Source organism: Bacillus sp. HMSC036E02, assembly GCF_001836235.1.
GTDB classification, from domain to species: Bacteria; Bacillota; Bacilli; order Bacillales; family Bacillaceae_G; genus Bacillus_A; species Bacillus_A cereus.
Genome location: NZ_KV827816.1, coordinates 163,913 through 257,595 on the forward strand (window position 1 = coordinate 163,913; position 93,683 = coordinate 257,595).

Consider the following 93,683-nt stretch of genomic DNA (forward strand, 5'->3'; position numbering starts at 1 on the left):
CATTCATATTATGTGTTTGCTTCCAATAATCATGGAATAATTGAATGGCCATCGAGCTAGCTACATCACCAGCTCGATGACCTCCCATTCCATCTGCTACTACCGCTAATACATTTCCATCTAAATTGTGAAAAACTCCTGCACTATCTTCATTATGTTGACGAACTTTTCCTTTATCCGATAGAAATACGGCTTTCATCTCGTCACCTCGTCTCTTCTTTGCGCTCCTTCGCACGCAACTGACCGCAGGCTGCATCAATATCATGACCTTGTTCACGGCGAATCGTTACATTCACTCCACGATCTTTTAACGTTTTCTCGAACAAGAAAATTTGTTCACGTGGCGTACGTACATAATCACGTTCAGGTACGTAGTTTACCGGAATCAAGTTCACATGACATTTTACACCTTTTAAGAGCGCAGCAAGCTCTTCAGCATGCTCTACTTGGTCATTTTCTCCTCCAAATAATCCATATTCAAAAGTAATACGACGCCCTGTTCTATTTACATAGTATTTAATAGCTTCCATTAAATCTGGTAATTTATAAGCACGGTTAATCGGCATTAATTTTGAACGTAATTCTGAGTTTGGAGCATGCAATGAAATCGCAAAATTAATTTGTAGATCTTCTTCAGCAAACTTATAAATTTTCGGGATAATTCCACTCGTCGAAACAGTCATATGTCTCGCACCAATATGAAGTCCTTTTTCATGGTTAATGATGCGTAAGAATCCCATTAAATTATCATAGTTATCAAATGGTTCTCCAATCCCCATAACAACAAGAGAACTTACACGTTCTTCTGTTTCATCAAGCGCGCGCTGAACTTCTACTACTTGCGCTACGATTTCTCCAGCTTCTAGGTTTCGCTTTAATCCACCAAGTGTCGAAGCACAGAACGTACACCCAATACGACAACCAACTTGCGTTGTTACACAAATGGAATTTCCATATTCGTGTCGCATTAATACCGTTTCAATAGAATATCCGTCATATAATTGGAATAAGAATTTAATTGTTCCATCCGAAGACGTTTGTTTTACTAACGTGTTTAAAGTAGTAATATCAAAGGAATTCGACAATTTATCACGCAATCCTTTAGAAAGGTTTGACATATCCTCATAATTTTTTACACGTTTTTTATATAACCAATCAAAAATTTGTCCAGCACGGAACTTCGGTTCTCCTTGTTCCTTTAACCAATCTTGCATTTCATGAAGTTGTAAAGAGTAAATTGATGGTTTCTTCGTTTCTACATTTTTCTTTTGTTTTCTTACAGTCGTTTCCATGATGCTACACCTTCTTCCTTAAACAAGCAATATAAAAGCCATCCGTCGCAAAATAATGCGGTAAAATTTGTACTTGACCTTCATCAATATACGGAGTTAATTTTTCTGGCATACGCTCTTTAAGCGTAGTATCCCATTCAAATTCAGGATGTTCTTGTAAAAATTTCTCTATTACTTGTTCATTTTCTATTTTCTCAATTGTGCACGTACTATAAACAAGACGACCGCCTTGTTTTAATAATGGTGCTATTTTTTCTAGTATTGCAATTTGAATCGTCGATAATCTTTCACTATCGCCTTTATCTTTTCCTAACTTAATATCAGGTTTACGTCTAATTACACCAAATCCAGAACACGGCGCATCTACCAATATTTTATCAAACGTTTCATTTGCAAAGTGTTCTTGCACTTTTCTAGCATCTAGCGCTTTAGTTTCGACATTTTCTAGACCAAGTCGCTCTGCTTGCTGTTTAATTAAACGTACTTTGTGTGCATGTAAATCAAGGGACATGACCTTACCAGTTCCCTTTAATCGTTCCGCGATATGCGTTGTTTTTCCGCCTGGAGCAGCACAACTATCAAGAACTGCATCCCCCGTATTCGGTTCTAAAGCGCGTGCTACAAGCATAGAACTTTCATCTTGAATAGAAAGAAATCCTTTTTTAAACGCTTCTGTATGCGCTACATTTCCTCTTTCAATCTGAATTGCATCATCTGATAAGTCACCACGTTTTGCTTCTATACCTTCACTTGCCAACAACTCAATCGCTTCTTCTACCGTTACCTTATCAACATTCACACGCGCTGTTGGTACAGGGGGTAACATGTTTACTTCGCACATTTTTTCTGCAGTTTCTAAACCGTATTCTGAAGTCCACTCTTGGACAAGCCAAACTGGATGACTTGTTGTAATTGCAAGACGTTCTACTGGATCCTTGATTTCATCTACAGAAGGTACACCTTCTCTCTGAATCGAACGTAATACACCGTTCACCATACCAGCAATTCCTTTATGCCCGCGACGCTTTGCAATCTCAACCGCTTCATGAATAGCCGCTCTTTCTGGCACTCGGTCTAAATAAATCATTTGATATAAAGATAAGCGAAGCAATACTCTTACCCACGCCTCAACCTTCTTTTTTAGAAAAGGCTGTAAATAATAATCTAATGTGTCACGACGTTGAATCGTTCCATATACAATTTCAGTTAATAAACCAATATCTTTTCTATCAATTGCACTTTTTTCAATTAGATTATTTAAAAGTAAGTTGCTATATGCACCACTTTTTTCCACTTGAATTAAACCATCAAGAGCTAATTCACGAACATTTTGTCTCATGCATTTTCTCCTAACTTCGTTCCAATTTCAGGTTTTGTTCCACGTAAAAATTGTGAACAACTCATACGCTTTTTACCAGAAGGTTGCAATTCAGTAATTTTAACACCTGTTTCATTACTCGTTGCTACAACAAAACCATCTTCTTCGATTGCAACAATCGTACCTGCTTCAGCCGGTTCAGTTACAGGCACTTTTTCTCCCCACCATACTTTAACAACTTGTCCTGCTAAAGTTGTATAAGCAACTGGCCATGGATTCAATCCGCGAATGTGATTGTATACTTCTTCACCTGTTTTTGTCCAATCAATTTTCTCTTGCTCACGTTTTATATTGTACGCAAACGTTACTTCTTCTTCGTTTTGTTTAATCGGTTCTAACTTACCTTGGATTAATAAAGGTACTGTTTTAGATAGAAGGTGTGCTCCTGCTTCACTTAATTTATCAAATAATGAGCCTGTCGTTTCACGCTCTTCAATTTCAACTTCCACTTGCGTTAAGATATCACCAGCATCCAATTTTTCTACCATATACATAATTGTAATACCTGTTTTTTCTTTACCTTCCATAATTGCATAATGAATTGGTGCACCACCACGAAGTTCAGGAAGTAAAGAAGCGTGAACATTAATACATCCATACTTCGGTGCTTCTAAAATTTCATTTGGTACAATCTGCCCAAATGCAGCTGTTACAATTAAATCTGGCTCTAATGCCAATACTTTTTCATATTCATCTTTTTCACGAATTTTTAACGGCTGTAACACAGGGATACCATGTTTTTCCGCTTCAACTTTAACAGGTGTAGGTGTTAATACTTTTTTTCTACCTACTGGACGATCAGGTTGCGTCACAACACCTACTACCTCATAGCCATCTTCAATAAGACGACGAAGCACCGGCACTGAAAAGTCCGGTGTTCCCATAAACACTACTTTTATCATTTAAAAACCGCTCCTTTTAACACCTATTCTAGTTCGTTTTCTTCATAATATCTTTTCACTTTCGATGTAAATAAAACACCGTGTAAATGATCGATTTCATGTTGAATTGCACGCGCTAAAAATCCTTCCGCTTCTAATAAGAATACTTTCCCACGGCGATTTTGCGCTCTTACTTTAATATAATCGGCACGTTCTACTTCACCATAAAGTCCCGGGAAGCTTAAACAGCCTTCGGGACCTACTTGTTCACCACGTTTTTCTAATATTGATGGATTGATTAACTCGATTTTCCCAGTATCATCATCGACATCAACAACCGCTACTTGCAAGCTTACACCTACTTGAGGCGCAGCTAAACCGACTCCGTCCGCAATTAACATTGTTTCATGCATATCTTTCAACAATTTCACTAACTTTTTATCAAAGTTAATTACTCTTTCGCATGGTGTTTCTAACACTTCATTTGGATGCTTTATTATTTCTAAAACTGCCATATTTCCCTCCGCTACATTAACATTGTTGGATTAAAATCAATTGAGATTTGTAGCTCTTTTTGCATTTCTGCTTGATAATGTTCATTTACCATTTTGAGCACGTTCTTTAAGTTTGGTTCCCGTTTGTATTTTATCATGCATTGATAACGATATCTATCTTTTATCCTTGGAATCGCTGAAGCAACTGGTCCTAGCACCATTGTTTGCTGTGAGCAATGCGTTCGTAAATATGAGGCAATTTTTTCCGTCACTTGTACCGCTTTTAATAATTCAGGATGAGATACAGTTACGAGTACAACATAGTAATATGGGGGATATTGTCTTGTTCGTCTCATTTGCATTTCTTGGTCAAAAAACACATCATATTGTTGGTTCTTCGCTAACTCTATACTGTAATGTTCTGGCGTATACGTTTGAATCACAACTTCCCCTGGCAATTCATGTCTACCCGCTCGTCCACTTACTTGCGTCAATAGCTGATATGTCTTTTCACTCGCCCGAAAATCAGGTAAGTGAAGCATCGTATCTGCAGTTAACACCCCAACGAGCGTTACTTTCGGAAAATCTAATCCTTTAGCAATCATTTGTGTTCCGAGTAATATATCTGCTTTTTCTTCCCCGAACGCCTTTAATAATTTTTCATGCATTCCTTTTCGACTTGTCGTATCTACATCCATTCGAATGACTCGTGCCTCTGGAAATAGTTTTATAATTTCTTCTTCTACCTTTTGTGTACCTGTACCAAAGAAACGAATGTATGTACTTTGACAAGCTGGACACTCAGTTGGCATATTCTCTTCGTAACTACAATAATGACATTTTAAACGATGATTCATTTTATGATATGTCAATGAAATATCACAATGCGGACATTGAACAACATACCCACAATCACGGCACATAACAAATGTAGAATGACCTCTTCTATTTAAAAAGAGTACCATTTGTTCTTTCTTTTCTAATCGATCTGCTATTTTTTCATGCAGCGCCTTAGAAAACATTGATCGATTCCCGTCACGAAGTTCTTCTCGCATGTCAACAAGCTCTACCGTTGGTAAAGCTTGTTCATTCATACGTTTTTCCATTGTTAATAGTTCATAAACACCTTTTTTCGCCCTTGCAAACGATTCAAGTGTTGGTGTCGCACTACCAAGAACGATAGGACATTTATGATATTGTCCTCTCCAGACAGCTACATCTCTTGCATGATACCTCGGATTATCTTCTTGTTTGTAACTTGATTCATGCTCTTCATCAATAATAATAATCCCTAAATTCTCAAAAGGCGCAAAAACAGCTGAACGCGCACCAACTACAACTTTCACTTCTTTTCTTAAAATCTTACGCCACTCGTCATACTTTTCTCCAACAGACAACGCACTATGAAGAACTGCAACTTGTGAGCCAAACCTACCTTTAAAACGATCCACCATTTGGGGCGTTAGTGCAATTTCAGGAACAAGAACGATAGCTTCTTTTCCTTTCTTGAGCACTGCTGCTATAGATTGTAAATATACTTCTGTCTTTCCACTTCCTGTAACACCATATAGTAAAAATGGATTATAAGTTTCATTTGTAATTGATGATAAAATCGGTGTAATAACTTGTTTTTGTTCCTCCGTAAGCGGAAATGGTTTTGTTTGTTCAAAATCATCATCGTCATACGGATTTCGGTATACTTCCACATACTTTTCTGAAATGAATCCCTTTTTAACAAGTGCTTTTATTGGAGCATCTGTTATTTGTAACTCTTCTGTAATTACTTTCAACGGTGCACTTTTATAATTTTCCACAAAATAATAAAGTACATCTTGTTGTTTTTTACTTTTCAGTTCAAATGCCGCTAATTCCAATTTATCTTCTGGCAACTCCGGCTGAACCACTCTTTGCTTCTTCTTTTGTACTTTATCTTTCACTTGATAAACGACTTCAACCGTACCATTTTTAATTTCTTGTTGAATAGTTCGGTATAAATGTGGCTGTTGCTCGATTACTTCAAAATCAATTGCTTCTTTATCCTGAAATAAATATAGTATTTCAGGTGCTATTTCTTCCTGTTTACAAAGTTGTAGACGTTTTTTATACGTTGCTTTTATCGCAGTTGGAAGCATCACTTGAAAAGCTGAAATCATGTAGCATAACGTTTCACTTGTAAGCCAATATCCAAGCTTTAATAATTCATCATTTAAAACCGGTGTTACATCTAATATTTCATGGATTGTCTTTAACTTCTTACTTTCTACATCCACCGAATCTTTAATCCCAATAATAAAACCTTGCAATTTTCTTGGGCCAAACGGAACTACTACACGCATTCCTGTCTGTACAATATCTTCCCATTTTTTAGGGATAATGTAATCAAATGGTCGATCTGTCTGACGGGCAGGTACATCAACAATTACACTTGCAAATTTCATAAACGATCATCTTCTAACATCATTTCAATTTGCTTCAATATTTCACGAGCTACCTCTTTTTTCATTAAAATTGGCAACTCAATAACTTTTCCATCTTTTCTATACATTGTTACAATATTCGTATCCGTGCCAAATCCAGCTCCTTGCGCTTTTACATCATTCGCGACAATCATATCTGCATTTTTCTCACGTAGTTTTTTCGTTGCATATTCCTCTACATTTGTCGTTTCAGCAGCAAAACCGATAAGTAACTGTTTATCCTTTTTCTGACCTAACGTTTTTAAAATATCCACCGTTCTTTCAAGTTCAATGACAGCATCACCATTTTGCTTTTTCATTTTATTCTCATGAACATATTTCGGACGATAATCTGCAACTGCTGCTGTTTTAATGACAACGTCTACGTTTTGATAATGTTGAAGAACCACTTCTAACATATCTTGTGCAGATTCCACTTGCACTGTCGTTACATGTAACGGTGGATTTAATGCTGTCGGTCCTGAAACGAGTATAACATCAGCGCCTAAATTCGCTGCCACTTCCGCAATCGCATACCCCATTTTTCCAGAAGAAAAATTTGTCATAAAACGAACTGGATCAACCTTTTCACGTGTTGGGCCAGCAGTTATTAATATTCTTTTTCCCTGCAATGGTTTGTGTTCTGAGAAAGCTTCCTCTAACCGTGCAATAATTGCTTCAGGTTCTTCTAGTCGTCCCTTCGCTACATATCCACATGCTAAAAAGCCTTCCCCAGGCTCAATAAATGTATATCCTAGCGTTTTCAATGTCATCATATTTTTTTGAACTATTTTATTTTCATACATATGCACATTCATAGCAGGCGCAATCCATACCGGAGCTGTAGTAGCTAACAAAGTAGTTGTAATCATATCATCTGCAATACCACCAGCTAACTTTCCAATACAATTGGCAGTAGCAGGTGCGACAAGTACAACATCCGCCCAATCTGCTAAATCAATATGAGCAATAACAGCTGAGTCTTTCTCATCAAATGTATCCGTATATACATCATGGCGAGAAAGCGCTTGGAATGTAAGAGGCGTAACAAACTTCATTGCCGACTCACTCATCATTACTTTTACAATCGCGCCAGATTGTGTCAATTTACTCGTTAACGCAGCTGCTTTAAAAACCGCAATGCCTCCTGTTACACATAGAAGTATCTTTTTCCCTTTTAGCATATGACTCGTCCTCTTTCTTTTTCAAACTTATAATACTGAAATAGAATTCTCAGCTCGTCAGTACCAATATTTCATTCCTTTCGTAAAAAAATAACAACCTACTTGTAAATAGGTTGTTACCGTTACATAGAAAATTATAAAGTCTATGTTTTATTTTGTCGAAGGCAAAGGCTTATTCAGCTACTTTATCTTCACTTGGTACGTAGCTTAATGCTTCTGCATCGATTTCTTCTAATGCTTTACCTACACATTTATGAGAAACAGGTTTTTCTACAACACAGTTATTAGCAAGTTGCATTTCACGCGCGCGTTTTGCAGCTACTGTTACTAATGTGTACTTAGAATCGATTTTTTGTAGTAATGAGTCAATTGATGGATTTAACATAATTATAGACCCTCCGTCATTTCTTTATAATATTTTGCTACCCTTTCGCGGCGGCAATGTTCGCCAACCACAATTGCTTTAATTCTATCACAAGCTAATTCAACTTGATCGTTTTCTACTACATAGTCGTAAGCGTCCATCATCTCGATTTCTTCTTTCGCTACAGTTAAACGATTTTCAATAACATCTTCAGTCTCTGTACCACGTCCGACAATACGGCTTTTTAGTTCAGATAAACTTGGAGGTGCTAAGAAAATAAATACACCTTCTGGGAAAGCTTTCTTAACTTGAATTGCTCCTTGCACTTCAATTTCTAAGAATACATCTTTTCCTTCTTGTAATGTTTTTTCAACATAGTCAATCGGTGTTCCGTAATAATTACCTACGAACTCAGCCCACTCAAGTAATTTTTCATTACGAATCATTTCCTCGAATTCTTCTCTTTCTTTAAAGAAATAATCCACACCATCTACTTCACCTTCACGCGGCTTACGTGTCGTTACTGAAATAGAGTACTGAAAACGTGTATCCTCATGGCTAAACAGCTCTTTACGAACCGTCCCTTTTCCAACCCCAGAAGGCCCTGAAAGAACGATGAGCAATCCTCTTCTACTTCTCATAAATATGTAAAACCTACCCTTCCTCACTTAAATCTTCTTTATTATTCAAACGATGTGCAATCGTCTCTGGTTGAATTGGACTTAATACAACATGCCCATCATCCATAACAATAACCGCCCTTGTTTTTCTCCCATACGTAGCATCAAGCAAAGCATTATGTTCGCGTGCTTCCTGTACTGTTCGTTTAATAGGAGCTGACTCCGGACTTACAATAGCAATAATTCGATGAGCAGATACAATATTTCCGTATCCAATATTTAAAAACCGCATGGCCATAGTTTGCGCCTCCTAGTAAGTCTATCCGATTTCTCCACCACGTATAACTTTATATATTTTTTGAAAGCTACTCAATATTTTGTACTTGTTCACGAATTTTTTCAAGGTTATTTTTCATTTCTACAACATATTTTGAAATTGTTAAGTCATTTGCCTTAGAACCAATCGTATTAATTTCTCTATGCATCTCTTGCACGATGAAATCCATTTTCCTTCCAACAGGCTCTTCAATCTGCAATGTTTCACGAAATTGCTCTAAATGACTTTGCAAACGAACTAACTCTTCATGAATATCACAACGCTCTGCAAAGATTGCGACTTCTGTTAGCAATCTTTGTTCATCTAGATCTTGATTATGTAATTCTTTTAAGCGATTTTCTAATCGTTCACGATATTTTTGTGTAACAATTGGTGCATGTGGAATAATTGCATTTACACAATTGCTAATCTCTTGTAAACGATACGCTATATCTTTATGTAATCGTTCTCCTTCGCCATCTCTCATCGTTTTCAACATATGAGCAGCTTGACGAACAGCCTCATATAAACTGTTCTCAAAATGTTCATTTACATTTTCTATTTCTTCAATTGCTGTTACTTCTGGCATTGCCATTAATTGCTGAAGTGTAATAGAATCTTGTAATTGAAATTTCCCTTTTATATCTTCCATCATCGATTGGTACTGCTCAAGAAGTGACCAATTCACACTTAATTTTCTTTCAACAAGTCCTTCACCCGCTATACTAATAGACACTTCAATGCGTCCACGTCGAACTTGCTGTGCAATTATTTTACGAATTTTGTCCTCAAATACCATCATTTGCTTAGGAAGTCGAATACTCATCTCTAAAAAACGGTGGTTCACCGATTTCATTTCTACTGTAATTTGAAAAGTATCACTTTCTACTTTCGATCTTCCAAACCCTGTCATACTAGAAATCATTTTTATCACATCCAAGCCATAAAATAACTCAATGAAAAAGGTAATAGAGACAAGGCTCTACTACCTTCTGTAAATTATATCACATTTTCATAACATTGACTATTTCAAGTTTAATCCCTTCTTATATAATATCGGCTTTTTCTTCTTAGTCTTTTTCCCTGTTAATAAAGAACCTACTAGTAAGAAAGTCGGAATTGATGATAAACCTCCAATTAATAACCAATCTCTTGCTTGTATCGGCATTGTGCTAAAGATTGGTTGTAACGGTGGATAATATATAACCACTAGCATGAGTAGTAACGAAATAATAACCGCCCCTACTAAATACACGTTCCCAAATGGATTACGGTGAAAGACAGAATGCTCACTACGACAATCAAATACATGAATAAGCTGAGCAAGTACCAACGTCGCGAACGCTACAGTTTGTGCATATTTCAGTTCATTTGGATGTTGGTTATACGCAATAATAAACGCCACTAACGTCACTGCTCCAATTAAAAACCCTCGACTTATTATTTTCCACGCAAGCCCTCTAGCGAATACCCCTTCTTTCGGGTGACGCGGTGTTCTCTTCATCACATCTCCTTCAGCCTTATCCAAACCTAATGCCATCGCTGGTAAACCATCAGTAACTAAGTTCACCCATAAAATTTGAATAGGAACCATCGGCAGTGGTAATGCAAGTAACATCGCAAATAACATAACTAAAATTTCTCCAACATTTGACGCCAATAAGTAGCGAATGAACTTACGTATGTTCTCATATATATTTCTTCCTTCTTTAATTGCTGATTTAATTGTAGCAAAATTATCGTCTAGTAAAACAAGTGAAGAGGCTTCTTTCGCAACATCTGTCCCTGTAATTCCCATCGCTATCCCAATATCCGCTGTTTTTATCGCTGGAGCATCGTTCACTCCATCACCTGTCATCGCTACTATATGTCCTTGATTTTGCAGTGCCTTAACAATTTTCAATTTATGCTCAGGTGATACACGAGCGAATACATACGTATCTTCTACAACATTTTCTAATTCCTCCACATCCATATTCGCGAGTTCTACTCCTTCAACAACGCGTCCATCTGGTGGTAAAACTCCTAATTGTTCAGCAATCGCCATTGCTGTCACTTTATGATCACCTGTAATCATTACTGTTCGAATACCAGCTTCTTTACACTCTTTTACCGCCTGCGCCACTTCTGGCCTTGGCGGATCAATCATACCTTGTATTCCAACCAACATAAAATCTTTTTCAACGTCTCTTTCATGTTCAATAGAATCCGTGACTTTTAAAGGTTTAAACGCAACTGCAATTGTTCGAAGCGCTTGACTACCTAAGCTATGAATAGCCGCCTGTACTTCTTTTCTATATAGCTCACTTAACGGCTGCTGCTTATCCCCCCATAAGATTGTTTGACTCAGTTGCAAAAGAACATCCGGTGCTCCTTTCGTAACAATAAACTTTTTCCCCTCTCGATCTCGTACAATAACACTCATCATTTTTCGAGTTGAATCAAAGGGGAATTCACGAATAATTTCAAATTTCCCTTTTAATGCCTCACGTGTTATCCCAGCTTTCATTGCTGCAGCTACAAGCGCTCCCTCTGTCGGATCTCCATCTAATACGTACGCCTTTTTCTTTTGAATAATATTTGCATTGTTACATAGTGAACCAAATGTAAGTAGCTGATAAAGTGATTTTGTCTTAGCTGGATTCACTTCTTTTTCACCTTTCATAAAAGAGCCATTAGGTTCATATCCTTGCCCTGTCACTTTCCACAATTCTCCGCCTGACCACATATGTGTTACCATCATTTTGTTTTGCGTCATTGTTCCCGTTTTATCAGAGCATATAACAGAAGCGCAGCCTAACGTTTCTACGGCCGGTAACTTCCTTACAATTGCTCTCTTTTTTATCATACGCTGTACACCAAGTGATAAAGCTACTGTAACAATTGCTGGCAATCCTTCTGGAATAGCCGCAACAGCTAGCGATACGCCAGCTAAAAACATATGATATACTTCATTCCCTTGATACACACCAGCCAATACAACGAGCGCTGTCAAAATAAGAGCTACAATAATTAATATTTTTCCGAGCTGTTCTAACCTTCTTTGCAGTGGCGTTTCCATTTGCTCTGCATTTTGCAACATATTTGCAATTTGCCCCATCGCTGTATTCATACCAGTTGCTACAACGACTCCTGTACCAGATCCTCGCGTAATCATTGTCCCCATAAAAGCCATATTTTTTTGATCCCCAATTGCAACATCTTGCCCTTGCAATGCTTCTACCTTCTTTTGTACAGGTACGGACTCCCCTGTCAAAGCAGACTCTTCAATATATAAACTTGATGCCTCAACAAGACGCACATCAGCCCCAATACGATCACCACTGGAAAACTTAATAATATCACCTAAAACAAGTGCTTTAGATGGTGCTTTTACCCACTTTCCATTCCGCATTACAGTAACTTGCGGAGCGGCTAGTTCCTTTAAAGCTTCCAATGATTTTTCAGCTTTTCTTTCTTGAAAAAAGCCGAGAATACCATTGATAATAACAATGGCAACAATAGCAATAGAATCAATGTATTCACCTAAAAACGCAGAAACAATTGTTGCTCCAAACAAAACGAGTACCATAAAATCTTTAAACTGTGCTAAAAATACCATTAGTGCAGAAGGCCTTTTTGCTTCTTCTAATTCATTAGTACCAAATTTCTTTACTCGCCCTTCTGCTTCTTTCTCTGTAAGTCCAACCTTTACATTCGTATTCGTTCTTTCTTCCACTTCATGTGCTCGCATTCCATACCAGTTCATCCTGCTATCGACCTCCTGATTCCAGACATACTCTATTGAAAGCTTATTCAGCCTCGTCCAAAAAAATGCTATAATTAACATTTAGTTAGAAAGGAGTGTTCATTTATGGCATTCGATGGATTATTTACAAGAGCGATTACACATGAAATTGAAAATTCTCTTTACACAGGAAGAATTTCCAAAATATATCAACCTTCAAAATACGAGATTTTATTACATATTCGAGCGAATGGAAAGAACCAAAAACTAATTCTTTCATCTCATCCTACATATGCGCGTATGCACTTAACGAATCAAAACTACGATTCGCCAGCAATACCGCCGATGTTCTGTATGCTTCTTCGCAAACATTTAGAAGGTGGATTTATTGAAAAAATTGAACAAATCGACTTAGAACGCATTATTCAAATTACTGTTCGCAGTCGTAATGAAATCGGAGACGAATCATTAAAAACATTAGTAATTGAAATAATGGGACGACATAGTAACATTATCTTATTAGATACGAAAACAAACGTGATTTTAGATAGCTTAAAACACGTTTCATTAGCCGTAAACCGTCACCGAACTGTATATGCTGGTGCTGAGTACGTCGCGCCACCAGCCCAACATAAAATCAATCCTCTGCAAATTGAAACCGCAGATGATTTTATTAGACCGCTAGACTTTCTATCTGGAAATATGGATAAACAACTCGTCGGTGCTTTCATGGGAATATCCCCATTATTTGCAAAAGAAATAGTAAAGAAAGCCGGTATGGTAAACGAGAAAGCATTATCAGAAGCATTTTTCTCTATACAAACACCATTACTATCTCATGCATATACACCTACAATGATTACTGCAAATGGAAAAGAATTCTTTTATCTTTTCCCTCTTACACACTTGCAAGGAGAAGAAAAAACATTCTCATCAGTAAGCGAATTGTTAGATCGTTTCTTCTTTGGCAAAGCAGAACGTGATCGTGTAAAACAACAAGCTCATGATTTAGAACGCTTTATGCAAAACGAAAAAAATAAAAACGAGAAAAAACTCATTAAACTCCAAAAAACACTGCAAGATGCTGGAAAAGCAGATAAATATCAACTATTTGGAGAGCTACTTACAGCCAATATGTACGCTTTAAAAAAGGGCGATAAAGATATTGAGGTCGTTAATTATTACGATGAGAATGGTGGAACTGTAAAAATTACATTAGATCCTTTAAAAACACCATCTGAAAATGCACAACGCTATTTCCAAAAGTATCAAAAAGCAAAAAATTCAGTTGTTGTTGTAGAAGAACAAATCGAAAAAACAAATGAAGAAATTCTTTATTTTGATAGCTTACTTCAACAAATGGAAGCTGCTTCTTCAAAAGATATTGAAGAAATTCGTGAGGAATTAGCTGAAGAAGGTTATGTGCGCAATCGTAAAACGAAAAACGCAAAGAAAAAGCCTACTAAACCAGTATTAGATAAATATGTAGCAAGTGATGGCACAGAGATTTTCGTTGGTAAAAACAATAAACAAAATGATTATTTAACAACGAAGTTTGCCCGCCGTGATGAAATTTGGTTACATACGAAAGACATACCTGGCTCTCACGTTGTCATTCGTTCTTTAGAACCTGCTGAAGAAACTTTACTAGAAGCTGCCAAAATTGCTGCCTATTACAGTAAAGCGAAAGAGTCTAGCTCTGTACCTGTTGATTTCACCAAAATACGCCATGTCAAAAAACCGAGTGGTGCAAAACTTGGTTTTGTTACGTACGACAATCAGCAAACCGTATATGTAACACCAGATGCTGATATTGTAATGAAATTAAAAGCGTAAATAAAAAATGCGTTGCTTGTATGCAGCGCATTTTTTATATGTTTTCAATTTCGTTGCTATATCCATTCAATATTGTCAAAAAAATTGACAGTATCATTTCACATTTGTATAAATTTTTTTACAGCATGTAAATAAAGTACAAGTGTAACTCCAATCATTATTTTTCCCCATCCCCCTGCTATTCATTGCAGCAATCTAGATTTTATGAACAAACCGCCTCCCACAAATTACGGGCTATTTTTTTATCTCCCCTAAAATATATGTTGTCCCTACTATCCTTTCTTCAAATATACATTTTGGCACGCTATTTGCTTTATTCAATACTGTGAATAGGAGGCATTAACATGACTTTAAAAATTAATAAAATCCAAAATCAATTACAAAACTATGAAATTGACGGGTTACTTATTACCAAAAAAGAAAACCGCCAATATGCAACAGGCTTTACAGGTAGTGCTGGCGTCGTCTTAATCTCTGCCGATCAAGCTGTTTTTATCACTGATTTCCGCTATGTAGATCAAGCGAAATCACAAATAAAAGATGCTGAAATTATTATGCATAAAGGAAATTTAGAAAAAGAAATTGCACATCAAGTATCGAAATTAAACATTCAAAAACTTGGAATTGAAGAAAACAACATGACATTGCAACAATATAAAAACTTGCAAAAATACGTACAGGCGGAAATGATTCAAGTGTGCGAAATTATCGAAAATATTCGTATCATTAAAGACACGCCTGAAATAGAAACAATGAAAATTGCAGCTAATATCGCGGATGAAGCATTTCACCACATTCTTACGTTTCTAAAACCAGGAATAAGTGAAAATGCTGTACGAGATGAATTAGAATTTTTCATGCGAAAAAAAGGGGCTACATCTTCTTCATTCCAAATCATTGTAGCCTCAGGCGTTCGTTCTTCACTTCCCCATGGAGTTGCATCAAATAAAATAATCGAACGAGGGGATATCGTTACATTAGACTTCGGTGCACTTTACGACGGATATTGTTCCGATATAACACGTACTGTAGCAATAGGGGAACCATCGGAAGAATTCAAAAAAATATACAATGTTGTACGAGAAGCGTTAAAACGTGGGACTGAAGCGATTAAGCCTGGAGAAACTGCGAAAAGTATCGATGATATAACGAGGGATTACATTACAGAACATGGATACGGTCAATACTTTGGCCACTCTACTGGGCACGGTCTTGGGTTAGAAATACATGAACCTCTTCGCTTATCTCAAGAAAGTACGGCTACTTTAGAAGAAGGTATGGTTGTTACAGTTGAACCTGGTATTTACATTCCGAACTGGGGCGGTTGTAGAATTGAAGATGATATCGTCATTACAAAAGATGGATATGAAGTTATTACAAAATCAAATCGAGAACTAATTGTTATTCCTTGTTGAAATCACGACCTTTTTTAAAGGAGTTTTTCGTTGCACATAGAATTCTTTCTCTGGAGTCATCGTTTAAGAGGGGGAATTTAAATTGAATTTTGTAATTGATAAGATAGATGGGTTACAGCCTGAATTTTCAAATCTTGTTTCCATGATGAATTACGCTCGCTATACAACAATGCAAGGGGTGGAAGGTTTAACAATTGAGGAACTTGATTATTTATATGATAAGGACACAAATTCAATTGGCATGTTATTGTACCATATGGCCGCTATTGAATTTTACTACCAGATTCATACTTTTGAAGACCGTGAACCAACGGAGGCTGAATTAGAACGCTGGTTACCTGGCATTGAATTAGGCGATCTTGGACGTGAGAAAATAAAAGGAAACGCTATAGAATTTTACATAAATACATTACAAGAAGTACGTTCCAAAACAATCGAGACTTTTCAATCGTTACCTGATGAATGGTTATTTAAAACGACAGACTTTTGGTATGACAAACCAGCAAATAACTATTTTAAGTGGTTTCACGTTTTTGAAGATGAAATCAATCATCGTGGACAAATTCGTTTAATTAAAAAGATGCAAAAAGCTCATGCAGTAAAATAAGAAAGTGCCACCATATAAGGTGGCACTTTCTTTTATTCATTTTTTAGGATTAACTGTATTGTAACATCCATTTATCGTTCTCACCATTACAGTACATGAAATTTTTTTCTTTTTCCTATACTCACATACTTTCATTGCTTTCATACAATAAACTACACGAATGCCTAAAGGATGTGAATGTTATGGGAGTTGAATTAACGCTATTACACGCTCTCTACATTATTTGTTTACTCACTATTATTACCTTTTTTATTCTCCGAAAAGATACGACTATCATTTGTATTGTTTTTATCTTTTTATTAGCATTAACTGCAACAAGTTCTATCCCTCTTGCCATTAGCGGAATTTTTCAAAGTTTCATTTACGCCATTACTGAGCTATTACCAACTATATTAATCATCTCCATTATCGTATCAATGAGCAATTTACTCGTTCATACTGGCATAAATGATACGATGATTTCACCATTTACAAAAATGATTCGTACACCTACACTCGCCTACTGGATTATCGGCCTTTTAATGATGACCATTTCTTTCTTCTTTTGGCCTTCTCCAGCTGTCGCCTTAATGGGAGCTATTTTATTACCGGTTGCTGTACGTGTCGGCCTTCCTCCAATTGGGGTTGCAATTGCTATGAACTTATTTGGACACGGCATCGCCTTATCTGGAGACTTCGTTATTCAAGGTGCACCGAAATTAACTGCAGACGCGGCTGGTCTCCCTGTTTCCAGCGTCGTATCTGCAAGTGTTCCACTCGTTATCGTTATGGGCATTGTGACAACTTCTGTCGCTTTTTTCTTCTTACGAAAAGAGTTTCATACAGGCTTATCTATACAAGAAGCTATTCCATCAACTGAGTTTTCTAAAACGCTCACTTCATTATCTCCTCGCATAAAAAAATGGCTCGCTATTTGTATCCCTATCATATATATCATTGATATCCTTTGCATGATTCAATTTAAATTACAAGGAAGCGACGCAACTGCACTTATCGGCGGAACGACTGTTATTATGATTATCATCATTTCTCTCATCGCCTACAAAAGAAATGGACTGAATAAAACGACCGATTATTTTATAGAAGGGCTCCAATTTGGCTTTAAAATTTTCGGACCAGTTATTCCTATCGCTGCACTCTTTTATTTAGGAGATAGTGGATTTGTAAAAATTATCGGGGACTATTTACCGAAAGGTTCACACGGAATCATTAACGACTTAGGCATCGCTTTATCTCAAACTGTTCCTTTAAATCAATATGTATCGGCAGGGACATTAACCATCGTTGGTGTCATTACCGGCTTAGATGGATCAGGTTTTTCAGGTATATCACTTGCTGGTTCCATTGCCAATCTTTTTGGAACAGCACTTGGCCATGGAACAGCTACATTAACAGCACTCGGGCAAATTGCAGCTATATGGACCGGGGGCGGGACGTTAATTCCTTGGGCACTTATTCCTGCTGCTGCGATTTGTAAAGTCGATCCATTTGAACTTGCACGCCGAAACTTTTTACCGGTTGTTATCGGTTTAATTGTCACCACGATCGTTGCGATGTTTACCCTATAACGTAAGCAAGTGTTCTCTTGCTTACGTTTTTTGCTTGTAAAATTCATCATGAATTATCAGTTTTCAAGAGGGATTCGTTATTACTTAGCGAAATTATATTAGGAGAGTAATTATTTCAAAACGTTTACGAGAAACAGATTACTGCAATTAGAAAAGGGGACATACCTATGAATGAATTGATTTTCGTCTTATTAATTTGTCCATTACTTATCTTTATCGTTTCTGTTATTGGAACGCGCAAGACGAAAACGTATTACGTAATGCCGATTGTAACGTTTGCTAGTTTTTTAATAATAGGTGTTATGGCCTTTACTCCAAAATTTTTCTTTTGGGTTGGCATGTACAGCATCTTCTCATTTATTGTTTCTTATATGACTTTATTGTTTGTAAGAGGATATGAGCTTGCAGAAAGCGCTAAGTAGTTAAGGAGATTGTAATATGATTTTCTTTGATATTGATGGAACTTTACTTGATTATGAGGCTGCAGAAAGAAATGGTATTATAGATTTTTTTCAAATATATAATACTATTTTTTCAGGCAATGAATTAGAAGCAACGAAAGTCTGGCATGAATTATCAGAAGAATATTTCAACAAATTTTTGTCCAAAGAATTATCTTTTCAGGAACAACAAAGGATGCGAATGTATCATTTATTTAAAGCATATGGAGTAAACTTATCCCCCGAGGAATCTCAGCATAAATTCAATCAATATATAGAACTATATAAGAACAACTGGACCGCATTTGAAGATGTAAACTATACATTACAGACCTTGCAGGAAAAAGGGTACTCATTAGGTATCATTAGTAATGGTGAATATGAGCAACAAGTCGAAAAGTTAACTACTCTAAACATTCTACAATATTTCAAATATATATTTACTTCTAGTGAACTTGGGATATCGAAACCAGATCCTGAAATTTTTCACAGAAGTGTATTACAATCGAATCTTGAAATGAAAGATTGCTATTATATTGGCGATCGATTAGAGACTGATGCGATTAGTAGTACAGCAGCTGGGATGCAAGGGATATGGTTGAATCGGGATAACTCACAACTCAAGTACGATATTCCTACTATCTGTTCGTTACATGAAATTATAACAATGATATAAAAAAACGACCGCGTTCCCCCGCGGTCGTCTTTTTTCGTGTTACGCTGTGATCCAAGCTTCGTTAGCTGGATTTTTACGCCACTCTTGTAATTTCTTCGTTTCAGCTTGTCCAATCATACCTTTTTCTGCTGCAACTTCAGTTAATGCACTGTAATCACTTAAAGAATATGATGCTACGTTAGCTGCTTCTAGTTTTTCTTTTCCTGCTTCAAGCTCGTATGTGAAGATTGATACGATTCCTAATACTTCACAGCCAGCTTCGCGAAGTGCTTCTACACATGTAATTGCACTACCGCCAGTTGAAATTAGGTCCTCTACTACTACTACCTTTTGACCTTTTTCAGCTTTTCCTTCGATTTGGTTCCCTTTACCGTGACCTTTTGCTTTACTACGTACGTAGCACATTGGTAAATCCATACGATCGCTTACCCATGCAGCGTGCGCAATACCAGCAGTTGCTGTTCCTGCAATAACTTCTACAGTTGGGAAGTGCTCTTTAATTAACTCTTCTAATCCAGCTGCAATCGCTTGACGTACTTTTGGATAAGATAAAGTTAAACGGTTATCACAATAAATTGGTGATTTCATACCTGAAGACCATGTAAATGGATCATTCGGTTGTAAAAATACTGCTCCAATTTCTAATAAATGCGATGCGATTTCTTTTTTCATACTGTTACACCTTCCCACTGTTGTTTTACTGTTTTATACGCTTCAAGCGGATTTTCTGCTTTTGTAATACTACGTCCAACTACGATGTAGCTTGAGCCAAGTTCCCTCGCACGTTTCGGTGTTGCTACGCGCACCTGGTCATTTACATCATCGCTTGTAAGACGAATCCCCGGTGTTACTGTTACAAATTCATTTCCGCATACTTCACGTAATTTCGGAACTTCAAGTGTTGAACAAACAACGCCATCAAGTCCACTTTCCTTTGTTAGTTTTGCATAATGAGCAACCGCTTCTTCTAACGTTTTCTCAATGCCGATCTCTTTTTTCATCATAGCTTCCGAAGTGCTTGTTAGTTGTGTAACTGCAATACAAATCGGTCTCTCTTTTCCTTCTTGCTTACCTTCCTCTAATCCCTCAATCGCAGCTTTCATCATACTGCTTCCCCCAGCAGCATGAACATTTACCATATCAACATCTAGACTAGCTAGGCTACGCATAGCGCTTTTTACTGTATTCGGAATATCATGAAGTTTTAAATCTAGAAAAATCTTATGTCCTTTTTCTTTTAAGTACGTAATAATCGCAGGGCCTTCTTTGTAAAATAACTCCATACCAACTTTGACAAATAACTCTTCCCCTTCAAAGTGGCGCAAGAATTGTTCTACATCTTGTTTCCCTGGAAAATCTAATGCAACGATTAACGACTGTGACATGTTTGCTTCCAGCTCCTTCCTTGACATTCCGAAATGTGATCAAATCCTAATTCATCTAATAGTGCTGGTAACTCTTCAATAATTGTCGGACATACGAACGGATCGATAAAGTTCGCTGTACCTACTGCAACTGCGCTTGCGCCAGCATAGAAGAATTCAATTACATCTTCTGCTGTTTCAATACCACCCATTCCGATAATTGGAATGTTAACCGCTTGGCTTACTTCATGTACCATACGAATCGCTACTGGCTTAATCGCAGGACCTGATAATCCGCCTGTACGGTTTGCTAAAATTGGTTTAGCTGTTTTTAAATCTAGACGCATACCAAGCAATGTATTAATCATCGTTAAACCGTCTGCACCTGCATTTTCAATCGCTTTTGCAATTTCCACAATGTTTGCCACGTTCGGTGACAACTTCACGTATACAGGTACTTCAGAAACCTCTTTTACTCGCTTCGTTAAATCAGCAGCAATTTCAGGATTTGTACCAAAGGCGATACCACCTGTTTTTACGTTCGGACAAGAAATATTTAATTCTAGTGCATGGACATTAGGCGCTTTAGAAATTTCTTTTGCAACCGCTACGTAATCCTCAGCTTGTGAGCCTGCAACGTTCGCAATGATTGGAAGATCAAATTGGTCTAACCATGGTAATTCAGAATTCATTACTTTTTCTAACCCTGGGTTTTGAAGTCCGATTGCATTTAACATACCGCCCGGTGTTTCAGCAACACGAGGCGTCGGATTTCCATAACGTGGTTGTTCTGTCGTCGCTTTAATCATGATTGATCCTAGTACACTTAAATCGTAAAACTGTGCATATTCACGACCAAATCCAAAGCATCCAGATGCCGGTATAATTGGATTTTTTAATGATAATCCCGGTAATTCAACTTGCAATCTGTTCATAGTACAACCTCCCCGATTGGAAATACTGGTCCGTCGCTACACACCTTCTTGTAAGAATGTCCACTTGGATCTTCTTGTAAGTGGCATACACATGCGAAACAAGCTCCAATACCACAGCCCATACGTTCTTCTAAAGAAATATAAGCTTTTTTCTCTTTGTAACGTCCTTCTAATGCACGAAGCATCGCTAGCGGACCACATGAATAAAGAATATCAAAGTCAATTCCGTAATTATCAATTACATCTGTGACAAATCCTTTTGTGCCGTGTGTACCGTCTACTGTCGCAACGTACGTATCACCAAGTTCTGCAAATTTCTCTTCATAGAAAACGACATCTTTCGTTTGAAAACCTAAGATGTGGATTACACGTACACCTTTTGCAACGAGGCGCTGTGATAATTCATAAAGTGGTGGTACACCAATTCCCCCGCCCACTAGTAAAGCTGTTTGACCAGCTTCTGCTTCTTCTACAGGAAAACCGTGTCCTAGTGGTCCTAGTACGTCTACCAATTCACCTTGTTTTCTAGTTGCTAATGTTTTTGTCCCTTGTCCTTCTGCACGGTATAGCATTGTAAATTCGTTCTTCTCTTGATCTACATTACAAATACTAATCGGGCGGCGCAGAAGGGGCGCAATGCCCTCCGCTACCTTAATGTGTACAAACTGCCCTGGTTCGTTCATTTGCTGTACTAACGTTCCTTGAAGCACTAATTCGTAAATGTTTTTTGCGATTTCTTTTTGATTAACGACGATCATATTTTGCTTTTGCATCATGCATGTACCACCTCGTGACGCTTTGTTTGCGTAATTTCTTTCATTGAATGAGCTGAGAATGTCATAGATTCTAATACTCGTAAGATTGCTCTCGTTGTATCAAGTGATGTTAAGCAAGCTACACCATTTTCTACTGATTCACGGCGAATGCGGAAACCATCACGCGCTGGTTGTTTACCTTTTGTTAGCGTATTGATTACAAACTGTGCTTTTCCTTGACGGATAATATCTAGTAAGTTGTAGTCTTCAGAATCAATTTTGTTTACAACTTGTACTGGGATATTTTGCTCTGCTAACGATTGTGCTGTCCCAGCTGTTGCTAATAAGTTATAACCGATTTCGTGGAAACGTTTTGCAATTTCCATTGCCTCTTCTTTATCTTTATCCGCTACAGTAATGATTACTGATCCGTGCGTTGGGATGTTAATTCCAGAAGCAACTAATCCTTTGTATAATGCTTTTTCAAGCGTTAAGTCTTTACCCATTACTTCCCCTGTTGATTTCATTTCAGGTCCTAATGTTGTATCAACTGAGCGTAGTTTCGCGAATGAGAATACCGGAGCTTTTACATATACTTCTTTTTCTTCTGGGTGATACCCAGTTCCGTATCCTTGCGCTACTAGATCTTGCCCTAAAATAACTTTCGTTGCAACGTTCGCCATTGGTACACCTGTAATTTTACTTAAGAACGGTACTGTACGGCTCGCACGTGGGTTTACTTCGATTACATACACTTGATCTTCGAATACTACAAACTGGATATTTAGTAATCCAACAATGTTTAATCCTTTTCCAAGTGCAATTGTATGTTCAATAATTTGTTCTTTTAATTTGTCAGATAAGCTTTGTGGTGGATATACTCCAATTGAGTCACCAGAGTGAACTCCAGCACGTTCAATATGTTCCATAATACCTGGAATGAATACATTCTCACCGTCTGAAATTGCATCTACTTCAATTTCTTTACCAACCATGTAACGGTCGATTAATACTGGGTGATCAGCGTGAACTTTAACTGCATTTTTCATGTAGTGCAACAGTTCTTCTTGACGATATACGATTTCCATCGCGCGTCCACCTAGTACGTAAGATGGTCTTACTAATACTGGGTAACCAATTTTGTCCGCGATTGCTACTGCTTGCTCTACAGTCGTTGCTGTTTTACCAACTGGTTGTGGGATACCAAGCTGTGTTAGCGCTGCTTCAAACTTATCACGATCTTCTGCACGGTCTAAATCTTCAAGTGATGTTCCTAAAATTTTCACACCGTGAGCCTCTAATTTAGCAGCTAAGTTAATTGCCGTTTGTCCACCGAACTGAACGATAACACCTTCTGGTTTTTCTAAATCGATAATGTGCATTACATCTTCAATCGTTAATGGTTCAAAGTATAATTTGTCAGAAATACTGAAGTCTGTTGAAACTGTTTCTGGGTTGTTATTAACAATGATTGCCTCATATCCAGCTTCTTTGATTGCCCATACTGAGTGAACTGTTGCATAGTCAAACTCAACACCTTGACCGATACGGATCGGACCAGACCCTAGAACTACTACACTCTTACGATCTGTTCTAACCGATTCATTCTCGTCACCATATGTGCTGTAGTAGTATGGTGTTGCAGATTCAAATTCTGCCGCACACGTATCTACCATTTTATAAACCGGAGTTATATTGCTTTCTTTACGCATATCGTAAATTTCACGCTCTGTTTTGTTCCAAGCATTAGCGATGTAATGGTCACTGAATCCCATTTCTTTCGCAGTTTGTAGTACTTCCATATTTCCTACATTCACTTTTACTTCGCGTTCCATGTTTACGATGTTTTCAACTTTTTGTAAGAAGAAGAAGTCCATTTCACACCATTCATTGATTTCTTCTTTCGTTACACCTTGGCGAATTGCTTCTGCTACAATAAACAGTCGTTCATCATCCGCTTTAATGATACGTTTTTTCATTGTTTCTTTATCAAGTTCTTTTAAGTGGTCTAATTCTAGGTGATAAATACCAAGCTCTAAAGAACGAACCGCTTTTAATAATGATTCTTCTAAGTTACGTCCGATTGACATAACTTCACCAGTTGCTTTCATTTGCGTTCCAAGCGTTCTGTTTGCTGATTCAAACTTATCAAATGGCCAGCGTGGAATTTTTGAAACAACATAGTCTAATGCTGGTTCGAAACAAGCGTATGTTTTTTGTGTTACTGGGTTTACGATTTCATCTAATGTTAAACCGACTGCAATTTTTGCCGCTAGCTTCGCAATTGGATATCCAGTTGCTTTAGATGCTAGTGCAGATGAACGACTTACACGTGGGTTTACTTCGATTACATAGTATTGGAAGCTATATGGATCAAGTGCAAGCTGAACGTTACATCCACCTTCAATTCCTAATGCACGAATAATTCGTAATGAAGTGTTACGTAACATTTGGTATTCACGGTCACTTAATGTTTGGCTTGGTGCTACAACGATAGAATCACCTGTGTGAACTCCAACTGGATCGATATTTTCCATGTTACATACTACAATCGCGTTATCATTTGAATCACGCATTACTTCATATTCAATTTCCTTACAACCAGCAATACTTTTCTCTAATAAACATTGTGTTACCGGACTATGTTTTAATCCACCTGATACGATTTCAATTAGTTCTTCTTCATTACTACAGATTCCGCCACCTGTTCCACCCATTGTAAATGCAGGGCGAACAATAACTGGATATCCAATTTCTTTTACAAATTCATGTGCTTCTTCTAGCGTATGAATAATTGTACTAGATGGAATTGGTTCATTTAATTCCTGCATTAATGAACGGAATAAATCACGATCTTCTGCTTGCTCAATTGCTGATAATTTTGTTCCTAAAATTTCAACTCCGCACTCTTCAAGTATGCCTGATTTCGCAAGTTCAACAGCCATGTTTAAACCTGTTTGACCACCTAATGTTGGTAAGATTGCATCTGGACGTTCTTTACGAATAATACGGCTTACGAATTCTAGTGTTAATGGTTCGATATATACTTTATCTGCTGTTGCAGTATCTGTCATAATTGTTGCTGGGTTAGAGTTAACAAGGATTACTTTGTAACCTTCTTCTCTAAGAGATTGACAAGCTTGTGTACCAGAGTAGTCAAACTCTGCTGCTTGCCCAATTACAATTGGTCCTGATCCGATTACTAAAATTGTGTTAATGTCTAGGCGTTTTGGCATAACTCTTCCCCTTCTTTCTTGAAGTTTTCAATCATTGCTAAGAAATCTTCGAATAAATCGTTTGCATCTTCTGGTCCTGCTGAAGCTTCTGGATGATATTGTACTGTAAATGCTGGGAACTTCGTATGACGAAGACCTTCTACTGTTCCATCATTTAAAGCGACATGTGTAATTTCAAGTTCTGTATTTTTAACTGACTCTTCTTCTACTGCGTAACCATGGTTTTGAGATGTAATTGCTACTTTTCCAGTTGCAAGATGTTTTACTGGATGGTTTAAACCACGGTGACCGAATTTCAATTTACTTGTATTCGCACCAGATGCTAGCGCGAACAATTGATGTCCTAGGCAAATTCCGAATAAAGGAACTTTACCGATAATGTCTTTTAACATTTCAATTGCTTCTGGTACATCTTTTGGATCCCCAGGTCCGTTACTTAACATAATTCCATCTGGGCTAAGGCGTAAAATTTCTTCTGCTGTTGTGTTGTAAGGAACTACAATTACATCACAGTCACGCTTATTTAATTCTCGTAAAATACCATGTTTCATACCGAAGTCTACTAGTACAACTCGGTGACCACGACCTGGGCTTGGGTATGGATCTTTCGTTGATACGCGTTTTACATGATCTGTAAATACTGTCGCTTTTAATTGACTTACAATGTACTCTACATCTGCATCCATATTACAAAGGCGTCCGCGTAATGTACCGTATTGACGAATTTTTCTCGTTAATTTTCTCGTATCAATCCCTGCTAATCCTGGGATATTTCTTTCTTTCAAGTAATCATTTAACGAAATTTCATTACGGAAGTTTGATGGATGATCACAAATTTCGTTTACGATTAAACCATTTACAGATGGGTGAATGGATTCAAAATCGTCACGGTTAATGCCGTAGTTTCCGATTAATGGGTACGTGAATGTTACGATTTGACCGCAATATGATGGATCAGATAATGTTTCTTGATATCCAGTCATTCCTGTTGTAAATACAACCTCACCTGACTTTTCGATTTCGCCTCCGAAACCTGTTCCAATTAATACTGTTCCATCTTCTAAGATAAGTTGTCTTTTCATACTAATGCACTCTCCTTTTGCCATGCGATCTTACCACCAACGATTGTCATTACCGGCCATCCTTGGCATTTCCAACCTGCGAATGGTGTATTTTTTCCTTTTGATAAGAATGTTGTTGGGTCAATCTCTTCTTCTTGTTCTAAATCAATGATTGTAATATCAGCTGCTCTACCTTCTTTTAGGCGACCTGCTTCTAAGCCGAATGTATCAGCTGGCTTTTCTGTTAAGAATTGAATTAACTGTTCTAGCGTAATAACTCCCTTTTTCACAAGGTTTGTGTATAGAAGCGGGAATGCTGTTTCAAAACCAGTAATTCCAAACGGTGCTCTTTCAATTCCTTGTGCTTTCTCTTCCGCTGTATGCGGTGCATGGTCAGTTGCAATCATATCGATCGTTCCATCTAATAAACCTTCAATTAATGCTGCATGGTCTTCTTTTCCACGAAGCGGTGGGTTCATTTTAAAGTTAGGATCAGCTGATGGGATATCATCTTCACATAACACTAGGTGATGCGGTGTTACTTCTGCTGTTACTTTAATTCCAGCGCGTTTCGCATCACGGATTACACGTACAGAACCTTTCGTACTTACATGACATACGTGATAGTGGCAATCTGCTGCTTCAGCAAGCAGTATATCCCTTGCAATATGTACAGATTCACATACTGATGGGATACCGTTTAATCCGTGTTTCTCAGAAAACTTCCCTTCATGTACACAACCTTTATTAATAAGCGTATTCTCTTCACAGTGCGCAACTACTGCCATATCTAATTTTGCTGCACGTTTCATAGCCGCTAACATCATGCTCGCATCTTGTACGCCTACGCCGTCATCTGTGAAAGCAAATGCTCCAAGTTCTTTTAATGTTTCGAAATCTGTCATTTCAGAACCAGCTTGACGTACTGTAATTGCTCCGTATGGTAGTACGTTAACATGAGCTTTTTCTTCAATACGTTTTTGCAAGTCTTCCATATGTTCTCTGCAATCTGGTACCGGACGTGTATTTGGCATTGCGCAAATTGTAGTGAATCCACCTTTTGCCGCTGCTAGTGTACCTGTTTCAATTGTTTCTTTATGTTCACCACCTGGTTCACGAAGATGTACGTGTACATCTACTAATCCAGGTGCGATTAACTTTCCGTTCACATCGATTACTTCAGCATTATCTGCCGTAATATTTTCTGCTACCTTAGCGATTTTACCGTCTTGTACGAGAAGATCCGTTGCTACGATTTTTCCTTCTTCATTCATATAACGACCATTTTTAAACAAATAATTCATGTTTCATTCCTCCTAATACATTTGGTAAGGCGCGTTTTAGTACAGCCATTCTTACGTAAACTCCATTTTCCATTTGTTTAAATATGCGTGAACGCTCACACTCAACAAGTTCACTTGCAATTTCAACATCACGGTTTACAGGAGCTGGATGCATAATAATGCTTCCTTCTTTCATACGCTTTTCTCTTTCTACTGTTAATCCGTGTTTCTCATGATATTCTTTCATAATGTCTGTTTCATAATGATCATGACGCTCATGTTGTACACGGAGTAACATCATTACATCAACTTCTGGAACAAGTTCATCTAATGGTTTGTATGTTCCAAATGTGTTGTCTTCATCTTTCCACTCTTCTGGACTTGCAAAGTAAATTGTTGCACCAAGCTTCGTTAATGCTTCTGCATTAGAACGTGCTACTCGGCTATGACGAACATCTCCTACTATTGCAATCTTCAAACCTTCAAATCTTCCAAACTCTTGTTTAATTGTAAGAAGGTCCAGTAGGCACTGCGTTGGGTGGTTTCCGCATCCATCTCCAGCGTTTAAGATTGGAATATTCACCTGATCTTTTAGTTCATCGAAGTAGCGATCTTGCTCGTGGCGGATGACCACTGCTTTTGTTCCGATTGATTCTAGTGTTCTTATCGTATCGTATAAAGTTTCTCCTTTTTGTACGCTAGATGCATCAGCTGAAAAGTTTAAAACATCAAGTCCTAATCTCTTCTCAGCAACTTCAAAGCTAAATCTCGTTCTCGTACTATTCTCAAAGAACAAGTTCGCAACAAAAGTTTGCTCTGTCGTTTTGCTCTCTTTTCCATTCGCAAAATCTTCTGCATCTTTTAGGATTTCTGAAATTTCTACTTCCGATAATTCACTCATCGTTAACAAATGGCTCATCGTCATCCCTCATCTTTCTGATTTTTATGTTACCACTTTTGAATTTTTATAACAACCTTTGCATAAAAATACCCTAGTCATGTGAGACTAGGGTGCAAGAAAGAAGCCACCCTTTCCGGTCTCACAGGACTGAATTAAAAGGTTATTATTATGAAGCAATCTGCTTAGATTGTTTTATTTGTTTCGTTTCCGGTAGTAGTAGATTTAACAGTACACCTACAATTGCTGCTAGTGCCATTCCTTCTACTTGGAATGATTCTCCTACGTGAAGTACCGCTCCACCAATACCGATTACTAATATTACTGATGCAATCATTAAGTTTCGTTTGTCACTTAAATCTGTTTTATCATCTACCATCATGCGTAATCCGCTTGATGCGATTACACCGAATAGTAAGATTGATACACCACCCATAACTGGTGTTGGGATCGAATGAATCAGTGCAGAAATCTTACCGATAAACCCGAACATGATTGCGAATACTGCTGAACCGATGAATAAGTATACACTGTATGCTCTCGTAATTGCTAGCACACCGATGTTTTCACCATACGTTGTATTCGGTGGCCCACCGATTAGTGACGCAATTAATGTTGCTACTCCGTCACCGAAGATTGAACGGTGTAAACCTGGTTTTTCAATTAAATCTCTTTTAATAACATTTCCAAGAACAATTTGATGTCCGATATGTTCTGATATTGTTACTAGTGCAACTGGTACCATCAAGAGTACAATCTTCCATGAAAACTCTGGTGTATATGTTACAAATGGTACTGTGAAATCTGGTACAACAAACCATTTTGCCTCAGCTACCGGCTTTAAGTCTACTAGCCCTTGGAAGTAAGCGAAGATATATCCGCCGATAATGCCAAGTAACACTGGTATTATACTGAAAAATCCTCTTCCAAATATCGAGCATATAATTGTAATTGCTAATGTTACTAACGCTACTGAAAAGTGTGTAAAGCTATATTTGCCATCCGCACCGTTCATCGCCATGTTAACTGCTGTATGTGCTAAAGCTAGACCGATTACCATTACTACTGGACCAACTACGATTGGTGGTAGTAATTTCATAATCCACTCTGATCCTGATTTCTTAATTCCGAGTGAGATTAAGATGTACACAAGTCCTGCTAGCAAACCACCAAGCATTGCTGCTCCCGGTCCACCTGCCGTTTTCGCTGTTATAATCGGTGCGATAAAGGCGAATGATGATCCTAGATAGGCAGGTACTTGACCTTTCGTTATAAGAAGGAACGCTAACGTTCCTAATCCACTTGATATTAATGCTACTGATGGATTCAATCCTGTTAAAAACGGAACAAGCACTGTTGATCCAAACATCGCGAACAAATGTTGTATACTTAAAAATAACCATTTTCCCGGTTTCGGTACTTCATTAACGTCTAACACTGGCTTTTGTTCCATTGTTACATCCTCCTTCAGTTTAAATCTTTGCAATAAAAAAACTCTTTGTGCCTGTGCACAAAGAGTCCTACACTTTCGTATGCCAAATTTGACATATGAAAGCCAAGACCCTTTGGCAGCCTCACAGGACTACATTTAAAAGGGCTTTACTTATCGTATATGCTTACTCGATCTTGTTGATCTGTCTCTTGCAAATCAACTTCGATACGCTCTTCACTTGATGTTGGAATGTTCTTCCCTACATAATCAGCGCGAATTGGTAATTCGCGATGACCTCTATCAACAAGAACCGCCAATTGGATTTGAGATGGTCTACCTAAATCCATAAGAGCATCCATTGCTGCTCGAACTGTTCTTCCTGTATATAATACGTCATCCACAAGGATAACTTTCTTCTTCGTAATATCTACAGGGATATCAGAACCTTTTACAAGTGGTTCTTTATCTTTCGATTGTAGTGTTAAATCATCACGATATAACGTAATGTCTAACTCTCCAACTTCCATTTCTTTTCCTTCAATTTGACCAATTCGTTCTGCCAAACGTTGTGCAATAAAAATTCCACGAGTTTTAATTCCGACAAGAACACAATTATCGACACCTTTATTTCGTTCCACGATTTCATGACTAATTCGTGTTAAAGCGCGGCGAATCATTTGGTCATCTAAAACGACAGCTTTCTCTTGCATGCTCTACACCTCCAAGCTTTTTTCTTGCGTGAGAGTAATGGTATAAAAAAAGTCCTCTCAGCGTGTGCGAGAGGACTTTTGAAAAAAGGGTACAACATACCCTAAGTATTTCAAACCGTTACCTTCTCAACCTCACGGGGCTGTGTTAAAGGATCATTATTTAACTGTTGTCAGTATCTCAGTTTTCTTATGATTTGTCAATACTATTTTCGTAAAATATTTAATACGTCTTCAAACACTTCTGGAATCGGTGCCTCAAACTGAATATATTCACCAGTACGAGGATGATCAAAGCCTAAAATACCCGCATGAAGTGCTTGTCCATTCATATCTAACGTTTTCTTCGGACCATACTTCGGATCTCCTGCAAGTGGATAGCCAATATATTTCATATGAACACGAATTTGGTGCGTACGTCCCGTTTCTAAGCGACATTCTACAAGCGTAAAGTCTTTAAAGCGTTCTAACACTTGGAAGTGCGTAACAGCGTTCTTACCATTTTCATCAACTGTCATACTTTGACGTTCTTTCTTATCACGAGCAATCGGAGCATCAATCGTTCCCTTATCATGCGGAATCACACCGTGTACAATCGCTTTGTAACGTCTCGTTACTGTTTTTGCTACAAGCTGATTTACAAGCGATTCATGTGCCATATCATTTTTAGCAACCATTAATAGTCCAGATGTATCTTTATCAATACGATGCACGATACCTGGACGCATTACACCGTTAATGCCTGATAAGTCTGTACAATGGTGCATAAGGCCGTTTACAAGTGTACCACTTGTATGCCCTGGTGCTGGATGTACAACCATACCACGTGGCTTATTTACAACAAGCACATCTGCATCTTCATAATAAATTTCTAAATTTAAATCCTCTGGTTGAATATCTAACTCTTCTGGTTCAGGAATTGTTACTGTAATTTCATCTTCTTCTTTTACTTTATAATTCCCTTTTACCGCTTTTCCGTTTACTGTCACAACGTCATCTTTAATCCATTGCTGCACTTGCGTACGTGACCATTCATTATTTATCCCTGCAACGAATTTATCAATTCGCTCGTTTTTTTGCTCTGCTGCAACTGTTACTTGTACTACTTCACTCATTCAATTACTCCTTCGCTTTCTTGCCTTCTAATAATGTTTGAATAATAATTAATACAACACCAATACATAATGCTGAATCAGCTATATTGAATACTGGATAGTTGTACGAGAAAATATACACGTGAATGAAATCCACTACTTCTTGTCTAAATACACGATCAATAAAGTTACCAATTGCCCCGCCCAAAATTAGGCTTAACGAAATACCTAGAAGCTTGTCTGTTTTCGCATACTTTTTCATATAAAATACAATAAACACTACAAAAACAACTGTAATAATGTAGAAGAACCACATTTTATTTTCTAAAATACCCCAAGCAGCGCCTCTATTTCGATGTGATGTTATGTATAATACATTGTCGATAATCGGAATACTCGTACCCAATTCCATGTTCTTTACAATTAACCACTTCGATATTTGATCGATAGCAATGACGAATAACGCTATTACATAATATATCATTTTCATTTCCCCCACAAAGACAGTGTACCTCAAAATTTTAGCATAGCTGCTACCTTTTCACAATGAACCTTTATAGAAGAATAAAATAAATTAAAAAAAGGTAATATAATATCGTTGTGCGTATTCATACATTTACCTTTTCATAAAAGAATTCATGAATCGTACGGGCAGTCGGCATTGTCTTCATTTGCTTTGTCGAAATTAATCTCCCTGTCTCTTCACAAATACCATACATGTCTATTTCCATTTTAAATAATGCGCGTTCTACATCCTTTAAATCCTCTTTTATATCATGTAATAGCAATTTTTTCTTTATCTCTTCCTTAATTTCATATCCAAGCTCTTGGCTGAACTCGACATCATATTTGTGCATTACTTCTTTAGCTAGTCTCTCTTGCAACTCTTTTCTCATCAATTGCAATTCTTCTTTTATTTCCATGTAAATTTCATTCACGTGTACATTCCTCCTAGCTGTAATGTACAGTTAGTGTGTCCGAAATTTATTTGCTTACCTCACACACATTTTTCCTTCACAGGAAAGAGTCTGAAAGTGATTTTGATATGCCATCAACAAAAAAACTGACTGCATCAATAGCAGTCAGCTTTTTTTATTATTTTACATAGTTTTCTTTAACAACTGTTGCACAACGCTCACATAATGTTTCATGTTCAGCATCTTTACCAATTGTTTCTGAAACTACCCAACAACGTTCACATGTTTCACCAGTTGCTTGAGCAACAACAACCGCTGTATGTTCATACTTCGGTGCATCTGCTGGCGCTTCATCCATCATACCACCAAGTTTATACTCAGAAACGATGAATAATTGCTTTAAGTCTTCGCTAATAGACTCTAACATAGCTTTCATTTCTGCAGTTGGATATAGCGTAATGCTTGCATTTAATGACTTACCAATTACTTTTTCATTACGAGCTACTTCTAGTGCTTTTAACACGTCATCACGTAATGTCATAAATGCATCCCATTTTGTTTTTAACGCTTCCGCGTCATCTAATTGTACAGCTTCTGGCATATCAGTTAATTGTACACTTTCTTCTGTTACGCCTGGAATGTATGGCCATACTTCATCAGCTGTATGCGGTAAGATTGGTGTTACAAGTTTCGTTAACGCAACAAGAACATCATATAATACAGTTTGAATCGCACGACGATCTTCGTGGTTTGCACCTTCAATATATAAAATGTCTTTTGCAAAGTCTAAATAGAATGAACTTAAATCAATTGTACAGAAGTTATGAATTGCATGATACACAGCAGCGAAGTCGTATGTCTCATATGCTTCTTTAACTTTTGTAATTAAGTCATTTAATTTCACTAACATGTAACGATCTACTTCACGAAGTTCAGCTACAGCTACTGCATTTTCACTTGGCTTAAAGTCGTCTAAGTTTCCTAATAAGAAACGGAATGTGTTACGGATTTTACGATACACTTCTGCTACTTGTTTTAAAATATCATCTGAAATACGTACGTCAGATTGATAGTCAACAGAAGATACCCATAAGCGTAAAATGTCTCCGCCTAATTGATCCATAATTTTCTTCGGTACGACAATGTTTCCAATCGACTTACTCATCTTACGTCCTTCACCATCTAGTACGAAACCGTGACTTAGTACGCCTTTATATGGAGCTTTACCTGTTACAGCAACTGCTGTTGATAATGAAGAGTTAAACCAACCACGATACTGGTCAGATCCTTCTAAATATAAATCAGCTGGACGCTGTAAATCTTCGCGCTCTTCTAATACCGCTTGGTGAGAAGAACCTGAATCGAACCATACATCCATGATGTCTGTTTCTTTACGGAATTCGCCATTTGGGCTACCTGGATGTGTAAATCCTTCTGGTAATAGATCTTTCGCTTCACGCTCGAACCATACGTTAGAACCGTGTTCACGGAATAAATCTGCTACATGGTTAATTGTTTCATCCGTAATAATTGGATCACCATTCTCAGCATAGAATACCGGAATTGGCACACCCCATGCACGCTGACGAGAAATACACCAGTCACCACGGTCACGAACCATATTATGAAGACGAGTTTCTCCCCATGCTGGTACCCATTTTGTTTCTGCTACAGCTTCTATTAATTCTTTACGGAATGCTTCAATAGATGCAAACCACTGTGCTGTCGCACGGAAAATAATTGGTTTTTTCGTTCTCCAATCATGTGGGTATGAATGTGTAATGAATGTTAGTTTCAGTAACGCGCCTACTTCTTCTAATTTTTCTGTAATTGGTTTATTAGCTTTATCATAGAATAAGCCTTCAAATCCAGGTGCCTCATTTGTTAATACACCTTTATCATCGACTGGGCAAAGTACTTCTAATCCATACTTTTTACCAACAACGAAGTCATCTTCCCCGTGTCCTGGTGCTGTATGAACACAACCTGTACCTGCATCTGTTGTTACGTGGTCTCCTAGCATAACTAATGAATCACGATCGTAGAATGGATGTTTTGCAACTGTGTACTCAAGTTCGCTACCTTTTACTGTTTTCACAACTTCAGCATTTTCCCACTCTAACGTTTTTGCAACTGTCTCAAACAGCTCAGAAGCAATGATATATTTCTCATCGTTTACTTTTACAATGCTATATTCAAGCTCTGGGTGAACAGAAATACCTAAGTTTGCAGGTAATGTCCAAGGTGTCGTTGTCCAAATGATGTACTTTTCATCACCTTCTAATACGTTCTTTCCATCTTTTACAGGGAATGCTACGTAAATAGATGCTGATTTTTTATCTTGATATTCAATTTCAGCTTCCGCTAAAGCAGATTCACTCGTTGGAGACCAGTAAACTGGTTTTTGACCTTTATAGATATAACCTTTTTTCGCCATGTCACCAAACACTTTAATTTGTTGTGCTTCATAAGCTGGCTCTAAAGTAATATATGGATTATCCCAATCTGCACGTACACCTAGACGCTTAAATTGTTCACGTTGACGTTCTACTTGTTCATATGCATACTCTGCACATAACTTACGGAACTCAGCAACTGTCATTTCTTTACGTTTTACACCTTTATTTGTTAAAGCTTGTTCAATTGGTAAACCGTGCGTATCCCATCCTGGAACATATGGCGCACTAAAACCAGTCATTGATTTATAACGAACAATAAAGTCTTTTAATACTTTATTTAATGCATGTCCCATATGAATGTCACCATTCGCATATGGAGGTCCATCATGCAATACAAATAAAGGACGTCCTTTTGTATGTTCTTGTACTTTTTCGTAAATATTCATTTCAGCCCATTTTTCTTGCATTGCAGGCTCACGTTTTGGTAAATTCCCACGCATTGGGAACTCTGTTTTTGGCATCAGTAATGTATTTTTGTACTCCATGCTCAATTCCTCCTTACATGTATAAAAGAAACACTTAAAAAACGGAATAAAAAAGAGACCTTCTCATCCCAAAAAGGGACGAGAAAGTCTCCCGCGGTACCACCCTAGTAGATCATATACATATGTATAGAATCCTCTTTATATTCTTAACGCGAATACACGCCTACGCTTACTCTATTTGTTCAGCGCGGAACTCCAGGGTGATATTCCCACTATCTCCTTATCCTGAGCTTACACCATCCTCAGTTCGCTATATAAGGTTTGAAAAGGTACTTATCCCTATCTTCGTTTTTCTTAATAAATATGTTGTTTAAAATTATATGTAATAATGAGAAAAACGTCAAGCTTACACTGTTTCTTCTTTTTTCAACAGTTCATCTACTTCGTCTTCTAATTCAATTAGTTTATCCCAATCATCGTTGTTTAACATCTCAAGCTGTGTTTCTAATAACATACGGAAACGAGTTCGGAATACTTTCGCTTGTTTCTTTAGCTCTTCAATATCAAAAGCAACTTTTCTTGATTTTACTAATGCTTCGTTAATAATACGATCAGCATTCTTTTCAGCTTCACGCACAATTAATTTCGCTTCTTTTTGCGCATTACGTTTTACTTCTTCCGCTGCTTCTTGTGCAACAACGATAGATTTGTTTAACGTATCTTCAATATTAGAGAAATGATCTAACTTCCCTTCTAACTGCGCAACTTTTTCTTCTAAAGCTTTTTTCTCACGAATGACCAATTCATAATCTTTGATAATTTGATCAAGAAACTCATTTACTTGATCTTCATCATAGCCACGGAATCCGCGACCAAATTCTTTGTTATGAATATCTAATGGTGTTAACGGCACAACGCCACCTCCAAGTAGTTATCTAAATTTCCTCTTTCAATTATATCTTTTCTTCGACAAAATAGGAGGATTTCCTTCTAAAAAACCAATCATTTTAGTATACCATACAAAATTCTCCATTTGTCGCGTTTTGTTCTACCTTCTACAGAAAATAATTTACTTCGGCCATATCCTCTAACAGAAAAAACATCTCCTGGATAACATTCATAAGAAGTTTGCTCCACTGTTTTCCAATTGACTTTTACTAAACCATTTTTTATGAAAGGTTGTACTTTCTGTCTAGATAAATGTAACATTTCAGCTAACATAACATCTAAACGAAGTGAAGAAACCGTTCCAGATTTCTCTCCCCACGTTTCATGTATCTGTAGAATTTGTTCTCCTTGCACTGACGCTAAAGAGACTTTTACTTTCCCTATTGATTGTAAGTTCATCTCAATATACGATACAATTTCTTTCGCAACTACAATTTGGGCACGATTTTCTTGCAGCAAAATATCACCACATTTTTCTCTTGTTAAACCAAGAGACATAAATGTACCTAATATTTGCCTATGTTCTAGCGTATAAAACTTGGAAGGATAGTCAATTTCTAATACTTCTACTTGAAATTCTTCTTCATTTAATTCTAGATAGTCTGGATAAATAAGTGCTCTTTTACGCTCTGCATTAGGCGTTGCACCACCAAATTGCACAGCAACATCACCTTGTCCTATTACCATAGAAACAATTTGTTGTTGCCTAGGATCGAGAAAATCCGTTAACTTCACTTGATGGTACTCCGCCGCTCGCTTCCACTCTAGCACTTTATCCACAAAGACCTCCTCATCAGGCCTAAAATGTTCGTAGATGCTCATGTATTTACCTTCTTACTATAAGAAATAGCTTAATAAACTGAACAAACCAGTTTTAGCAAGTTTCAACGCAAAGATCGCAACGATTGGAGAAATATCAATCATTCCAAGCGGCGGAATAAAGCGGCGGAATGGTTCTAAATACGGTTCACAAATACGTGCCAGGAACTCTCCAAAAGATGATTCCTTTGCACCAGGAAACCATGATAGGAGAATGTAAATAATAAGTGCCCACGAGTAAATCTCGATAGCATAACTTAACACTATAAAAACTGTTGTCATGGCGTATTACCACCTCTTTATATTTGTTTCTTCTTCTTCACCGAATAACTCTGAAATCGCACCAACAATATCTACATTTTCAGGTGTACACATAAATGTTTTCGGCCCTATTTTTTGAATATCCCCGCCTATAGCGTATACAGTACCACTTAAAAAGTCAACGATACGTACCGCTTGATCAGTAGACATTCTCTGCAAATTAATTACAACAGCTCGTCTACCTTTTAAGTGGTCCGCAATCCCTTGTGCTTCCGAATATGTGCGTGGTTCTAATAAAACAACTTTTGAAGATTGTTTTGCTGTTTCAATACTCACAACGTTTTGCTTCGGTTGCGCTTTCGGAAACGTAACGTCTTGTTGTTCTGGTGGATCTTGCTGCTTTTTCATGTCTGTTTGCTCCTTTTCATAACCATATTGAGCTGCTTCTTTTTCTTCCGGTGTATCAAAAAAGAAGTATTTTACTTTTGACCAACTCATAATAAGATTCTCCTTCCTTTTACGCTTTTCCTACTAAAATCGTTCCCAAACGAATATATGTAGCCCCTTCTTCAATTGCAATCTTGTAATCGTTGGACATTCCCATTGATAATTCTTTACATGGCGCATGTAATAACTCTAGCTCCTGCACCTCTGTTTGCAGCATACGTAATTCCTTAAAACAGCGTCTGATTTCTTCCTCTTCTTCTGTAAATGGAGCCATCGTCATTAGTCCAACCACTTCAATTTTATCGAATTCTTGCAAACTTTGAATAAAAGAAACAACCTCTTCTATTGCCAATCCTTGCTTCGATTCTTCAGATGAGGTTTTCACTTGAATAAAGCATTTCACTTTCTTATCAGCACGTTTCTGAATTTCTTTCGCCAGTGAAAGACGATCTAACGAATGTAAATAATCAATTTCATTAATGATTTCTTTTACTTTTCTCGTTTGTAATGAGCCAATAAAGTGCCAATTAACTTTTGAACCGAAATGCTCGTATTTCTGTAAGAAACCTTCATTTCTATTTTCACCTAAATCGATAACTCCAGCTTCAATTACTTCGTTTGTTTTTTCAATCCCTACAGTTTTTGTAACTGCAACAAGTTTAATATCTTGCAACGAACGTCCAGCTCGAGCGCAAGATTCTTTAATAGCTTCGTTTACAATTACTAAATTTTCTTGTACTGTCACTTGCTTTCTTCCTCCTTAAAACCTATGAAACTCAACATTCTTCCTGTCTTACCTTGATCACGACGATGAGAGAAAAATAGTTGCTCTTCACAGCTTGTACAAAGAGATGACATTACAATATGCTCTTCTTTTATGCCTGCTTGTACACATAATATACGATTAATTTCTTTTAAATTAATTGCGTACTGCCCGTCAGAAATTTTTTGATGAGGAACAGCACCGCTAACTACTTCCTGTGCTGCTGTTAATACACGATCATCCACAACATAACAACAAGATCCGATCGACGGCCCAATTGCAACATGAATTTCATCACTTGAAATACCTTCTGCATTCCACTTTTGAATCATTTCCTTTGCAATCTCTTGTACAGTGCCTTTCCATCCAGCATGCGCAAGTCCTATCATACCATGTGATGGTGCATAAAAATAGAGCGGAACACAATCCGCGTAACAAGACGTTAACAGAACATCTTCATTACTCGTATAAATGCCATCTGTTTTTGAAATGCCGTCCTCATATGAATAGACACCACTTCCCTTTTCCTGTTGCCCTACTTTTTCAACATGATGAGCATGAACTTGTTCAGAGCAAATCCAATTTTCTAATGGTTTTTGTAACTTATTTGCTAAAATGCGTCTGTTTTCATGAACGTTCTCCACGATATCATTCACATGTAATCCTAAATTCATCGCATGAAAGGAGCCCGTACTTATCCCACCATCTTTTGTCGTAAATCCAGCAGTAATGTTTCCAAGTTCTTTCCACGCTTGTAAATACAGTATACCGTCCACATATTTAAATGGTTCTCTCATAATAAAGCGGCTCCTTTTAATTAAAATAACAGAAAAAAGCATGGTACTTCCTGTCTATTTTACCATACTTTTATTTTTTCATAATCCTAACAGAAAAAAAAGAGGAATTTGTAATATTCTTTATGAAATTGTCGGTGTTTGTATTGATTCTGTTACAGAATTAACAGGATTTACTCTTACAAGTATGACATCTTCCCCAATTTTCACAATTTCCTTCCAAGGAATTACAATCTCAACATCTTTTCCAAAAATACCTAGCATACGTGTCTGTTTGGAAATAATAACAGAACAAATTTTCCCTGTGTTCATATCAATTTCAATATCTCCAATATTCCCAATCCTTTTTCCATCTGAAATATTTATAACATCCTTCATCTGTAACTCTGAAATTCGTATCACCATTTTCATCCTCTCCCTTATATGACAAATTGGAAACTGTTTCTCATATTTACAGGAAGCCACCTATACGAAATTATATGAACACTAATCCCCTACTATGAGCACAAACCATATTACATATAAAAAGGTCTCACCATAATTGGTGAGACCTTATCCTTGAATCGTTTTATTCATTTGTTTAATGGCTGACTTCTCTAAACGTGATACTTGCGCTTGGGAAATCCCAATTTCTTCTGCAACTTCCATCTGTGTCTTTCCTTGGAAGAAACGTTTTCTAATAATCATTTTCTCTCTATCATTTAAACGCTTCATTCCTTCTTTCAATGCTAATTCTTCAACCCACTGCTCGTCCTTTTGTTTTTCATCACTTAACTGATCCATAACAAAGATAGGATCTCCCCCATCATTATAAATCGGTTCAAATAATGAAACTGGATCTTGAATTGCATCTAAAGCAAATACTATCTCTTCATGAGTTACTTCTAGCACTTTTGCAATATCCATTGCTGTTGGTTCTTTTGAATTTTCTGCAATCAACTTTTCTCTTACTTGCAAAGCTTTATACGCAATATCTCGCAATGAGCGCGATACGCGAATCGGATTATTATCACGCAAATATCTGCGTATTTCCCCAATAATCATCGGCACAGCATACGTTGAAAATTTTACATTTTGGCCTAAATCAAAATTATCAATTGATTTCATAAGTCCGATGCAACCAACTTGAAATAAATCGTCAACATATTCTCCTCTGTTATTAAATCTTTGGATGACGCTCAGTACAAGACGTAAGTTTCCATTCACTAATTTTTCTCTTGCGCTTATCTCTCCACTTTGCATTTCACGAAATAATTTACGCATCTCTTCATTTTTTAATACTGGAAGTTTAGCTGTATCAACACCGCAAATTTCTACTTTGTTTCTCGTCAAAGTGTTCCCTCCTATCGGGAGTTGCTGTACAGTGTAAAGTATTTCCTTTGAAGGGGATTTTATGCATGTGGTTTTTTCACGATTTGTTATTTAAATTATCTTTCCTAATACAACTAAATAGAATAAGACCAGCCTACATAACGGCTGGTCTTATTCTTTACACCATTTTATTAAATTCTTTTCGTAATCTTTTTATAATTCTTTTTTCTAAACGCGAAATGTATGACTGTGAAATCCCAAGCATATCAGCCACATCTTTTTGCGTCTTTTCCTCTCCTCCAGCAAGCCCAAACCGAAGTTCCATAATTTGTTTTTCACGATCATTTAATTGGTGTAATGCTTTCATTAAAAGGTGACGATCTACAGTAGCTTCTAAATCTTTTGTAATAATATCATCATCTGTACCTAACACGTCAGACAATAACAGTTCATTCCCATCCCAATCAATGTTTAGTGGTTCATCAAAAGAAACTTCCGAACGATTTTTGTTATTTCGACGTAAATGCATTAAAATTTCATTTTCTATACAACGCGATGCATATGTTGCTAATTTTATTTTCTTTTCTGGATTAAATGTATTTACCGCTTTAATAAGGCCGATTGTTCCTATACTAATCAAATCTTCAATATTTATCCCTGTATTTTCAAACTTTCTTGCTATATATACAACGAGCCTTAAGTTACGTTCAATAAGTAATGACCTTGCTGCCTGATCTCCTTTTGGCAATTTATTCAAAAGAATTTCCTCTTCTTCTTTTGTTAACGGTGGTGGCAACGCTTCACTTCCACCAATATAATAAATTTCATCGGTCTTAATTCCTAATTTCAGCAATACTTTATACCAAAGGTATACTAAATAAAATTTTAATTTCATCATATTATCCCGCCTCTCATTATTAAGCGATTACCATTTTTTGTGAAATCAACATTTTTGGATGCACAATACATTGATACTCCCCATTAGTAGAAAGCTGTTGTGTATTTAATCCAATTAATACTTTGTTTACAACAATAGAACTACCTTCATGGTCAACTTGCACACTATCAGGCTTAATTGCCCACAAAAATTGACTCTCTACTCCTACTGCACGGAAAGGAATTAAGCGTAATTTTGTCGCCCAACCAGAATCATTTTCTGGTATTTGAGGAATTTCTGTTTTGGAATAAATTTGTTCTGTTAACCAAGATGGTAAGCAATGTTCTAATGATGAAACATGCATAATCATAACGGGTGTTTTTGTTAATGGGTCATAAAGTTGGTTCCCACTGTCAATAAGACCTGCCAGTTCTAGTTCTTCTTCTGCTAATTGAATTTTTACTTTCACAATTTGATCATAGTGTATTTTCGTGACCTCTACGCTTTCAATACGCTTTTTAGAAAAATAATAAATTACTGGAAAACCAAAAATAACAAATAACCAACTAATTGGATCACCGTAAGAAATTGACTGAGATTGAACCAATCCATTTACCATTTCATTCGTTTGCAAAAAGAAATGAGTTCCAATTAATCCTCCGCCAACCATAAAGGTTACAAAGTAAAAAGTAAAAACAGTTTGTGCATAATTTCTAAATGTTGTAAACCCAAATGCTGTATACACAATAAGTAACGAGTACAGTAGTTTCATAATTGGATGTGTCATCATAGAAGCAAAAGGAGTAAAGGCAAAAATAACAATAGTTGAACCTATAAATGCCCCTAACACAAGCCTCCATTTTTTGATTTTCTTTTTTAACACGGTAGCTGTTAATAAAAGCAAAAGAAAATCAATGCAGGCGTTTAACAACCAAACAACGTCGGCGTAAACAACCAAACAATTCACCTCTTTTTTCAAGTTGAGACTAGTATAATGCATATCCAATAGGAAAGTGTGTCAATTTGCGGAGGTGTTTTTTTGTTATTTTGTGATTTCTAGACATAATCTGTCGGTAAAAAATAAAAGTACAAATTCATAGAATGATATACTCTTATTTTCACCAACAAAATATACCAAATAAAAAAAAGACCTGCTTAGCAGGTCTTTTCCATTTAAAAAACAAAAAAGGAGCATGAAAGCTCCTTTTTTTATCGTCTACGACGGTTACGTAAAAATGCTGGAATATCGATATCATCTGAATCTGAATGACGCTCATGTACAACTGGCTCTTCACGCTTCATTTCACGTTTTACTTCACGTTGTTTTGAAGGTTGAGCTACTGGTTGTTGCTGTTGTTGCGTGTGGTTCGCATTCGGACGAATAATTGGTTTTGGTGGTTGAGTTGCAATGCTATCATCAAAACCAGTTGCAATTACAGTTACAACGATATCATCTTTTAATCCTTCGTTAATAACAGAACCGAAGATCATATTTACTTCTGGATCTGAAGCTGAAGCTACGATATCTGCCGCTTCTTGTACTTCATATAAGCTTAAGTTAGCGCCACCCGTAATGTTCATGATAACACCTTGAGCTCCATCAATAGATGTTTCTAGTAATGGACTAGAAATCGCTTTTTTCGCAGCTTCTGCAGCACGATTTTCCCCGTTACCAGAACCAATACCCATTAAAGCAGAACCTCTATTAGACATAATTGTCTTTACGTCTGCAAAGTCTAAGTTAATTAAACCTGGCGTTGCAATTAAATCCGAAATACCTTGAACACCTTGACGTAATACGTTATCAGCTTCACGGAATGCTTCTAACATTGGCGTATTTTTATCAACAATCTCTAATAAGCGATCGTTTGGAATTACAATAAGAGTATCTACATTTTCTTTAAATGCTGCAATACCAGATGCTGCTTGCGTCGCACGCTTACGTCCTTCAAAAGTAAATGGACGTGTTACAACACCAACTGTTAAAGCACCTAATTCTTTTGCAACTTGAGCAACAACTGGAGCTGCACCAGTTCCAGTTCCACCGCCCATACCGGCAGTTACGAAGACCATATCCGCACCACGAAGTGCTTCTTGGATCTGTTCTTTACTTTCTTCTGCAGCTTTTTTCCCTACTTCAGGGTTTGCGCCTGCACCAAGTCCACGCGTTAATTTTCCACCAATTTGCATTTTTGTTTCAGCTTTTGATAGATTTAATGCTTGTGCATCAGTGTTCACAGCGATAAAGTCTACACCTTGTACACCGTGTTCAATCATACGGTTTACAGCATTGTTTCCGCCACCGCCGACACCGATAACTTTTATATTCGCTAATTGATCTTGAGTAGTATCAAACTCTAACATGTCGAAATCCCCCTAGAACCTCATTTTTCGTGTCCAATTTTAATCCCATAAATAACGGAATACACGTTTTACTTTTGACATCATGCGGTCATCATTTTGATTATTATTGTTTTGATTACGAGTTTTTTGTTTCGCGGGTTGCTGTTGTACCGGCGTTGGTGCTGGTGCTGGTACTGGTTCAAAATGCTCTTGCTTTTCCTGCACATTTTTCCCACGTAATTTAGCTTTTTGATAAGAATGTTTAATTAATCCAACTCCACTTGTATATTGAGGCTCACGCACACCAATATAATCAGGAGTTGCTACACGAACATTTTCATGTAAAATATCATATGCAAGATCAAGAACACCTGGCATAGAAGCAATTCCGCCAGTTAGTACATAACCAGAAGCCACTTGCTTTACTCCTAACTTACGCACTTCATCTTGAACAAACATTAAAATTTCCTCTACACGAGCCTCTATTATATCCGATAATTCCAACTGAGAATATTGTTCTGTTTGATCACTTCCCATAATAGGAACCGTAAACATCTCTTCTTCAGATGCTGTATCATAAAAAGCATGTCCATATTTCAACTTAATTTGATCTGCATTTTCTGTTGAAGTTTTCAACCCAATCGCAATATCTTTCGTTATATGGTCTCCACCTAATGGTAATACGCTCGTCGCTTGTAACTCTCCATCTTTAAAAATAGATAAAGTTGTAGATCCTCCCCCCATATCAACAAGGGCTACTCCTCTATTTTTTTCATCTGAAGATATAGCAACTGTTGCAGCCGCTAAAGGTTGAAGACAAATATCAACAATTTCAAGACCTGCTTTTTCTACACAACGAAGTAGGTTATGTAGTAAAGTTCTCGAGCCTGTAATAAGTGTACCTTCCATTTCTAATCTTACACCGATCATCCCGCGTGGATCGTTAATCTCGTCAAGACCGTCTACGATGAACTGTCGAGGTACCACATCAATAAACTCACGTTCTGGAGCAATTGACACAACTTGTGCTGCATCTAGAACGCGTAAGACATCTTCATTCCCGATTTCACGATCTTCATTTGAAACAGCGACTACTCCGTGACAAGGAAGTAGCTGTACCTGGTTTGCATTGACACCTACTACAACTTGCTCAATGTGGATTCCCACCATGCGCTCAGCTTGTTCAATTGCTTTTTTAATTGATCGAACAGTCTCGTCTATATCAACTATCGATCCCTTCTTTAAACCATTTGATTTTACATTTCCAACACCAATAATGTTTAAGCTGTCATTAACCATTTCACCAATGATGACTTTAACATTGGATGTACCGATGTCAAGACTAACATATATTTCATTGCTGTTCATTCTTTGGCACCTCCTTCTTTATTTATACCATACAACTCAATATATGGAACAACAATCGCAACTTTACTATTTATAAGAAAAATATTCAACGTCTTTATACGTTTCCCTTTTTTAACCCTATATTTTTCTTATTTTTATTTAGCATTCAATTAAGAATATCGCAGTAAACTATGAATAACTGCTTATCTTGAAATAATTCTATTTCGAGTGTAAAGTTTACCGCCAAGTATAAGTCTACACTAAGATGTACTCATAGAAAAGTGAAACTTGTACCAATACTAGTATGAATCTAAGAATTTTTACATATTTTTCATCAAATGAACCATTCTTCTAAATTCGTATACATATAATAGAACATTCGTTTCGTTTTTTCTGCTATAAGCAACGAAAACTACCATTCTATTCTTTTTTTTCTTCCGCACCTAATTCTTTCGTATATGCACCTACTTCTAAGTCAATTAATACCTTCTTACCTGGCTCAATTGTTTTTAAAATAAGTGGATAGGCTTCCATACGTTTTGCGAAATTTTGAATCGTAGTGCTCACTTCATAACCTTCATTCATATATAAAGTAAGATGATCTTCATTCGCATTCGTTGGTGAATAGCGAATCTCCGAAATAGATTTTAAAATAGCTGGTGTTAATTTTTCTAGTTCAGCGATTAACTCCTTCATTTTCTCTTCTTTAAAAGGTTCAAAAATCGGTGCTGCAACAGGAAGTTTTCCATTAGGTAGTACATCAAGCGTTTTTCCATTTTCTAATAACGGTTGTAATTTTCCCTCTTTATTTATATAACCAATCGTTAAATATTCTTCGATATGAATATCAATCTTGTTTGGAAAACGTTTTTTTACATTTACTGCTTTAATTTCTTTTCGCTTCGTTAAGTTTTCTTCAGCTTTATGTGCTGTCACTCGGAAATAACTTGTATCATATGTCACGCCTGAATCCTTCATTACTTGCTCATCCGTCATATAGTGATTTCCAAACACACTAATCTTTTTTATATTACTAAGCGGAGACCGAAAATAAATTAAAAAGAGCACTAATAAAAATAAAATTGATATGTATAAAATCAATCGATGATTAACATTTTTTTTGTTTTTTTTCTTTTGATTTTTCAATTTTGGTACACGATCTTGTAGTTTAATCACTTTACTATTATTCATGTACGATCCCCCTATGTAACATAAAGAACGGCATGTTCCTCATGCCGTTCTTATCTTCTTATTATAACATAAATGATAATGAGCGGAACGAATAACCGTTATCTTCCAATGATTTCTACTTCTGTGTGCATATCTACATCAAATTTATCCTTAATTGTATGTTTTATTAATTCAATTAAAGACAATACATCTTGCGCTGAAGCTCCCCCGGTATTAACAATAAAATTGCCATGCATTTCAGAAATTTGAGCTCCACCAATCCTATAACCACGAAGCCCTGCTTTTTCTACTAAATCTCCTGCAAAATGTGGGATTGGATTCCGAAATACACTTCCTGCACACGGGTGATTCCATGGTTGCGTTTCACGGCGGTAATCTTTATTATTTTGCATACTACGTACAATTTCTTCACGTTTTCCCGCCTGTAATTGAAACACCGCCTCTAAAACAATACCAGGACGTTTCGTTTGCAATACAGATGCCCGATAAGAAAACTCCAGTTCTTTATTCGTTAACCAGTCAATTGTACCGTCTTCAAACAGAATGAGAGCCTTCGATAATACACTCGATATATCCGATTTATGTGCACCTGCATTCATGTATACTGCACCACCGACACTTCCTGGAATACCGCTCGCAAACTCCAATCCAGCTAACCCTTGACGACTAAGTAAAGTTGACAATTTAATAAGAGGATATCCACTACCAACTCTTACCTTATGTTTTTCGACCTCTAAGTGATCTAATCCTTCTCCTAAACGAATAACAACACCTTCTATGCCTTGATCAGATACAAGAAGGTTTGAACCGCGACCAATTACAGTCCACTTCGTTTTGTATTGCTTTACTAACTGTAATGTTTTTTCAATACCGGCTACATGCTTTGGCACAATTAAAATATCCGCTGGTCCACCTATTTTCATAGTTGTATAACGTGCTAACGGCTCGTTAACTAAAACACGACCAACGTCTGCTTCTATAAGCTCATTTACTAATTGTTCCATAGACAATCTCCCCCATATTAAGTCTCCTTATGACAATAATATGCAGGGCGTTCACCTAACGTTATCCCTCTATTTACGGGCAGTACAGCTCCTAAATCAAAATTCGGCGATAACAAAGAAATTAGGCGGAATCAGGATGTCAGTAAACATCCTATTAGTGAAAGATAATAATCAACGAGAGAGAATCACTCCCCACTGATTAAAGCCTCACTTTATTTTTTTACAAGCTTATTCATTACTTCATACAGCTTATTTGCTGCATCTGGAATACCTAGTTGCTTAGCCGCTAGCTTCATATTTTGTAATGTTTGTGCATTCAATAAAATCTCATCAATATCACGAATAAGCGTTTCAGCTGTTAAATCTTTTTCAAGTAACATTTTTGCCGCTCCTTTATCAACAACTGAACGTGCATTCTTTTCCTGGTGATTATTTGTTACATACGGACTCGGTATTAACACACTTGGTTTTCCTAACGCTGTTAATTCTGCAAGTGTTGTTGCCCCAGCCCTTGAAACAACAAGGTCTACACCAGTTAGTACCTCTGGCATATTATGAATGAACGGCTTAATAATAACATTGCTTGGGTTCCCTTTTTGCTTCACGGCTTCCATCACTTTATCATAATGTACTTCACCCGTTACATATAGTATTTCGTAGCTTTTGTTCCCAAACTGTTCAATTGCTTCAACGAAGGCATCGTTAATCGGTCTAGCCCCACGACTTCCACCAAATATAAGTACAGACTTTTTAGGAAGAGAAAGCCCAACTGAACGTTTCCCCTTCATTCCATTTTGATCCATTACCTCTGATGCTCGTGGATTACCTGTCATTACCACTTTTGACTCTGGAAAATGCTCTATAGCTGCTTCAAAACAAACAGCAACTTTATCAACATAACGGCTTAAAAACTTGTTCGTTACACCTGGTACACTATTTTGTTCATGTACAATAGTTGGAATACCTAATTTGGCTGCAGCGTATACAACTGGTCCACATACATATCCACCCGTTCCAATTACGATATCCGGATTAAAACGACGAATGTATCGTTTACTATCCTGTACACCTTTTAGAAAACGCATTACTGTTTTCACATTATCTAATGATATTTTTCGTTTAAATCCACTTATAACAATAGATTGAAATGGTATACCTGCTTTTGGAACGATTGTACTCTCTAGTCCATTTTCCGTACCAATATATAAAAATCTCGCTTCTGGATTTAACTTTTTTATTTCTCTAATTAAAGCAAGAGCTGGATAAATATGACCACCAGTACCCCCACCACTCACTAATACACGCACTACTAACTCCTCCGCTTCTCTTTTCTTATTTCCATTATACTTATTTCTATATACATATTGCATTTTTACACACATACGAAAAACCCTGTCTTATAAACAGGGTTTAGTAGCGAGAATGGCGACTTATATTTAATAATACACCTACTGCCATTAACATTAATGTCAAACTTGATCCACCATAACTTAAAAACGGCAAGGTAATACCCGTAACAGGCATCAGTCCTGTTACAACACCAACATTAATCATTACTTGAATCGCAATCATCGCCACAATACCTACTGCTAAAAACGTACCATATAAATCTGGCGCTCCTAATGCGATACGAATCCCGCGCCATAATAATAGACTAAATAATAATAACACAAATGAACCACCAATAAAACCTAATTCCTCGGATAAGATCGCAAATATAAAGTCAGTTTGTGGTTCAGGTAAATAAAGAAATTTTTGTCTACTTTGTCCAAGTCCAAGCCCAAATAATCCACCAGGTCCAATTGCAAGTAATGATTGGATAATTTGAAATCCACTCCCGAGCGGATCTGACCACGGATCTAAATATGATGTAATGCGTTTCATTCGATACGGTGCTGATGCAATTAACCCTACAAATCCTGCTACACCAATCAAACCAAACATTGCAAAGTGAAAGACTCTCGCTCCCGAAATGAATATCATAATGATACATGTCCCAACCATTACCGTTCCTGTCCCAAGGTCTGGCTGTAACATAATCATCCCAAAAGCAAGAAACACAAAACTAAGGGCCGGTAATAAACCACGTTTAAAAGATGTAATCAATTTTTGCCGTTCTGCTAAAAACTTTGCCAAGAAAATAATCATCGCAAACTTCATAAATTCTGACGGTTGAATCGAAAATGCTCCGATTCCAATCCAACTTCGTGCTCCTCCTCGAACAAGACCTACTCCAGGAATAAGAACGAGAATAAGAAGAATGAAGCAAACTAGCAAAATCACTTTTGAATACGTACGCCACACCCAATAATCAATTTTCATAATAAAAAACATAGCTACTACACCAAGACCCGCAAACAGTAATTGTCTTTTTGCAAAAAAGAATGAGTCCCCCATTTTATAAGAGGCCCAAACTGCACTCGCACTATAAACCATAATCATTCCGATTGTCAACAATGAAAGTGTTACGATGATGAGAATAAAATCAGGCGTTTTCTTCATTACCCACAAACACCACCTCTTTAGGCAGAACCTTTTGCCCTATGTAACAAAACATCAGTAGGTGTTAGCCTACTGATGTTTTGATTTACTTTATATAAGTTTATGCACAGCTTGTATAAAAATGTCTCCTCTTTCTTCAAATGTTTTAAATTGATCCCAGCTTGCACACGCTGGAGAAAGAAGAACAACATCGCCATCTTTAGAATGAGCATAAGCTTTCACCACTGCTTCATCTAAAGTATCGACACTTTCAATTATATCTAATCCCGCTTTTTCTGCCGCTCTTACTAGTTTAGGAGCTGTTTGTCCAAATGTTACAATCGCTTTTACATTTTTGAAATACGGAATTAAATCATCGAATTCATTTCCGCGATCAAGCCCACCTGCTAGTAACACAATCGGTTGTGTAAACGCAGATAGTGCTTTCTCAGTCGCTAACATATTCGTTGCTTTTGAATCATTATAAAACTTACGGTTGTTAATCGTTGTTACATATTCTAAACGATGTTTTACACCCGTAAAACGTTTTAACACGACCGTAATTGCTTCATTAGAAGTACCTAATAATTTCGCAATACTCATCGCAGCTAAAATATTTTCTAAATTATGTTGACCAGGTAAAACGATATCGCTTACTTCAACAACTTTTTCACCTTTGAAATAAAGAGCGTTATCTTTTATACACGCGCCATCTTCAATTTCTTTCGTTGTCGAAAACAGGATTTTTTGACCTTTAGAATACGCAGACAAAGCCATCACATCTGCATCATCCGCATTTATTACACTATAATCATTTTCTGTTTGGTTTTTAAAAATATTTGCTTTCGCTAAACCATATTCTTTCTTCGTCCCATGATAATCTAAGTGGGCCTCAAATAAATTTAAAAACGCAGCAATTTTAGGTTGGAACAATTCTACTCCCATCAATTGAAATGATGAAAGTTCTGTAACTACAACTTCATTTTCTTTTGCATCCTGTGCTACTTCACACGCTACAGTGCCAATGTTCCCTGCAATTACAGGATGCTTTTGTCCTTCTTTTAGCATTTCAAATGTCAGCATTGTCGTCGTCGTTTTACCGTTAGACCCCGTAATCCCAACAAATGGTGCTTCTGAAATACGATATGCTAATTCAACTTCCGTAACAATCGGAATTTGCTTTTCTTTCGCAGCAACTAATATTGGATTAGAATACGGGATTCCTGGATTTTTTACTACAAGAGAAATATTTCTCTCTAATAATTCTAAAGGATGACCACCGCATACAACGTCCATTCCTTTTGCTTGTAATTCTGCAGCAAGTACATTCTCTGCTAAAGGCTTTCCGTCATTTACAATAACATTTGCCCCTAACTTTTGTAACAATGTAGCTGCTGCATAACCACTTTTTGCAATGCCTAATACAAGAATATTCTTATTTTGAAATTCAGTTACAGTTTTCAATTACATCCACACCCCGATATAAATTCCTAACACAGCTAATAAAAATCCTGCAGACCAAAACGTCACAACAACACGCCACTCTGACCAACCACATAATTCATAATGATGGTGTAATGGACTCATTTTAAAGACACGTTTTCCTGTTGTTTTAAATGAAATGACCTGAATGATAACCGATAAAGTTTCCATTACGAATACTCCGCCGATAATTACAAGTAGCAATTCTTGTTTTAATAAAATCGCTACAGCTGCAATGGCTCCACCTAAAGCTAATGAACCTGTATCTCCCATAAACACTTTTGCTGGATTCGCATTGAATACTAAAAATCCAAGTACAGCTCCTACAACTGCCATACAGAATATCGCCACTCCAAATTGCTCTTGTGCCACAGCAATAATACTAAATGCTCCAAATGCAATAGCAGCTGTTCCTGATAATAAACCATCTAAACCGTCAGTTAAGTTAACTGCATTTGATCCACCAATAAGCATAAATAGTACAAGTACGAAATACGCCCAACCTAATTCAAACTTAACATCCGTTCCCGGAATCATGATGTATGTGTGGAACGCTTGCCCTTTTCCAATTAAAAAGAATGCAATAGCAATAACAAGCTGACCTACTAATTTTTGTTTTGATGTTAAACCAAGATTTCTCTTCTTAACTACCTTTATGTAGTCATCTAAAAATCCAATCAATCCGTAACCAAACGTCACTAATAGTAATAACGAAACCTCTGCACCTAAATAATTAAACTTAATCGCCATAATAAGTGAAGTTACCATCATAGATACGTATATGACGATACCACCCATTGTTGGTGTCCCTGATTTTTTTTGATGTGACTTTGGTCCTTCATCACGAATACTCTGTCCGAACTTTAATTTTCTTAAAAATGGAATAAACAATGGCGAAAGGGCAACAGAAATTAAGAATGCTACCCCAGCCGTTACTAATAAACCTTGCTCAAGCACATGTAGTCCTCCTCTCACGTTGTTACTCTTCGTTGCTTAAACGCCCTTTAATTGCTTCTTTAGCAACTTCACGATCATCAAAATGATGAACTTCTTTACCAATAATTTGATACGTTTCATGACCCTTACCAGCAATAATAATGATATCATCTGCTTTCGCTTTAGTGATTGCATGGTGTATCGCTTCTTTTCTATCAATAATCACTTCATAATTTTTCCCACTTGCACCATGTACCATATCATCTAAAATAGCCGCTGGATCTTCACTTCTTGGATTATCTGATGTGTAAATTGCATGAGTTGCATATTTTGTTGCAACACTTGCCATTATCGGTCTCTTCGTTCGGTCCCTATCGCCGCCACAACCAACGATACAATACACATCACCTTTTGCAAATTGTTTTGCAGTTTTTAATACATTTTCTAAACTATCCGGCGTATGTGCGTAATCAACAATAACTGTATAATTTTGTCCTCCATCAACAACTTCAAAACGCCCTGGAACCCCAGCTAGTTCTTTTATAACAGCAATGATTGTTTCTAATTTCACACCCGAAACAAGTCCTGCTGCTGTTGCTGCAAGTACGTTATATACATTAAATTTACCTATTAATTTCATCGTAACATTTACACTTTCATATGGTGTGACAAGCGTAAATGTAGTCCCGCCACTCGTCATAACGATATTTTTTGCCATAATGTCACTTGTTGTATCAATACCATATGTTACAACTGTTGCTGCAGTACTTCTCATATACTCTTCTGTTACATTATCATCGCTATTCAGCACAGCGTACTTTTCACGATTATGATTATAACTATTGCCAAGCTGTGCAAATAGTAACCCTTTTGCATGTTTATATTCTTCCATCGTTTTATGATAGTCTAAATGATCTTGTGTTAAATTCGTAAACACCGCTACATCGTAATCACATCCGTGTACACGACCAAGATCTAACGCATGTGACGAAACTTCCATTACCGTGCTGTCCACACCTTGTTCAACCATTTTTGAAAACGTCTGTTGAAGTGTTAGTGCATCTGGTGTTGTATTTTTCACCTCAAATGTTTCATCACCGATTTTCATATTAATCGTTCCAATTAGCCCTGTTTTATGACCATGTGCTCGCATAATCTCATCCATAATATGCGATGTTGTTGTCTTTCCATTTGTACCTGTAATTCCGATTAAATGTAACTTGTGTGTCGGTTGACCATAAAAATAATCAGCTAAAACCGCTAACGAACGAAAAGTATTTTTCACAAGTACAACTGGAACGTCAACATCAATTGGTCTTTCCGCAACAATAGCAGCCGCTCCTTGTGCCGCTGCTTGCTTAGCAAAATCATGGCTATCAACCGTATATCCTTTCATACATACAAATAAGCTTCCCTCTTTCACTTTACGTGAATCAGCTTCTATAGATGTGATTTCTGGATTTTCTTTTGGAACAACTGGAAAATCATGCAAACATGATACAAGTGTATGCAACTTCATTTCACTAAACCCTCTCTACATTGTTTATTTATCTTTTTTCAGTAAGCAACACATTACCTCCTATATAAGGAGGTAAGTGCTACTGACCTATTTATGAATGAGACACTTACTGTCTCAAATTAAGTAACTGTTCTATAAAGAACTCACTTCCACCAATTGTACCATAAAACGTACTATGTTACCTTTAATTCCCGAAGTAAATTCTAATTTTTGAGCCTTCTTTTACTTTAGCTCCCGCTTCTGGTGATTGTTTAATTACTTTCTCTCCATCTCCACTTATATCAAGCTTCAAATCGACGAGTTGTGTTTGTAAGTCTTTCTTTTTCATTCCAATTAAATTCGGAACTTCCACAGTTGGTGTATCGCCCCATTTATATTCTTTCTCAACTTGTTCTTTTCTCGGTTTCACTCCCATAACAGGAAGTGCATCTCGAAGGATATTCCCGACAATCGGAGCTGCTACCACTCCACCAAACTGTGTAACCCCTTTTGGATTATCAACAGCTACATACACAACAATCTCTGGATCATCCGCTGGAGCAAATCCGATAAAAGATACTATATAATTATTCTCTAAATATTTACCATCTTTCACCTTTTGAGCAGTACCCGTTTTTCCACCTACGCGATATCCATCAATATAAGCACCTTTCCCAGAACCTTTCGCTACAACATTCTCTAATGCATAACGAACTTTTTCTGAAGTTTCCTTGGAAATAACTTTTCTTTTCTCAACAGGTGTCTTTTTACTAACAACTTGATTATTTTTCGGATCAATAAACTCCTTAGCTATATACGGCTGATACAATGTTCCACCATTTACAGCCGCCGCTACAGCTGCTACTTGTTGAATCGGTGTAACAGAAACCCCTTGGCCGAATGAAGTTGTTGCTTGCTCTACTGGACCAACTTTATCTAAATTAAATAAAATCCCACTGCCTTCACCTTGCAAGTCAATTCCAGTCTTCTGCCCAAAACCAAAATTACGAATGTATTTAAATAATCGGTCTTTACCAAGGCGATCACCAAGTTCAATAAATCCCGGGTTACATGAGTTTTGAACGACTTCTAAAAACGTTTGACTGCCATGACCTCCTGCTTTCCAGCATTTCAATCTAGCTCCACCTACTTCAGCTGCTCCATCATCATAAAACGTATCCTTCTCTAAGTCTACTAAATTTTCATTCAATGCTGCAGCTAATGTAATGATCTTAAATGTTGAACCAGGCTCATACGTACTCCATACAGGTAGATTTCTGTTATACACTTCTGGAGAGACACTTTGAAAATCCGCTGGGTCAAAACTCGGTCGACTAGACATCCCTAAAACTTCACCATTTTTAGGGTTCATTGCAATCGCAATCATACCGTCAGGATTATAAGTTGACTCCGCAATATTCATTTCTCTTTCCATAATCCTTGTAATACGCGCATCGATTGTTAATCCTAAATTTAAACCGGCTTCTGGCTTTTTGAAATCATCACCAACATTAGGCATCCTTTGTCCTTTCGCATCTGCAAAAAAACGCACATGACCTTTGTCCCCATTTAGCTCTTTATCATAATATTTTTCTAGTCCCATAAGACCTTGGTTATCGCTACCTGCAAAACCTAATACATGTGATAAAAAGTTTCCAAATGGATAGTACCTGATAGAATCCTCTGCGATATACACGCCCTTCAGACTTAATCCTCGTACTTCTTTCGCTTTGTCATGTGATATTTTCCTTCCGCCTTTATCTAACCTTACAATCGATTCTTTTTTTGTAATCCTTTTATAAATCTCATCTTTTTCCACACCTAATACTGCAGCTAACTTCTCTGCAGTCTCTGCTGGTTTTTCAATTTGCCTCGGTACAACAAAGACAGTTGGAGCACTTTTATTCGTGGCAAGTTCCACACCATTTCGGTCTAAAATTTTCCCACGTTCGGGTTCAAAAGTAATATTACGACTCCATGAATCTTTCGCACGATCCGTTAACATATTCCCAAGAAAAAATTGCACATATCCAAGACGAATATCGATAATCGTGAAAATAAGTATACCTGATATAAGTATAAAAATAAGTCGTTTTCTAACTGTTACATTTGATACACGCATATCGGAACAAGCCTCCCTTACGCCTAGCTTGTTCCAATATATGCTTGTACTTATTTAATTAGAACTTATTCTCTTTTACCATTACGGCTTTTCTGCTTCTTGCTGTGGTTCGAGTGGCGGTACGAGTGTGACACCTAATTCTGTACCAGGTTGTAATAATGTTCCTTCCGCCACACTTTGTTCTGTTACGTATCCTGTACCAGAAGGTTTCAAGTTAAGCTGTAATGTCTTCGCTAAATTCATAACATCACGCAGTGCCCATCCTTGTATATTTGGCATTGTAGGCTTATCTCCTACCAAGAAGACTCGGTCGCCTTTTAATGTTTGTTCAGTCGCTTTTGGTACTTGTTGCTGTACTTTCCCTTCACCTAGTACGATTGGACGAAGTTTTGCTTTATCAATCGCTTTCCCCGCTTCAGCCATCGTTTTACCATTTACATCCGGAACAGTAGTTTGTTGTTCTTTCAGATGTTTTTTCGGATCTTTCACTTCATTTGGCTTAATCTTTAAATACTCTAAACTATTTTTTGTTACATATTTAAAAATATCAGCTAACGGTTGTGCACCGTTCTCATCATCTTTTAATTTCGGCTGTTTAACAGCTACATACACAACAAGTTGTGGATCGTCCATTGGTGCCATACCTAAGAATGAGAATATATAATTCTGTCTCCCTGTCATATAGCCGCCTTTTCCATCCGGAATTTGCGCTGTACCTGTTTTACCACCAACTGAATATCCATCAATTTTATAAGCTGTCCCTGTACCTTTCGGAGATGTAACAACACGTTCTAATAATTGTCTTACTTGCGCTGCTGTTTCCTTTGTAACAGGTTTTCCTACTTCTTCTGGCTTATGTTCTAATTTTACTTTGTCTGTTATCGGATCTACAATTTTATCAATTGCATAAGGTTTCATCATTTTCCCATCATTTGCAATGGCCGTTGCAGCTTGTACAAGCTGAATTGGTGTTACAGTGGAACCTTGTCCAAAAGCTGTTGTCACTTGTTGTATTTGCTGATCAAATAAAATTGTATTCGATCCTTCACCTGATAAATCAATGTTCGTTTTTTCATCTAATCCAAAACTATGAATATATTTTCGGAAACGTTCTGGACCAAGTTTTTGATCTCCTAAAATTGCAAACGCTACGTTTGAAGAACGCTCTACCCCTTCATCAAACGTGATAGAGCCCCAACCAGCACCACCGTTATGATCTTTTATTTTCCTATTTCCGACTTGATATGTCCCGGACTGATAATAATCTTGGCCTTTGTACACACCTTCATTAATAGCTGCCGCTAACGTGAAAATTTTCATTGTTGATCCAGGTTCAAATGCATTGGCAATCGCGTCATTGAAGAAATATTTAATTTGACGATCATTAGGGTCATAACTAGGTTTAGTAGACATCGCTAATATTTTCCCAGTTTTCGGATCTGCAACAATCCCTATTAAACTTTCTGGCTCATATTGCTTACTTGCTGCTTTCATCGCGTCTTCTAAATAACTTTGGACACGTTGATCGATTGTTAAATAAGCGTTATCTCCATTTTTAGGTGCCTTTACATTAACTTTTCCCCCATCAAGGGACACACCTTTACGATCACCTGTATATGCTACTTCTCCGTTCGAGGCACTTAAGTATTTATCCAAGCTTTTCTCTATGCCAAATTGACCTACCGAGGTTCCATTCTCATTTGGTTTTGCATGACCTATAACGTAAGATGCAAAATCACCGTTTGGATACACCCTTGCATTTTCTGTAATAAAAGATATCCCCGGCAACTTCAACGCTTCTATTTGTTCCTTCTTTTCTTTCGTCAAATCCTTGCCTAACGTTCCAAATTCGACTTGACTTCTACCTTCCTTATTTAAAGAAGCTAAAATATCCTCTTCGCCTTTTCCAAGTACTCCTGCAATTTTCTTTGCAGTATCTTCTTTATTCTCAACTGAGTTAGCACCTTTTAGTGCAGCTACCATTTTGTAAGAGTTTGCGTCTTGCGCTAACACATGACCGTTTTGATCATAAATGGTTCCTCGGTTCGCTTCAAGAACTCCTTTTTTACTATGCTTTTGTTTAGCAAGTGCATCTAAATCCTGATTATGAACTGTTCCTGTTGATTGTATGTAAAAAAATCGGGCTAATAACAGCAAAAAGAGCAGGAGGAAAAATATCATAAAATAACCTGCTCCCTTATTGGTATGAAATTTAGTCATATTCTTCTTCATCGTTCCTTCACACCTATTGCCTTATTTGAGGCCTTTCACATTATTCGCATTAATTTCTAGCCCGTGTTTTTTTGCAACTTCAGCGATTCGTTCATAGCGACTTAACTTCTCTACTTCAGCTTGTAATTCTTGATTTTCTTTTTGCTGCTGTACAATTTTTTCTTCTATCGTCGCTGCTTCTACATTAACTTGATAAAGGCCTGCTTTATTTCCAATAAACGCGACACAGGCATACAATAAAAAGCCAATAAACGCTACATACAACAGTTTTTCGATTCTTGTAATTTTCGCTTTAACCTTCGGCTTAGCCATCTGCTGTGGGGGCGTTTGAATTTGCACCTCTTCTTGCGCTTGTTGTTTGTACTTTACAGCTAAATTAGTCATACCTCTCTCTCCCTTTTATCGTTTTTCAGCGATTCTCAACTTCGCAGAACGCGCACGATTATTTTCTTCTAGCTCTATATCAGAAGGTAAAATCGGTTTTCTTGTAATAAGCTTTAATTTCGGCTTAAATTCATCAGGAATAATCGGTAATCCTGGCGGCAATTGTGGCGTTGTACTATTTCGCTTAAACGTTGTTTTACAAATACGATCTTCTAATGAATGGAATGTTATAACACTAACCCTTCCACCTGGCTTAACCATCTCAATAGCAGATTCCAATGCTTCTTCAAATACTTTTAATTCATCATTTACAGCTATACGAATTGCCTGAAACACTCGCTTAGCAGGATGCCCACCCGTTCTACGAGCTGGAGCCGGAATACCTTCTTTAATTAGCTCTACTAATTCTCCTGTCGTTTCAATAGCTTTATTCTCACGATAAGCTTCAATTTTTCTTGCAATTTGTTTTGAAAATTTCTCTTCACCGTATTGGAAGAAAATCCTTACAAGTTGTTCATATGACCAGCTATTTACAACATCATACGCTGTTAATGGGGCATCTTGATCCATCCGCATATCTAGCGGTGCATCATGATGATAACTAAAGCCTCGTTCTGGTGTATCTAATTGTGGGGATGAAACACCTAAATCAAATAAAATACCATCTACTTCTGTTATACCTATTTCCTGCAGTTTTTCAGCTAAATAACGGAAGTTACTCTTTACTGTTATAAACTGTTCACCGTATGAAGAGAACTTTTCTTTCGCGTTTTGAATCGCTATCTCATCTTGATCAAACGCTATTAATTTTCCACCTTCAGTTAATTGGGATAATAAATAAGAACTATGTCCTCCTCCCCCCAGTGTACAATCTACATATGTACCATCTGGCTTTATATCTAAGCCGTCTACTGTTTCCTTTAAAAGCACTGTTACGTGTTTAAACATTGTTGCACCTACTCTTTTTCCAATTAATTATGTTGAATGTATCCCTTCCTCTAAACACATATTTCAAGCTTAGAGAATGAAATAATACGAAAGAACGACTCATTTAACTTACCAACAAAGGCAACATACTATACAAATCGCTATTTTCTTTTATTATATACTAAATTTTATCATCTTTTGCGGGAATTTAAATAAAAAACTGTCGAAAAAGCGAATAATACGTTTACATTTTGTGCTATTTTGTCATATATTTAAGTATCCAACACAATTGCCATATCTAACATTTTTTGATTGATAATTCAGAAAAAAATCACTTCACAGTAAATTCAACGGAATAAAAATAAAATCCTGCTCCAAAGAGCAAGATTTTATAGTTTTATAACATGATGTTTTCCGTCCCAAGAAAAAGGGTTTTCCATTACACGATCAACGAAATCCAAACCAAACTGATTTAAATAATAACATACATTCCACACACGTTCTTGCGGTGCACCTAATGGACGAAGCGCGAATTGTATACGGCGGAATTTATTTAGCTGAACCTCATACTTTTTCTCAACATTTCTTTTCAACATTCTTTCCAACAGTTCAATTTGTTCATTAATTTTCAATTCGTTTTTCCCTGCAAACGCACCTAACCCTGGCTCTATTTTCTTTACAAATTGCTGTAAAGATGTATGAATATCGGCAATTTCTTTTTTCGCCTTTTCAAAATGATCATCAATCGGTTCCTCTATTTGATTAGACAACCAGTTTTCACGCAGTTTATCGACATCATTTAAAAACGGATCAATTTCTCTCAATTGCAGATCGAATAAATCTGTCGCTATATCTCTCTCCACATAAGTAATTGTAAGACGAGGAACGACAGGTGGCATTTGAAAACCGACAGTATGGAATACTTGTTGTAATTCACTCCAATAAGCTAATTCCCCTGGACCTCCAATAAATGCGAGCGTAGGAAATACATACTCTTGCATAAGAGGACGTGTTACAACATTATTACTAAAACGTGCCGGATTTCTCTCCATCTCTTCAATCAACTCTTCGTATGAAAAGGAATGCGCCCCATCCTTTCCAACAAACTTACCTTGATGCTCTTCAAGCAATACTCGTTCATTATCTATTTCCATGAATATATGCACTGCATGAGACTTCGTTTCAATAATCGGTTTGTATCCTAGTTCTTTAATTACTTCCTGCTGATTACGAAGGCCCTCTTGTACCTCTTTATACTTACTTATAATTCGCTTGAAAAATGGAATTTCTAACTTTCTTAATTCAGGATGATGTGAATCAACAAGGATTAAACCAGAATTAGCAAAGATTTTCGTAATAAGATGAGCAAAGAAATCTACATACGTATTCGATTTTTTCAAAGCATCATCAACAAATTTTAATACATCTTTTGTAAAATTTGTTTCTGGGTATGTTTTAAAAATCTCTTCAATCCAATTTCTACAATCTTCAACAGAAAGTTCAGACTCAGAAGCACTTGCCTTTTTCGGATTACGGTCATAAAAAATAGTTTTTTTCATCTTTTTATTTTTCGCTACAAAAGTATGATTAATCTCATCCATATCATGGTCTTCACCCGCAATCCAGAAGACAGGGACAACTTTAACTCCTAAACTTTCTTCCTTTTCCTTTGCAAGCTGTAAAATTGAAATAACTTTATGAATTGTATAAAGCGGTCCAGTTAATAACCCCGCTTGTTGTCCAGCTATAACAACATATGTATTTTCATCTCCAAGCGCTTTTACATTTTGAAGTGTAGATTCTCCCGCTTGTAATTTTGTATTATATTCTAATAAATGCGCTACTAAATCTTGGCGGAAAAACTCCCTTTCACGCAAATCATGTAAACGTTGTTTAAAAGCATCTTCTGTTAACATATAATCAAAACATGACTGTATCTCTTTTTTACCGTTCATATAGTCCGCTACAATACCTTGTTGCGGAACAGAGATTTCTTTTATCTCCATATAATTCTTCCTTTCGTATCCAGTTCTCTCACCAATCCACATTGTAGTCAATGTTTCACGTAAAAGCAAAGAATAACACTTATACTCTTGTTTCTAAACCTTTTATTGCATCGAACAAAAATTGAAGTGTCGGAACTGGTCGTTGCTGTTTCTTAGCTTCTTCTAATACGTATCCAACAATCGCATTAATTTCCGTCTGTCTACTCGCTCTTACATCCGCTAGCATAGAAGATGTATTACGAGACGTTCCTTCACACACATTTCGTACCATTTGCCATACCATTTCTTTTTCTCCTCTAATAAGAAATGCTGCCTCCTGAAACACTTGCTCCATCATTTGATAAAAAAAACGATTCGTGATTAATTCACCATTCTTAACTCCCAATAGTGCTGTCAACGGATTGATACATACATTTACTACTAATTTTTTATGCATAATCTCTTCCCAATCCGTTTCTATTTGAACTGGAAAATAAGCAAAAGGAAAATAATTGAATATTTTTTTCAAATGTATAGATTGACCACAAACCACTCCAAATTTTGTTACCCCTATCCCAGTATGATGAACGATATGCCCTCCCTCTTTTTTCGCACCATGTTCTACAATACCAACAGCTATATTTTTACTCCCTATGTTCAGCATCTTTTGAAGATGCGACATTCCGTTTTGCAAAAAGATTAATGATGATGCCCCTTCCACAAACGGTAGTACGTCATCTATATGATATTGCTTCACAGCAATAAATATATAATCTAAATTTTGCGCTACCATACTTTCTATCGGTAAAACAGATGGATATACTGTTTCACATCTTCCATCTCTAATACAAGTTACACCTGTTTCATTTAATTCTTCAGCTTGCTTAGCTGTTCTTGTAAACAACGTAACATCTTGGTTATTTTTTTGTAAATAAAATGTATACAATAGACCAATAGCACCTGGTCCGACAATTCCAATTTTCATTTTCACACAAGGAATTCACACTAAGTGCCCTTGCCTTCCCCCCTTTTATATCTTTTTAAAGCACCTGAGTACGCCCTATAATTCCGCTGTCCTCTGCCCAACAAATATACTCTCATTTTTCACTATGTATGTACCACCTATTAATACGCTTCTACTCTTAGTTTAGCAAATCCTCAAAAAAATAAAAAAAGAAATATACTATCTTCTTCATAAAAATAAAAAAATGAGTTATACTATTATTATAAATATTTTTACTTTTCTGCATTCAACGAGACAAGAAAAGGATGTGATGTAATGGGATTCCCAAAAGTTGAGCGCTTGCTCATCAATTATAAAACGTTAGATGAATTCAAAAAATTTAAAGGGTGCGGAGCCCAGGAACTATCTATGCTGGAAGAATTACAAGCAAACATTATTGAAAACGACAGTGAATCTCCATTTTACGGTATTTATTATGGCGGATCACTAATCGCACGTATGAGTCTATATATGAAAAGAAACGGTGGAGAACCATTCGAAATTACAGGTCCCTACCTAGAACTTTATAAACTTGAAGTATTACCAACTTTTCAAAAACAAGGATTCGGGCAAATGCTTGTAAATCATGCGAAACAAATGCAATTTCCTATTAAAACGATAGCACGTATTCATTCAGCTGGTTTTTGGGATAAATTAAATTTCAACCCCGTATCAGTAACTGATGGAGATTTTTATATTTGGCAGCCAGAAGCAAATTTGAATGCGGTTACAAACGAAGAATCGGCTTAAGAAATAAAAAAACAGCTGTATAACAGCTGTTTTTTATTTCTTAAGCTTCTCTAACTTCTCATTCGAGCGAGCATTGTTTCTTTCCGCTACCATTACACTTCTTTTTTGATCGATATAATCAAGTAGTGTTCTATACTCTTCTTCATATACTGATAATCGCTCTAGAAGACGCTCTCTTTCTGTTTGTAATGATTCAACTTGTTGTTGCAACACCGTTAAAGAGTTTTCATCTTTATAATTTTGCAAGAAATCAATAACATCATTCAACGTAATTGACGTAGGTTCTAACACCTTTGTCTCTTTCACTTCATAATTTTCTACTTTACGAAGTTGCTTTGCTTCCTCAATACGTTCTTTATATTGCTTTCTTACGTAAGAATTCCATCTAAACCCACATGCTGCTGGTGTACGAGATAAATTTTTCCCCACTTCCTTAAAGGCAGAAAGTTGTGTTCCACCTTCTCGAATATGCCGGAGTACTACTTCTGCCAGAAGCAAATCTTCATCATCAGTCCAAGCATCTTGTCTTGTTGTCGCCATCTCTCTAGTCCTCCCTATGCATTTTTTATTAAGCATATGCAGTTACTAGAAAAGATAGAATACAACAACTAAAGATTAAGACAAAAAAATAAACGCAGAAGATATCTTCTGCGTTTATTTTCCCGCAATTACTTGCTGATTACTTCTTTACCTTTGTAAGTACCGCATGCTTTACATACACGGTGAGCTAATTTCGCTTCACCACAGCTTGGGCACTCTACCATACCAGGTACTGATAATTTGAAATGCGTACGACGCTTTCTTTTTACTGTTTTAGAAGTTCTTCTAAAAGGTACAGCCATTCTTCCCACCTCCTTAAAAGAAATAGTTATTTTCATATGAAGGCCTGAACCAGTCTTCCGATTATTTGTCAAAAAACTTTGCAAGTCCTGCCAATCTTGGATCAACAGTCTTTTCTTTGTCTTCTTCCGAAATCACTTGCCAGTCTTGACCTTGCGTCGGTGCTCCACCAGAAACATCATCACTGAAAATTTGCATTGGAATCTCCAAAAGTATATTTTCCTTGATTACGGGCAGTAAGTCAAGTACTTCTCCTTCTAAAGAATGAATTTCAGCTTCAGTTTCAAATTCTTCTTGTGAAGTTTGGAACACCTCAGTTGTTTTAATGTCAAATGGTAATGTCACATCTACTAAAGAGCGAGAACATGGTAAAACCATGCTTCCAGTTATATGTAGATGAAACGTAAACTTACCGGAGCCAAAATCAACTCTTCCCGTTACATGAACAGGATTAATTTCACGAATATCTTTCTCGACCTCTTTTAGCTCACTTACATCTACCATCTCATCCAATGTCAATCCTTTATTTCTCAATTTATTCAATTGATGGATGGACCATTTCATATCATATCACCTCAAGGCAACAAACAAAATTATAGCTAGCCATTTTATATTTGTCAATGTTTTTTCTTTACACTATAATGAAGTCATCATAGTAAATAATATATAGAGTATCACGTTTTTCAAAAAGATGCTACATCGAAAGGAGAGATTACCATAAAAGCTGGTGGTATTGTTGTTGAATATAACCCTTTTCATAACGGTCATCTTTATCATGTGCAACAGACAAAAAAGTTAACACAATCTGATATAATAATTGCCGTTATGAGTGGTCCTTTTTTACAGCGTGGTGAGCCCGCACTCATTTCCAAATGGTATCGCACTAAAATGGCCTTAGCAAACGGCGTAGACCTTGTTGTAGAACTTCCATACGTCTTTGCAACACAAAAGGCTGAAACCTTCGCAAATGGTGCTATTTCCATTTTAAATGCCCTACGTGTTTCTGAAATTTGTTTCGGTAGTGAGGATGGACAAATCGAAAATTTTTATAATACCATCTCCGTACAAAAAAACGAAGAAGAGACTTTTAACTACCTTGTAAAACAATTCATGGACGCTGGTAATAGTTATGCAAAAGCAACATCGGATGCTTTCTCACACATTTTAACATCTGAAAAAAACATAGATATGTCACAACCAAATAATATTTTAGGCTTCCAATATATGAAAGCAATTCTGTCACAAAATAGCTCTATACAAGCTCAAACTATAAAAAGATTTGCCTCTCATTATCATGATGAAACATTTAATGACCAACATATTGCAAGCGCAACAAGCATCCGAAAACAACTCTTTAGCGAAGAAGGGTCATTTACAACAATTAAACCTTTTCTCCCACAGGCAACCACTTCGCTTTTAGCAAATTACAAACAAAACTACGGGATATTACATAATTGGGAACAATACTTTTCATTTTTTAAATATAGACTCATGACGATGTCTCCAGGGGACTTACGACATATATATGAAATAGAAGAAGGTTTAGAGCATCGTATTTTATCAAAAATACAAAACAGTTCCTCCTTCTATTCATTCATGGAAGCATTAAAAACAAAACGTTATACATGGACTAGATTACAAAGAGCTTGTACACACATTTTAACAAACACAACAAAAGAAGAAATACGTAGCGCAAATATAGAACAACACGCACCATATATTCGCCTGCTAGGCATGTCACAAAAAGGACAAACTTACCTTTCAAAAAACAAGAAAAAAATCGAACTTCCAATCCTTACTCATACAAAAACATTCGACCATGCCGCTTTAGATATAGAGAAAAAAGCAAACTCTGTATATTTCTCCATCATGCACGAACCGTTACGCACACAACTATTAAAACAGGATATAACACACCATCCTATTCGCTATGATGAAACAACTACAAAATTCCTATAAAAAACCTCTCTATTTCAGAGAGGTTTTTTCCTTATCCATCTTTTCTAAATATGTTAACGCATCATCCAGCGTATCTACTGGTACAATTTTCATTTTTGTTTTAATATCCTTTGCAGTCTCAAGTGCATCTTTATAGTTCGATTTCTCCGCACCTTTTTCATTTGGCGCAAAGAACACTTCAGCCCCCGCATCGCTAGCAGCCACCACTTTTTGATTTATACCACCAATTGGGCCCACTTCTCCTTTTTCATTAATTGTACCTGTTCCAGCTATTTCATGTCCTTTCGTTAAGTCTTCTTCCACAAGTTGATTATATATTTCTAATGTGAACATTAAACCTGCGGACGGTCCACCAATTTCATGAGAATTAATTTTCACTTTCGGATCGACCACTAATTCTCTTTCCGTAACGATAGAAACACCTATACCGACACGTCCATTCCCATTAGGAATCGTCTTTACATTTAAATTCTCTTTCAATTGTTTTCCATTTCTCATATACTCAATACTTACAGCATCGTTTTCTTTTTTCCCTGTCATATATTCAATAAATTGCTCCGTCTTTTCAAATGTTTTTCCGTCAACAGCTATAATAACATCACCAAGCTTAAGCTTTCCTTCTGACGGCATTCCTTTTGCCACACCAGCAACTAATACACCTTTATTTTCAAAAGATACTGAGCGATTTGCACGTTTATATGCATTATAAATTGCTGCATTTTGCGAATCTTTCATCGCATAATTTTGGCGAAATTGATATTCTTCATCACTCTCACCTTTTTGCAATATTTCTTCCGCTTTCGAAATATGTGTATATTTATTAAACTGTGCCGCTATTAAATTCACCACATTTGCTGGTCCCATTGAAACCGTAACAAGCATAAAATCACCAGATTCTTTCGTTCCACCCTCAACTTGAACATAAGGCTCTAATTTGGCAGCCATTCCTGGTTTTGTTATATAATACGGTAAACGTACGTAAACAAGTAACATCGCCAATATAACCCCTATTAAGATTGCATATATAAACCGAAAACGCTTAAACATTATGTTTCTCCTTCCACTGCTCAATTAATAAATAAATATTTGAAACATGTTTTTCTGCTTCTACTTCTCCAACTCGAATAATGTCTTCAATGTTTGTAAAAGCACGTGAACTAAATTGCTCTACAGCTGGTCGCATCATTAAATCCGATGCAATTTGCCGATTCATTACAAGCTCATGCTGCATAATTTCAATACTTTGCATGATTACGTCATAAATGGACGTAACATCGCCATTCACCTTAATTGGAGATACATCAACAGCGATAACAATATCGGCCCCTAACTCTTTCACAACCGATACTGGGATGCGATCAATGACTCCACCATCCACTAATAATCTTCCATCTATTTTTTCTGGTACAAACACTCCAGGAACAGATATGCTAGCCCTCACCGCATCTGCAACTGGCCCACTTGTAAAAACCACTTTTTCCCCCTTCAATATGTCAGTAGCCACAACAGCCGTCGGGATATCTAACTCTTCTAAATTTTTATTATATGTAAACATTTTAATCATATCTTTGACACGTTTTCCAGCAATAAATCCCATTTTCGGTACCGTGAAATCTAAATAATACTTCCGCTTAAAAACAGATGCCAATTTATACAATCTTTCAACGTTACTACTTGCCGCATAAAACGTACCTATTAGCGCCCCCATACTACTTCCTGCAATCATGTGAATAGGGATACCAGCTTCCCTTAAAACCTTTATTACACCAATATGAGCAAACCCTTTCGCTCCTCCAGACCCAAGTGCTAAACCAATCTTTGGTTCTTTCATTTTTCTCACCCTTTAATTTTTTTCATTCCTTTTTCATACTTATGGTCTAAATTCACTACGTATCCACGTATACTGAAATGAACGTTTTTTGGGACAAAGGGGGATTTACTTACATGTATGAAAAATGGAAAACCGCTTTCCTTACCATATCAACGCTATTTTTAACCTTTTCTCTTGTACTCCACCCCCAAGCCGCTTTACAAGCTTCTATTCGCGGGTTAAATATATGGTGGGAAGTTGTATTCCCTTCACTACTACCGTTTTTCATCATTGCGGAACTTCTAATTAGTATCGGTGTTGTAAAATTTATTGGCGTTATATTAGAACCACTCATGCGCCCACTTTTTCGCGTTCCAGGGATAGGCGGATTTGTTTGGGCGATGGGAATGGCTTCTGGTTTCCCTGCAGGCGCCAAATTAAGCGCTAGACTACGAAAAAGCAATCTTTTAACTCAGATTGAAGCGGAGCGCCTCGTTTCTTTCACAAATTCTTCTAATCCACTTTTTATTTTCGGTGCTGTGTCTATCGGTTTTTTTAATAATCCGAAATTAGGAATTATATTAGCCGCTGCCCATTATTTCAGTAACTTTGCTGTCGGATTAATTATGCGTTTTTACGGCGATAATACCGCTTACAAAAATAATACACACACTACAAAAAAACGTCGCTTTCAAAACCCTTTTTTAATTCTTCACGAGACACGCTTACAAGAAAAAAGACCAATTGGTAAATTACTTGGGGATGCCATTGTTTCTTCTATTCAAACATTACTTATGATTGGCGGATTTATTATTTTATTCTCTGTGTTAAATAAAATGATTACTGTATTCCACATTACAGCAGCTCTTTCTTTTATTATGCAACATATTTTATCATTCTTCCAACTAAGTACAGATTTTAGTATACCTATATTATCAGGTATTTTCGAAATGACACTCGGAAGCCAAATGATTAGTCAAATAAATGAAACACCGCTCTTACAACAAGCTATGGTAACAAGCTTCATTTTAGCATTTAGCGGTCTTTCTATTCAGGCACAAGTTGCTAGCATATTAGCTGAAACAGATATCCGATTTAAACCCTATTTTTTCGCACGAATTATTCAAAGTATTCTTGCCCCTATTTTTACATTTGTATTTTGGACACCATTTTATGAGAAAGTGAGTTCTTTCTCACCTATGCCAAAAGATATTCCTGTATTTTTATCCGAGCATCCTTCTATACTACATGAAATTTGGACATCTTTTATACATTATGGACCAATTTTTACATTATTTTGTCTATACTTATATGTTATTTTATTATTTTTGCGCACGTATAAAGAAAAACCCCGTTCACTTTAACGGGGTTTGAAACTTTTCTTTTAAAGCACGCTCTACAATAGGGGGTACAAGATCCACTACACTTCCTCCATACCTCGCAACTTCTTTTACAATACTCGAGCTTAAAAATGAATATTGGTTGTTTGTCATAATAAAAAATGTTTCAATATTTTCATCTAATTTTCGATTCATAGAAGTAATTTGCATCTCATATTCAAAATCAGAAACTGCTCGTAAACCACGTAATATTGCATTTGCATTACGCATTTTTGCATACTCTACTAATAGCCCACTATGCGAATCTACCTTTACATTCGGGATATCCTTTGTCGCTTCTCGAATTAGTTCTAATCGCTCTTCAACTGAAAAGAATGGTTTTTTTGATGAATTGTTTAAAACGACTACGTACACCTCATCAAATACTTTTGCTCCCCTTTTAATAATATCCAGATGCCCAAGGGTAATTGGATCAAAACTTCCTGAAGAAATAGCTATACTTGTCATTCTGTCCCCTCACCTTCATACTTATAAATCGATATTGCAGTAATCCCATAATTCTCAGCTCGTACTTTTACAAGCCTTCCTATTGAATTAGGTAAAACTACATCATTACCATGCTCTGCCATAATTAATCCATCACTATGTAGCAATCCATGTTGATCCATTACACTAATTAAAGATACAATTTTTTGCTCTTTATATGGAGGATCTATTAATATAAGATCGAATGACATTTCACGTTTTATTAACGCCTTTACTGCACGTTCAGCATCATTTCGATATACTTCAGCTTGTTCCTGTACTCTACAACTTTCTAAATTTTGATGAATTACTTTTATTGCTTTACTATCCCGATCAACAAAAATTACTTTATCGATCCCCCTGCTCAAAGCCTCAATTCCAAGACCACCACTACCACCAAATAAATCAAGGGCGATACCACCATCAAAATAAGGACCTATCATATTAAAAATAGATTCTTTTACTTTATCTGTCGTTGGACGTGTTGTATTACCAGGAACCGCTTTAAGTGGGTGTCCTTTACATTTTCCTGAAACTACTCTCATCTGTTGTCACTACCTTTATTTCAATCTATCGAGCGATTATAGAAAGCCATTCCCACTTCGGTAACCGTTAACAAACCACATTCACCTAACTATAGAAAAACTCGGCCTCAAATAACCTCTCGTTATTTTTATGTATTCATCTCATCATTCACTAATATGAACCCAATATGTATATTAGTTCCACTTTATCTTTTTTATCCTATCACAAAATAAAAAAAAGAAAAATAAAAAGCCCAACATAAAATTTAATTTCATTATGTATATCTTCATTTAGATTGGACATAAATAATTATAACAACATCACCTTCGATGTTGTTGCCAACCGCGGAGAAGACTTACGTTTCCCCATAAGTTCTTCCTCCGGTTTCTCCTCTCCCTTTGCCTTCTTACTAGTACATGCTAGTATAAGAAGGGCCCTGCTATGCAGGGTTTTTTTTCTTTGTGTGCTTTTCATTTAAAAAGTGAAATGGTACAGTAAAAGAAAGAGGAGGAAAAGATATGATTCAACGCTTTATAGAACTTGGAGAAGGCTACTCTGATTTATATGAATTACTTGAAATTGCCAAAACAAATCAAGAACGTATAGCACATATGTTACAATTTGAAACGATAAAAAACGATAAAAAAGTGTGTTCGCTTGTTGTAATATTAAAACCAACTACTACTGGTGATTTCCAACCATTATACATATGTCGTGAAGGCATTCCTGTATTTGAAAATAAAAAAAGTAAACGTGTCATTTTATTTGAAGAAACGGCAGAACAACTCGGGAAAAAAGTGGCTACCTTTACTGTAAAACCATCTACAACTTTCCCAGAAAAAGAACTATTTTTTAATCATTTAACTGGTATTTTACGAATGAACAATTTCATTCCTCCGATGAAATAACACGTTATTTCAAGTGAAAAATCCCCCGCTAAATTTAGCAGGGGATTTTTTCTATTAGCTATAATCGTATTCTTTTGCTCGATCAGGACGGGAATTTTCAAATTCCGTTTTTAAATACGGGCGATACGACTGTTCTATCTTTTTCACAAAAGGAAGTTTGTTCAACTTATGCATCATATGCTCAATTTGTTCCATATCACAATATACTACAGCATATTTTAATCGTTTTGATATGTAATGTATGTTACCATATTTCCTTAAAATCTTGGCATGTTTCAATGAATGTAAATAAACAATCATACTTTGTCGTTGCCCGAACATAATCTTCTCCATCTTCTCCTTTTAAAAACATATATTTTATATTCTATGAAAACCAATCAGAAATTTATAACATTACAGGACAAACTCTGTATACGTTTTCTTCCAACTTCTAAAAAACGGGGTACATCACCCCGTTTTTTTACAACCACAACCTCCGCCAGTACCACAACCTCCACCACAGCCACCAGCATCAAAGAATGGATTTCCTGTTGGCACTTTAATGGAAGAAGACACTTCCGAACCGATTGCTACACTAACTTCGTCTAATAACTTCTGCAAAGCAGTTTCTGCTCTTTTAAAAGCTGCAACCTTATCATGTAAGTCCACAGAACGCTTTAATTCTCTCATTTCCATCGACACGGTAGTATAGTCAGGATGGTATTTTCCAAAACGCTGTACTTCCTCATACCGTTCTTTCATCGCTGTAAATTGCTGAATTAGCGTCTGAAGTTCCATATCTTCATGTAATTCTCTATAATACTTACGATAATCTTCTGCTATATCTGAACAGATAATCGCTTTTGCAAGCTGCTCTGCCTTATCTAATATTAATACGCTTTCTAGCGTCGCTACAATCATGAGAGACACCTCCGAGTATCCATCATACCACATTTAGATTAGAACTACTAATTGAAGTGACTTACTCAAAAGAAAGATATAACGTAACTATTTTTACACTATATCCGTACACACTTATACATTAATATGTTCCGCTATATTATATTTAAGAACATCCCATTTTCCACTATTTTGTTTCACATAACTAATACACGCATTTTTTAATGGTGTCTTAAATGTAATTTCATCTGGTTCAATGGCATGTAAAATCGCTTTTATCGCGTGTGAGTGAGCAACAATAATAATACGTTTGCCAAAATGAGTTGTCGCAACATCTTCTAAAGCAGCAAAGCAACGAGCTACAATCTCTTCATCTCGCTCCATACCTTCTACTTTACCCTCAGCAATCAACTCTCTAACAGCCGCAACCGGCTTCCCTGAAGCTTCTCCAAAATTCCGTTCAACAAATCGCTCATCTAATAAAATCGATTGTAATCCAACTGCCGTTGCGATTTCATTAGCCGTTTCTTGCGCTCTAATTAACGGGCTACTTATAATGATATCCCACGTTTCTTCTTGTAAAGCAGCTGCACTTTGACTCGCTTGCTTCTTACCAACTTCATTAAGCGGAATATCTTCTCGCCCCTGAATAATTTCTTGAAAATTCCAATCAGTTTGTCCATGTCGTACTAAACAAATTTCCGTCATGCTGCAACTCCTTTTTAAATAATCAACTTCTATTGTAACAAAAGTTCTGCATGACGGACATATTTTTCACTTCCAATTAGGTTGCGTTTTGTTGCTTCATATACTGAAACATATCAATCATAATCGAAGCAACGGCCAATTGATTTTGAAACTTTTCCACTTTATCTGGTATCGTTTTTTTGAAATGTTGCATCGCCGCTAACTCAAAAGCCTCTTTTTCTTCAGGATTTCGTGTTAATTTTCTATACCAGTACGGTTGCTCTCTAATATAACGAGATAAATCCTCATCAGCCTTTATAAACTCCATAATTTCTGCTCTCATCATCTTTCCCCCTAATCCTTTTGAAAGAAAAACGGGTTATTTTCTGAAGTACTTTGCTCTTGCTGCGTACGGTTACCTTGAAATTGCTGAATAACTTGTTGCACGCTCCCAATTGCACTCGTCACATTGGCTAAATGGTTCTGCATTTGTTCCACGTCCAACTTTTTAAAAAAAGAAAGCATTTGCCCCATCACATCAGCAGTTTTTTCCTCTTCAGTTCGATTATCTTTTTCTTTTTTATTTTCTTTTACCGAAGAAAAAGCAGGCGCTCCATCCGGTCTATAAGTTGCCCATATTGGATCTTCTTCACCAAGTAAGTACCATTCTTCATAAAATTGTTGCCATGTTTTATGACCACTTCTAACCTCATGAACCATTTTAGGGTGATGGTTTACAAATTCTTTAAACTGTTGAACCGATGGATGTAACGGTCCTTTTGTTGTTGGCATAATCCTCACCTCTCCATGTATATCTACTATATAGTAAGAAAAAAAAGGCGCATGGTTCGCCTATTTTTAGACGATTCATGCACCTTTTTTTCTGCTATTTGCATACGGTCAGATTCCCACCTACAATTCAGTGAATACGAAGTAACTAATTAGGTGATGTAACACCCCACCGCTTACAGTTTCGCTTTATTTTCGAATAAAGTTTTGTGTATAAAATTTATCGTATACACCAACACCTAATCCTGTAAATTGTTCATTTAATAAATTCTTTCTATGCCCCTCACTATTTAACCAACCTTGCACTGCCGCAATTCCATCACTATGTTGCGCCGCTATGTTCTCACCAGCAAGTTGAAATCCTACTTTCCCGCGCTGCAAACGATCTCCTAGCGTACCTAATGTAGGTGAGTCATGAGAAAAATAATTATTGTCTTTCATATCTTTACTGTGACCAACAGCAACATCTGCTGTTTCCTGATCCCATGTTAATAATGGTAATTTATGACGACTTCGAATGATATTTGTTAAATCAAAAATTTGTTGCATATTCCCATTTTCTACTTGTTTTATTTTTTCTGGAGTCAATGGTTGTTCTGCTATTAATTCACCTGAATAAACGAGCTGATACGGTCTTTGGCGTAATAAAGTTTCATCATCCATATAACGAACACCAACAAGCTCATGTGTAAATTGATCAAAATACAATTGCGCCCATCCATCTTCTACAGGTATTAACGGTTGTTCCATGACTTCGGTATCAGATAGCTCAAATTGATAACTATTTTTCCCTCTTTTTAATGAAATTTCATGCGAAAGCGGACTTTTTTTATATACTTCTTCATATTTTTCATTTATATAATAAGGTGGAACCTTAACTTGTTCACCAGCTGCGTATGCCGTTACAACTTTACGTTCAGAAACTCCAAATTGAACATACTGAGTTAAATCCTGGTTGTATACCCACCATTCATATCCGTATGCAGATGGCTCTATTCGAGAGGGTTCTCCCCACTTTGCTAATAGGTTTTCAGAGTCTTCACCAATCATATTTAAAACAGTGTCTGAGGAGTCTTCCTTAATTTGCTTTTTCTTTTTCACAATTTTATTTTCTTGCTTTGATTGAGATGGGGTTAATATATATTGTGAAACGAGTAATTTCCCGTATAAATCAACAGCTAAAATTAAAAATGTAATCATTACGATACGCAATAATTTCTTCAAACGATATACCTCCTGAACAAAACATAAAATTGAGATATACACAAATCCTTTTCTTTCTTTTTGTGTGTACCGTACTCTTTTCACTATATCATATTTTTGTGAAAAAAGTCTGGATTATCCCTTTTCTCTCAATATGAATTGCACTTTCTTATTATTCATACTATTATAAAAATAATGGTGTGACATTAAAAAAGGAGGTATTATATGCAATTTACAAATACGAAATTTAATGGAGCCGTCGTTGAATTAACTCTTTTAACTGAAATCATGGAAAACAACCACTTCGTACTTGCCGGACAGTGGGATTATGAACGAGTTACATACGATTATAAATTTGAAATATTAAAGGATGTTTATTATTTACGAGTGCAAGGAGTTGCTGTTGAAGGTGACATTGGCAGTAGACACGCTGAAGTAAAACTACTCCCCCCCTTATTAGGAAAACATTATTATCCTCACGGCGTTGAATATGGTGATGATGAGACTTTCCCAACGAATGTACTTCAAAAAAGCGAACAACTCCTACAAAATGTCGAAAAAGAGTTAAAAGAATTTCAAATTATTGATTAACAAAAACAAGCGCATCAATATGATGCGCTTGTTTCATTTCCCTTCCCTAAGAATGAATCGTTTTTTTTACTGGATATCCATAAATAGATCCATCTTTTACTTTAATCTCATCTTCCCAAGGGACCTTATATTTACCTTCAGCTAAATCTTTTACAAACGTATATGGATTTTCTTTCACCCCACCAGGAGTTGCTACATATCCTCTTGAACCTAGATTATATATATTATTTTCCAATCCCCATCCTAATCTAGCCTGATCTGCTAGTTCTGGATATACTTCAGCAGTAACAATCTCCCAAGGATTTCGATGACCCTGTACTAAAGTAGTCCCATCAAAATTACATACTTGTCCTTCACCAAAGTAATAAAATACACCATCATAACCCGCTAAGTTTACCGACAATGTATACATTAAATTTTGCCATGCATTTGAACGATTCGTTAGCATCCATTGTTCACTAACTTGTGTACTATATCCAGAAATACGAATTAAGACATTTGCACCTTTATAGGCCGCTTCACGAGCTACTTCAGGGAACATGCCATCATGACAAATACAAACAGCTAATTTACTTCCTCCAGGTCCATCACAAACAGGTAAGCCTAAATCTCCAGCTTTCCAAGGCTCGACTGGCACCCAAGGATTTAGCTTACGATACTTCAAAATCATTTCACCTTGTGGATCAATAATAACTGCTGTATTATACGGCTCTCCACCATCAGGATTTTTCTCCATTATTGAAAAAACACCATATACTTTAGATTCTTTACATGCCTCAGCAAATAAGTCTGTTTCTGGCCCAGGCACTGTGCATAAAAATTCTTCTGTAGTCCATTTTTTTGTATTGAGCCCTTGTGTACTATATTCAGGAAATACTATCAATTCTAAACCAGGGTAACCTGATTTGGTCGAATGAATTGTTTTTATGATTTGTTGAATTTGTTTATCAATGTCTGTACGCGATTCTACTACTGGTACTGGATATTGAATTAGTGCTGTCAAAAAACCACTAATCGGCTTTACCATACTTCCACTACTACCCATTTAAACTCCCCCTTAAAATAGTTCGTGTTTATTAAAGATAACAATATATATTTGTAACTCTCTAAAAAACTTGCACTACATATGGAATTATTACGCATGAAAGCTAGTAGTAAATTTTATCTCCACTTTTAGTACACGCCTACACTAACTTAACATAAAAAGTTAGAAAATTCAATCTTTTTAAGGTAACTAAAACTAAAAAGAAAAAGCGCATGGAATCCCATACACTTTTTTACTTAGTCTGTAAATACGGCGGCAATTGTTGCAACTGCTCCTTATCCTTTTCACGTTCTCTACGTGCCCATCTAAAGAATACATAGCCTATAATTGTACCGTACACTATTTCCTGGACAATTTTCATTATGATACCACCAGTTTGCTGGTCTTGTACGACTGGCATCCAGTGCAAAAATTCTGGTCCCGTTATATTTAAATCCGATAAAGTGCCCGCTGGTACACATAGTTCCATCGCTTTCATCCAAGCAGCCGGATCCGTATACGTTGCAAATAACGGCGCTGTCGCAAAAATGATTAACGCACAAGCAGGCGTTAATAATATACCGTTAGCAAACATATAACCAAGTTTCTTTATATCACTTAACGTTTGATATTCTGGTAATGGATTTAACATCGGCCACCACATCATGATTGCTGTAAAAAACAATATAGCGAGACAAATAGGATGAGCTATTTGACTTTGTTTTACTGTATCAAAAACAACTGGTAAATGATAAAAAGAAAACAGGCCGTTAAATACAAACAACGCAATAAGTGGTTTAGCAAATGCATTTAATATAATTTGAACGAACTTAAAAGAAGTAATGTAACGATATAACCAAATTGGTATACCAAGCAACAGTAACGGCGGAACTGCAATATACATGACTGCCATTTCAAACATATGAGCACTAAATATAATATGGCCAATTAAATCAATAGGCCCTCCCTTTACAAAATACAAAAGAACAATACCAGTCGTAAAATAAAAAATTTGCTTCTTACTTACCTTCGTCGCATTTTCAAATCGCATTCTATATGGCCCAATAATTAAGAAGTACCCAATAAGAATCGAAAGCATAAATAATAAAAAGATAGGACTCCATAAAGCCTGAAAACCAAATATCCACAAGTTACTCATTTTCACACCTACCTTCGTAAGGTTATCTCATAATATGAAGAGGGAGCTGTGACAACACAAGCTCCCTTATTTTTCACTTTTCAAATCCACACGATTGTCATAAAAGCTAAAATTGTAATTAACCCTATTAGCAGACCTGAGTAAAGAAAGAAACTTGCTGCTTCATGTCCTTTATGACTCATATGCATAAAATAATACAATTGAAAAATTACTTGTACCACTGCTAATAGTAAAATAAACGGTACAGTGAAAATCGGACTAAAAGTTTTTGGATACGCCACTGCTACAAATGCAACTAATGTTAAAAAAATCATTAATGCAAACGTAATAACTTGATGCCTCATTTCCTCCGCACTTTTTCTCTTCCGATAAACAAGATCAACTTTAGGATTATTCGTTTGCTTTATCGCCATTGTTTATCCCACCATTCCCATTAAATATACTACAGTGAAAATAAACACCCAAACTACGTCAATAAAGTGCCAATAAATCGATGCAACATAAAACTTCGGTGCATTGTATAAATTTAGACCTCTCTTCGCATTTCTAAAGATTAATGTTAAAATCCAACATAACCCAAACAATACGTGGAGTCCATGTGTACCAACAAGAGCATAAAACGCAGAGCCAAACGCACTACTTCTCATAGTATGCTTAAATTCATGTGTATAATGATAAAACTCATATATCTCAAATCCTAAAAACCCTAAACCTAGCAATACTGTTACTAGTAACCAAAGCTGCATTTTCTTAAAGTTAAAGTTTTTCATGTGATACATCGCATATACACTCGTTAAGCTACTCGTTAATAAAAGCATCGTCATAATGAAAACGAGTGGCATTTGGAACATCTCTTGAGATGTTGGTCCACCATTTGTAGAATTCTTTAACGCTAAATATGTGCCGAATAAGGAAGCGAACAACACTGTTTCGCCTCCAAGAAATAACCAAAAACCGACAAACTTATTTTTCCCTTCAAGGGTTGCTTTTTCAGGCTCTGCTGGAAATGTTTCATTCGTTAACTTTTCATCTACATGCATTATGCCTTGCCCCCCTTATCCTCTAAATCTTCTTTATGAATATGATACCCATGATCATCAATTACTGAACGTAGGAACATTGCGCCAAATGTAATGATTAAACCAATAATTGCTACTAATAACCAGAACTTATCTTTTCCGCCCTGCATATACATCGCACCAAATGCCGCTATAAACAATCCGAAAGAAATAACAAATGGTGAAAACGAAGGATTTGGCATATGAATATCACCAACTGGTTCCGCTGCTGTCATCTCTTTATTACCTTCACGTTTTTCAATCCAAAACGGATCTAATCCGCGAACAAATGGTAATTGTTTAAAGTTATATTCTGGTGTCGGTGCTGGCATTGTCCATTCTAATGTACGTGCATCCCACGGATCACGACCAGCTTTTTCTTTTGATACTGTCGTTTTAATTACATTGAATAGAAGAACAATCGTTCCAAGAGCCATAAACACCGCTCCGATAGAACTAATCATATTCCCCATTTCCAACCCTTGCCCTTCAAGATATGTGTAGTAACGGCGTGGCATACCAATCAAGCCAAGGAAATGCTGAATAAAGAACGTTAAATGGAAGCCGATAAAGAATAGCCAAAACGTTATCTTTCCTAATGTTTCATTTAATACTTTATTAAACATCAGTGGCCAATAATAATGAGCTCCTGCAAGTAAACCAAATACAACACCGCCAACGATTACATAATGAAAATGCGCTACTACGAAATAGTTATCATGAAATTGATAATCAGCTGGTGCAGATGCTAGCATAACCCCTGTAACTCCACCCATTACGAATGATGGAATGAAAGCTACTGCCCACATCATTGGTGTCGTAAAACGAATACTTCCACCCCACATTGTAAAGAGCCAGTTGAATATTTTGATACCAGTCGGAACCGCAATCGCCATTGTTGCAACTGAGAAAATAGCATTAGCAACTGGACCAAGTCCAACAGTAAACATATGGTGCGCCCATACCATAAATCCTAAAAATCCAATTAATACAGTCGCAAACACCATCGATGAATAACCAAACAATCGTTTTTTCGAAAATGTTGCGAAGATTTCTGAGAATATTCCGAAAGCTGGGAGTATAAGAATGTATACTTCTGGATGACCGAAAATCCAGAATAAATGCTCCCATATAATTGTATTCCCGCCCAATGCCGGATTAAAGAAACTTGTTCCAAATAAACGATCTAACATTAAAAGTCCTAATCCTACAGTTAACGGCGGAAAAGCGAATAATATAAGCGAAGATGTTACAAATGTTGTCCATGTAAACATCGGCATACGCATATACGTCATTCCTGGAGCGCGCATATTAATAATGGTTACAAGGAAGTTAATTCCTCCAATTAATGTACCAATACCTGAGATTTGCAAGCCGAGTACATAGAAATCAACACCATGACCTTTAGAGGCTAAAGCTAAAGATGCATAAGATGTCCATCCTGCATCAGGTGCTCCACCTAAAAACCAACTTAAATTTAAAAATACTCCACCAAAGAAAAATAACCAAAATCCGAGTGAATTCAAAAACGGGAACGCTACATCACGTGCACCAATTTGAAGTGGTACAGCGGCGTTCATAAATGCAAACACGAGTGGCATAGCTGCGAGGAAAATCATTGTTGTACCGTGCATCGTTAATACTTGATTATAAGCATCCCCAACAAGAAAAGCGTTGTTAGGAATCGCTAATTGAAGGCGAATAAATAGAGCTTCTATTCCGCCTATTACAAAAAACAATCCACCTGCAATTAAATAGAGAATGGCAATCTTTTTATGGTCTACTGTCGTTAAATAATCCCATATGACAGCACCCATCCCCTGTTTTTTTGCTACAGAACTCACGTTTTCAACCTCCCCTTCGCGAATAGTCCCTCTTTACTTTTCAACTTTTAACGTTTGTAAGTATGCATTTAATGCATCAATTTGATCATCCGTTAAGTTGCCATATTTGCCAGTCATTTTGTTTCCTGGCTTCATATTTTCAGGATCTTTCAGCCATTTTTTTAAGTTTTCTTCATTGTTTTCGGCAATACCGGCAACCATATCGCGATCCGCAAAGTTTGCTAAGTTTGGTGCGATACGAGCGGAAGGTGGTCTACTATCATTAGATCCAACTGCGTGACAACCAATACAGCTTTTATTAAATATTTCTTGGCCCTCTTGCGCCTTTGTTGAAGCTACTTCTTTCTTTCCATCAATTTTCTTCATATCAGCAAGCCATTTTTTGTACTCGCTTTCATCTAAAGCTTTCACTTTAAATTGCATTAAAGAATGTGATGGACCGCAAAATTCTGTACAAAAACCATTATAAGTGCCCGATTTATCTGCCTTTAACCACATTTTGTTCACATTGTCTGTATTTGTATCCATTTTCCCTGCTAAAGATGGAACCCAAAATGAGTGTTTAATATCGGCACCCTTCAAATTTAAATACACTTTCTTACCTGTGGGGATGACCAAATCTTGCGAAGTTACTATCTTTTCTGATTTATAAGAAAATTCCCACCAATAAAGATTCGCTGTTACATCAACAACGATAGTATCTTTATCAATATTCTTTTTCTCCATCGCACTTACATCAGCAAGTTTGAATGTATATGTAACCGTTGGAACAGCTAAGATTAGTAAAAGAATAATCGGAATAACTGTCCATATAATTTCTAGCTTGTGATTCCCTTCAACTTGCTCTGGAATATAATCTTCCTGACCTTTCTTTTGTCGGAAACGCACAATTACATACAAGAAAATAATAGTAACTACTAGTACTACTCCTACCATGATTGCACTAGCCAGTAGAAGTAAATCATATTGCATTTTTGCTACTTCTCCTTGCGGAATTAAAGTAGATTGAAAGGCTTTACCGCATCCCCCTAACAGTAAAGCCAGCAGTGAAACGAACGAAAGCAGTCGCCACTGTTTCTTCATACAAACAACCCCCACTTTCCTTGTGAATTAGATTGTACTTTATAGTTAAGTAAAGTAAATCTCAACGTAAAGAAATCCAATTATGTCGTTGTCTTAGAAGAATGTAACTACAATCATTGATACAAATAAGATTGTTAAATAATTTAGGGAATAAACAAACATTTGCACGGACCATTTGATGTCATCTTTCTTACGGAAGCCATAAAATCCTAAAACGATCCATCCGATGTTAAGCAGTGTTGCAATTACCATAAATGTTATCCCTAGTCCACTCATATAAAATGGGAGTGGTAATAAACATACTGTCCAAATCATAATTTGGCGTTTCGTAATTTCAAATCCATGAACTACAGGAAGCATTGGAATTCCTGCATTTCGATATTCATCAACACGTTTCATCGCTAATGCAAGGAAATGTGGGATTTGCCAAATAAACATAATTAAAAATAACATCCAAGCAATTGGATGACCTAAAGATGGATCGATTGCTGCCCATCCAATTAAAGGTGGAACTGCTCCAGATATACTACCTACAACAGTATTTAGTGTATACTTTCTCTTTGTCCATAAAGTATATAGGACAACATATGTGAAAGCACCAATAAATCCCATTAAAACTGCCATTGGTGTTGTTAATAATAAGAATACAAATCCAAGAAGTAATATAACTAGGCCAAATGTAAGTGCAAATCCTGGTTTATACTTTCCAGTAACCGTTGGACGAGTCTTTGTTCTTTCCATTAACGGATCGATGTCTCTATCGATGTAGTTATTTAAACAACATACCCCCGCCATAATTAATCCTGAACCAACGATTGTAAAAAATAGCTTATCCAGATTGTCCATCACACTTAATCCATTAAAGTGTAACGCCAACCAAAATCCTGTAAATACAGTAAGTGTATTTGAGTTTACAATCCCCATTTTAACGAGTGCTGATAAATCTTGTAACCGAGTTGTTTCCGGTACACTTGTAACAGCGGACTCATCATGCAGCTCACTTGTTGCATGGTTCATCACTCTAACCCCCTCTTAAAACTTTCATCTTTCTTTTTGCGCTTATTTCAAATGAAATAATTCGCTTCTATATAGCAATATTATTACAGTAGAAACATTGTTAACCCATTCTACTACTAATCTACGCCCATACTCCAATATATTAAATCATATTTCCCGAACATTTTGTGAAGAAAACATGAACTTTTTGTGTCGGATATAAAAAACTTCATTCTGACTTGTCCTTATCATAACATGATGTTACCTTCTATAATAAACTATTTTGTCCTATTTAACACGTATTCTCCCCATTTCTTTTCAAAACAGCCTATTTTTCACCTAATTTTTTCCTTTCAAACCCTGTTTTTATACCTATTTTCTCTCCCTTTCCTTCCCCCTCCATTTCTTTGCTATTTTATTATTTTTTATATATCATAGGAACTAGCGCGTTTTATTCTATACATAATGGAATGAAAATATTTCGCAATAACTTCATAGCAGAAAGATGGTGAAAGAGATTGCAACGCTTTATTAAATGGTTAGCAGTCATTACAAGCCTTGATTTATTAATAGTTTTATTAGGAGGCGCTTTAGTTACAAAAACAGGTTCTGGTCAAGGTTGTGGTAAATCATGGCCACTTTGTAACGGTGAATTTGTTCCATCTAATTTATCAATGGAAACTATTATTGAACTTAGCCACCGATTAACATCAGGATCAGCTGGAATTCTTGTCACTCTCCTTTGTATTTTGTCCTGGAAATATTATAAACATGTGCGTGAAACAAAAACGTTAGCAATTTTATCCTTCGTATTTTTAGTTGCACAAGCATTAATGGGAGCAGCAGCAGTTGTTTGGGGACAAATGCCAGCTGTACTTGCTATCCATTTCGGTATTTCCTTAATTTCATTTGCTTCTGTCATTTTATTAACGTGTCTTATCTTTGAAATTGACCAAAAATTTGATGCACGTTCACTTATTATGGACAAAAAAATGAAATTTCATATTTATGGTGTAACAATTTACAGTTATATCGTCGTCTACACAGGTGCTTTAGTACGTCACGAACGAGCTAGCTTAGCCTGTCCAGACTTTCCTTTATGTAGCAAAAACAGACCTATGCCAACTCAACTACATGAATGGGTTCAAATGGGCCATAGAGTTGCAGCGATGTTAATTTTCGCTTGGATACTATACGCCATGATTCTCGCTATTCGCCATTACAAGCAGCAACCTGTAGTATATTGGGGATGGATCATTTCATTTATCCTCGTTACACTTCAAGCTGTAGTAGGAGTTTTAGTTGTATTTACAAACGCTAGTTTAGCGATGGCATTGTTACATTCTCTATTCATTTCTTGCTTGTTTGCCGTACTATGCTATTTAGTTATGTTAGGAACAAGAAGTAAAGTGAATGCCAAAGAAGCCGAATCAACTTCTAAACAAACAAAATAATTTAAAACTAAAATCCCTTGCCAATTCGGCAAGGGATTTTTTGCAATAAAAAAGAGCTGTATTTACACAGCTCTTTTCTTATTTTAGTGATCTAATTCAATAAGTAAATCACCCGTTTGAATTGCATCACCATCGTTAACATATACTTTCTTCACTTTACCATTGAACGGCGCTTGAACTGTCGTTTCCATTTTCATCGCTTCTGTAATTGCCATAGAATCGCCTTTTTTCACTTCGTCGCCTTCTTTTACAACTACTTTAATTACCGTTCCTGGCATCGTTGCACTAATATGATTTGGATTCTCACGGTTTCCTTTCACACGTTGTGCAACTGTTGCTTTTACACTCTCGTCTTTCACGATAATTTCACGTGGTTGACCGTTAAATTCCAAGTAAAGAACGCGGTTTCCATCCGGCTGAGGTTCTCCAATTGATACTAGTTTAACCATCAATGTTTTACCCTGTTCAATTTCTACATCAATTTCTTCACCTAGTCTCATACCATAGAAGAACGTCGGTGTATCAAGTACAGATACATTTCCATAAAGCTCAGCAACTTTTTCATAATCCATAAATACTTTTGGATATAAAGCATATGCCACTACATCAAAAATCGTTACTTCGCGTCCAAGTTTATGGAATAATTCTTCTTTTAACGCTTCGAAATCTACTGGCTCTAGTAATTCACCTGGTCTTACTGTTAATGGCTCTTTCCCTTTTAAAATAATCTTTTGTAATTCTTTCGGGAAACCACCGTACGGTTGACCTAAATCACCAGAGAACATTTCAACAACAGACCCTGGGAAGTCCATGGCATGTCCACGCTCTAAAACATCTTGTTCTGTCAGATGGTTTTGAACCATAAATAATGCCATATCACCAACAACTTTTGATGATGGCGTTACTTTTACAATATCTCCAAACATGTCATTCACACGGCGGTACATTACTTTCACTTCATCGAATCGATCTCCTAAACCAACCGCCTTCGCTTGTTGCTGAAGATTACTATACTGCCCACCCGGCATTTCATGCATATACACCTCTGTATGAGGCGCATTCATACCACTTTCAAACGGTGCATAGTATTTGCGTACATCTTCCCAATAATGAGATAGTTTTTCTAAAGAATCTATATTAACATCTGGTTGTCTTTCGTTTCCGCCTAACGCATAGTATAGCGTGTTCGCACTTGGTTGTGACGTTTGACCAGCCATAGAACTCACTGCTACATCGACGATATCAACACCCGCTTCAATTGCCTTCGTATACGTTAATATACCATTTCCACTCGTATCGTGCGTGTGCAGATGAATTGGAATCGACACTGTCTCTTTTAATGCAGAAACTAAATCATATGCTGCATTTGGTTTTAGTAAGCCCGCCATATCTTTAATACCTAAAATGTGAGCTCCTGATGCTTCTAACTCTTTTGCTAAATTTTTATAGTAATTTAAATCATATTTACTACGCAGTGGATCATGAATATCCCCTGTGTAGCACATTGTTGCTTCTGCAATTTTACCAGTATCTCGTACAGCGTCAATTGCAACTCTCATGCCTTCCACCCAGTTTAAGCTATCAAAAATACGGAATACATCAATGCCTGCTTGAGCAGAACATTCCACAAATTTTTGAATTAAATTATCTGGATAGTTTTTGTATCCAACTGCGTTTGAAGAACGAAGTAACATTTGGAATAACACGTTCGGCATTTTTTCACGAAGATCTAGTAATCGTTCCCATGGATCTTCTTTTAAGAAACGATACGCAACATCAAACGTTGCACCGCCCCACATTTCCGCTGAGAATAGGTTCGGTAACATTCTCGCTGTTGGCTCCGCAATTTGATGTAAATCTTTTGTACGAATACGAGTTGCAAGTAATGACTGGTGTGCATCACGGAATGTTGTATCCGTTAAAAGTACACGTTTTTGATCCTGTACCCATTTTACTAATCCGTCCGCTCCACGCTCGTCCAAAATTTGTTTCGTTCCATTTTGGATTGGCTCTGAATGTTTTAAACATGGAATACGAGCATCTGGGAATATTGGTTTTTCTTTTTTCCCTACTCCTGGGAAACCATTTACTGTTACTGTACCAATGTAATTTAACATTTTCGTTCCACGGTCTTTACGTTTCGGGAACAAGAACAATTCAGGTGACGCATCGATAAATGAAGTATCATATTCTCCTGATAAGAAGTTTTTATGCTTTACTACATTCTCTAGAAATGGAATATTTGTTTTAATACCACGAATACGGAATTCTTTTAAGTTACGTTCCATTTTTGCAGCAGCTTGCTCAAAAGTAAGTGCCCAAGTTGTAACTTTTACAAGTAAAGAATCGTAGTACGGTGTAATAACTGCACCTTGGAAGCTATTTCCTGTATCAAGACGTACACCAAAACCACCGCCTGATCGATACGCCATAATTTTTCCTGTATCCGGCATAAAATTATTTAGCGGATCTTCAGTTGTTACACGAGATTGAATTGCAAATCCATGTACAACTACTTCCTCTTGCTTCGGAACACCTACCATTTTGCTATGTAATGAATGTCCATCAGCTATTAAAATTTGTGATTGAACAATATCTACTCCCGTAATCATTTCTGTAATCGTATGTTCTACTTGAACACGTGGATTTACTTCAATAAAGTAAAACTCATCATCTTTTACAAGGAATTCTACTGTTCCTGCATTTAAATAGTTTACATTTTTCGTTAACTTCACAGCAGCATCACAAATACGCTGACGCAGATCATCTGAAAGTGATACACTCGGTGCAATTTCTACAACTTTTTGATGACGACGTTGTACAGAACAGTCACGCTCGTATAAATGAACAACATTGCCTTCTTCATCTGCTAAAATTTGTACTTCTATATGTTTAGGTTTTTCAACGAATTTTTCGACGTAAACTTCATCATTACCAAAAGCTGCTTTCGCTTCTGATTTCGCTCGATTATATGATTCTCCTAATTCCTCACTAGTACGCACAATACGCATACCACGACCGCCACCCCCAAGGGATGCTTTAATAATAATCGGGTAATCATACTTTTCAGCAAATTTTTTGACTTCTTCTAATGAATTTACTGGACCATCACTACCAGGTATAACTGGAATTTGTGCTAGCTGCGCTTGTGTTCTTGCTTTCACTTTATCTCCAAACATATCTAAATGCTTACTTTTCGGACCGATAAAGATAATTCCTTCTTCTTCACAACGTTTAGCGAATTGAATATTTTCTGACAAGAAACCATATCCAGGGTGGATTGCATCTACATGATTACTTTTTGCAATCTCAATAATGCCTTCAATATCTAGATAAGCATCAATTGGTTTTTTTCCTTCCCCAACTAAATAGGACTCATCGGCTTTATAGCGATGATAAGAACCACTATCCTCTTTAGAATAGATTGCAACTGTTTTTAATCCAAGTTCCGAACAAGCTCGAAACACACGAATTGCAATCTCTCCACGGTTAGCTACCAATACTTTTTGAATACGTTGCAGCTTTGTCATGATTTTCCCCCTCTACTTTCCTACCACTCTAGAGATAAAATATATACACACCTTAAAAAGCGTGAAGTTCTTCACTTTCCACATTATATTATACTTAGAAAGCTTCACTTTATTTTTATCCATCATACCTTATTTTCTAACAAATGATAAGTTTTCTGTGCAATTTGTTTCACAAAAATAGTATAGCATACCTCTTCCTTTTCTAACAACTTAATTGTATATCACATTTAACTTAATGTGATATATCTTTTGACTGAAAGAGAAATTAGTACATCATATTTAAAACTACTTAAAAATAAAAAACACATCATGCTCTAAAGCACAATGTGTTTTTATTTTACAACTACAAGATGTGGTCCATTTTGTTCTCTTTCTTTCATTACACCATTCTGTTGTTTCTCTTGTCGTTTCACGTGACTAGCAATATTGAGTAGTATTCCCATTGCAAGTAGATTAGCTAATAAAGAACTTCCGCCGTAACTAACAAACGGTAATGGTACTCCTGTAAGTGGTATTACTCCAGACATACCACCGACATTGATAAACGTTTGAACTCCAAACAAGCTTGCAATTCCGATAGCTATTAAACTTCCAAATGGATCTGTACACTTTTGCGCAACTCTAAATGACCGAATAATAATAAGTAATAAACAGATTAAAATGATAGCTACACCTATAAAACCAAGTTCTTCAGATATAATTGCCATTATAAAATCCGTTTGCGGTTCTGGTAAATAACCATATTTTTGTACACTATTCCCTAATCCTCTACCATTAAGCCCTCCAGAAGCGATTCCAATAAATGAATTCACTAATTGAAACCCATCCTTTTGAGGATCATTAAACGGATCAAGGAAAACAGAAAAACGTGCCTTTTGATATGGATTTAATGCATAATTACCAAGAAGATATAGTGCCGGAATCCATACTATAGAAGTTAAAGCAATTCGTTTAATCCATAAGTTAACCTGTACTCCCGAACAAAGAAACATAATTCCTACTGTTCCTGCAATTAACAAATCAGTACCTAAATCATTTTGCTTTAATATTAAAAACATGATTATTCCAACACCAATAAGTACTGGACCTGACCCTTTGAAAACAGGTGTATTCGTTTCTTGTCTTTTCGCAAAAAAATGAGCTAAGACGAGAATAACTGTTATCTTAACAAATTCTGCAGGCTGTATTCCAAATATCCACCCGTTTGCACCGTTTACTTTCTTAGTGAAAAAGGCAGCTGCAGCTAATAAGGCAACACTAGCACCGTAACTCCCCAACAAAAAAATTCGTTTTCTCCAAACTTTATATGGGATAGTAGCAATAATTATTAATACCATTGTCCCAACAACTAAAGTAATTAATTGTCTTTTAAAAAAGAAATTTGCTGGTTTATCAAATCTCGAAATCGCAACAATGGAACTCGAACTATATACCATTATTACCCCCAGCACACATAAAATAACAAGAGGAAGTAACAATGAATAATCCATTGATTTCCATACTTTTTTCATTTCATTTCCTCTTTCTGTTTCAATTTAATTATTGTTGTATTCCATATGTACATTGATTCTTCCTGCTTTATTATACAAATAAAAAGCTCAAACTAATTTAGTTTGAGCCCCCTTATTTGAACCCGTTATTGTTGTTTGTTTGTAAATGCTTCATGAAGTGCAGATAACTCACGTTCGAGCTCACCTAACATTGCTTTCCCTTGTTCTTCTGCAATAAGACCAAGGCGAACCGCAAAATCGACCTCGCGGGATAGTCCAAACATTTGTGTGTCTAACACTTCTTCATATAATGGACATTGCGGCATTGTAAGATGGTCCATTTGCACCTTAATAAGTCTTAAAATCTTCTCTGCATCCGCTTGTAGAAGGGCTAGTGCCTTTTCCTGATGATTTGCTACTGTCTCAGACGCCAAATTGATTCCCTCCGTTTCCGTCCTACTCTCCTCTATCCTATCTATTAATATTAGCGATAGTTTTAATAAATTGCAATAGAAACATTTTTTGTGACAACAGTGTCTAATACTATTATACTGAAAAGTGGGAGTATAACACAAATGGGGGAACAACAATGAGCGAAATTTTATTTATTAACGGAAAAGTACGTTTTCCAATCACTATTGATCCAACTGTTTGGATCTTTGATGATCGAAAAGTAGATTTGACAACTTACTTTGATGAAGCTAGAGAAAACACGTCTGAACTAGAAACTTATTTAAAAAACACTTCAGAACATTGGGATCGCGAAATCCGTGATGGTGCCGCTTTTCCTCCAATACAACAAAGTGTGAAGAAATATAAAAAAGAACAGCTGATTACTGGAACATTTGGTATACCATTTCATCCATTCCTTGTTAACGCTGAAATTTTAGAAGACGCTACGCAAGTTGAAATTGAAACGGTAGATCATACAATGACACTTCCATTAGAAACTGTCAAAAATGCTATACTAGGCTTTTCAAAAGAAGGAAAACCATTAAAAGAAGACGGGCCTGTTCATCTCTATTTCAATGATGGATCTAATCAACAAAATCCAATCCGTAACATCCGTAAATTTACAATTATTTAAAGAAAAGGAGTGAGCTTAAGCTCACTCCTTTTTACAATAAATCTGCTGCTAGTTGAGCTAAATTAGATCGCTCCCCTTTAACAAACTTCACATGACCACTAATACGCTGTTCTTTAAACTTCTCTACAACATACGTTAAGCCATTATTATATTCATCTAAATATGGGTGATCAATTTGCTGAGGATCTCCCATCAATACAATCTTACTCTTTTCCCCTACCCTAGTTAATATCGTCTTCACTTCATGCTTTGTTAAATTTTGTGCTTCGTCAATGATAATGAACTGATCTGGAATACTTCTCCCGCGTATATAAGTAAGGGCCTCTACTTCAATCGAACCCATTCCAGCTAAAATAGCATCTAACTCTCCTGGCTTTTTCGTATTAAATAAATACTCTAGGTTATCAAAAATTGGCTGCATCCATGGTCTTAACTTTTCTTCTTTTTCTCCTGGTAAATAACCGATATCTTTTCCGACTGGAACAATTGGTCTTGCCACAAGTAATTTTTTATATAACCCTAAGTCTTCTGTTTGCATAAGTCCCGAAGCTAACGCAAGTAACGTTTTTCCTGTGCCGGCTTTCCCCGTTAACGTTACAAGCGGAATATCTTCACGAAGCAACAATTCTAATCCCATAATTTGCTGCACGTTTCGTGGTCGTATCCCCCACACTTGTTCATTGTGAAAAATAAGTTTCTTTACCTTCTTCCCTAAGTGATCCACAATGCCAAGCGCAGAACTAGAGCCCCCTAATGCATCTTTCATTACTACAAATTGATTTGGGTAAAAAGGATGATTCGCAATTTCAGATAGAGGCAATTCACCTTTCTCATAAAAATAATCCAATTGTTCTTTTGATATATATCCTTCTAAAAAACCAGAATATATATTTTCTACTTCAATTACGCGATCACTTAAATAATCTTCAGCCTTCAAACCAATTGCATCAGCTTTTACCCTTACGAGTACATCTTTACTTACTAAAATAACAGACTTCCCGTCCTCTTTTTCCTGTTCTTCTAAAGATAGATTTTTTGCTACAGCTAAAATTCGATTATCATTTGTTTTTTCTACAAAAATATCTTGTAGTTGCACAAATGAACGATGGTTCAATTCAATACGAAATGTTCCGCCGTTTTCTAGCGGGATACTTTCATGCAGCTTTCCTATTTCACGAAATTTATCTATTAACTTAGATACATAACGAGCGTTTCTTCCTACTTCATCCATATAACGTTTTTTCGAATCAACCTCTTCTAATACAACTGCTGGAATCACTACTTCATTGGTTTCAAATGAAAAAATAGATAAAGGATCCTGCAAAAGTACATTCGTATCTAACACATAAATTTTATCCAACCTGTTACCCCCTGACTCCACTTTTAAATTTGTAGAACAAGGGTTTCATCCATAAAATATGGACGAACCATTGTTATAATTATATGTACCGTGTAAACGAGGTAGAATCGAAAATCATAGTCATTAAACCTTTTATTTATTCTTTATTCATTTCTATTCAATATATTACTTTTTATTATAATTATTAACGTTAAATCACAATAACCGACTACAAAAGTGAATAAACGAATTTCTGATTTAGCATCTTTATAATTCTCTTATCCCTACTAAGACTTCGTTATCCAGCTTTTTCGCTGCCCGAAGATCATATGTTTTTTCATATGTTGGTTCAATTGCAAGTTTCGCTCCATAAAACATAACATCACGCACTTCTTGCACCTTTACTTCTATTACAGTTAATTTTAGAGAAATACCTTCCATTCTATCTGTCAAAATTTCACCTGCACCACTTATAGAAAATACGGATTCATTCGCCATTATAGTCAATACCACACCTGTATTATGACGTATATTTTCCACAATACGTGAACGTTGATCTACTGCAAATCGAATACTAGTTTTACTCACTGCATACACCCAAGAAATAGCACTTACGTTAGGAACTTGTTTTTCGAAATCTGTCGTTGCTATCATAACAATACACTCTTTACGCAACGTTTGTACTAAATCCTCTGTTAAGGTAGGCTCTACTACATTCGCCATATTTTCACCTCCAAATATACTTGGTATATCCTTATCATAACTTATTTTTCGAATTGCGAAAATATTATTTTTTCCCACTATTATTCAAAAACATTATACTTCCATGATATACTTATACTGATAGAATTCGTATTGAGGTGACGAAATGAGAGTCAAATGTATGATTTGTGATAAAAAAGATATGTTAGATGATGAAAATCCTATGGCAAAAAAACTGCGTAATCGCCCTATTCATACATATATGTGCATGGAATGTTCGGAACGAATTGCAGAGCGTACAATGGAACGTCATGCAAGTGGTAATTTCCGATTATATCGTGATAAAAAAATCGAAGATGATTGGTAAAATGTAAATAAGTCCTTACTCATATAGATAAGGACTTATTTATATTTTTCAGGTTCACGATTCATCTGATCCAAAAAACAATCAATGGCTTCTAACGGAAACCTTGCAGATTTCCGTTCTCCATTTATTTCATATGTAATTAAATACATTTCCTCGTTCTTTTCGACTTCCACATTTCTTAATTTATGTTCTTCATATACCATATTTTGAAATAACAAATATGTTTCTTTTGCAGCACTATCATCTGGACGTGCTTCCGCAACTGTTTTAATTGTTAACCAATTATATAGTGCATCTTGTACTGAACGCATGAAAACTCCCCTTTCTTATCCTGCTTTTTGTTGTTTCGCTTGACGCAAACGCAGTCTATAAATTCCAAGTACAATTGCCGCTACAACAAGTCCTTCTCCAACAGGTAAAAACACAGCAAAAAAGGTTAATACTGTGCATCCAATTGCTAATGATATGTATATCACAATATTTTTTAGTACAGACAACTTTCTAGCAAACCCTAAATTATAAACGAGAGCACTTAATATAATAATCGTCCCATAAAGTAACCACATTCCTAACTCTGGATTTTCATCTACCTTACACAATTTTGCAAAAAAAGACATCCTTTCTAACACACTCTTCCCCCCTAGCAGTAAAATGCAATTTTCTTTATACACTTAATACAAGAGTAACTCGCAAAAAAAATACTGTCCACAAAAATAAGTAAATATTCTAAAAAATAAACAAAATAAAAAAACAACGCCCTTTATAAAGG

Annotated in this window: 92 protein-coding genes, 1 pseudogene and 1 other annotated feature (1 of these 94 cut by a window edge); of the genes and pseudogenes, 14 read left to right on the forward strand and 79 right to left on the reverse strand. The window is 36.5% G+C overall.

The window, feature by feature from the left end; all coding sequences use genetic code 11:
* From HMPREF2590_RS05165 to HMPREF2590_RS05220, 12 genes are all read right to left on the reverse strand, one after another.
* Positions 1-199, reverse strand: partial view of a Stp1/IreP family PP2C-type Ser/Thr phosphatase gene (locus HMPREF2590_RS05165; protein ID WP_000648702.1) — the 5' end (the start) only. 554 nt of this gene lie to the left of the window's left edge; only the first 199 of its 753 coding nucleotides appear in the window; the start codon lies at positions 197-199; its stop codon lies beyond the left edge, outside the window.
* Positions 200-203: 4 nt separating this feature from the next.
* Positions 204-1,292 (reverse strand): dual-specificity RNA methyltransferase RlmN, encoded by a 1,089-nt coding sequence (gene rlmN / locus HMPREF2590_RS05170; RefSeq protein ID WP_000450549.1) that lies wholly within the window; start codon positions 1,290-1,292, stop codon positions 204-206.
* A gap of 4 nt (positions 1,293-1,296) precedes the next feature.
* On the reverse strand, positions 1,297-2,631 hold the full coding sequence (rsmB, locus tag HMPREF2590_RS05175) for a 16S rRNA (cytosine(967)-C(5))-methyltransferase RsmB (RefSeq protein ID WP_001249666.1): 1,335 nt from the start codon (positions 2,629-2,631) through the stop codon (positions 1,297-1,299).
* The gene (fmt, locus tag HMPREF2590_RS05180) at positions 2,628-3,572 is read right to left on the reverse strand and encodes a methionyl-tRNA formyltransferase (RefSeq protein WP_000598805.1); all 945 of its coding nucleotides are present in this window, start codon (positions 3,570-3,572) and stop codon (positions 2,628-2,630) included. The genes rsmB and fmt overlap by 4 nt, the downstream gene beginning before the upstream one ends.
* 23 nt (positions 3,573-3,595) lie before the next feature.
* The gene (gene def / locus HMPREF2590_RS05185) at positions 3,596-4,066 is read right to left on the reverse strand and encodes a peptide deformylase (RefSeq protein ID WP_000279454.1); all 471 of its coding nucleotides are present in this window, start codon (positions 4,064-4,066) and stop codon (positions 3,596-3,598) included.
* A gap of 11 nt (positions 4,067-4,077) precedes the next feature.
* Positions 4,078-6,483 carry a primosomal protein N' gene (priA, locus tag HMPREF2590_RS05190; RefSeq protein ID WP_070861372.1) on the reverse strand — a complete coding sequence of 802 codons (2,406 nt, stop codon included), beginning with the start codon at positions 6,481-6,483 and terminating at the stop codon, positions 4,078-4,080.
* Complete coding sequence (coaBC, locus tag HMPREF2590_RS05195) at positions 6,480-7,685, reverse strand: bifunctional phosphopantothenoylcysteine decarboxylase/phosphopantothenate--cysteine ligase CoaBC (protein ID WP_000911752.1); 1,206 nt, start codon at positions 7,683-7,685, stop codon at positions 6,480-6,482. The genes priA and coaBC overlap by 4 nt, the downstream gene beginning before the upstream one ends.
* A 172-nt stretch (positions 7,686-7,857) precedes the next feature.
* Positions 7,858-8,070, reverse strand: coding sequence for a DNA-directed RNA polymerase subunit omega (gene rpoZ, locus HMPREF2590_RS05200; RefSeq protein ID WP_000933960.1), 213 nt, complete (start codon positions 8,068-8,070; stop codon positions 7,858-7,860).
* 2 nt (positions 8,071-8,072) lie between these two features.
* Positions 8,073-8,690: a guanylate kinase gene (gene gmk / locus HMPREF2590_RS05205; RefSeq protein WP_001257741.1), complete on the reverse strand. Its 618-nt coding sequence runs from the start codon at positions 8,688-8,690 to the stop codon at positions 8,073-8,075.
* Positions 8,691-8,703: 13 nt separating this feature from the next.
* On the reverse strand, positions 8,704-8,967 hold the full coding sequence (remA, locus tag HMPREF2590_RS05210) for an extracellular matrix/biofilm regulator RemA (protein ID WP_001251456.1): 264 nt from the start codon (positions 8,965-8,967) through the stop codon (positions 8,704-8,706).
* Positions 8,968-9,034: 67 nt separating this feature from the next.
* Positions 9,035-9,910: a YicC/YloC family endoribonuclease gene (locus tag HMPREF2590_RS05215; protein WP_000625869.1), complete on the reverse strand. Its 876-nt coding sequence runs from the start codon at positions 9,908-9,910 to the stop codon at positions 9,035-9,037.
* A gap of 99 nt (positions 9,911-10,009) precedes the next feature.
* Entirely contained in the window at positions 10,010-12,733 is a 2,724-nt protein-coding gene (locus tag HMPREF2590_RS05220; protein ID WP_001104777.1) for a calcium-translocating P-type ATPase, SERCA-type, read from the reverse strand.
* 105 nt (positions 12,734-12,838) lie between these two features.
* Between HMPREF2590_RS05220 and HMPREF2590_RS05225 the strand changes: the two genes are divergently transcribed.
* The 3 genes from HMPREF2590_RS05225 (at position 12,839) to HMPREF2590_RS05235 (ending at position 16,570) form a co-directional block, all read left to right on the forward strand.
* Complete coding sequence (locus tag HMPREF2590_RS05225; RefSeq protein ID WP_000863278.1) at positions 12,839-14,548, forward strand: Rqc2 family fibronectin-binding protein; 1,710 nt, start codon at positions 12,839-12,841, stop codon at positions 14,546-14,548.
* A 344-nt stretch (positions 14,549-14,892) separates the two neighbouring features.
* Complete coding sequence (locus tag HMPREF2590_RS05230) at positions 14,893-15,963, forward strand: M24 family metallopeptidase (RefSeq protein WP_000172804.1); 1,071 nt, start codon at positions 14,893-14,895, stop codon at positions 15,961-15,963.
* An 82-nt stretch (positions 15,964-16,045) separates the two neighbouring features.
* On the forward strand, positions 16,046-16,570 hold the full coding sequence (locus HMPREF2590_RS05235) for a DinB family protein (protein ID WP_001012043.1): 525 nt from the start codon (positions 16,046-16,048) through the stop codon (positions 16,568-16,570).
* A gap of 42 nt (positions 16,571-16,612) precedes the next feature.
* Here the strand turns inward: HMPREF2590_RS05235 and HMPREF2590_RS31175 are convergent.
* Positions 16,613-16,714: pseudogene (locus HMPREF2590_RS31175) on the reverse strand (YoqO family protein); the annotation flags it as partial.
* 38 nt (positions 16,715-16,752) lie between these two features.
* Here HMPREF2590_RS31175 and HMPREF2590_RS05240 point away from each other — a divergent pair.
* The 3 genes from HMPREF2590_RS05240 (at position 16,753) to HMPREF2590_RS05250 (ending at position 19,254) form a co-directional block, all read left to right on the forward strand.
* On the forward strand, positions 16,753-18,138 hold the full coding sequence (locus tag HMPREF2590_RS05240; protein ID WP_000537869.1) for a hypothetical protein: 1,386 nt from the start codon (positions 16,753-16,755) through the stop codon (positions 18,136-18,138).
* Positions 18,139-18,305: 167 nt separating this feature from the next.
* On the forward strand, positions 18,306-18,560 hold the full coding sequence (locus HMPREF2590_RS05245) for a YbeF family protein (protein ID WP_001003938.1): 255 nt from the start codon (positions 18,306-18,308) through the stop codon (positions 18,558-18,560).
* Between the two features lie 16 nt (positions 18,561-18,576).
* Positions 18,577-19,254, forward strand: coding sequence for an HAD family hydrolase (locus HMPREF2590_RS05250; RefSeq protein WP_000575796.1), 678 nt, complete (start codon positions 18,577-18,579; stop codon positions 19,252-19,254).
* A 39-nt stretch (positions 19,255-19,293) separates the two neighbouring features.
* Here the strand turns inward: HMPREF2590_RS05250 and pyrE are convergent, their stop codons facing one another.
* The 39 genes from pyrE to panE form a co-directional block, all read right to left on the reverse strand.
* The gene (pyrE, locus tag HMPREF2590_RS05255; protein WP_000711449.1) at positions 19,294-19,926 is read right to left on the reverse strand and encodes an orotate phosphoribosyltransferase; all 633 of its coding nucleotides are present in this window, start codon (positions 19,924-19,926) and stop codon (positions 19,294-19,296) included.
* Complete coding sequence (gene pyrF / locus HMPREF2590_RS05260) at positions 19,923-20,639, reverse strand: orotidine-5'-phosphate decarboxylase (protein ID WP_000083498.1); 717 nt, start codon at positions 20,637-20,639, stop codon at positions 19,923-19,925. Before pyrF ends, pyrE begins: the two co-directional genes overlap by 4 nt.
* Positions 20,624-21,553, reverse strand: a complete 930-nt coding sequence (gene pyrD / locus HMPREF2590_RS05265) for a dihydroorotate oxidase B catalytic subunit (protein WP_001081055.1) — start codon at positions 21,551-21,553, stop codon at positions 20,624-20,626. Before pyrD ends, pyrF begins: the two co-directional genes overlap by 16 nt.
* Positions 21,550-22,329, reverse strand: a complete 780-nt coding sequence (gene pyrK, locus HMPREF2590_RS05270) for a dihydroorotate oxidase B electron transfer subunit (protein WP_000983353.1) — start codon at positions 22,327-22,329, stop codon at positions 21,550-21,552. The genes pyrD and pyrK overlap by 4 nt, the downstream gene beginning before the upstream one ends.
* Positions 22,326-25,544 (reverse strand): carbamoyl-phosphate synthase large subunit, encoded by a 3,219-nt coding sequence (gene carB, locus HMPREF2590_RS05275; protein WP_001126126.1) that lies wholly within the window; start codon positions 25,542-25,544, stop codon positions 22,326-22,328. Before carB ends, pyrK begins: the two co-directional genes overlap by 4 nt.
* Positions 25,529-26,626, reverse strand: a complete 1,098-nt coding sequence (locus HMPREF2590_RS05280) for a carbamoyl phosphate synthase small subunit (RefSeq protein WP_000828678.1) — start codon at positions 26,624-26,626, stop codon at positions 25,529-25,531. The genes carB and HMPREF2590_RS05280 overlap by 16 nt, the downstream gene beginning before the upstream one ends.
* Complete coding sequence (gene pyrC, locus HMPREF2590_RS05285; RefSeq protein ID WP_001108367.1) at positions 26,623-27,909, reverse strand: dihydroorotase; 1,287 nt, start codon at positions 27,907-27,909, stop codon at positions 26,623-26,625. The genes HMPREF2590_RS05280 and pyrC overlap by 4 nt, the downstream gene beginning before the upstream one ends.
* A complete protein-coding gene (pyrB, locus tag HMPREF2590_RS05290; protein WP_000018849.1) occupies positions 27,893-28,807 on the reverse strand; it encodes an aspartate carbamoyltransferase in 915 nt (304 codons plus the stop codon). Before pyrB ends, pyrC begins: the two co-directional genes overlap by 17 nt.
* Positions 28,808-28,955: 148 nt before the next feature.
* Positions 28,956-30,239, reverse strand: a complete 1,284-nt coding sequence (gene uraA / locus HMPREF2590_RS05295) for a uracil permease (RefSeq protein WP_000435928.1) — start codon at positions 30,237-30,239, stop codon at positions 28,956-28,958.
* A 146-nt stretch (positions 30,240-30,385) separates the two neighbouring features.
* On the reverse strand, positions 30,386-30,928 hold the full coding sequence (gene pyrR / locus HMPREF2590_RS05300; RefSeq protein WP_001156488.1) for a bifunctional pyrimidine operon transcriptional regulator/uracil phosphoribosyltransferase: 543 nt from the start codon (positions 30,926-30,928) through the stop codon (positions 30,386-30,388).
* A gap of 203 nt (positions 30,929-31,131) precedes the next feature.
* Positions 31,132-32,040, reverse strand: a complete 909-nt coding sequence (locus HMPREF2590_RS05305; protein WP_000005830.1) for an RluA family pseudouridine synthase — start codon at positions 32,038-32,040, stop codon at positions 31,132-31,134.
* Positions 32,041-32,044: 4 nt separating this feature from the next.
* Entirely contained in the window at positions 32,045-32,503 is a 459-nt protein-coding gene (gene lspA, locus HMPREF2590_RS05310; RefSeq protein WP_000642184.1) for a lipoprotein signal peptidase LspA, read from the reverse strand.
* Positions 32,504-32,627: 124 nt separating this feature from the next.
* Complete coding sequence (locus HMPREF2590_RS05315) at positions 32,628-32,957, reverse strand: TraR/DksA C4-type zinc finger protein (RefSeq protein WP_001002956.1); 330 nt, start codon at positions 32,955-32,957, stop codon at positions 32,628-32,630.
* A gap of 157 nt (positions 32,958-33,114) precedes the next feature.
* On the reverse strand, positions 33,115-35,880 hold the full coding sequence (ileS2, locus tag HMPREF2590_RS05320) for an isoleucine--tRNA ligase (protein ID WP_000455951.1): 2,766 nt from the start codon (positions 35,878-35,880) through the stop codon (positions 33,115-33,117).
* A gap of 71 nt (positions 35,881-35,951) precedes the next feature.
* Positions 35,952-36,175, reverse strand: a binding site (T-box leader).
* A gap of 51 nt (positions 36,176-36,226) precedes the next feature.
* Positions 36,227-36,733, reverse strand: coding sequence for a septum site-determining protein DivIVA (gene divIVA / locus HMPREF2590_RS05325; RefSeq protein WP_001131611.1), 507 nt, complete (start codon positions 36,731-36,733; stop codon positions 36,227-36,229).
* An 89-nt stretch (positions 36,734-36,822) separates the two neighbouring features.
* Entirely contained in the window at positions 36,823-37,590 is a 768-nt protein-coding gene (locus tag HMPREF2590_RS05330) for a YlmH family RNA-binding protein (RefSeq protein WP_002098127.1), read from the reverse strand.
* 15 nt (positions 37,591-37,605) lie between these two features.
* Positions 37,606-37,869, reverse strand: a complete 264-nt coding sequence (locus HMPREF2590_RS05335; protein ID WP_000214233.1) for a YggT family protein — start codon at positions 37,867-37,869, stop codon at positions 37,606-37,608.
* Between the two features lie 6 nt (positions 37,870-37,875).
* Positions 37,876-38,346, reverse strand: a complete 471-nt coding sequence (locus tag HMPREF2590_RS05340; RefSeq protein WP_000119129.1) for a cell division protein SepF — start codon at positions 38,344-38,346, stop codon at positions 37,876-37,878.
* A gap of 19 nt (positions 38,347-38,365) precedes the next feature.
* Positions 38,366-39,040 (reverse strand): YggS family pyridoxal phosphate-dependent enzyme, encoded by a 675-nt coding sequence (locus HMPREF2590_RS05345; RefSeq protein ID WP_000218007.1) that lies wholly within the window; start codon positions 39,038-39,040, stop codon positions 38,366-38,368.
* The gene (gene pgeF, locus HMPREF2590_RS05350; RefSeq protein ID WP_001209007.1) at positions 39,037-39,855 is read right to left on the reverse strand and encodes a peptidoglycan editing factor PgeF; all 819 of its coding nucleotides are present in this window, start codon (positions 39,853-39,855) and stop codon (positions 39,037-39,039) included. The genes HMPREF2590_RS05345 and pgeF overlap by 4 nt, the downstream gene beginning before the upstream one ends.
* Positions 39,856-39,975: 120 nt before the next feature.
* Positions 39,976-40,257, reverse strand: coding sequence for a YlmC/YmxH family sporulation protein (locus tag HMPREF2590_RS05355; protein WP_000236745.1), 282 nt, complete (start codon positions 40,255-40,257; stop codon positions 39,976-39,978).
* Between the two features lie 147 nt (positions 40,258-40,404).
* Entirely contained in the window at positions 40,405-41,184 is a 780-nt protein-coding gene (gene sigG / locus HMPREF2590_RS05360) for an RNA polymerase sporulation sigma factor SigG (RefSeq protein WP_000197755.1), read from the reverse strand.
* A gap of 157 nt (positions 41,185-41,341) precedes the next feature.
* The gene (gene sigE / locus HMPREF2590_RS05365; protein ID WP_000976946.1) at positions 41,342-42,061 is read right to left on the reverse strand and encodes an RNA polymerase sporulation sigma factor SigE; all 720 of its coding nucleotides are present in this window, start codon (positions 42,059-42,061) and stop codon (positions 41,342-41,344) included.
* Between the two features lie 19 nt (positions 42,062-42,080).
* On the reverse strand, positions 42,081-42,998 hold the full coding sequence (gene spoIIGA / locus HMPREF2590_RS05370; protein WP_000261970.1) for a sigma-E processing peptidase SpoIIGA: 918 nt from the start codon (positions 42,996-42,998) through the stop codon (positions 42,081-42,083).
* A gap of 251 nt (positions 42,999-43,249) precedes the next feature.
* A complete protein-coding gene (gene ftsZ, locus HMPREF2590_RS05375; protein ID WP_000888984.1) occupies positions 43,250-44,404 on the reverse strand; it encodes a cell division protein FtsZ in 1,155 nt (384 codons plus the stop codon).
* Positions 44,405-44,443: 39 nt separating this feature from the next.
* Positions 44,444-45,751: a cell division protein FtsA gene (ftsA, locus tag HMPREF2590_RS05380; protein WP_001087557.1), complete on the reverse strand. Its 1,308-nt coding sequence runs from the start codon at positions 45,749-45,751 to the stop codon at positions 44,444-44,446.
* A gap of 399 nt (positions 45,752-46,150) precedes the next feature.
* Positions 46,151-46,921, reverse strand: a complete 771-nt coding sequence (gene divIB / locus HMPREF2590_RS05385; RefSeq protein WP_001065789.1) for a cell division protein DivIB — start codon at positions 46,919-46,921, stop codon at positions 46,151-46,153.
* A gap of 98 nt (positions 46,922-47,019) precedes the next feature.
* On the reverse strand, positions 47,020-47,925 hold the full coding sequence (gene murB / locus HMPREF2590_RS05390) for a UDP-N-acetylmuramate dehydrogenase (RefSeq protein ID WP_000437024.1): 906 nt from the start codon (positions 47,923-47,925) through the stop codon (positions 47,020-47,022).
* A 212-nt stretch (positions 47,926-48,137) separates the two neighbouring features.
* Positions 48,138-49,232 carry an undecaprenyldiphospho-muramoylpentapeptide beta-N-acetylglucosaminyltransferase gene (murG, locus tag HMPREF2590_RS05395; protein ID WP_021728036.1) on the reverse strand — a complete coding sequence of 365 codons (1,095 nt, stop codon included), beginning with the start codon at positions 49,230-49,232 and terminating at the stop codon, positions 48,138-48,140.
* A gap of 103 nt (positions 49,233-49,335) precedes the next feature.
* Positions 49,336-50,427 carry a stage V sporulation protein E gene (spoVE, locus tag HMPREF2590_RS05400; RefSeq protein ID WP_000753520.1) on the reverse strand — a complete coding sequence of 364 codons (1,092 nt, stop codon included), beginning with the start codon at positions 50,425-50,427 and terminating at the stop codon, positions 49,336-49,338.
* Positions 50,428-50,517: 90 nt separating this feature from the next.
* Positions 50,518-51,870, reverse strand: a complete 1,353-nt coding sequence (gene murD / locus HMPREF2590_RS05405) for a UDP-N-acetylmuramoyl-L-alanine--D-glutamate ligase (protein WP_000860116.1) — start codon at positions 51,868-51,870, stop codon at positions 50,518-50,520.
* Positions 51,871-52,845 (reverse strand): phospho-N-acetylmuramoyl-pentapeptide-transferase, encoded by a 975-nt coding sequence (gene mraY, locus HMPREF2590_RS05410; protein WP_000893060.1) that lies wholly within the window; start codon positions 52,843-52,845, stop codon positions 51,871-51,873. It lies immediately after the preceding gene.
* Positions 52,846-52,867: 22 nt separating this feature from the next.
* Positions 52,868-54,343, reverse strand: coding sequence for a UDP-N-acetylmuramoyl-L-alanyl-D-glutamate--2,6-diaminopimelate ligase (gene murE / locus HMPREF2590_RS05415; protein ID WP_000766316.1), 1,476 nt, complete (start codon positions 54,341-54,343; stop codon positions 52,868-52,870).
* A gap of 184 nt (positions 54,344-54,527) precedes the next feature.
* A complete protein-coding gene (locus HMPREF2590_RS05420) occupies positions 54,528-56,444 on the reverse strand; it encodes a stage V sporulation protein D (protein WP_001266237.1) in 1,917 nt (638 codons plus the stop codon).
* An 81-nt stretch (positions 56,445-56,525) separates the two neighbouring features.
* Complete coding sequence (locus HMPREF2590_RS05425; RefSeq protein WP_000739958.1) at positions 56,526-58,676, reverse strand: penicillin-binding protein; 2,151 nt, start codon at positions 58,674-58,676, stop codon at positions 56,526-56,528.
* 21 nt (positions 58,677-58,697) lie between these two features.
* A complete protein-coding gene (ftsL, locus tag HMPREF2590_RS05430; RefSeq protein ID WP_000182804.1) occupies positions 58,698-59,060 on the reverse strand; it encodes a cell division protein FtsL in 363 nt (120 codons plus the stop codon).
* Positions 59,061-59,075: 15 nt separating this feature from the next.
* Positions 59,076-60,008, reverse strand: a complete 933-nt coding sequence (gene rsmH, locus HMPREF2590_RS05435) for a 16S rRNA (cytosine(1402)-N(4))-methyltransferase RsmH (protein ID WP_000472508.1) — start codon at positions 60,006-60,008, stop codon at positions 59,076-59,078.
* 368 nt (positions 60,009-60,376) lie between these two features.
* Positions 60,377-61,993, reverse strand: coding sequence for a bacillithiol biosynthesis cysteine-adding enzyme BshC (gene bshC, locus HMPREF2590_RS05440; RefSeq protein WP_000403027.1), 1,617 nt, complete (start codon positions 61,991-61,993; stop codon positions 60,377-60,379).
* Between the two features lie 79 nt (positions 61,994-62,072).
* Complete coding sequence (gene panE, locus HMPREF2590_RS05445) at positions 62,073-62,957, reverse strand: 2-dehydropantoate 2-reductase (RefSeq protein WP_002098124.1); 885 nt, start codon at positions 62,955-62,957, stop codon at positions 62,073-62,075.
* Positions 62,958-63,251: 294 nt separating this feature from the next.
* Here panE and HMPREF2590_RS05450 point away from each other — a divergent pair, with 294 nt between their 5' ends.
* On the forward strand, positions 63,252-63,725 hold the full coding sequence (locus HMPREF2590_RS05450) for an N-acetyltransferase (protein WP_000506695.1): 474 nt from the start codon (positions 63,252-63,254) through the stop codon (positions 63,723-63,725).
* A gap of 33 nt (positions 63,726-63,758) precedes the next feature.
* Here the strand turns inward: HMPREF2590_RS05450 and HMPREF2590_RS05455 are convergent, their stop codons facing one another.
* From HMPREF2590_RS05455 to HMPREF2590_RS05465, 3 genes are all read right to left on the reverse strand, one after another.
* Entirely contained in the window at positions 63,759-64,265 is a 507-nt protein-coding gene (locus HMPREF2590_RS05455; RefSeq protein ID WP_000246468.1) for an RsfA family transcriptional regulator, read from the reverse strand.
* 128 nt (positions 64,266-64,393) lie between these two features.
* Positions 64,394-64,567 carry a 50S ribosomal protein L32 gene (rpmF, locus tag HMPREF2590_RS05460; protein WP_001984764.1) on the reverse strand — a complete coding sequence of 58 codons (174 nt, stop codon included), beginning with the start codon at positions 64,565-64,567 and terminating at the stop codon, positions 64,394-64,396.
* 61 nt (positions 64,568-64,628) lie between these two features.
* Positions 64,629-65,129 carry a YceD family protein gene (locus HMPREF2590_RS05465; RefSeq protein WP_000872149.1) on the reverse strand — a complete coding sequence of 167 codons (501 nt, stop codon included), beginning with the start codon at positions 65,127-65,129 and terminating at the stop codon, positions 64,629-64,631.
* A gap of 213 nt (positions 65,130-65,342) precedes the next feature.
* On the opposite strand from HMPREF2590_RS05465, the gene HMPREF2590_RS05470 reads away from it, so the two are divergent.
* The gene (locus tag HMPREF2590_RS05470; protein WP_002000715.1) at positions 65,343-66,524 is read left to right on the forward strand and encodes a nucleotidyltransferase; all 1,182 of its coding nucleotides are present in this window, start codon (positions 65,343-65,345) and stop codon (positions 66,522-66,524) included.
* Between the two features lie 9 nt (positions 66,525-66,533).
* Here the strand turns inward: HMPREF2590_RS05470 and HMPREF2590_RS05475 are convergent, their stop codons facing one another.
* Positions 66,534-67,571: a SepM family pheromone-processing serine protease gene (locus HMPREF2590_RS05475; RefSeq protein ID WP_000476280.1), complete on the reverse strand. Its 1,038-nt coding sequence runs from the start codon at positions 67,569-67,571 to the stop codon at positions 66,534-66,536.
* Positions 67,564-68,355 (reverse strand): patatin-like phospholipase family protein, encoded by a 792-nt coding sequence (locus tag HMPREF2590_RS05480; RefSeq protein WP_000662590.1) that lies wholly within the window; start codon positions 68,353-68,355, stop codon positions 67,564-67,566. The genes HMPREF2590_RS05475 and HMPREF2590_RS05480 overlap by 8 nt, the downstream gene beginning before the upstream one ends.
* 113 nt (positions 68,356-68,468) lie before the next feature.
* Between HMPREF2590_RS05480 and ylbJ the strand changes: the two genes are divergently transcribed.
* The gene (ylbJ, locus tag HMPREF2590_RS05485) at positions 68,469-69,698 is read left to right on the forward strand and encodes a sporulation integral membrane protein YlbJ (RefSeq protein ID WP_000273083.1); all 1,230 of its coding nucleotides are present in this window, start codon (positions 68,469-68,471) and stop codon (positions 69,696-69,698) included.
* On the opposite strand, the gene coaD is transcribed toward ylbJ, so the two are convergent.
* Together coaD and rsmD are read right to left on the reverse strand one after the other, a co-directional pair.
* Positions 69,690-70,181 carry a pantetheine-phosphate adenylyltransferase gene (coaD, locus tag HMPREF2590_RS05490; protein ID WP_000200601.1) on the reverse strand — a complete coding sequence of 164 codons (492 nt, stop codon included), beginning with the start codon at positions 70,179-70,181 and terminating at the stop codon, positions 69,690-69,692. The two genes, ylbJ and coaD, sit on opposite strands and share 9 nt — an antisense overlap.
* Positions 70,178-70,744, reverse strand: coding sequence for a 16S rRNA (guanine(966)-N(2))-methyltransferase RsmD (gene rsmD, locus HMPREF2590_RS05495; protein ID WP_001266981.1), 567 nt, complete (start codon positions 70,742-70,744; stop codon positions 70,178-70,180). The genes coaD and rsmD overlap by 4 nt, the downstream gene beginning before the upstream one ends.
* Before the next feature lie 498 nt (positions 70,745-71,242).
* Between rsmD and HMPREF2590_RS05500 the strand changes: the two genes are divergently transcribed.
* The gene (locus tag HMPREF2590_RS05500) at positions 71,243-71,632 is read left to right on the forward strand and encodes a DUF7147 family protein (RefSeq protein ID WP_000616018.1); all 390 of its coding nucleotides are present in this window, start codon (positions 71,243-71,245) and stop codon (positions 71,630-71,632) included.
* Between the two features lie 54 nt (positions 71,633-71,686).
* On the opposite strand, the gene HMPREF2590_RS05505 is transcribed toward HMPREF2590_RS05500, so the two are convergent.
* The 6 genes from HMPREF2590_RS05505 to HMPREF2590_RS05530 form a co-directional block, all read right to left on the reverse strand.
* Positions 71,687-71,953 carry a YlbG family protein gene (locus HMPREF2590_RS05505; protein ID WP_002082261.1) on the reverse strand — a complete coding sequence of 89 codons (267 nt, stop codon included), beginning with the start codon at positions 71,951-71,953 and terminating at the stop codon, positions 71,687-71,689.
* A gap of 126 nt (positions 71,954-72,079) precedes the next feature.
* On the reverse strand, positions 72,080-72,532 hold the full coding sequence (locus HMPREF2590_RS05510; RefSeq protein WP_000634364.1) for a YlbF/YmcA family competence regulator: 453 nt from the start codon (positions 72,530-72,532) through the stop codon (positions 72,080-72,082).
* Between the two features lie 114 nt (positions 72,533-72,646).
* Positions 72,647-73,219, reverse strand: a complete 573-nt coding sequence (locus HMPREF2590_RS05515) for a histidine phosphatase family protein (protein ID WP_000134947.1) — start codon at positions 73,217-73,219, stop codon at positions 72,647-72,649.
* Between the two features lie 76 nt (positions 73,220-73,295).
* On the reverse strand, positions 73,296-73,541 hold the full coding sequence (locus HMPREF2590_RS05520; RefSeq protein WP_001200990.1) for a YlbE-like family protein: 246 nt from the start codon (positions 73,539-73,541) through the stop codon (positions 73,296-73,298).
* 11 nt (positions 73,542-73,552) lie between these two features.
* The gene (locus tag HMPREF2590_RS05525) at positions 73,553-73,990 is read right to left on the reverse strand and encodes a YlbD family protein (protein ID WP_001143346.1); all 438 of its coding nucleotides are present in this window, start codon (positions 73,988-73,990) and stop codon (positions 73,553-73,555) included.
* Between the two features lie 186 nt (positions 73,991-74,176).
* Entirely contained in the window at positions 74,177-75,211 is a 1,035-nt protein-coding gene (locus HMPREF2590_RS05530; protein WP_000735378.1) for a CAP domain-containing protein, read from the reverse strand.
* 204 nt (positions 75,212-75,415) lie between these two features.
* Here HMPREF2590_RS05530 and HMPREF2590_RS05535 point away from each other — a divergent pair, with 204 nt between their 5' ends.
* Positions 75,416-75,781, forward strand: coding sequence for a YugN family protein (locus HMPREF2590_RS05535; RefSeq protein ID WP_001160947.1), 366 nt, complete (start codon positions 75,416-75,418; stop codon positions 75,779-75,781).
* 46 nt (positions 75,782-75,827) lie between these two features.
* On the opposite strand, the gene HMPREF2590_RS05540 is transcribed toward HMPREF2590_RS05535, so the two are convergent.
* The 7 genes from HMPREF2590_RS05540 to ctaB form a co-directional block, all read right to left on the reverse strand.
* The gene (locus HMPREF2590_RS05540; protein WP_000535813.1) at positions 75,828-76,826 is read right to left on the reverse strand and encodes a formamidase; all 999 of its coding nucleotides are present in this window, start codon (positions 76,824-76,826) and stop codon (positions 75,828-75,830) included.
* Between the two features lie 232 nt (positions 76,827-77,058).
* Positions 77,059-77,964: a cytochrome c oxidase assembly factor CtaG gene (gene ctaG / locus HMPREF2590_RS05545; RefSeq protein WP_000069028.1), complete on the reverse strand. Its 906-nt coding sequence runs from the start codon at positions 77,962-77,964 to the stop codon at positions 77,059-77,061.
* 80 nt (positions 77,965-78,044) lie between these two features.
* The gene (ctaF, locus tag HMPREF2590_RS05550) at positions 78,045-78,377 is read right to left on the reverse strand and encodes a cytochrome c oxidase subunit IVB (RefSeq protein ID WP_000985707.1); all 333 of its coding nucleotides are present in this window, start codon (positions 78,375-78,377) and stop codon (positions 78,045-78,047) included.
* Positions 78,378-78,380: 3 nt separating this feature from the next.
* Positions 78,381-79,004 carry a cytochrome c oxidase subunit III gene (gene ctaE, locus HMPREF2590_RS05555; RefSeq protein ID WP_000557861.1) on the reverse strand — a complete coding sequence of 208 codons (624 nt, stop codon included), beginning with the start codon at positions 79,002-79,004 and terminating at the stop codon, positions 78,381-78,383.
* Positions 79,004-80,839 (reverse strand): cytochrome c oxidase subunit I, encoded by a 1,836-nt coding sequence (gene ctaD, locus HMPREF2590_RS05560; protein WP_153579316.1) that lies wholly within the window; start codon positions 80,837-80,839, stop codon positions 79,004-79,006. Before ctaD ends, ctaE begins: the two co-directional genes overlap by 1 nt.
* A 60-nt stretch (positions 80,840-80,899) precedes the next feature.
* Complete coding sequence (gene coxB, locus HMPREF2590_RS05565) at positions 80,900-81,949, reverse strand: cytochrome c oxidase subunit II (protein ID WP_000745268.1); 1,050 nt, start codon at positions 81,947-81,949, stop codon at positions 80,900-80,902.
* Between the two features lie 93 nt (positions 81,950-82,042).
* Positions 82,043-82,966 (reverse strand): protoheme IX farnesyltransferase, encoded by a 924-nt coding sequence (gene ctaB / locus HMPREF2590_RS05570; RefSeq protein WP_001015061.1) that lies wholly within the window; start codon positions 82,964-82,966, stop codon positions 82,043-82,045.
* Positions 82,967-83,463: 497 nt separating this feature from the next.
* Here ctaB and ctaA point away from each other — a divergent pair, with 497 nt between their 5' ends.
* Complete coding sequence (ctaA, locus tag HMPREF2590_RS05575; protein WP_001188744.1) at positions 83,464-84,399, forward strand: heme A synthase; 936 nt, start codon at positions 83,464-83,466, stop codon at positions 84,397-84,399.
* 83 nt (positions 84,400-84,482) lie between these two features.
* Here the strand turns inward: ctaA and pyc are convergent, their stop codons facing one another.
* The 3 genes from pyc to HMPREF2590_RS05590 form a co-directional block, all read right to left on the reverse strand.
* Complete coding sequence (pyc, locus tag HMPREF2590_RS05580) at positions 84,483-87,929, reverse strand: pyruvate carboxylase (protein ID WP_000164093.1); 3,447 nt, start codon at positions 87,927-87,929, stop codon at positions 84,483-84,485.
* A 332-nt stretch (positions 87,930-88,261) separates the two neighbouring features.
* Positions 88,262-89,440, reverse strand: a complete 1,179-nt coding sequence (locus HMPREF2590_RS05585) for an FtsW/RodA/SpoVE family cell cycle protein (protein ID WP_000758404.1) — start codon at positions 89,438-89,440, stop codon at positions 88,262-88,264.
* A gap of 125 nt (positions 89,441-89,565) precedes the next feature.
* The gene (locus HMPREF2590_RS05590; RefSeq protein ID WP_000135694.1) at positions 89,566-89,853 is read right to left on the reverse strand and encodes an Fpa/YlaN family protein; all 288 of its coding nucleotides are present in this window, start codon (positions 89,851-89,853) and stop codon (positions 89,566-89,568) included.
* Between the two features lie 155 nt (positions 89,854-90,008).
* On the opposite strand from HMPREF2590_RS05590, the gene HMPREF2590_RS05595 reads away from it, so the two are divergent.
* Complete coding sequence (locus tag HMPREF2590_RS05595) at positions 90,009-90,506, forward strand: hypothetical protein (RefSeq protein WP_001289784.1); 498 nt, start codon at positions 90,009-90,011, stop codon at positions 90,504-90,506.
* A gap of 31 nt (positions 90,507-90,537) precedes the next feature.
* On the opposite strand, the gene HMPREF2590_RS05600 is transcribed toward HMPREF2590_RS05595, so the two are convergent.
* Complete coding sequence (locus HMPREF2590_RS05600; RefSeq protein WP_000358083.1) at positions 90,538-91,866, reverse strand: PhoH family protein; 1,329 nt, start codon at positions 91,864-91,866, stop codon at positions 90,538-90,540.
* 246 nt (positions 91,867-92,112) lie between these two features.
* Complete coding sequence (locus HMPREF2590_RS05605; protein WP_000024596.1) at positions 92,113-92,568, reverse strand: pyridoxamine 5'-phosphate oxidase family protein; 456 nt, start codon at positions 92,566-92,568, stop codon at positions 92,113-92,115.
* A 145-nt stretch (positions 92,569-92,713) separates the two neighbouring features.
* Here HMPREF2590_RS05605 and HMPREF2590_RS05610 point away from each other — a divergent pair, with 145 nt between their 5' ends.
* Positions 92,714-92,914, forward strand: a complete 201-nt coding sequence (locus HMPREF2590_RS05610) for a YlaI family protein (RefSeq protein ID WP_002082250.1) — start codon at positions 92,714-92,716, stop codon at positions 92,912-92,914.
* Positions 92,915-92,949: 35 nt separating this feature from the next.
* Here the strand turns inward: HMPREF2590_RS05610 and HMPREF2590_RS05615 are convergent, their stop codons facing one another.
* Both HMPREF2590_RS05615 and HMPREF2590_RS05620 read right to left on the reverse strand, forming a co-directional pair.
* Positions 92,950-93,225: a hypothetical protein gene (locus HMPREF2590_RS05615; protein ID WP_001258151.1), complete on the reverse strand. Its 276-nt coding sequence runs from the start codon at positions 93,223-93,225 to the stop codon at positions 92,950-92,952.
* 15 nt (positions 93,226-93,240) lie between these two features.
* The gene (locus tag HMPREF2590_RS05620; protein WP_000893662.1) at positions 93,241-93,543 is read right to left on the reverse strand and encodes a YlaH-like family protein; all 303 of its coding nucleotides are present in this window, start codon (positions 93,541-93,543) and stop codon (positions 93,241-93,243) included.
* Positions 93,544-93,683: the final 140 nt, after the last annotated feature.

Coding starts and splice junctions, on each gene's coding strand:
- ylbJ (WP_000273083.1), top strand. CDS start 68,469: ATGTATGAAAAATGGAAAACCGCTTTCCTTACCATATCAACGCTATTT.
- HMPREF2590_RS05455 (WP_000246468.1), bottom strand. CDS start 64,265: ATGGCGACAACAAGACAAGATGCTTGGACTGATGATGAAGATTTGCTT.
- HMPREF2590_RS05480 (WP_000662590.1), bottom strand. CDS start 68,355: ATGAAAGAACCAAAGATTGGTTTAGCACTTGGGTCTGGAGGAGCGAAA.
- priA (WP_070861372.1), bottom strand. CDS start 6,483: ATGAAATTTGCAAGTGTAATTGTTGATGTACCTGCCCGTCAGACAGAT.
- murB (WP_000437024.1), bottom strand. CDS start 47,925: ATGGAACAATTAGTAAATGAGCTTATAGAAGCAGACGTTGGTCGTGTT.
- HMPREF2590_RS05230 (WP_000172804.1), top strand. CDS start 14,893: ATGACTTTAAAAATTAATAAAATCCAAAATCAATTACAAAACTATGAA.
- pyrB (WP_000018849.1), bottom strand. CDS start 28,807: ATGAGCCATTTGTTAACGATGAGTGAATTATCGGAAGTAGAAATTTCA.
- rlmN (WP_000450549.1), bottom strand. CDS start 1,292: ATGGAAACGACTGTAAGAAAACAAAAGAAAAATGTAGAAACGAAGAAA.
- pyrE (WP_000711449.1), bottom strand. CDS start 19,926: ATGAAAAAAGAAATCGCATCGCATTTATTAGAAATTGGAGCAGTATTT.
- HMPREF2590_RS05510 (WP_000634364.1), bottom strand. CDS start 72,532: ATGATTGTAGCGACGCTAGAAAGCGTATTAATATTAGATAAGGCAGAG.
- HMPREF2590_RS05475 (WP_000476280.1), bottom strand. CDS start 67,571: ATGTTTAAGCGTTTTCGGTTTATATATGCAATCTTAATAGGGGTTATA.
- HMPREF2590_RS05450 (WP_000506695.1), top strand. CDS start 63,252: ATGGGATTCCCAAAAGTTGAGCGCTTGCTCATCAATTATAAAACGTTA.
- HMPREF2590_RS05610 (WP_002082250.1), top strand. CDS start 92,714: ATGAGAGTCAAATGTATGATTTGTGATAAAAAAGATATGTTAGATGAT.
- divIB (WP_001065789.1), bottom strand. CDS start 46,921: ATGAATAATAGTAAAGTGATTAAACTACAAGATCGTGTACCAAAATTG.
- HMPREF2590_RS05220 (WP_001104777.1), bottom strand. CDS start 12,733: ATGAACTGGTATGGAATGCGAGCACATGAAGTGGAAGAAAGAACGAAT.
- HMPREF2590_RS05305 (WP_000005830.1), bottom strand. CDS start 32,040: ATGAGTGAAGTAGTACAAGTAACAGTTGCAGCAGAGCAAAAAAACGAG.
- HMPREF2590_RS05425 (WP_000739958.1), bottom strand. CDS start 58,676: ATGAAGAAGAATATGACTAAATTTCATACCAATAAGGGAGCAGGTTAT.
- rsmH (WP_000472508.1), bottom strand. CDS start 60,008: ATGTTTAAACACGTAACAGTGCTTTTAAAGGAAACAGTAGACGGCTTA.
- HMPREF2590_RS05240 (WP_000537869.1), top strand. CDS start 16,753: ATGGGAGTTGAATTAACGCTATTACACGCTCTCTACATTATTTGTTTA.
- pgeF (WP_001209007.1), bottom strand. CDS start 39,855: ATGAGAGAACCATTTAAATATGTGGACGGTATACTGTATTTACAAGCG.
- uraA (WP_000435928.1), bottom strand. CDS start 30,239: ATGGAACAAAAGCCAGTGTTAGACGTTAATGAAGTACCGAAACCGGGA.
- rsmB (WP_001249666.1), bottom strand. CDS start 2,631: ATGAGACAAAATGTTCGTGAATTAGCTCTTGATGGTTTAATTCAAGTG.
- ftsA (WP_001087557.1), bottom strand. CDS start 45,751: ATGAACAGCAATGAAATATATGTTAGTCTTGACATCGGTACATCCAAT.
- sigE (WP_000976946.1), bottom strand. CDS start 42,061: ATGATGAAATTAAAATTTTATTTAGTATACCTTTGGTATAAAGTATTG.
- ctaD (WP_153579316.1), bottom strand. CDS start 80,839: ATGGGTGCTGTCATATGGGATTATTTAACGACAGTAGACCATAAAAAG.
- ileS2 (WP_000455951.1), bottom strand. CDS start 35,880: ATGGAGTACAAAAATACATTACTGATGCCAAAAACAGAGTTCCCAATG.
- ctaF (WP_000985707.1), bottom strand. CDS start 78,377: ATGGCGATAAAGCAAACGAATAATCCTAAAGTTGATCTTGTTTATCGG.
- pyc (WP_000164093.1), bottom strand. CDS start 87,929: ATGACAAAGCTGCAACGTATTCAAAAAGTATTGGTAGCTAACCGTGGA.
- remA (WP_001251456.1), bottom strand. CDS start 8,967: ATGGCCATGCGGTTTTTAAATATTGGATACGGAAATATTGTATCTGCT.
- coaBC (WP_000911752.1), bottom strand. CDS start 7,685: ATGCTAAAAGGGAAAAAGATACTTCTATGTGTAACAGGAGGCATTGCG.
- HMPREF2590_RS05465 (WP_000872149.1), bottom strand. CDS start 65,129: ATGAAATGGTCCATCCATCAATTGAATAAATTGAGAAATAAAGGATTG.
- HMPREF2590_RS05615 (WP_001258151.1), bottom strand. CDS start 93,225: ATGCGTTCAGTACAAGATGCACTATATAATTGGTTAACAATTAAAACA.
- ftsL (WP_000182804.1), bottom strand. CDS start 59,060: ATGACTAATTTAGCTGTAAAGTACAAACAACAAGCGCAAGAAGAGGTG.
- HMPREF2590_RS05520 (WP_001200990.1), bottom strand. CDS start 73,541: ATGAGAGCAGAAATTATGGAGTTTATAAAGGCTGATGAGGATTTATCT.
- ftsZ (WP_000888984.1), bottom strand. CDS start 44,404: ATGTTAGAGTTTGATACTACTCAAGATCAATTAGCGAATATAAAAGTT.
- HMPREF2590_RS05595 (WP_001289784.1), top strand. CDS start 90,009: ATGAGCGAAATTTTATTTATTAACGGAAAAGTACGTTTTCCAATCACT.
- HMPREF2590_RS05225 (WP_000863278.1), top strand. CDS start 12,839: ATGGCATTCGATGGATTATTTACAAGAGCGATTACACATGAAATTGAA.
- HMPREF2590_RS05245 (WP_001003938.1), top strand. CDS start 18,306: ATGAATGAATTGATTTTCGTCTTATTAATTTGTCCATTACTTATCTTT.
- HMPREF2590_RS05535 (WP_001160947.1), top strand. CDS start 75,416: ATGCAATTTACAAATACGAAATTTAATGGAGCCGTCGTTGAATTAACT.
- gmk (WP_001257741.1), bottom strand. CDS start 8,690: ATGAGAAGTAGAAGAGGATTGCTCATCGTTCTTTCAGGGCCTTCTGGG.
- HMPREF2590_RS05250 (WP_000575796.1), top strand. CDS start 18,577: ATGATTTTCTTTGATATTGATGGAACTTTACTTGATTATGAGGCTGCA.
- lspA (WP_000642184.1), bottom strand. CDS start 32,503: ATGATATATTATGTAATAGCGTTATTCGTCATTGCTATCGATCAAATA.
- panE (WP_002098124.1), bottom strand. CDS start 62,957: ATGAAAATTGGAATTGTCGGACCAGGTGCTATTGGTCTATTGTATACA.
- HMPREF2590_RS05330 (WP_002098127.1), bottom strand. CDS start 37,590: ATGAGCATCTACGAACATTTTAGGCCTGATGAGGAGGTCTTTGTGGAT.
- HMPREF2590_RS05515 (WP_000134947.1), bottom strand. CDS start 73,219: ATGACGGAAATTTGTTTAGTACGACATGGACAAACTGATTGGAATTTT.
- HMPREF2590_RS05355 (WP_000236745.1), bottom strand. CDS start 40,257: ATGGTGATACGAATTTCAGAGTTACAGATGAAGGATGTTATAAATATT.
- HMPREF2590_RS05525 (WP_001143346.1), bottom strand. CDS start 73,990: ATGCCAACAACAAAAGGACCGTTACATCCATCGGTTCAACAGTTTAAA.
- murE (WP_000766316.1), bottom strand. CDS start 54,343: ATGAAGTTGCATACACTTGTATCATGTTTGCATGATTTTCCAGTTGTT.
- bshC (WP_000403027.1), bottom strand. CDS start 61,993: ATGGAGATAAAAGAAATCTCTGTTCCGCAACAAGGTATTGTAGCGGAC.
- pyrD (WP_001081055.1), bottom strand. CDS start 21,553: ATGAACAGATTGCAAGTTGAATTACCGGGATTATCATTAAAAAATCCA.
- HMPREF2590_RS05605 (WP_000024596.1), bottom strand. CDS start 92,568: ATGGCGAATGTAGTAGAGCCTACCTTAACAGAGGATTTAGTACAAACG.
- ctaG (WP_000069028.1), bottom strand. CDS start 77,964: ATGAGTAACTTGTGGATATTTGGTTTTCAGGCTTTATGGAGTCCTATC.
- coaD (WP_000200601.1), bottom strand. CDS start 70,181: ATGACAAGTATAGCTATTTCTTCAGGAAGTTTTGATCCAATTACCCTT.
- def (WP_000279454.1), bottom strand. CDS start 4,066: ATGGCAGTTTTAGAAATAATAAAGCATCCAAATGAAGTGTTAGAAACA.
- HMPREF2590_RS05215 (WP_000625869.1), bottom strand. CDS start 9,910: ATGATTTCTAGTATGACAGGGTTTGGAAGATCGAAAGTAGAAAGTGAT.
- HMPREF2590_RS05505 (WP_002082261.1), bottom strand. CDS start 71,953: ATGTTCGGGCAACGACAAAGTATGATTGTTTATTTACATTCATTGAAA.
- pyrR (WP_001156488.1), bottom strand. CDS start 30,928: ATGCAAGAGAAAGCTGTCGTTTTAGATGACCAAATGATTCGCCGCGCT.
- HMPREF2590_RS05500 (WP_000616018.1), top strand. CDS start 71,243: ATGATTCAACGCTTTATAGAACTTGGAGAAGGCTACTCTGATTTATAT.
- spoVE (WP_000753520.1), bottom strand. CDS start 50,427: ATGAAGAAAACGCCTGATTTTATTCTCATCATCGTAACACTTTCATTG.
- rsmD (WP_001266981.1), bottom strand. CDS start 70,744: ATGAGAGTAGTTTCAGGAAAATGTAAAGGACACCCACTTAAAGCGGTT.
- HMPREF2590_RS05420 (WP_001266237.1), bottom strand. CDS start 56,444: ATGCGTGTATCAAATGTAACAGTTAGAAAACGACTTATTTTTATACTT.
- coxB (WP_000745268.1), bottom strand. CDS start 81,949: ATGAAGAAACAGTGGCGACTGCTTTCGTTCGTTTCACTGCTGGCTTTA.
- ctaE (WP_000557861.1), bottom strand. CDS start 79,004: ATGCATGTAGATGAAAAGTTAACGAATGAAACATTTCCAGCAGAGCCT.
- HMPREF2590_RS05540 (WP_000535813.1), bottom strand. CDS start 76,826: ATGGGTAGTAGTGGAAGTATGGTAAAGCCGATTAGTGGTTTTTTGACA.
- HMPREF2590_RS05585 (WP_000758404.1), bottom strand. CDS start 89,440: ATGAAAAAAGTATGGAAATCAATGGATTATTCATTGTTACTTCCTCTT.
- pyrC (WP_001108367.1), bottom strand. CDS start 27,909: ATGAATTATTTGTTTAAAAATGGTCGTTATATGAATGAAGAAGGAAAA.
- rpmF (WP_001984764.1), bottom strand. CDS start 64,567: ATGGCTGTACCTTTTAGAAGAACTTCTAAAACAGTAAAAAGAAAGCGT.
- carB (WP_001126126.1), bottom strand. CDS start 25,544: ATGCCAAAACGCCTAGACATTAACACAATTTTAGTAATCGGATCAGGA.
- HMPREF2590_RS05340 (WP_000119129.1), bottom strand. CDS start 38,346: ATGAGTTGGTCAAAAGTAAAATACTTCTTTTTTGATACACCGGAAGAA.
- pyrF (WP_000083498.1), bottom strand. CDS start 20,639: ATGTCACAGTCGTTAATCGTTGCATTAGATTTTCCAGGGAAACAAGAT.
- HMPREF2590_RS05335 (WP_000214233.1), bottom strand. CDS start 37,869: ATGACAACAGTTTTTATAGTGTTAAGTTATGCTATCGAGATTTACTCG.
- fmt (WP_000598805.1), bottom strand. CDS start 3,572: ATGATAAAAGTAGTGTTTATGGGAACACCGGACTTTTCAGTGCCGGTG.
- pyrK (WP_000983353.1), bottom strand. CDS start 22,329: ATGATGCAAAAGCAAAATATGATCGTCGTTAATCAAAAAGAAATCGCA.
- ctaB (WP_001015061.1), bottom strand. CDS start 82,966: ATGAACCATGCAACAAGTGAGCTGCATGATGAGTCCGCTGTTACAAGT.
- rpoZ (WP_000933960.1), bottom strand. CDS start 8,070: ATGTTAAATCCATCAATTGACTCATTACTACAAAAAATCGATTCTAAG.
- HMPREF2590_RS05280 (WP_000828678.1), bottom strand. CDS start 26,626: ATGAAAAGACAACTTATCTTAGAAGATGGAACAGTATTAATTGGAACA.